The organism is Kribbella yunnanensis (genome assembly GCF_039529655.1).
Classification (GTDB): domain Bacteria; phylum Actinomycetota; class Actinomycetes; order Propionibacteriales; family Kribbellaceae; genus Kribbella; species Kribbella yunnanensis.
The window spans coordinates 1-114,138 of record NZ_BAAANF010000023.1 but is presented as its reverse complement, the minus strand read 5'-3'; the positions used below and the strand labels follow the sequence as shown (position 1 = coordinate 114,138).

105 protein-coding genes and 1 rRNA gene (1 of these 106 only partly in view) are annotated in these 114,138 nt (G+C 66.7%); 50 read left to right on the top strand and 56 right to left on the bottom strand.

Features of this window, described 5'->3' with window-relative positions:
• A protein-coding gene (locus ABD231_RS34930) for a sensor histidine kinase (protein ID WP_344162048.1) crosses the window boundary here: on the bottom strand, positions 1–923 show its 5' portion. Its footprint begins 319 nt before the window's first position; 923 of the gene's 1,242 nt are visible here — the first part of the coding sequence; it begins with the start codon at positions 921–923; its stop codon lies beyond the left edge, outside the window.
• A gap of 12 nt (positions 924–935) precedes the next feature.
• Positions 936–1,487, bottom strand: coding sequence for a hypothetical protein (locus ABD231_RS34925; protein WP_344162045.1), 552 nt, complete (start codon positions 1,485–1,487; stop codon positions 936–938).
• Between the two features lie 186 nt (positions 1,488–1,673).
• On the opposite strand from ABD231_RS34925, the gene ABD231_RS34920 reads away from it, so the two are divergent.
• A complete protein-coding gene (locus tag ABD231_RS34920; protein WP_344162042.1) occupies positions 1,674–2,228 on the top strand; it encodes a hypothetical protein in 555 nt (184 codons plus the stop codon).
• A 117-nt stretch (positions 2,229–2,345) separates the two neighbouring features.
• Here the strand turns inward: ABD231_RS34920 and ABD231_RS34915 are convergent, their stop codons facing one another.
• Positions 2,346–2,840 (bottom strand): hypothetical protein, encoded by a 495-nt coding sequence (locus ABD231_RS34915; protein ID WP_344162038.1) that lies wholly within the window; start codon positions 2,838–2,840, stop codon positions 2,346–2,348.
• 171 nt (positions 2,841–3,011) lie between these two features.
• Between ABD231_RS34915 and ABD231_RS34910 the strand changes: the two genes are divergently transcribed.
• From ABD231_RS34910 to ABD231_RS34900, 3 genes are all read left to right on the top strand, one after another.
• Positions 3,012–3,395 (top strand): SRPBCC family protein, encoded by a 384-nt coding sequence (locus ABD231_RS34910; protein ID WP_344162035.1) that lies wholly within the window; start codon positions 3,012–3,014, stop codon positions 3,393–3,395.
• 83 nt (positions 3,396–3,478) lie between these two features.
• Positions 3,479–3,967 carry an FBP domain-containing protein gene (locus ABD231_RS34905; RefSeq protein WP_344162032.1) on the top strand — a complete coding sequence of 163 codons (489 nt, stop codon included), beginning with the start codon at positions 3,479–3,481 and terminating at the stop codon, positions 3,965–3,967.
• A 20-nt stretch (positions 3,968–3,987) separates the two neighbouring features.
• Entirely contained in the window at positions 3,988–4,233 is a 246-nt protein-coding gene (locus tag ABD231_RS34900) for a hypothetical protein (RefSeq protein ID WP_344162029.1), read from the top strand.
• Positions 4,234–4,296: 63 nt separating this feature from the next.
• On the opposite strand, the gene ABD231_RS34895 is transcribed toward ABD231_RS34900, so the two are convergent.
• The 3 genes from ABD231_RS34895 to ABD231_RS34885 form a co-directional block, all read right to left on the bottom strand.
• Positions 4,297–4,815 carry an orotate phosphoribosyltransferase gene (locus tag ABD231_RS34895; protein ID WP_344162026.1) on the bottom strand — a complete coding sequence of 173 codons (519 nt, stop codon included), beginning with the start codon at positions 4,813–4,815 and terminating at the stop codon, positions 4,297–4,299.
• Between the two features lie 9 nt (positions 4,816–4,824).
• Complete coding sequence (locus ABD231_RS34890; RefSeq protein ID WP_344162022.1) at positions 4,825–6,063, bottom strand: exonuclease domain-containing protein; 1,239 nt, start codon at positions 6,061–6,063, stop codon at positions 4,825–4,827.
• Positions 6,064–6,134: 71 nt separating this feature from the next.
• Positions 6,135–6,668 (bottom strand): hypothetical protein, encoded by a 534-nt coding sequence (locus ABD231_RS34885; RefSeq protein WP_344162019.1) that lies wholly within the window; start codon positions 6,666–6,668, stop codon positions 6,135–6,137.
• Positions 6,669–6,788: 120 nt separating this feature from the next.
• On the opposite strand from ABD231_RS34885, the gene ABD231_RS34880 reads away from it, so the two are divergent.
• Entirely contained in the window at positions 6,789–6,944 is a 156-nt protein-coding gene (locus tag ABD231_RS34880) for a hypothetical protein (protein WP_344162016.1), read from the top strand.
• Between the two features lie 146 nt (positions 6,945–7,090).
• On the opposite strand, the gene ABD231_RS34875 is transcribed toward ABD231_RS34880, so the two are convergent.
• Together ABD231_RS34875 and ABD231_RS34870 are read right to left on the bottom strand one after the other, a co-directional pair.
• Positions 7,091–7,582 carry a metallophosphoesterase family protein gene (locus ABD231_RS34875; protein WP_344162013.1) on the bottom strand — a complete coding sequence of 164 codons (492 nt, stop codon included), beginning with the start codon at positions 7,580–7,582 and terminating at the stop codon, positions 7,091–7,093.
• A gap of 11 nt (positions 7,583–7,593) precedes the next feature.
• Positions 7,594–8,583 carry a Rossmann-fold NAD(P)-binding domain-containing protein gene (locus tag ABD231_RS34870; protein WP_344162010.1) on the bottom strand — a complete coding sequence of 330 codons (990 nt, stop codon included), beginning with the start codon at positions 8,581–8,583 and terminating at the stop codon, positions 7,594–7,596.
• Positions 8,584–8,741: 158 nt separating this feature from the next.
• Between ABD231_RS34870 and ABD231_RS34865 the strand changes: the two genes are divergently transcribed.
• Entirely contained in the window at positions 8,742–9,053 is a 312-nt protein-coding gene (locus ABD231_RS34865) for a hypothetical protein (RefSeq protein WP_344162006.1), read from the top strand.
• A 102-nt stretch (positions 9,054–9,155) separates the two neighbouring features.
• Here the strand turns inward: ABD231_RS34865 and ABD231_RS34860 are convergent, their stop codons facing one another.
• The 9 genes from ABD231_RS34860 to ABD231_RS34820 form a co-directional block, all read right to left on the bottom strand.
• Positions 9,156–9,503, bottom strand: coding sequence for a hypothetical protein (locus tag ABD231_RS34860; protein WP_344162003.1), 348 nt, complete (start codon positions 9,501–9,503; stop codon positions 9,156–9,158).
• Between the two features lie 44 nt (positions 9,504–9,547).
• On the bottom strand, positions 9,548–9,739 hold the full coding sequence (locus ABD231_RS34855; RefSeq protein WP_344162000.1) for a hypothetical protein: 192 nt from the start codon (positions 9,737–9,739) through the stop codon (positions 9,548–9,550).
• Between the two features lie 215 nt (positions 9,740–9,954).
• Positions 9,955–10,440 (bottom strand): hypothetical protein, encoded by a 486-nt coding sequence (locus ABD231_RS34850; protein WP_344161997.1) that lies wholly within the window; start codon positions 10,438–10,440, stop codon positions 9,955–9,957.
• Positions 10,440–11,702, bottom strand: coding sequence for a hypothetical protein (locus tag ABD231_RS34845; protein ID WP_344161994.1), 1,263 nt, complete (start codon positions 11,700–11,702; stop codon positions 10,440–10,442). The genes ABD231_RS34850 and ABD231_RS34845 overlap by 1 nt, the downstream gene beginning before the upstream one ends.
• 6 nt (positions 11,703–11,708) lie before the next feature.
• Positions 11,709–11,969 (bottom strand): hypothetical protein, encoded by a 261-nt coding sequence (locus ABD231_RS34840; protein WP_132414728.1) that lies wholly within the window; start codon positions 11,967–11,969, stop codon positions 11,709–11,711.
• 17 nt (positions 11,970–11,986) lie between these two features.
• Positions 11,987–12,664 (bottom strand): hypothetical protein, encoded by a 678-nt coding sequence (locus tag ABD231_RS34835; RefSeq protein ID WP_344161988.1) that lies wholly within the window; start codon positions 12,662–12,664, stop codon positions 11,987–11,989.
• Positions 12,661–15,453, bottom strand: a complete 2,793-nt coding sequence (locus tag ABD231_RS34830; RefSeq protein WP_344161985.1) for an FtsK/SpoIIIE domain-containing protein — start codon at positions 15,451–15,453, stop codon at positions 12,661–12,663. Before ABD231_RS34830 ends, ABD231_RS34835 begins: the two co-directional genes overlap by 4 nt.
• Positions 15,454–15,570: 117 nt before the next feature.
• On the bottom strand, positions 15,571–15,966 hold the full coding sequence (locus ABD231_RS34825; RefSeq protein WP_344161981.1) for a VOC family protein: 396 nt from the start codon (positions 15,964–15,966) through the stop codon (positions 15,571–15,573).
• Between the two features lie 7 nt (positions 15,967–15,973).
• The gene (locus tag ABD231_RS34820) at positions 15,974–16,171 is read right to left on the bottom strand and encodes a hypothetical protein (RefSeq protein WP_344161978.1); all 198 of its coding nucleotides are present in this window, start codon (positions 16,169–16,171) and stop codon (positions 15,974–15,976) included.
• A 93-nt stretch (positions 16,172–16,264) separates the two neighbouring features.
• Here ABD231_RS34820 and ABD231_RS34815 point away from each other — a divergent pair, with 93 nt between their 5' ends.
• From ABD231_RS34815 to ABD231_RS34805, 3 genes are all read left to right on the top strand, one after another.
• Complete coding sequence (locus ABD231_RS34815) at positions 16,265–19,378, top strand: PD-(D/E)XK nuclease family protein (protein WP_344161975.1); 3,114 nt, start codon at positions 16,265–16,267, stop codon at positions 19,376–19,378.
• Positions 19,371–22,778 carry a UvrD-helicase domain-containing protein gene (locus tag ABD231_RS34810; protein ID WP_344161972.1) on the top strand — a complete coding sequence of 1,136 codons (3,408 nt, stop codon included), beginning with the start codon at positions 19,371–19,373 and terminating at the stop codon, positions 22,776–22,778. Before ABD231_RS34815 ends, ABD231_RS34810 begins: the two co-directional genes overlap by 8 nt.
• A 66-nt stretch (positions 22,779–22,844) precedes the next feature.
• Positions 22,845–23,693 carry a serine/threonine-protein kinase gene (locus ABD231_RS34805; protein ID WP_344161969.1) on the top strand — a complete coding sequence of 283 codons (849 nt, stop codon included), beginning with the start codon at positions 22,845–22,847 and terminating at the stop codon, positions 23,691–23,693.
• Here the strand turns inward: ABD231_RS34805 and ABD231_RS34800 are convergent.
• Positions 23,690–24,172 carry a lysine transporter LysE gene (locus tag ABD231_RS34800; protein WP_344161966.1) on the bottom strand — a complete coding sequence of 161 codons (483 nt, stop codon included), beginning with the start codon at positions 24,170–24,172 and terminating at the stop codon, positions 23,690–23,692. The two genes, ABD231_RS34805 and ABD231_RS34800, sit on opposite strands and share 4 nt — an antisense overlap.
• 294 nt (positions 24,173–24,466) lie before the next feature.
• On the opposite strand from ABD231_RS34800, the gene ABD231_RS34795 reads away from it, so the two are divergent.
• Positions 24,467–25,090, top strand: coding sequence for a DUF4291 domain-containing protein (locus ABD231_RS34795; RefSeq protein WP_344161963.1), 624 nt, complete (start codon positions 24,467–24,469; stop codon positions 25,088–25,090).
• 117 nt (positions 25,091–25,207) lie between these two features.
• Here ABD231_RS34795 and ABD231_RS34790 read toward each other — a convergent pair whose 3' ends face one another.
• The 5 genes from ABD231_RS34790 to ABD231_RS34770 are packed head-to-tail and all read right to left on the bottom strand — an operon-like array spanning position 25,208 to position 30,945.
• Positions 25,208–25,606 carry a hypothetical protein gene (locus ABD231_RS34790; protein ID WP_344161960.1) on the bottom strand — a complete coding sequence of 133 codons (399 nt, stop codon included), beginning with the start codon at positions 25,604–25,606 and terminating at the stop codon, positions 25,208–25,210.
• Positions 25,596–26,090 carry a hypothetical protein gene (locus ABD231_RS34785; protein ID WP_344161957.1) on the bottom strand — a complete coding sequence of 165 codons (495 nt, stop codon included), beginning with the start codon at positions 26,088–26,090 and terminating at the stop codon, positions 25,596–25,598. The genes ABD231_RS34790 and ABD231_RS34785 overlap by 11 nt, the downstream gene beginning before the upstream one ends.
• Positions 26,091–26,107: 17 nt before the next feature.
• Positions 26,108–26,512 (bottom strand): hypothetical protein, encoded by a 405-nt coding sequence (locus ABD231_RS34780; RefSeq protein ID WP_344161954.1) that lies wholly within the window; start codon positions 26,510–26,512, stop codon positions 26,108–26,110.
• The gene (locus ABD231_RS34775) at positions 26,512–26,784 is read right to left on the bottom strand and encodes a hypothetical protein (RefSeq protein WP_344161951.1); all 273 of its coding nucleotides are present in this window, start codon (positions 26,782–26,784) and stop codon (positions 26,512–26,514) included. Before ABD231_RS34775 ends, ABD231_RS34780 begins: the two co-directional genes overlap by 1 nt.
• Positions 26,785–30,945, bottom strand: coding sequence for a DUF6531 domain-containing protein (locus ABD231_RS34770; protein WP_344161948.1), 4,161 nt, complete (start codon positions 30,943–30,945; stop codon positions 26,785–26,787).
• 206 nt (positions 30,946–31,151) lie between these two features.
• Between ABD231_RS34770 and ABD231_RS34765 the strand changes: the two genes are divergently transcribed.
• Positions 31,152–31,778, top strand: coding sequence for a DUF6308 family protein (locus ABD231_RS34765; RefSeq protein WP_344161945.1), 627 nt, complete (start codon positions 31,152–31,154; stop codon positions 31,776–31,778).
• Positions 31,779–31,782: 4 nt separating this feature from the next.
• On the opposite strand, the gene ABD231_RS34760 is transcribed toward ABD231_RS34765, so the two are convergent.
• Both ABD231_RS34760 and ABD231_RS34755 read right to left on the bottom strand, forming a co-directional pair.
• Complete coding sequence (locus tag ABD231_RS34760; protein ID WP_344161942.1) at positions 31,783–33,294, bottom strand: LLM class flavin-dependent oxidoreductase; 1,512 nt, start codon at positions 33,292–33,294, stop codon at positions 31,783–31,785.
• Between the two features lie 35 nt (positions 33,295–33,329).
• Positions 33,330–36,365, bottom strand: coding sequence for an ATP-binding protein (locus tag ABD231_RS34755; protein ID WP_344161939.1), 3,036 nt, complete (start codon positions 36,363–36,365; stop codon positions 33,330–33,332).
• 96 nt (positions 36,366–36,461) lie between these two features.
• Here ABD231_RS34755 and ABD231_RS34750 point away from each other — a divergent pair, with 96 nt between their 5' ends.
• Positions 36,462–37,025: an NADPH-dependent FMN reductase gene (locus ABD231_RS34750; protein ID WP_344161936.1), complete on the top strand. Its 564-nt coding sequence runs from the start codon at positions 36,462–36,464 to the stop codon at positions 37,023–37,025.
• Positions 37,026–37,040: 15 nt separating this feature from the next.
• Positions 37,041–37,577: a dihydrofolate reductase family protein gene (locus ABD231_RS34745; RefSeq protein ID WP_344161933.1), complete on the top strand. Its 537-nt coding sequence runs from the start codon at positions 37,041–37,043 to the stop codon at positions 37,575–37,577.
• Positions 37,578–37,634: 57 nt separating this feature from the next.
• Here the strand turns inward: ABD231_RS34745 and ABD231_RS34740 are convergent, their stop codons facing one another.
• Together ABD231_RS34740 and ABD231_RS34735 are read right to left on the bottom strand one after the other, a co-directional pair.
• Positions 37,635–38,999 (bottom strand): FAD-binding oxidoreductase, encoded by a 1,365-nt coding sequence (locus tag ABD231_RS34740; protein WP_344161930.1) that lies wholly within the window; start codon positions 38,997–38,999, stop codon positions 37,635–37,637.
• Positions 38,996–39,202: a hypothetical protein gene (locus ABD231_RS34735; RefSeq protein WP_344161927.1), complete on the bottom strand. Its 207-nt coding sequence runs from the start codon at positions 39,200–39,202 to the stop codon at positions 38,996–38,998. Before ABD231_RS34735 ends, ABD231_RS34740 begins: the two co-directional genes overlap by 4 nt.
• Before the next feature lie 80 nt (positions 39,203–39,282).
• Here ABD231_RS34735 and ABD231_RS34730 point away from each other — a divergent pair, with 80 nt between their 5' ends.
• Complete coding sequence (locus ABD231_RS34730; protein WP_344161924.1) at positions 39,283–40,353, top strand: alpha/beta hydrolase family protein; 1,071 nt, start codon at positions 39,283–39,285, stop codon at positions 40,351–40,353.
• On the opposite strand, the gene ABD231_RS34725 is transcribed toward ABD231_RS34730, so the two are convergent.
• The 3 genes from ABD231_RS34725 to ABD231_RS34715 all read right to left on the bottom strand — a co-directional run bounded on the left by ABD231_RS34725 (position 40,334) and on the right by ABD231_RS34715 (position 42,277).
• Positions 40,334–41,170: a methyltransferase domain-containing protein gene (locus ABD231_RS34725; RefSeq protein WP_344161921.1), complete on the bottom strand. Its 837-nt coding sequence runs from the start codon at positions 41,168–41,170 to the stop codon at positions 40,334–40,336. The genes ABD231_RS34730 and ABD231_RS34725 overlap by 20 nt on opposite strands.
• 70 nt (positions 41,171–41,240) lie before the next feature.
• Positions 41,241–41,927, bottom strand: a complete 687-nt coding sequence (locus tag ABD231_RS34720) for a hypothetical protein (RefSeq protein WP_344161918.1) — start codon at positions 41,925–41,927, stop codon at positions 41,241–41,243.
• The gene (locus ABD231_RS34715; protein ID WP_344161915.1) at positions 41,924–42,277 is read right to left on the bottom strand and encodes a hypothetical protein; all 354 of its coding nucleotides are present in this window, start codon (positions 42,275–42,277) and stop codon (positions 41,924–41,926) included. Before ABD231_RS34715 ends, ABD231_RS34720 begins: the two co-directional genes overlap by 4 nt.
• A gap of 152 nt (positions 42,278–42,429) precedes the next feature.
• On the opposite strand from ABD231_RS34715, the gene ABD231_RS34710 reads away from it, so the two are divergent.
• Positions 42,430–44,415, top strand: a complete 1,986-nt coding sequence (locus tag ABD231_RS34710; protein ID WP_344161912.1) for a sensor histidine kinase — start codon at positions 42,430–42,432, stop codon at positions 44,413–44,415.
• Positions 44,416–44,503: 88 nt separating this feature from the next.
• The gene (locus ABD231_RS34705; protein ID WP_344161909.1) at positions 44,504–45,151 is read left to right on the top strand and encodes a response regulator; all 648 of its coding nucleotides are present in this window, start codon (positions 44,504–44,506) and stop codon (positions 45,149–45,151) included.
• Here the strand turns inward: ABD231_RS34705 and ABD231_RS34700 are convergent.
• Positions 45,148–46,143 (bottom strand): helix-turn-helix transcriptional regulator, encoded by a 996-nt coding sequence (locus ABD231_RS34700; RefSeq protein ID WP_344161906.1) that lies wholly within the window; start codon positions 46,141–46,143, stop codon positions 45,148–45,150. The two genes, ABD231_RS34705 and ABD231_RS34700, sit on opposite strands and share 4 nt — an antisense overlap.
• Before the next feature lie 59 nt (positions 46,144–46,202).
• Here ABD231_RS34700 and ABD231_RS34695 point away from each other — a divergent pair, with 59 nt between their 5' ends.
• Entirely contained in the window at positions 46,203–47,333 is a 1,131-nt protein-coding gene (locus ABD231_RS34695; RefSeq protein WP_344161903.1) for an epoxide hydrolase family protein, read from the top strand.
• Between the two features lie 249 nt (positions 47,334–47,582).
• On the opposite strand, the gene ABD231_RS34690 is transcribed toward ABD231_RS34695, so the two are convergent.
• Both ABD231_RS34690 and ABD231_RS34685 read right to left on the bottom strand, forming a co-directional pair.
• Positions 47,583–47,939 (bottom strand): hypothetical protein, encoded by a 357-nt coding sequence (locus tag ABD231_RS34690; RefSeq protein WP_344161900.1) that lies wholly within the window; start codon positions 47,937–47,939, stop codon positions 47,583–47,585.
• 10 nt (positions 47,940–47,949) lie between these two features.
• Positions 47,950–49,023 (bottom strand): helix-turn-helix transcriptional regulator, encoded by a 1,074-nt coding sequence (locus ABD231_RS34685; RefSeq protein WP_344161897.1) that lies wholly within the window; start codon positions 49,021–49,023, stop codon positions 47,950–47,952.
• 344 nt (positions 49,024–49,367) lie between these two features.
• Here ABD231_RS34685 and ABD231_RS34680 point away from each other — a divergent pair, with 344 nt between their 5' ends.
• From ABD231_RS34680 to ABD231_RS34670, 3 genes are all read left to right on the top strand, one after another.
• Positions 49,368–50,531, top strand: coding sequence for a PDDEXK family nuclease (locus ABD231_RS34680; protein ID WP_344161894.1), 1,164 nt, complete (start codon positions 49,368–49,370; stop codon positions 50,529–50,531).
• A gap of 19 nt (positions 50,532–50,550) precedes the next feature.
• Positions 50,551–51,306 carry a DUF429 domain-containing protein gene (locus ABD231_RS34675; protein ID WP_344161891.1) on the top strand — a complete coding sequence of 252 codons (756 nt, stop codon included), beginning with the start codon at positions 50,551–50,553 and terminating at the stop codon, positions 51,304–51,306.
• Between the two features lie 65 nt (positions 51,307–51,371).
• Positions 51,372–52,259 carry an HNH endonuclease gene (locus ABD231_RS34670; RefSeq protein WP_344161888.1) on the top strand — a complete coding sequence of 296 codons (888 nt, stop codon included), beginning with the start codon at positions 51,372–51,374 and terminating at the stop codon, positions 52,257–52,259.
• Here ABD231_RS34670 and ABD231_RS34665 read toward each other — a convergent pair.
• Positions 52,256–52,489, bottom strand: a complete 234-nt coding sequence (locus tag ABD231_RS34665; protein ID WP_344161885.1) for a hypothetical protein — start codon at positions 52,487–52,489, stop codon at positions 52,256–52,258. The two genes, ABD231_RS34670 and ABD231_RS34665, sit on opposite strands and share 4 nt — an antisense overlap.
• 311 nt (positions 52,490–52,800) lie before the next feature.
• Here ABD231_RS34665 and ABD231_RS34660 point away from each other — a divergent pair, with 311 nt between their 5' ends.
• Together ABD231_RS34660 and ABD231_RS34655 are read left to right on the top strand one after the other, a co-directional pair.
• The gene (locus tag ABD231_RS34660; protein WP_344161882.1) at positions 52,801–55,899 is read left to right on the top strand and encodes a DUF3427 domain-containing protein; all 3,099 of its coding nucleotides are present in this window, start codon (positions 52,801–52,803) and stop codon (positions 55,897–55,899) included.
• 224 nt (positions 55,900–56,123) lie between these two features.
• A complete protein-coding gene (locus ABD231_RS34655; protein WP_344161879.1) occupies positions 56,124–56,684 on the top strand; it encodes an NUDIX hydrolase in 561 nt (186 codons plus the stop codon).
• On the opposite strand, the gene ABD231_RS34650 is transcribed toward ABD231_RS34655, so the two are convergent.
• Entirely contained in the window at positions 56,681–58,198 is a 1,518-nt protein-coding gene (locus ABD231_RS34650; RefSeq protein WP_344161876.1) for an NsdA family TPR-like regulatory protein, read from the bottom strand. The genes ABD231_RS34655 and ABD231_RS34650 overlap by 4 nt on opposite strands.
• 232 nt (positions 58,199–58,430) lie before the next feature.
• On the opposite strand from ABD231_RS34650, the gene ABD231_RS34645 reads away from it, so the two are divergent.
• The 6 genes from ABD231_RS34645 to ABD231_RS34620 all read left to right on the top strand — a co-directional run bounded on the left by ABD231_RS34645 (position 58,431) and on the right by ABD231_RS34620 (position 62,230).
• Positions 58,431–58,625 (top strand): hypothetical protein, encoded by a 195-nt coding sequence (locus tag ABD231_RS34645; protein ID WP_344161872.1) that lies wholly within the window; start codon positions 58,431–58,433, stop codon positions 58,623–58,625.
• A gap of 70 nt (positions 58,626–58,695) precedes the next feature.
• Positions 58,696–59,037 carry a hypothetical protein gene (locus tag ABD231_RS34640; RefSeq protein ID WP_344162678.1) on the top strand — a complete coding sequence of 114 codons (342 nt, stop codon included), beginning with the start codon at positions 58,696–58,698 and terminating at the stop codon, positions 59,035–59,037.
• Between the two features lie 292 nt (positions 59,038–59,329).
• The gene (locus ABD231_RS34635) at positions 59,330–59,572 is read left to right on the top strand and encodes a hypothetical protein (protein ID WP_344161869.1); all 243 of its coding nucleotides are present in this window, start codon (positions 59,330–59,332) and stop codon (positions 59,570–59,572) included.
• A 6-nt stretch (positions 59,573–59,578) separates the two neighbouring features.
• Positions 59,579–60,517, top strand: coding sequence for a DNA/RNA non-specific endonuclease (locus tag ABD231_RS34630; protein ID WP_344161866.1), 939 nt, complete (start codon positions 59,579–59,581; stop codon positions 60,515–60,517).
• Positions 60,507–60,917 carry an immunity protein YezG family protein gene (locus tag ABD231_RS34625; RefSeq protein ID WP_344161863.1) on the top strand — a complete coding sequence of 137 codons (411 nt, stop codon included), beginning with the start codon at positions 60,507–60,509 and terminating at the stop codon, positions 60,915–60,917. Before ABD231_RS34630 ends, ABD231_RS34625 begins: the two co-directional genes overlap by 11 nt.
• A 176-nt stretch (positions 60,918–61,093) precedes the next feature.
• On the top strand, positions 61,094–62,230 hold the full coding sequence (locus ABD231_RS34620) for a hypothetical protein (protein WP_344161860.1): 1,137 nt from the start codon (positions 61,094–61,096) through the stop codon (positions 62,228–62,230).
• Here the strand turns inward: ABD231_RS34620 and ABD231_RS34615 are convergent.
• Entirely contained in the window at positions 62,217–62,981 is a 765-nt protein-coding gene (locus ABD231_RS34615) for an alpha/beta fold hydrolase (protein WP_344161857.1), read from the bottom strand. The genes ABD231_RS34620 and ABD231_RS34615 overlap by 14 nt on opposite strands.
• A 136-nt stretch (positions 62,982–63,117) precedes the next feature.
• Here ABD231_RS34615 and ABD231_RS34610 point away from each other — a divergent pair, with 136 nt between their 5' ends.
• Complete coding sequence (locus tag ABD231_RS34610) at positions 63,118–64,092, top strand: aldo/keto reductase (RefSeq protein ID WP_344161854.1); 975 nt, start codon at positions 63,118–63,120, stop codon at positions 64,090–64,092.
• Between the two features lie 73 nt (positions 64,093–64,165).
• Here the strand turns inward: ABD231_RS34610 and ABD231_RS34605 are convergent, their stop codons facing one another.
• Positions 64,166–65,689, bottom strand: a complete 1,524-nt coding sequence (locus ABD231_RS34605; RefSeq protein WP_344161851.1) for a plasmid pRiA4b ORF-3 family protein — start codon at positions 65,687–65,689, stop codon at positions 64,166–64,168.
• Between the two features lie 32 nt (positions 65,690–65,721).
• Positions 65,722–66,609 carry a LysR family transcriptional regulator gene (locus tag ABD231_RS34600; RefSeq protein WP_344161848.1) on the bottom strand — a complete coding sequence of 296 codons (888 nt, stop codon included), beginning with the start codon at positions 66,607–66,609 and terminating at the stop codon, positions 65,722–65,724.
• Positions 66,610–66,750: 141 nt separating this feature from the next.
• On the opposite strand from ABD231_RS34600, the gene ABD231_RS34595 reads away from it, so the two are divergent.
• The 6 genes from ABD231_RS34595 to ABD231_RS34570 all read left to right on the top strand — a co-directional run bounded on the left by ABD231_RS34595 (position 66,751) and on the right by ABD231_RS34570 (position 70,496).
• Positions 66,751–67,356, top strand: coding sequence for a DUF6318 family protein (locus ABD231_RS34595; RefSeq protein ID WP_344161845.1), 606 nt, complete (start codon positions 66,751–66,753; stop codon positions 67,354–67,356).
• A 443-nt stretch (positions 67,357–67,799) separates the two neighbouring features.
• Positions 67,800–68,261 carry a PKD domain-containing protein gene (locus tag ABD231_RS34590; RefSeq protein WP_344161842.1) on the top strand — a complete coding sequence of 154 codons (462 nt, stop codon included), beginning with the start codon at positions 67,800–67,802 and terminating at the stop codon, positions 68,259–68,261.
• An 82-nt stretch (positions 68,262–68,343) separates the two neighbouring features.
• Entirely contained in the window at positions 68,344–68,934 is a 591-nt protein-coding gene (locus ABD231_RS34585; protein ID WP_344161839.1) for a hypothetical protein, read from the top strand.
• Positions 68,931–69,242 (top strand): hypothetical protein, encoded by a 312-nt coding sequence (locus tag ABD231_RS34580; RefSeq protein ID WP_344161836.1) that lies wholly within the window; start codon positions 68,931–68,933, stop codon positions 69,240–69,242. The genes ABD231_RS34585 and ABD231_RS34580 overlap by 4 nt, the downstream gene beginning before the upstream one ends.
• A 76-nt stretch (positions 69,243–69,318) precedes the next feature.
• Positions 69,319–70,080 (top strand): SEC-C domain-containing protein, encoded by a 762-nt coding sequence (locus ABD231_RS34575; RefSeq protein ID WP_344161833.1) that lies wholly within the window; start codon positions 69,319–69,321, stop codon positions 70,078–70,080.
• A 2-nt stretch (positions 70,081–70,082) separates the two neighbouring features.
• Positions 70,083–70,496, top strand: a complete 414-nt coding sequence (locus ABD231_RS34570) for a hypothetical protein (RefSeq protein ID WP_344161830.1) — start codon at positions 70,083–70,085, stop codon at positions 70,494–70,496.
• Positions 70,497–70,499: 3 nt separating this feature from the next.
• On the opposite strand, the gene ABD231_RS34565 is transcribed toward ABD231_RS34570, so the two are convergent.
• The gene (locus ABD231_RS34565) at positions 70,500–73,427 is read right to left on the bottom strand and encodes an AfsR/SARP family transcriptional regulator (RefSeq protein ID WP_344161827.1); all 2,928 of its coding nucleotides are present in this window, start codon (positions 73,425–73,427) and stop codon (positions 70,500–70,502) included.
• A gap of 173 nt (positions 73,428–73,600) precedes the next feature.
• Here ABD231_RS34565 and ABD231_RS34560 point away from each other — a divergent pair, with 173 nt between their 5' ends.
• The gene (locus ABD231_RS34560) at positions 73,601–74,401 is read left to right on the top strand and encodes a L,D-transpeptidase (protein WP_344161824.1); all 801 of its coding nucleotides are present in this window, start codon (positions 73,601–73,603) and stop codon (positions 74,399–74,401) included.
• Here ABD231_RS34560 and ABD231_RS34555 read toward each other — a convergent pair.
• On the bottom strand, positions 74,377–76,245 hold the full coding sequence (locus ABD231_RS34555; protein WP_344161821.1) for a ligand-binding sensor domain-containing protein: 1,869 nt from the start codon (positions 76,243–76,245) through the stop codon (positions 74,377–74,379). The two genes, ABD231_RS34560 and ABD231_RS34555, sit on opposite strands and share 25 nt — an antisense overlap.
• Positions 76,246–76,250: 5 nt before the next feature.
• On the bottom strand, positions 76,251–76,631 hold the full coding sequence (locus ABD231_RS34550; RefSeq protein ID WP_344161818.1) for a winged helix-turn-helix transcriptional regulator: 381 nt from the start codon (positions 76,629–76,631) through the stop codon (positions 76,251–76,253).
• Between the two features lie 110 nt (positions 76,632–76,741).
• Here ABD231_RS34550 and ABD231_RS34545 point away from each other — a divergent pair, with 110 nt between their 5' ends.
• Positions 76,742–77,623: an NAD(P)-dependent oxidoreductase gene (locus ABD231_RS34545; RefSeq protein ID WP_344161815.1), complete on the top strand. Its 882-nt coding sequence runs from the start codon at positions 76,742–76,744 to the stop codon at positions 77,621–77,623.
• A gap of 87 nt (positions 77,624–77,710) precedes the next feature.
• Here ABD231_RS34545 and ABD231_RS34540 read toward each other — a convergent pair whose 3' ends face one another.
• The 8 genes from ABD231_RS34540 to ABD231_RS34505 are packed head-to-tail and all read right to left on the bottom strand — an operon-like array spanning position 77,711 to position 86,501.
• The gene (locus ABD231_RS34540) at positions 77,711–79,111 is read right to left on the bottom strand and encodes an amidase (protein ID WP_344161812.1); all 1,401 of its coding nucleotides are present in this window, start codon (positions 79,109–79,111) and stop codon (positions 77,711–77,713) included.
• Between the two features lie 50 nt (positions 79,112–79,161).
• Positions 79,162–79,920: an SDR family NAD(P)-dependent oxidoreductase gene (locus ABD231_RS34535; RefSeq protein WP_344161809.1), complete on the bottom strand. Its 759-nt coding sequence runs from the start codon at positions 79,918–79,920 to the stop codon at positions 79,162–79,164.
• Positions 79,921–79,935: 15 nt separating this feature from the next.
• A complete protein-coding gene (locus tag ABD231_RS34530) occupies positions 79,936–81,369 on the bottom strand; it encodes an aldehyde dehydrogenase family protein (RefSeq protein ID WP_344161806.1) in 1,434 nt (477 codons plus the stop codon).
• Positions 81,366–82,226, bottom strand: a complete 861-nt coding sequence (locus ABD231_RS34525) for an ATP-binding cassette domain-containing protein (RefSeq protein ID WP_344161802.1) — start codon at positions 82,224–82,226, stop codon at positions 81,366–81,368. Before ABD231_RS34525 ends, ABD231_RS34530 begins: the two co-directional genes overlap by 4 nt.
• Positions 82,219–83,223 (bottom strand): ABC transporter ATP-binding protein, encoded by a 1,005-nt coding sequence (locus tag ABD231_RS34520; RefSeq protein WP_344161799.1) that lies wholly within the window; start codon positions 83,221–83,223, stop codon positions 82,219–82,221. The genes ABD231_RS34525 and ABD231_RS34520 overlap by 8 nt, the downstream gene beginning before the upstream one ends.
• On the bottom strand, positions 83,220–84,038 hold the full coding sequence (locus tag ABD231_RS34515; RefSeq protein WP_344161796.1) for an ABC transporter permease: 819 nt from the start codon (positions 84,036–84,038) through the stop codon (positions 83,220–83,222). Before ABD231_RS34515 ends, ABD231_RS34520 begins: the two co-directional genes overlap by 4 nt.
• Positions 84,035–84,985 (bottom strand): ABC transporter permease, encoded by a 951-nt coding sequence (locus ABD231_RS34510; protein ID WP_344161793.1) that lies wholly within the window; start codon positions 84,983–84,985, stop codon positions 84,035–84,037. The genes ABD231_RS34515 and ABD231_RS34510 overlap by 4 nt, the downstream gene beginning before the upstream one ends.
• Before the next feature lie 4 nt (positions 84,986–84,989).
• On the bottom strand, positions 84,990–86,501 hold the full coding sequence (locus tag ABD231_RS34505; RefSeq protein WP_344161790.1) for an ABC transporter substrate-binding protein: 1,512 nt from the start codon (positions 86,499–86,501) through the stop codon (positions 84,990–84,992).
• A 188-nt stretch (positions 86,502–86,689) separates the two neighbouring features.
• Here ABD231_RS34505 and ABD231_RS34500 point away from each other — a divergent pair, with 188 nt between their 5' ends.
• On the top strand, positions 86,690–87,445 hold the full coding sequence (locus tag ABD231_RS34500) for a FadR/GntR family transcriptional regulator (RefSeq protein ID WP_344161787.1): 756 nt from the start codon (positions 86,690–86,692) through the stop codon (positions 87,443–87,445).
• A 162-nt stretch (positions 87,446–87,607) separates the two neighbouring features.
• On the opposite strand, the gene ABD231_RS34495 is transcribed toward ABD231_RS34500, so the two are convergent.
• Both ABD231_RS34495 and ABD231_RS34490 read right to left on the bottom strand, forming a co-directional pair.
• On the bottom strand, positions 87,608–88,114 hold the full coding sequence (locus tag ABD231_RS34495; protein ID WP_344161784.1) for a hypothetical protein: 507 nt from the start codon (positions 88,112–88,114) through the stop codon (positions 87,608–87,610).
• A 105-nt stretch (positions 88,115–88,219) separates the two neighbouring features.
• Entirely contained in the window at positions 88,220–90,772 is a 2,553-nt protein-coding gene (locus ABD231_RS34490) for an MXAN_6230/SCO0854 family RING domain-containing protein (RefSeq protein WP_344161781.1), read from the bottom strand.
• Positions 90,773–91,165: 393 nt separating this feature from the next.
• Here ABD231_RS34490 and ABD231_RS34485 point away from each other — a divergent pair, with 393 nt between their 5' ends.
• Positions 91,166–92,410 carry an MFS transporter gene (locus ABD231_RS34485; protein ID WP_344161778.1) on the top strand — a complete coding sequence of 415 codons (1,245 nt, stop codon included), beginning with the start codon at positions 91,166–91,168 and terminating at the stop codon, positions 92,408–92,410.
• A 116-nt stretch (positions 92,411–92,526) separates the two neighbouring features.
• On the opposite strand, the gene ABD231_RS34480 is transcribed toward ABD231_RS34485, so the two are convergent.
• Complete coding sequence (locus ABD231_RS34480) at positions 92,527–92,724, bottom strand: DEAD/DEAH box helicase (RefSeq protein WP_344161775.1); 198 nt, start codon at positions 92,722–92,724, stop codon at positions 92,527–92,529.
• 120 nt (positions 92,725–92,844) lie between these two features.
• Here ABD231_RS34480 and ABD231_RS34475 point away from each other — a divergent pair, with 120 nt between their 5' ends.
• A complete protein-coding gene (locus ABD231_RS34475) occupies positions 92,845–94,176 on the top strand; it encodes a GGDEF domain-containing protein (protein ID WP_344161772.1) in 1,332 nt (443 codons plus the stop codon).
• 3 nt (positions 94,177–94,179) lie between these two features.
• Here the strand turns inward: ABD231_RS34475 and ABD231_RS34470 are convergent, their stop codons facing one another.
• Positions 94,180–95,154, bottom strand: a complete 975-nt coding sequence (locus tag ABD231_RS34470) for a zinc-binding dehydrogenase (RefSeq protein WP_344161769.1) — start codon at positions 95,152–95,154, stop codon at positions 94,180–94,182.
• Between the two features lie 135 nt (positions 95,155–95,289).
• On the opposite strand from ABD231_RS34470, the gene ABD231_RS34465 reads away from it, so the two are divergent.
• From ABD231_RS34465 to ABD231_RS34455, 3 genes are read left to right on the top strand one after another with little or no spacing between them, the layout of a single operon-like run.
• Positions 95,290–98,073 (top strand): DEAD/DEAH box helicase, encoded by a 2,784-nt coding sequence (locus ABD231_RS34465; RefSeq protein ID WP_344161766.1) that lies wholly within the window; start codon positions 95,290–95,292, stop codon positions 98,071–98,073.
• The gene (locus ABD231_RS34460; RefSeq protein ID WP_344161763.1) at positions 98,070–99,284 is read left to right on the top strand and encodes an SWIM zinc finger family protein; all 1,215 of its coding nucleotides are present in this window, start codon (positions 98,070–98,072) and stop codon (positions 99,282–99,284) included. Before ABD231_RS34465 ends, ABD231_RS34460 begins: the two co-directional genes overlap by 4 nt.
• A 10-nt stretch (positions 99,285–99,294) precedes the next feature.
• On the top strand, positions 99,295–100,302 hold the full coding sequence (locus ABD231_RS34455; protein ID WP_344161760.1) for a hypothetical protein: 1,008 nt from the start codon (positions 99,295–99,297) through the stop codon (positions 100,300–100,302).
• 515 nt (positions 100,303–100,817) lie between these two features.
• On the opposite strand, the gene ABD231_RS34450 is transcribed toward ABD231_RS34455, so the two are convergent.
• Both ABD231_RS34450 and ABD231_RS34445 read right to left on the bottom strand, forming a co-directional pair.
• Positions 100,818–101,798 carry a GDSL-type esterase/lipase family protein gene (locus tag ABD231_RS34450; RefSeq protein WP_344161757.1) on the bottom strand — a complete coding sequence of 327 codons (981 nt, stop codon included), beginning with the start codon at positions 101,796–101,798 and terminating at the stop codon, positions 100,818–100,820.
• Between the two features lie 39 nt (positions 101,799–101,837).
• Positions 101,838–102,635 carry a TrmH family RNA methyltransferase gene (locus tag ABD231_RS34445; protein WP_344161754.1) on the bottom strand — a complete coding sequence of 266 codons (798 nt, stop codon included), beginning with the start codon at positions 102,633–102,635 and terminating at the stop codon, positions 101,838–101,840.
• A 265-nt stretch (positions 102,636–102,900) separates the two neighbouring features.
• Between ABD231_RS34445 and ABD231_RS34440 the strand changes: the two genes are divergently transcribed.
• The 7 genes from ABD231_RS34440 to ABD231_RS34410 all read left to right on the top strand — a co-directional run bounded on the left by ABD231_RS34440 (position 102,901) and on the right by ABD231_RS34410 (position 114,006).
• Positions 102,901–104,091: a hypothetical protein gene (locus ABD231_RS34440; RefSeq protein ID WP_344161751.1), complete on the top strand. Its 1,191-nt coding sequence runs from the start codon at positions 102,901–102,903 to the stop codon at positions 104,089–104,091.
• On the top strand, positions 104,088–104,702 hold the full coding sequence (locus ABD231_RS34435; protein ID WP_344161748.1) for a hypothetical protein: 615 nt from the start codon (positions 104,088–104,090) through the stop codon (positions 104,700–104,702). Before ABD231_RS34440 ends, ABD231_RS34435 begins: the two co-directional genes overlap by 4 nt.
• A complete protein-coding gene (locus tag ABD231_RS34430) occupies positions 104,695–105,372 on the top strand; it encodes a hypothetical protein (protein ID WP_344161745.1) in 678 nt (225 codons plus the stop codon). The genes ABD231_RS34435 and ABD231_RS34430 overlap by 8 nt, the downstream gene beginning before the upstream one ends.
• Positions 105,369–108,485 carry a coiled-coil domain-containing protein gene (locus tag ABD231_RS34425; RefSeq protein ID WP_344161743.1) on the top strand — a complete coding sequence of 1,039 codons (3,117 nt, stop codon included), beginning with the start codon at positions 105,369–105,371 and terminating at the stop codon, positions 108,483–108,485. Before ABD231_RS34430 ends, ABD231_RS34425 begins: the two co-directional genes overlap by 4 nt.
• A 108-nt stretch (positions 108,486–108,593) precedes the next feature.
• The gene (locus tag ABD231_RS34420) at positions 108,594–111,335 is read left to right on the top strand and encodes an AbfB domain-containing protein (RefSeq protein ID WP_344161740.1); all 2,742 of its coding nucleotides are present in this window, start codon (positions 108,594–108,596) and stop codon (positions 111,333–111,335) included.
• 1 nt (position 111,336) lies between these two features.
• Entirely contained in the window at positions 111,337–113,157 is a 1,821-nt protein-coding gene (locus ABD231_RS34415) for a glycoside hydrolase family 76 protein (protein WP_344161737.1), read from the top strand.
• 198 nt (positions 113,158–113,355) lie between these two features.
• Entirely contained in the window at positions 113,356–114,006 is a 651-nt protein-coding gene (locus ABD231_RS34410) for a hypothetical protein (RefSeq protein ID WP_344161734.1), read from the top strand.
• Between the two features lie 67 nt (positions 114,007–114,073).
• Here ABD231_RS34410 and rrf read toward each other — a convergent pair.
• Positions 114,074–114,138: ribosomal RNA gene (gene rrf, locus ABD231_RS42270) — 5S ribosomal RNA — on the bottom strand; the annotation flags it as partial.

Sequence of the window (114,138 nt, the reverse complement as noted above, 5' to 3'; positions counted from 1 at the left end):
TCGATCTCGACGAGCCACTCGGCATTGAGCTCAACCACAGCACCAGCCTGCCGAGCGGTCTCGACCAGGTCGGGCAGCTGGTCGAGACCGGGCTGCGGCTCGAGCTCCTGGTGCTCCTCGGACCGCAGCAGCCGCAGTACCCGCCGCATCTCGGTCAACGACGCACGTGCCGCCTCCCCGATCTCAGCGAACTCCTTCTGCACGTCCGCCGGTACGTCGGGCAGCCGGTGCGGCGCACTGTCGGCCCGGACGACGATCACCGACAAATGGTGTGCCACCACGTCGTGCAGCTCACGGGCGATCCGGGCCCGCTCCTGGAGACGGGCTCGCTCACCGCGCTCGGTCTCGCTGATGACCTCCTGCTCGGCCAGCCGACGCCTGGCCTCGGTGCGCGACCTGAGCAGGTCGCCCACCACTACACCGGCCGCCGACACCAGGGCCATCACGATCCCGGAGGCGAAGTTGGCGGTGCCCAGCGCCCAGCCCGGCACGTAGGCGACGACGCTCAGCACTTGGGCAGCGATCCACCACCGGATGAGCTGGCGTCTCGGCATACCCCGCGCGCCGGCGATCGCCAGGATGGCCGCGTAGCCGAAGACGCCGGTGACTGCCCACGGCCAGGGTTCACTCGAGCTGACCGCCTCACCCGTCGCCGCCGTGACCGCCGTGGTCGTGAGCGCAATCCCCAGGCCCAGCCGGGGCCGGGACCAGGCCAGCGCCAGGCTGATCGCCCGAGCGAGACCAAGCGCCAGCGCCAATGACCCACTGGCCGCGGTGAAGCCGAACGCCGCGGCCAGCGAGCCGTAGCCGATTGTGTAGTGCTGATAGAGGTCGAGCGACGAGAGCCCGAAGAGGAGCAATACAGCCAGGGCAGCTATCCAATACCACCTGCCCTGCGGCCAGGAGCCCTGTTCAGTGGTCACGATCGGACTCTTTCACAGCTGCTGGATCCACGACCAGAAGAACAACATGCCACCGGCGCAGACCGCGATGGTTGCCGGAAGCACCCACCTGGCGGTGCTGACGCCGTACACCTTGCGGATCAGCGCGGCGTGCAGGGCCGCGATCCCGCCGAGGACCAACGGGATCAGCACGATGATCGGGATCGACACCGCTGCGTGCACCGCCCAAGCGCCGGCTCTGGTCGGGCCACCCCAGGTGCCGGGACCGTACGGGCCGGATTCGACGAAGCCGTAGAACGGGCCGCGGATGATGGACGTCACGAAGAGGAGCAGCAGGAACCAGCTCATCAGTCCCAGCACCGAACTCGCCAGGCCGGCGCCGAACACCGCGAGTCCGCTCGCCTTGCGCTGCGGGTGCAGCTGCTGCCAACGGGCAGTCGCGTCATCGGGGCGGCCGATGATCGCGTCCGCCATCGCCTGGATACCGGTCGGGACGAGCCGAACGACGTACCAGAGCTGTCTGGCGACCGTGGTGGCGCGCCTGGGCAGCGGCTGGATCCGGTGGTTCGCAAGCGTTTGTGTCATGTCGTCGAGCCTAGAAATCTCTGCCGTTGTGCACCTCCGGCCAGGGAGCCAACTTGAACCCGGTACTCCGGTAGGGGGTGGGATGTGACCTAGGTCACAGTGACCACGGTCCGTGCCGTCGCGTTACACGGTCAGTGCCGAACGACGTTCTGCGTCGGCGGCGCGCGGCCAGAGTGGAGGTTCGGCATGCGCATTCGGAGTCTGGCAGTTTCCGCCGTTCTAGTCCCGGTGATGGTCCTCGCCGGGTGCGGTACCGAGGGGGCGTCGTCCGACGTCGCCGCTTCGTCCCCGGGCGCCAAGAAGGCGTCGAAACCCGGTCTCACCGAGCAGGTCAGTGGGCCCGCCGTCGGCTCCGCCGACCCCGTCGTCAACGCGTACTACGACTACCGCACCGCTCTCGACGAGATGATGCGCAGCGGCGGCGTCCAGACCGCGCAACTCAAACCCTTGATGACGACGAAGCTCTTCCAGTCGATCAGCGTCCAGGCGAAGTACTACCGGACCAAGAAGCTGCGCAACACCGGTACTACGACGGTCCTCTGGGCCAAGCGCACCCTCGCCTCCAACGGCGTCATCGTGACCGCTTGCTACGACACGACCGCCGCGAGCACCGTGGACGCCACCGGCCGTCGCGTCCTCCCGGCCGGCACCCCCACCCGCTGGCTCGATCACATGCGGGTCCAGCAGCAGAACTCCCGCTGGATCGTCGACGGCGGCAGCACTGCCGCGACTTCCTGCTAGCGGGTTCCCAGTCCTTCGGTTCGCCGCCATTTGGCACACCTCGCGTCCCGAAGCCAGCAGCGCGGAGACGCCCCTCTCCGCGCTGCTTCACTTCCCCGGTTACCGGTGGCGGACCAGTTACTGGTGGCGGACCATCTGCCGGAGGAGGGCTTCGACGGCGCCGTGCAGGTCGGCGTCGTGGTGCGGGCCTGACCAGACGACGACACAACCCTTGTCGCCGAGCATCTCCGCCACGAGTTCACGGGCGGGCGTGGGATCACCCTGGTTGAGGACGACGACCAGCCGCCGCCCGTCGCGCTGCAGCCGATCCAGCAGCGGCGGCAGCGTGGAGCCGCGGAACACCCCGGGATCGCTCTTCACCTTGGTCTCGACCATCACCCCGCGCCCGCGAATCACGAGCAGGAAGTCGGCCCGATCCCGGGTGAACTCGCGGTCGTGGTAGATCCGCGCCTTCGGCCAGAGCCGTTGCAGCGCCGCATCCACCTCCGCGTCGTACCGGTCGGCGAGCCGGCTCACCTTGGAGCTCGTCCCGCGCGGCCGGAAACGCTCCGGCGTACGGCGCCTAGGCCGGCCGTGACCGAACAGCCAACGGGTGAATTTTGTGTCGATCATCGGCGGACCCCTCGACCTCGTCGGCACTCATCGTCAGTCTCCCCAGCCGCACCGCGGACCGAACCCGGCCACTCCGATCGTGATCGCACCGCCACACAACGGGGTCTAATCTTGGTCTAGACCGTTGCGAAATCGATTGCCCGCCCCGCCCGCTCGTGAAAGGTGTCCCGGTTGCCCACCTGGAAACTCCACTTCAAGTCCGGCCCGAGTGACGTCTACCGCGCCCTGAGCACCCCGGGCGGCCGCTCGCGGTACTGGGCCGACGCGCCCGAGACGGACGGCACCATCACCTTCACCTTCCCCGACGGTTCCACGACGGAGGCCCGGATCGAGGAAGCGGTCCAGGACCGCCGCTACCGCTTCACCTGGTACGACGACCGCGTCCTCACCTTCACCCTCGACGTCGACGAGGTCGGCGGGACCGACCTCACCGTCACCGGCCCCGACGGACCCCTCGACATCTCGATGCTGCTGCGGCTGAAGGCGTGGGTCGACTTCGGTGTCGACCTCCGCAACCACGACGGCACCCGCCGTACCGGCTATCTCGACAGTTGATGCCTTAGGCAACTGTTTATTTCGGTTGCGCGCGGGGTCCCCGGCCGGGTCTGATGGATGGCCGGGACAACGGAAGGACCGAGGTGGAACCGCTCAGCATCGACGAGATCAAAGGCTCGTTCGTCAATTCGACCAGGAGCCTGGTCAAGGCGATGACCCCGCCACCGGGGTTCACCGAACTCCCCTGGGAGTCCCTCGACTACCTCGGCTGGCGCGACCCGAAGGCCCCGAACCGCGGCTACCTCGTCGTACGACGCGACGGCGGCGTCACCGGGATCGCCCTCAACACCCAGGCGACCAGCAAACCCCGCCGCGGCACCGGCCTCTGCGACCTCTGCAACACCGCCCACCAGATCACCGACGTAGCCCTCTTCGCCGCCCGCCGCGCCGGCCCCGCAGGCCGAGCCGGCAACACCGTCGGCACCTACATCTGCGCCGACCTCGCCTGTTCCCTCTACCTCCGCGGCCTCCGCGACCCCGAAGTACCCCAGGGCGAAACCATCTCCCCCGAACTCCGCGCCGACCGCCTCACCACCCGCCTCGACACCTTCGTCACGCGAGTCCTTGCCTGACACCCCACTAAACTGATCGCATGACGGAGTTCAGGATCACCCACGAGATTCACGAGGCCCACCCGGACATCCGCGAACGCCTCACCGCCACCACGATCGAGGCGATCAACGAGTCCAGCGCCCGCTCCGCCGAGGACGCCGCCCGCGTCCTCCTCCACAAACTCGCCGAAATCGGCGTCCACATGAGCGAAGCCGCCTGCCTGGCCGCCGTAGAACGCATCCGCTCCGGCAAACAACTCCGCTTCGAAATAGAAGAAGCCAACTAACCAGTTGCCCGTTCATCGCTCCGGGCACCTGGCCGCCTCCGGCGCGCTCGCTGGAGGCAACCATCAGCTCCTGAGGTCGGCGGGGGTAAGCAGCGGGTGGAGCGTCAGACCGGCTTCGGTCAGGGGGTCGGGGGTGGTGGGGTTGCGGTTGATGACGCAGATGGCGTGGGTGATGGTGGCTCCTGCGGTGCGGAGGTCTTGGGTCGACAGCACGATCTGACCGCCTGTCGTCACCACGTCTTCGACGATCGTCACGCGGCGGCCCGCTACGTCGGCTCCTTCGGCCAAGCGGCGCGTGCCGTACTCCTTCGCTCGCTTCCGCACGAACGCGCACGGCAACCCGGTGTGTCGACTGAGCGCGGTCACCACGGGGATCCCGCCCATCTCGAGCCCGGCGAGCACCTCGGTGTCGGCCGGGACCAGCGCGACCATCGCCGCGGCGATCTCGTCGAGCAATACCGGATCAGCCTCGAAGCGGTACTTGTCGAAGTACTTCCCCGTCACCTGCCCCGACCGCAGCAGGAACTCCCCGGTCAGATGCGCAGTCTGATAGATCCGTCGCCCCAACTCCGCAGTCTCCACGTGCGCACCCTAACTCGCGTGCTGCTGCGGTATCTCCTCCGGCGGCAACAGTCGCCGGAACGCATCCACCGAGATGATCGGTACGCCGAACTCCCGGGCCGCTCGCGCCTTGACCGACAAACTGTCCGGGTCCGCCGCCACCACAAACGTCGTGTCCGGCCGCACCGCCTCTTGCGGCGCGAACCCGGCGGCGACCGCGCGGTCCCACCACACCTCGCGCGGCTCGATCATGTCGCCGGTGAACACCAGCGTGCTCCCCACCGGGAACCCATCCGCGCCGGGTCGCGACGGTACGACGTACTCCCCGGAGCTTGCCTTGAGCAACGCATCGTCCACGTCGGAATCCAGATACCCCAGCATCACGGCCACCCGGTCGAGATCGCTACGCCGCTCCGGCGTAATCCCACCCGCCGCCCAGGACGCGTCGGCCAGCCCGGAAACGTAGTCACAGTGGAGATCCTGGACCTGCAACCGCGTCAACCCGAGCTCCGTCGCGACCTGCACCAACTGGTCAGCATCAGTCGCCGTGATCTCCCGGTTCGCCAGGATCCCGTCGAGCAACGCCAGATACGAATCGGCCTGCGGCGGCTCCGGAACCCGCGGCAGTTGGTCGACCAGCCGGCTCATCCACCCATGCCGACCCCCAGCATGCACCGGACGAATCGTCGGTGTGAACTCACTCCCCGGCAACTCCGGCCACCGCAACCCACGGATCTCTTCGTACGCCCATTGCCACGGCGGTGGTGACGGAAACGCCTGCAGATACTGACCGAACAGCTCAGCCGTAGCCCGCGTATCGGCCAGCGCCGAGTGCCAACCTTCAAGCGAGATCCCAGCCGCCGCACAGCACGCACCGAGGGTCCGCTTAGCTCCCGGATACAGATGCCCGGCCAGCGCCATCGTGCACATCGACCGCTCGGTGATCAACGGCACCACCACCCCGAGCCGCGCGAACTCCGCCCGCAGGAACCCGAGATCGAACTCGACGTTGTGCCCAACAACCATTCGCCCCGCCAGCAACTCCCCCAACCGCCGCGCGACAGCAACGAACTCCGGCGCGCCCAGCACGTCGGCAGTGAGAATCCCGTGGATGTGCTGCGGTCCCAGGTCGCGCTGTGGATTCAGCAGCGTGACCCACTCGTCCTCGACCTGCCCACGCGCGTCCAGCAGGACAACCGCAATCTCGATCACCCGGTGCCGATGGCTCGGCAACAGGCCGGTCGTCTCAGTGTCGATCACGGCATACATCGCGGGCCTCCTCGAACTCGGTTTCCGACCCACGACAAGCCAATCAGATGCCACCGACAGTTTCCGCGCGGCTACTCGGCGGGGACGTCGACCGCGATCTCGTCGCCCAGTTTCGCACCGTGCATCAGCGCGAGTTCGTCACCACTCCAGAACCGGCCCGGGTCGTACCAGTTCGGCCGCCGCCCGGGCATCAGCAGCCCCATCTCCTCGTACGTGACCGCGACGACCTCGGCGCAGTACGCGAACTCCAGCTCCAGCTCGCGCCGACCGCGCTTCAGCGCCGGGATCCGCCCGCGCACCCACCGCGAAGCGAGCCGAGCCGTCGACGGGAACGGCGTACCGTCCAGGCGCGCGACAGTCCGCAGTACGGCGTCCTCCATGTCGTGCGTGACCGGGTGGTCCAGCTGCCGCAACCAGCCGCGCTGACCGTACTTGCGCGCCCAGACCGTCACCGCGTCCCGCAGGTCGTGCAGCTGCACCCCGCGGTGATGCGTACCGGTCCAGATGTCGGGTAGCGAGCGGCCGAGTTCCGCGTGCCACAGCAGCGGCGGCAGATCGTCGATCACGATCGCCATCCCGACATGGTTGACAGGGCTGTTGGTCATCGTCTGGATCGCTCGATCGGCGGCACTCTCACCGCGGAACAGCCAAATGTCACCTGTTCGTGTCAGATCCGTAGCGTCATCCAGTGAAATCCGGCTTTCCACGTCGCTAGATTAGTCGCCATGAAGGTATGGAAGGTCGTAGGACTTGCGGGGCTCGTCGGCGTGGCCGCAACGGGCGTGGTGATTGCACGGGGCGAGCGGAAGCGTCGCGCCTACACGCCCGAAGAGGTGCGGGACCGCCTCAAGGAGCGCGTCAAGCAGTCCGCACACGCCTGACTCAGCAGCTCAGAACCCGGTACGACGATCGGCCGGGCGCGAGGACGCCGTAACTCGGTGGTACGGCGACACCCCTCCGCGCCCGGCCGAAGCCATGTCCAGATCCTACGCCGGGCCTGGGATCACGTCCTGACCACGCGTTTCGGCTAAAGGTTGTGTAGGGCAACTTCTTCTAGCCGACCGGCCGTGATCGTGGCCGTTTGAAACGTGCAGTACGGCTGCCGGCGCCGGTCCGTGGGTGATCCCGGATTCAACAGCCGCAGCCCGCCTGGAGCCGTGGTGTCCCAGGGGATGTGGCTGTGCCCGAAGACGAGCAGGTCTACTCCCGGGTAAGCCCGCTCGCACCGCTCCTCGCGGCCCTTCGACGCGCCGGTCTCATGCACGACTGCCACGGACAGCCCGTCGAGCGTCACCCGGGCGACCTCCGGCAGCCGGGCGCGTAGCTCGGGACCGTCGTTGTTACCCCAGCAGCCGATCAATCTGGCGGCCCGCTCCTCCAGCTCGTCGAGCAGCGCGACGTTCACCCAGTCACCGGCGTGAATCACCACATCAGCTGCATCGATCGCGTCCCACACCGCATCAGGCAGCCGCTTCGCCCGCACGGGCAGGTGAGTGTCCGAAATCAGCACCAGGCGCATCCCCACACCTTCTACTCCTCCAGCGCCGCGATCAACTCCTTCTCCCGGCCGAGGCTCAGACCGGCGCGACGCTCCCGGTCCAGACCCAACTCGCGCTCCCAGGCGAGCGCGTCGGCCAGGAACTCCCGTCGCGGCCGATGCACCAGCCCGGCCGCTTCCGCCGCAACCCCGCTCCGGCAGGACCAACCGGCGTACTCGGGGTCGGTCATCCACATCGTGAGCGACTCGGGCCCCATGTACTGCTCGACCTTCCGCTCCTCCAGCCACTCCGGCTTCGCGAGGACTACGGGGCCGGTGTGACCGCCGACCTCCCGCGCAAGCTCGATCCACTCACCGAACGGCACGACCGGTCCGCGGGTATCGAACGTGCCGGTGCGCCCCTCGGTGGCGCAGTCCAGCAACCACGCGGCGAGATCACGCACATCGATCACCGCGGTGGGCAGGTCTGGTGAATCCGGGACCAGCAGCGGCTCCGACGGCTCCAGCGCGGCTCGCGCCACCCATGCCCCGGACCGATCACTCTGGTCACCCGGCCCACCGATCAGCCCCGCCCGCGCGATCACCAGGCGATCCCCGACCGCGTCAACCGATGCGAACTCGCAGGCCACCTTCGCTTCGCCGTACTGCTCCCGCTCGACGACGTCACTCTCGGAGGGCGCCCGTAACGCCGCGCTCTCATCTGCTCCCGGCGTATCGAACTTCTCGTACACGTTCACCGAGGACACATACGTCCAGTGCTTCGCCCGCGGCCCGAACGCCGCCAGCGCCCCGCGCACGAACCCCGGCTGCCAGGACACCTCGAAGACGGCATCCCACTCGCGCGCCGGCACCGCGTCGTACGCGTCCGGAAGGCTCCGGTCGACGGCCACCAACTCCGCCCCCTCGGCCACCCCGCCGCTCTCACCCCGTGCCACACAGGTCACCGAATGCCCACGCGCCAGCGCCTGCGTCGCGAGCTCACGCCCCAGCCATGCCGTCCCGCCAAGGATCAGAATCTCCATGCAGGTAAGCCAATCAGGCCCCGCCGACAATTCCCAAGTGCCTTAGCCGAGGGCAGAAAGCATGCCGTAAGGCCCGAACCCTTGCCGACGGCCCGATCCGGGCGCAGTGTCGGCAGTGAGCGGCATCCGAGAACGGGTGCCTTGGGCAAGGGGGAGACATGGCTGGTTTCGTTCAGATCATCGAGTACCGGACCTCGAAACCGGACGAGGTTGCGGCACTGGCCGATGACTACCAGGCAAAGCGCGAAGCGGGCGGCGACGGTCCGCGCCCGATCCGCTCCATCATGTGTTCGGACCGCAACGAGTCCGGACGCTACTTCGCGGTCGTCGAGTTCGCGTCGTACGAGGAAGCGATGGAGAACTCGGCCCGTTCCGACACCGGCGAATTCGCCGCCGGCCTGATGGAGCTGTGCGACGGTCCGACGACGTTCTACGACCTCGACATCGTCCGCGACGCCAACTTCAGCTGAAGGGCTCGGGCCCAGCCGGACTCGCATTCGGCTGGGCCCGAGACTGGGGGGCGGTGGTACCGGCCCGGATCCGCGGCGCCGGACCCGGACTCGCTAGTGGGTTCAGCGAAAGACGCGGTACGACGACCAGCTGCCCGGCGGCGCACCGCCGTACGAGCCCTGGTCGCGCTCGTGGTGCAAGGGGTCAGGGTCCTCAGGCTCAGGCGCAGAGTGCAGATCCGGCCAAGGTCGCGCCGCCAGCGTCTCCCGCGGCGGCAACGCCGGCCCCGGATCAGGCCCCGACTCGTCATCAAGCCACTCGACCTCAGTAGCCCCGCCATGCCCGTGGATCGCGACAACGGACTCGATCCCGTCCCACACAGTCGTGGTCGGATAATCGCCGTACCACCGCAGCGCCACCGCCCCGTCGGTGAACTGCACCCCCTCGGCAACCGGCCCGGTCCCGCTCACCCCGGAAACATCATGATGCCGAATCAGCCGAAACCGACGAGAGCTCATTTCGGCGCAACCTCCCACAACCGCTCCCCCGGCAGCGCCCGGTACTTCCCCGGATCAGCCACCGGAATCGGATCGCTGGTCACCTTCAAACCAGCGAACCGCCGCGCCATAGCCTCCGCATACCGCTCGGCCAACTCAGCCTCGGCACTGTAATCCGCGACGACGTGGTCCCCGAACCACACCCGCACGCGACACCGTTGCGGACCAGGATCGCCGGCCATCTCAATGCACCCGGCGAGTCAAGGTCGTTCCCATCAGCGGCTTCCAAGACCTACGGTTCACGTCGATCACTTCCACTTCCCTGTGGGGATGGGTTCACAGGAAGTGACGGCCCCCACACAGGTTCATGACGCAATTCCCCAGATCTTTTTCAAACCACCCACCCGAACACCCGTTCGACACCTCAGGCGCGGTCGCGCCACCCCCGCACCCAAGGACGCCACGTCTCCACGTCCGGGTAGTCAGGACTGATGGACTCCTCGAAGACATGAGTGCCGACGTCAGGCAGATGCGCGGCGACGAGCCTGGACAAGTTGTGTACCAGAAGCATCGGTACGTCGGGCCGAGCCGCAACGAGCCGATCGAAGATCGCCCGGCCTTCGCGTTGCTGGGTCTCCTCGTTCTTCTTGCCGACCAGCCGAATGTGTAGGTCGGCCGGGTAGTCATCGATGCCGGACATGTCCTCCGGCTCCGGATCGACGTCCCCGTAGTCATTCGGAGACAGCAGGAGCGCCAACTCTCCGTCAACCGTTTCGGCAGCCACCGCGAACAGATGCTGCCCCTCGGTCGTCCAATCGACCGTCAGGTGCCTGGCGCCGAGGGCAGCAGGCAGCCAGGCAGCAAGGTCGTTGACCGCTACATCGAGGAAGACGTTGTCGTCGCTGGACATCACTGCTCCTTCAGGAAGGTGACCAAGCGTCCGTCACCGAGAATGACATGGATCGGCTCCGACACCGATTTGCCGGGCTGACCGCAGGCGCGTCGAAAACCTCGCTCGGCCGTGGTCTCGTCAAGATCGACAACCCGGCCATCGATGAACACCTCACCGCCGGTGACAAGCTGATCGATCGCCGTGTGAATGCTGCGTTTGACCGCGGTCGTGCTGTTGCGGTCGAGCGTCTTGAACTCGATGATCCGGCCCTCGTCGCCGGCGTGGCGCCGCAACATCGCGTCCGGGTTCTTCTTGTCCTTGACGGAGCTGTCCTCAGGGCGTGCGTCGATCCGCCAGCCCTCCTCCTCGAGCCGCTCGGCAATCCGCCTCTCCTTCGGTTCAAACTGCCCGTGTGGATCGTGCACACCCGGGGCGAAGTCGATCGTCAGTGGACGGAGGTCGAAGGCTGGGTCGAAGTCGGGTACGTCGGGCTTGAGGGGCGGGAGGTTGATGTCTACGACTGGGGGTTGGGGCTTGTCGTGTTCGGGGTAGTCGAAGGTGGCTTCGATGGTGGTGGGGGTGATGGTGAAGATGGCGTGGTCCCAGGACTGCTCAGCGGACTCGGCCATGGCTTCGAGGAGGGTTTTGATAGGTTCCTCGAGGTCGATCAGGAATTCGTGGTCGGCGAGGAGGCGTTCGTGGCGTTTCTCCTCTTCCTTTTCTTCCTTCTCGGTGCGTTCTTCGATCTCGAACTCGCCGGTTTCGGTGACGAGGATCTCGACCTCGAGGGGTTCTTCGGGGTTGGGGTTCTGCTCGTCGTCCTTCTCGTGGTCCTTGCGGAACTTCTCGAAGGCTTTGCGGGCGACCTCGATCAGGGGCGGTTCGTTGTCTTCGGCAACTTCTACGTCCTCGAATGTTGCGGTGAGGCGTTTGGTGCGGCCGCGGGTGTCACGTTCGACCACGTCACCAGTACCACCAGTCGCGCGATTGCGGTCCGCCGAGTCGGACGACGGCCGGTCCGTACCCGACCCACCCCCGACCAACCGATCGGCCCACACCCGTGCCTTCGGTGGCGCCATCGACAGGTAGTGCGCGGCCGCCTCACATGCACGTGCCGCAGCATCCAACTGATGCGCAGCGACAGTCGCACCACCCTGCGCCGCTACCGCCGCGTTCTCACGGCACCGGACAGCGACCCGCTGCAGATGCAGCAGCACCTGCGGTACTTCGTCCAGGCAGTCGACCAGCCCACGGGCCACCCGCTGCAAGTCCGACGGCATGAGAGATCAGATCTGGTCGGCGTAGCTCTTGCATCCGGCCGAGGCGATCTCCAGCGCCTCCGCGGCCTGCTCCACGGCCTTGCCGGCCGCATCCAGGATCTCCGAGATGTCGCGGTCCACCCCGGTCGCCGTACCAGCGATCAGGCTCTCGACCTGCTGGCTGTGCTGGGTGAACCGCAGTTTGAACCCGGCCAGCCCGCCCGCTGCCTGCTTGGCCTCCATCGAGACCTGAAACAGCTGTTCCTTGAGCCGCTGTACGTCGGACACCTGAACCCACTCCTATGTCAGTTGCGCTTTTTCGGCAGCACGATCGCCGTACCGGCCACGACCACCGGTACCAGGATCGCAAGCCACCAGGGCAGCCCTGCCGCCATCGCGACCACGACCACGCCCGCACCGCCCCATCCCCACCATCGAGCACCTGGCAGCCTCGGCAGCCCCAGCACTCGTGATGCGGCCAGCATGGTGACCGCACCGATCGCCGCAGCCTCGACACCGGCCAGGAACGAGCCCGTGAGGATCCACACCAGCACGAACCCGACCAGCGTCAGGACGGCGCTGATCGTACGTCGTTTGCGTCGCTCCTGGAGCGCACGCCCCTGTGCTCGGACTTCCTCGAGCTGGTCGACCGCCTCGCCCAACTGCTTGGTCAGCCGAGCAGCTGCCGATTCCAGGTCAGTCAGACCGCGGATCTCCGGGGACGGGATGTTCACTCGCCGCCCGTCAGCAGGCAGCCCGGCGCGCTGCAGACTGACCGCAGCCTTCTCAGCTAGCGCGTTCAGCCGCTCCTCGACCTGCCGGCCGCGCTCTGCCATCGCAGCGGCCTCGGCCTGCGCAGCGGCCTCCGCACGGGACTTGGTGGCGGTCAACCGGTCCTGCGCCTGCTGCGCGTCCGTACGGGCGCCTGCGACGATCCTCAAGGCGCGCGCGTACTCGGACCACTGCTGCTGTTCCGTCTTCATCGCCGCACCAACTCCACTGCACGCTCTACCTCGTCAGACCGCAGCGCGGCGAACGGTACGACGACCTGCGCCTCCGGATGCAGTCCGTCCCACAGCAACCCGCGGTGTGGTTCCGAAGCCCACCGAACCAGCGGACCGCACACCGCACGCACACCGTCCTGCGGATGCCGCAAAAACAGGTGCGTGGCGACGTTTGCCCGGCCGTAGCCGAGGTGTTCGGTGCAGACGTGCAGTCTGTTCCACCAGCCGAAGGTGATGAGTCCCTGCGCCGGACCGTCGCGCACGATGTCCTGCAGCGCGTTGGCCGGGCTCTCGAAGAACCCCTCCGCATGCAGCTGCATCCGCGGCACTCCGTGGAAGCCAAAACCGAGCAGATACGTCTGACCGCTGACCTGTCCGTCCCGTAGTGCGTTCCGCAGTGTGAACAGCCGGGGCGCGATCTCGTCGTGCTTGTCGATGGTCTCCACGTCACATCCGAGCGACCGCAGCGCATGGATCAGCGCACCCTTGCCGTCCGCAACAGCGGGCGACGAGTCAGTCCCGTCCATGAAGATGAACCGCGGCGGTTCCACCGCAGCCCCAGCCGTCGACAACGCCAGCCCGCTCAGTACGCCGAGCGCGTCCGCCGGACCGTCGCCCAGAACCAGTACGCCGGCTCCCGGCTCGGGCCGGACCTCCACCTGCACCGGCTCCTCGGTCACTGCGATCGGCAGACCGGTCCACGGTCGTCCGAGCTCCGGCTTCACCGCAGCGGCCGTGTCCGTCAACCGTGCTGGCTCCGCCAAGTGGAACACCCGCGGCGGATGCACCGCCGTACCGGCTCGTTGCCACAGCTCACGTCGCAGGTCGTCCAGCACGGACTTGTCCGCAAAGCTGACCAGCACATGCTGGTTGTCATCTGGTGAGCCGAAGTTCGCGTTCAGCACCGCTTCACCGCGGAACTGCAGCTCAGCCGCCGCAGTGTTCCCACTGCGCAGAATCGCCTGTGAATCAGCCGGAGTGGTCTTCAGAGCGATCCGGTACGGCACCTGTCCGAAGATCGAGTCTCGCCGCGTCGACAGCCGCTTGACCCCCTCGATCGTCTGAGTCGCCAGTACGACGTGAACGCCGTACGCGCGTCCTAGTCGCACCAACCGCTCCAGCAGCTTGGCCGCCTCGTCCGCCAGCTCGTCGTCGTCTTCCAGCAGCACCTGGAACTCGTCCAGCACCACCAGGATCCGCGGCGGTCGGTCCGGTCCGGGAGCCAGCTCTGCGATGTCCGCCACGTTGCCGTGCGACTTGAAGATTTCGCTGCGCCGCGCCAGCTCATCCGACAGATGCCGCAGTACGGCGAGACCGAACGCCCGGTCACTGTGGATACCGAGCACCCGCACGTGGGGCAGCCAGTGCTCACGCTCTCCGGCCGGACCGAGCGCAGAGAACTCCACACCGTGTTTGAAGTCGAGCAGGTACATCTGCAGGTCGACCGGGTCGTAGCGCGCGGCCAGTCCGTGGATCAGCACCAGTAGCAGGTTCGACTTGCCCTGACCGACCGCACCACCGACCAGGACATGCGGCAGCGCCGGGTTGCCGCTGCGCAACCGCACCAGCGCGGGCGTGCGATCGTCGTACCCAATGACTGTGCCGATCTCGTCCGTGACCGGCTGCCACCAGGTCGAGCGGTCCGGCAGCGTCCGGTCGAAGTCGATGGTCGGCAGGACTGCGATCTCCGCCAGTTCGGCCACGACGTCACAGATGCCAGCGGCAACGTTCGCATCGAAGGCCGGGTCCAGCTTGGCCGGTACTCCTGGCAGCGTTGCGGCCTCGACTCTGTCGCCAGTGACCACCACTGCGTCGAGCAGGTCGAGCAGTTGCTTCGTGTCGACGTCGCTCTCGGCTGGGGACGACGGGTCGTGGTGGACGAGGAAGCAGATGCCCCGCTCACCTGCTGTCGCAGCGAGCCGCAGCAGGTCGCGCTGGGCCAGCTGGTCGATGCCAGAGGGGTAGTCGAAGAGGACGACGAGCCGGTACGGATCGGTCACGCGACCGGTCTCCCGGATCAGGTCCTCGAACCGCTTATGACCGAGCTGCGCCTGCCTACTGGCGCGCAGCGACGACACATCGACCAGCCCGGACAGCACTGAGTGCAGCTGCTCCGCAGTGTGCGTTGCCCTAGGCACCAACTGTGGGTACTTGGTGGTCAGATGGCCGAGCAGCCCCATGGTGCCGGTCAGCTTCGGGTCGAATGCGTCGATCCGCAGCCGGAACGGCTCGGCCGCCGCGACCAGCCGCAGCGCGACGCTCTGCAGCAGTCTGCGCGCGGACTCGTTGCGGTCCGCGGTCACCTTCCACCCGTTGGTCCGCAGCAGCGGTACGGCGACCGGTACGCCGCCGTCCAGCTCACCCACCCGGATGTACGGCGGTGCTCCCGCGCCCACGAGTTGCCGCGAACGCCAGCGCGCGTCATTCGGCGGGATGGAGGCCAGTCCGGGCGCGAGGCGGTGCGCGAGCAGCCGTGCGGCCGGCTCGGCCTCAGTCAGCGCCTCAGCCGTCTTGGCATCGACCTGTGCCCGGGACTCGCGCCGCGCGATCGCGGTCTGCTCCTGGAGCTGCCGATGCTGCTGCACAGCACGCTGGTGTTCGCCCTGGGTCAGCCGACGCGCATGCTCCAGCAACTGCCCCAATGCGTGCTGGAGACCACGGATGCGCGCTTCCAGCAACTCCGGTGCCGGATCGTTCTGCCGTGCTGCTTCTGACTCTCGCGCCGAGGCCGGTCCGGGCGCACTTTCCCCGTCAGGCTTCTCCGTCACGAGCACCGTCCTTCCACCTCTGCCCCGCGACCCCTACTGCCTGGACCAACTGTGTCACACCAGTAGTCCCAGTGGTCACTCCAGGCATCAGTAGTCTCACGCATCAGTCACGCGGCCTCAGTTGGGGGCGACGAGCTCCAGCTCGTACCCGTCCTCGTTGTGCAGGAACGCGGCGTAATGCTGCGGCCCACCGGCATACGGATGCCGGTCCGCGAACATCAGCGTCCAGCCGTTCGCGGCTGACTCGGCGACGATCGCGTCCACCTCGGCGCGGGAGGCGGCGTTCAGCGCCAGGTGGTTCATGCCGGGGCGGAGCCGGTCGTGGACGTCGGCCGACATCGCGGGGCTCTGTTCGACCACGACGTAACTGCCGTCGGGGGCGATCCAGGTCATCCCGCCGGGCCAGCCGTCACCGTCCTTCCAGCCCAACCGATTCAGGACCCAGCCCCAGCTGCTCTGGGCTCGTGTCAGGTCCGGGACCCAGATCTCGACGTGATGCACTGCAGCGACCATCGGAGCATTATCTGTGCTCGTCGAAATGGTTCGTCACGGCCATCGAGATCGACCCCGACACGATCAGCCAGACCAGCGCCGCGACCATCCACGGCCACCACTCCCGGCCCTGTGCGGCCTCGGCGACGCCCTTGCCGGACAGGCCGCCGGACGGTGCGAAGACAGCCACCATCAGCACCCGCGCGATCGCCGTCTGCCTGGTCATCTCTTCATTGTCGGAGCCTGCTGCGAACCCTGCAGAAACTCCTGCGTTTCGCGCCGTTTCGAAACTTGTCCGTGGCAGGGTCTACCGTCTGCGGTGACAGTCGAGAGATCGGGGGACGTGGTGAATACCACCCGGATCGAGAGTACGGCGTACGGCGCGGCCGCCCTGGACCGCCTGCATGCCGTCGTGACGCGGCTCAAGGCCGACGATCCGATGACCCCTGTCACCCTGCTCCTACCCAACAACCTGGCCGGTGTCGTCGCCCGCCGGCAGCTCGCCACGACCGGGATCGCGGGGTTGTTCCTGGCGACTCTCGAGCGGTTGGCCGAGCAACTCGCGGCGAGTGTGTTGTCACCGCGCCGGCCGGCCACGCGCCCGATCGTCGCGGCGACCTGGCGGACCGCATTGTCCAAGGCACCGGGCATCTTCGAGGATGTCGCCGACCATCCGTCCACTATCCAAGCGCTTGCCTCAGCCCATCGTGAGCTGCGTGATCTGTCCGAGCCCGCGTTGAGCAAGGTCGCCGGCGCTTCGGTGCTCGGCCCGGATCTCGTTCGGCTACATCGCCAGATCAGGTCCGATCTCGGCACCGATTGGTACGACGAGACCGATCTGCTGCGGGCTGCGTCGGCCCGCGTCGATGCGGAGCCGGCGATCGTCCGCGAGCTCGGCGCGCTTGTGCTCTACCTCCCACAGGAGCTCACCCAGGCCGAGGCCGCTTTCGTCGAGGCGCTCGGGGCCGCCGCGGCCGATCTGACGGTGATCGTCGGACTCACCGACGTACGGCGAGCCGACCGGGCCGTGCGTCGTTCGCTGGAGCGGATCGGGCTCGACCTGCCGATGTCGATCTCGCGGAACTATCCGGTCGCGACCGAAATCCTCAACGCGTCCGACGCCGACGACGAGATCCGCTGTGTCGTGCGGGACGTGGTCGAGTCGCTGAAGAAGACTCCGGCGCACCGGATCGCCGTGCTGTATTCGGCCATCACGCCGTACGCGCGTTTGCTGCACGAGCACCTCGCGGCCGCGGGGATCGCCGTCAACGGGCCGGGGACCAGGCCGGTGCACGAGCGGGCGATCGCGCGGACCCTGCTCGAGGTGCTCGCGCTCGTCGACCAGGATCTGCCCCGGGCCGACGTGTTCCGCGCACTGGCGAACGCACCGACCCAGGACTTCACCGGCGAGCGCATCCCGGTGCCGCAGTGGGAGCGGATGTCGCGCGCGGCCGGTGTGGTGCGTGGGGACGACTGGGACACCCGCCTGGCGCGGTATGCGGAGTCGGAGCGCCGGACGGCCGATCAGGAGGAGGCGGCCGAAGATCCGCGACCTGCTGCGATCCGCCGTGCCATCGCCAACGCCGAGCGGGCTGAGCGGCTGCACGGTTTCGCCTCCGAGCTACGGCGTCGGCTGAAGGCGATCGCAGGTCTGGAGAGCTGGTCTGCGCTGGCCGCGGGAGTTCTTGAGCTCTTCCAGGATCTGCTCGGCGATGACTACTCGTCCCTACCGATCGAGGAGCAGTACGCCGCCGCGGCCGTGGAAGGGTCGTTGCGCGGGCTGTCCACGTTGGACGAGCTCGGGACACCAGCGAGTCTGGCGGTGCTGCGCGACGTACTGGATCTGGAGTTGCAGCAGTCGTTGCCGCGGGTCGGGACGTTCGGCACCGGCGTACTGGTTGCTCCTTTGTCGGCGAGTGTCGGGTTGGCCGCCGACATCGTGTACGTCGTTGGGCTGTCGGAGGACCTGTATCCGGGGCGCGTGCACGAGGATGCACTGCTACCGCATCGCGTTCGGGAGGCGGCAGCTCCGGAGTTGGCGTCGTTCCGGGATCGGCTGGACGAGAAGCAACGGCATCTCCTGGTCGCGTTCTCGGCCGGTGCAAAGAAGGTGGTGGCTTCCTTCCCGCGCGGCGACCTGCGGCGCTCGTCGCGCCGGTTGCCGACTCGTTGGTTGCTGGGCTCGATGCGGGAGCTGAGTGGCAACCACGCGCTCGCCGCGACCGCCTGGGACCAGGGCGCGTACGGCGATCGGCTCCGGACCTCGGCGTCGTACGCGGGATCGTTGACGACGGCAACCATGCCGGCGAGTGAGCAGGAGTGGCAGGTGCGGTCCGCGGCGGCCGGTCTGTGGCTGAGTGACCGGGTGCTCGTGCGGGCTCGGGAGATGCTGCGGGGGCGCGGGTCTCCGGCGTTCACCCGGTTCGACGGCGACCTGTCCGGCGTACCGGGGCTGCCGGAGTATGCGGTGGAGGATCGGATCGCGTCCCCGACGTCGTTGGAGGCGTATGCGACGTGCCCGCATGCGTACTTCGTCGAGCGGCTGCTTCAGGTGGAACCGCTCGAGGCGCCGGAGGATCTGCTCGTCATCTCACCAATCCAGATCGGGAATCTGATCCACAACAGCCTCGATGCGTTCGTGTCCCGGTTGGCCGGGTCGCTGCCGTCATGGGGCGAGCCCTGGTCGGCTGAGCAGCGACAGTTGCTGCTGGCGATCGGTGCGGATCTGGCCGACCAGTTCCAGGCGGAGGGACTGACTGGTCATCCACGATTGTGGCAGCGGGAGCGGCTGCGGATCCTAGGTGATCTGATGGTGCTGCTGGCCGACGACGACCGGTGGCGGGCGTCGCGGGACGCGTCGGTGGTCGCCAGCGAGCTGCGGTTCGGGTTCGACGGTGAGCCGCCGGTGGAGATTCCGGTGCCATCGGGGCGGGTGCTGCTGCGGGGTTCGGCCGACAAGGTGGACCTCGGGCGCGACGGGACGATCTACGTCACCGATGTGAAGACAGGTGGGTTCTCGCGCTACGAAGGCATCGAGAGCGACCCGGTGGCGGGTGGGACCAAACTCCAGTTGCCGGTCTACGCCTACGCGGCGCGCGCCCGGCTGGGCGAACCGGATACCCCGGTCGAGGCGTCGTACTGGTTCGTCCGGCGCGGCGGCAAACGGATCCCGGTGCCGCTCACCCCCGAGGTCGAGGCCCGGTACGTCGAAACGTTGGACGTGATCGTGTCGTCGATCGCCGGTGGGCTGTTCCCGCCGAAGGCGCCCGAGATCCCGGACTTCTTGTGGGTGCAATGCTCGTACTGCAACCCGGATGGGCTCGGGCACAGCGAGGTGCGGGCGCGTTGGGATCGGAAGCGGCATGACCCGACGCTGGAGCGGCTGGTGCGACTGATCGACCCGGTGGTCTACGAGGAGGCGGGCGATGAGTGAGCAACTGCTCGATGGGCCTGCCCGCGAGCGGATCAAGACCGACACCGACGCGACGCTGTTCGTGGAGGCTGGGGCTGGATCCGGGAAGACGCATGCGCTGGTCGACCGCGTGACCACGCTCGTCCTGCGCGACGGCGTCCCACTGCGGACGATCGCCGCCGTGACATTCACCGAGAAGGCCGGCGCGGAGCTGCGGGACCGGCTGCGGGTCGAGTTCGAGAAGGCGCGGAAGGGGCCGGCCGGACCGCTCGCGGACGAGGCGCTCGACGATCTGGATTCGGCCTCGATCGGGACGCTGCATGCGTTCGCGCAGCAACTGCTGTTGGCCCATCCGATCGAGGCCGGGCTGCCGCCGCTGATCGACGTACTGGATGAGGTTGGGTCGTCGGTCGCGTTCGAGGAGCGTTGGGCCGAGCTGCAGCAGCAACTCCTGGATGACGACTCGATCGCCGAGCCGCTGCTGCTCGCGATGGCGGTCGGGGTTGAGCTGAAGCACCTGCGATCGCTGGCCAGGTTGTTCGGCAACGACTGGGACCTCATCGGTGAACGCGTCCTGGTCGATCCGCCGGAGCTCGTCGCGATGCCGGATCTGACCGGGCTGGTCGCTGCCGCCGCCCAGCTCGGCGCGGCCGCCTCGTCCTGCCTGGATGCCGAGGATCGGTTGCTGCCGAAGCTGCACCAGATCCGCGAGCTTGGGTTGATGCTGGACGCGGCGACCGATCAGGAGACGCAGCTCGCCGTGCTGCAGACGCTGCGTGGGTTGAAGATCGGCCGGATCGGCCGCAAAGAGAACTGGCCCGACATCACCAAGGTGCGCGGTGACTGCACCGAGGTCGTCGAGGTGGCGGGGTCGCTCGTCGAGCTGCTCCTCGATGCTTGCCTTAGGCATCTTTCGCACTGGATCGCGGAGCGGGTGCTGGAGTCGGCCGAGGTACGGCGGGCCGAGGGGCGACTGGAGTTCCACGACCTGCTGGTGCTCGCGCGCAACCTGCTCCGGCGGGATGCCGCGGTTCGGTCGGCGCTGCACGAGCGGTACGAACGGCTGCTGCTGGACGAGTTCCAGGACACCGATCCGATCCAGATCGAGCTCGCGGTGCGGATCGCGGCCGGCGCCGACGGTGACGCGTCGGATTGGCAGGACGTTGAGGTTCCGGACGGGCGGCTGTTCGTGGTGGGCGACCCCAAACAGTCGATCTACCGGTTCCGCCGGGCCAACATCGCGACGTATCTGACCGCGCAGGACCTGCTCGGCGAGACCGTCACGCTGACCACCAACTTCCGCACGGTGCCGCCTGTTCTCGACTGGATCAACCACGTCTTCATGACGCTGATCCAGGCTCAGGATGCGGCCCAGCCGACGTACCACGCACTGACGCCACACCGCACGACTACGCCGACCACTGCCCCGCCTCCGCCACCCGGTCCGCTCCCTTCCAACGTCACCCGGGATTCCGACGATGAGCTCACTCTCTTCGACTTCCTGGACTCCTCGGAGCCGTCGGAGCCTGCGTTGGCCACGGTGCTGCCCTTCCGACGCTCGGGCGACACCACGCCGGCCGAGCCCGAGCCAACGCCGTACGACGACTCTGTCTCTGGTCCCGCCGTCACTGTCCTCGGTGCGGTCCCGCATGACGACCTGCCGCGCGCTCAGGCCTCGGTTCTGCGCGAGCGCGAGGCGTCCGATGTCGCGGCGACCGTCGAGCAGGCGCTCCGCGACGGCTGGCTCGTGTACGACGAGCGCACGTCGGCCTGGCGACCGGCAGCGGCCGGGGACATCGCCGTACTGGTTCCTGCGCGGACGTCGCTGCCGTTTCTCGAGGATGCGTTGGATCGCGCGGACATCCCTTACCGGGCTGAAGCCAGCTCGCTGGTCTATCAGACCGCCGAGGTCCGTGACCTGCTCGCTTGCGCCCGTGCGCTTGGCGACCCGAGCGATCAGCTCGCGCTGGTCACCACCTTGCGTTCGCCGCTCTTTGGTTGTGGCGACGACGATCTGTTCACCTGGAAGCGGTCGGGCGGTTCGTTTACGCTGACCGCGCCTGTTGCGGACGACTTGCTGACCCATCCCATCGGCGAGGCCATGGACTGGTTGCGTCGCACGTACTATGCCTCGCGCTGGCTCACACCGAGCGAGGTGCTCGCCAAGATCGTCGCCGATCGCCGCATGCTCGAGGTCGCGGCCATCGGGCCGCGCGCTCGCGACACGTGGCGCCGCATCAGGTTCGTGGTCGATCAGGCGCGCGCCTGGTCCGAGGTTGAGCACGGCGGTCTCCGCTCGTACCTCGCTTGGGCCGCGCACCAGGGCGAGGAGACGTCGCGCGTCGCCGAGGCCGTTCTACCTGAGACCGATGCGGACGCCGTGCGGGTGATGACGATCCACGCCGCGAAGGGGCTCGAGTTCCCGATTGTCATCCTGTCCGGCATGACCGCCGCGCCGAACCGTCAGCGCGGTGTGCAGGTGCTTTGGCCGCCGGACGGCGGTTATGCGGTGAAGCTCAAAGCGTCGGTGCAGACCGAGGACTTCGATCTCGTCCAGCCCGTCGACGAACAGATGGACGACTTCGAGCGCCGCCGCCTCCTGTACGTCGCCGCGACCCGCGCTCGCGACCACCTGGTCATCTCGCTGCACCGGTCGGGCACGCGCCGTCACTCAAGCAACGCCGAGCTCTTCGCCTCCGCCGGTGCTGCGGAGGTCCCGGGGATCACGCTGTTCGACGGTCCGCCGGCGGCCGATCGCGATCCGCGGTCGACGTCGGAGATCACGCCGCCGATGACTCGCCGCGACTGGGACGAAAAGATCACCGCCGCTCGCCAAGCCAGTCGCCGACCTTCTGCCCGAAGCGCCTCCGGCCTCGAAGGCACCGGTCCCGCGTTAGCCGAGGCGGACCCCGGTACGACGAAGGCTCCGCGCGATCTCGAGCTACCACCCTGGTCGAAGGGCCGGTACGGAACCGCGATCGGGCGCGCAGTCCACGGCGTACTGCAGGTCGTCGATCTTTCCACCGGTGCCGGTCTCGAGTCTGCCGTCGCGGCCCAGTGCCTCGCCGAAGGTGTCCTCGAGTACGCCGATGTCGTGACTGCTCTGGTCCGCTCGGCCCTCGCCGCAGAGGTCGTGCAACGAGCGGCAGCCCGCGATCATTGGCGCGAGTCGTACGTCGGCACCGTGCAGCCCGACGGTACGGTCCTCGAGGGGTTCGTCGACCTGATCTACCGCGAGGACGACGGCCGACTCACGGTCGTGGACTACAAGACCGACGCCGTACCGGCGGCCGCGTTGGACAGCCGGGTCGCCTACTACGCCCCGCAATTGCAGGCGTACACAGAGATCCTGCCCAACACCGGCCCACCGGTCCTGCTGTTCCTCAACCCTGCTGGGGCGGTGGCCCGCATGTTGCCCTAGGCAACCGCGGGTTTGGCGGCGTACCGTGATGGGGTACTGGATGCGGATAGACCCCGGGAGCTGGCCATGCGCATCGCGGACAGGTACGAGCTGGAGGCGGTTGTCGGGCGCGGCGGCATGGGTGAGGTCTGGCGCGCGACGGACACCGTGCTGATGCGGCCGGTGGCGATCAAACTCCTCGCAGACCACCAAGCCGGCGCGCGGTTGCGGCGCGAGGCGCAGGCCGGTGCCGTGATCAACAACCCGCATGTGGTCGACGTCCACGACTTCGGCGCGTACGACGACTCGCACTATCTGGTGATGGAGTTCGTCAACGGGACAACGGTTGCGGGCGAACTGCGTCGTACCAGCCCACTCCCCGTCCCGACCATCGTGCGGATCGTCGCGCAGACGGCTGACGGCCTGCTCGCCGCGCACCACGAAGGCGTCGTCCACCGCGACATCAAACCGGCCAACCTCCTGCTCGGCGACGACGGCACCGTCAAGATCGCCGACTTCGGTATCGCACGCTTCCTCGACGACACAACCGACGACGGCGAAACCCGCGACCACCTCCTCGGCACCAGCTTCTACGTCGCGCCCGAACGCGCCCGCGCCTATCCCGCCGGCCCGGCCGCCGACATCTACTCACTGGGCTGCGTCCTCTACCAACTGCTCACCGGTGCCCCACCGTTCCTGGCCGACACCCCGACCGGCGTGCTCCGGTGCCACGTGAGCGGCGTACCGACCGTCCCCTCGGGTGTGGAGCCCGCGGTCGGTCGCCAACTCATGCGCATGCTCGCCAAGGACCCCGCCGACCGCCCCGACGCCCAGGAGATCATCACCTGGTGCGACCAGACCCGCTGGTCCGAGTCGCCCTTGGCTTTCAGGCCAAGGGCAATGGAGTTGGCCGAGCGGACACAGGCGATCGCCTAGACAACCAGGCGCACCGCCAGCACCACGATCACCCCACTCGACGCCAACGCCGTCACCAGTCGCCCGACATTCCCGGTCAGCACGCGCCCAAGCAGTACCCCGCCACCGGCCAGCAACAGTTGCCAACTAGCCGATGCCAGAAACGCAGCCACCACGAACACCGGCGCGGACCCAGTACCAGAGCCGCCAAGCACCAGCGCCGCGAAGTAGATCACCGTCATCGGACTGAGCAACGTCATCCCGAGCATCCCGAAGTACGCCGTACTGCCACGCACCGGTGCCTCGCGCACAACCCCGGTCAACCGCCGCGCCCGATACCGCCGTACCCCCGTGACCGCGCCCAACACCGCCAGTCCAATCAGCACCACCACGGAAACCCACCGCAACGGCACCACAACCGGTACCAGAACCGGCGCCAGCGCAGCCCCCGCAACAGCAGCCACCAACGCATAAATCCCGTCAGCCGACGCAATCCCCATCGCCGCACAAACCGCAACGCGCGCCGAACTCCGCGCACTCAACCCCACCAAATAGGTCCCCACAGGCCCAACCGGCACAGCAATCCCATACCCAGCCAGCACCCCGGCGACCACCACCTCCATCACAACCGGAAGCGGCTAGACCCCCACCAACGACCACCCTGCTGCTGAGCCCCAGCCGCCACGTCGGCAACCGGTCTCGTCAGCAACACTCCAAAGGTCGTAGTCATACCCCCATCATCCGAACCACCCCCACCCACCTCAACCCATTTACCGCCGCCCTACCGTCCTCCCATGGAGTCAGCCCCGCACCGCCAGATCCGCGCCCTCTACGACGACGACACCATCGCCGTCTACCAGGCCTACTCCCCCGAGATCGCCGTACCGGCCCTCGCAGCCCAAACCTTCGTCGCCCCCTTCGGCTTCTCCCGCATGACCTGGATCAAGCCGTCCTTCCTCTGGATGGCCTACCGCTCCGGCTGGGCCACCAAGCCAGGCCAGACCCGCGTCCTCCGCATCCACCTCAAACGCCCCGGCTTCGAATGGGCCCTGGCCCACAGCACCCTCTCCCACTACGACCCCGCCCACCACACCACCGAAGAAACCTGGCGCACAGACCTAGCCGCCTCCCCCGTCCGCATCCAATGGGACCCAGAACAAACGCTCTCCCTCAAGCCCCAGCCGACCGTCCGCTCGATCCAAATAGGCCTAGCCCCACAGGCGGTCACCCACTACGTCAACGACTGGATCACCCGAATCGAAGACGTAACCTCCGTCATGCACCACATCCACACCCTCACAAAATCAGACCCCACCGCAGCCCAGGCCGCCCTCCCCGACGAACGCCCCTACCCCCTCCCGCCACCCCTAGCCACCCACATCGGCGCCACCCTCACCCCTCCAGCTCAAACTCGGTAGGGCACTCCACCGCCCGCCATAGCCACTCATAGAACGAAGGCAACGTCTCCCTCAGTTCGTACCCCGGGCTGGCGAAGTCATGAATGAGCAAAACCTCCGGCGTCCCGACGGTCCACCTCAGTCGTCGATCGCCACGCGAGCCGACGCCGCACGGACCCGCATCGAACCCCAGTCACCCGCCAGCGCATACACGCCGTTCTCCAGCGTCATCGTGTCGACATGCCCGTAGTCGACCTCACCACTGGCATCCGTCGCAGGCGACGCACCCTGCCCTGCCCAATCCAACTCGGTGACCCCGTCGAACCTGAGCTCCCCAGGCCGGTAACACAGATAGACACCAGAGCCAGGCTCCTCATAGGCCGGATGCTCGGGTGTCAGTACAACCTCCAGCCGAAACCTCACGACACCCGGCTCCGCGATCACGCCCAACACATACGACTCCTCAAGGACGTACGACGCAAACCCCGGCAACTCGTCGTACGACGTCCTCACCCGCTCCGGCTGCCTATTCGACATCAGCCAGCCCTCGCGAGTACCGCCTAAGCATCGTCAGGTCCTCGTCATTCACCGGCGGCAACGGCGAGTCGGGATCCAGCGGACACGCAAAGTTTCCTTCGGCGGTCATCCACGCCAGAACACCACCCGACATGCACTCTGGGTCAAACAGCTCAGGCGGGTCACAGAACGGAAACCCCTCAGCAGCAACCCAGGCAACCCGACAACCCGCCGAGATCACTGCCTCGAGAGTCTTCCGAATGGCCAGCACGAACTGCTCTCCCGTTGGCCAAACAATCACCGGCAGATCCCAGTTCGGTACCTCCCACGCCATCCCATGCAGCATGTAGAGGTTGACCGCCGAACCGCCCAGCCACGCATCCGCCGGCAACACCAAGCTCCCGAGACCGCCGCGCTCGACCAGTCCGTAAAACGAAAGCCCAGGAACCTCGTCTCCATCAACGATCACGACCGCCGCATCCCGAGCCAGCCGATCGCTCCCCATCAGATCTGCCCAGACACTCAGTCCACGACCTGAACGTCAACGCCGTACCGCTCCGCGAAGTCACCAGCAAGCTCCGGCCCAGCCAGCCGAGGGATCCCCCGCTCCCACCACCCACCGTCGGCCCGACGATCGAGGTCAACAAGCAACGCGGCATACCTTGCGTCAAGCGCCTCGATCTCCGCGCGCACCCAGCCCATCTGCTCATACTCCCGAAGCTTCGGACTCTGCAGAATCCGCTCGATCACCCCCCGCACCGAGAGGTCGTTGTCGAACTCCTCGATGTTGTCGTCATACCCTTCCTCGCACAGCTCCACAAAGAGCCGCCAACTGCCGACGACAACAGTTGGCGTCAGCCGGCGCCCGCTCCCCGACGACTCCGCCGTCTCCCGAAACGCCGCCAGAAAATCTCGCGTCGCCGCCATCAGCCCGGTCCCGCCTCGCGCACCGACCCATCACCCCACGGCTTCCCGTCGGCGACCCATTCAGTGCGATACTCCTCGAACGAAACAGGTCTCGCAGTCCCCGGGTTGTCGTCGTTCCCGAACTCGAACCCGCACCGAGGACAAACCTCGTACGACGGCGCGCCCAGCACCAGCTCATACGGAGGGTTCAGTTCAGCGCCCTCCGGCGGTGGCCACAGGGCGTAGGGCTTCACGGTGAGGTAGCTCTCTCCACACACCGGACATTCGTACATCTACCTATCCTGTCTGGTTAGAACCGTCACGAGGTCGAATGTTCCGTCTCCTCGCGGCGAGATCCGAATCCCCAACTGGAACGTCCCGGAGCCGTTTGCCTTCGGGAACGTGCCGACGATGTCCTCGATTCCATTGTTGAGCTGCGCCGTCGAGGGCCGACTCGCCAGTTCCTGCAGGTAGCCAACCCACTGATCGGTATTTCCCGCCGGATCAATCGTCTGCAGTGAGTGTCTCCCACTTCCGAACACATGCTTGTTCAGGTGCTGTCTCGTGAGCCCCCATCGGGGGTCTGCGGACTTCGGCCGGACGTTGATGGTTCGGGTGCCCGCGCCGGGCACAGATTCGAAGCCCGTGAAGGCTCGCACGGCCCTCGCGTTGGAGGCGGCATGACTTGCAGCGCCAAGCGCCGGCAGCCGACTGGCAAGGAGACCAACGGCGACATCCGCTGCGAAGGCTGAGCAGTTGCCTTTTACTACGCAGGCTTGGGAGTCGAGGATGCCGGCGGTGCCTGCGGAGAGGACGCCGGTGGCGGCGGAGACCTGCATGGCTATGGGGATGGCGGGGGCGCAGGCGCGGACGAAGGTGCAGGTGATGGCTACCGCCAGGGCGCCGGTGGAGACGTAGCCGGAGACGTGGGAAACGTCGGTGAGGGTGCCTTCGGCGTCTGAGAGGCCTTGGAGGTCCGTGGACTTGAGGGGGTTGCCGGAGGTGTAGGCGTAGGGGTTTGGGGAGCCGGCTTGGTCGGGGGTTAGGAAGGTGGCGGTGGTGGGGTTGTACTCGCGTTGGTTGAGGAGGTAGTTGCCTGAGGGGAGTTGGAGGGCACCGATGTAGCCGGGGGTGGGTTGGGCGGCGGGCTCGGTGGTGGTGCGTGGGAGGCCGTAGGGGTCGTAGGTGTGGTGGGTGGGACTTGCAGTGGCGGTGGTGGAGACGGAGCCGTCGGGGGTGGCGGTGACGGGGGTGGGGGTTCGGCCGGTCTGGTGGGCGAGGAGGCTGGCGCCGTAGAGGTAGCGGGTGGGTGGGGCTTTGGCGGTTGAGGTGTTGAGGATCTGGGGCGAGAGCGGGTCCCAGAGGTACCTCGTGGTCTGGGACCCGGTGGTGGAGGACGCACGGCGTCCGTCGCCGGTGTGGGTGTAGGTCGTCGTGGCGTTGCCGGTGGTTGAGGTGACGGGCTTGCCGGCAGCGGACCAGGTGTAGGAGGTGGTTCCGTCCGACGTGAGATTGCCGTCGGCGTCGTAGCTGTGGGCACGGAGTTTCGGTCGGCTTGCCGGGAACGCCGGTGTGGTCGTCAGCGAGCCGACTAGCTCGCTGGCCGGTCCGTACATCGACCAGGTAGTCGCCTGCGGGCGTTGTTCCCAGATGCGGTTGCCGATGCCGTCGTAGTCGTAGCGGATGTAGTCCTTGGCATTCGCCTCGCATTGGTCGACGTTGTAGCAGACGGCGGTGAGCCGGTTCAGAGCGTCGTAGCTGTACGACGACTTCCCGGCGATCGAGTCGTCCGTGCGGACCACGTTGTCGGCGCTGTCGTATGTCGAGGTGGCCGTGCGCAGCGGTCGACCGCTGCGCTGCACTGCCAGCGAGGTGGTGCGGCCGCGGACGTCCAGGGTGCGTGTCTCGACCAGGCCGCCGGGGCGAGTGCTGGTGATGGTCCCGCGCCGAAGGTCATACCGGTATGACGCCAGGGCCTTGCCGTCCACCGACGCTGAACTCAGCCGATCGCCGATGTCCCAGGTGTAGGTCTCGGTATGACCGGCCGCGGACCGTGCAGCGATATTGCCCGCGGCATCCCAGCGGTACGTGACGGGGCCACCCGGACCGACGACCGAGCTCAGCTGATCAAAGGCGTCGTACCCGAACCGTGTGGTCCCAAGTGCATCGGTCATCGACGTACGGCGGCCGACTGCGTCCCAGGTGAAGCCGACGGCGGGGGTCTTGTCCGAGTAGACGACCTTTGTCACCGCTCCGCGCGGATCCAGCGTGAAGGTCGCTGTCTTGCCCGAGGGCAACGTCGTTCGGGTCAGCCGGCCGGCCTTGTCATAGGCAAAGTGCCACGTGCGTCCGCCGTACGTCGTACTGGTTGTCCGGCCGGCGCCGTCGTACTGGAAGGTCTGGGCACGCCCACTGGCGTCGACCTTCTTGACCAGGCGCCCCGACAGGTCGAACTCCGACGTCGCTTCACGTAACGACGGTCTGGTGACGCCGACGAGCTCGCCTGCCTCGTTGTACCGCAAGTTGGTCGTACCGCCGCGGCTGTCGACCAGCGCCGAGAGGCGCCCCTGCCCGTCGTACGTCTGCCGCGTGGTGACGTCGAGAGGTCCGTGCTGCTCAACCGGTTGGTCGTCTGACGTGTAGGTGATGGTGCTGACAGCACCCCGGGGTGACGTGACCTTGATCGGTCTACCCCATCCATCGACCTCGTACTTCGTGACCAGCGCAGCCGGATCGGTGACGGACATCAAGTCGCCATCAGCGGAGTAGCTGTATCGGGTGGTCCTGCCGAGCGCGTCGCGTGACGCTGTCACGAGCCCGCGTGCGTCGTGGCTGACGGAGGAACCACGACCGGCATACGCAGCGCTGATCAGGTTGCCGCGCTGGTCGTAGTTGTACGTCGCTCTCCGCCCCAGCGGATCGGTCGTTGTCAGGAGATCGCCGGTGCCGTTGTAGGTCCGCCGAGTGATGTTGCCGCCCGCATCCTTCGAGGAGAGCACTCGCCCAGTCGCGTCATAGGTGTGCCGGGCACCGTGGCCGAGACTGTCGAAGACCCGGAGCAGATTGCCGTCGACGTCGTAATGGAACGACACCGACGCGCCGGTCGGGTCGACTTGGCGCACGAGCCAGTTCCGCTCGTACTGGTTGATCCACTTCCCGCCCGTCGGATCCGTCATCGTCGACGTTCCCCGAATGCCGGCACCCTCCCAGGACCAGGTCGACTTCCCACCCTTGGCATCGGTCTGGGCGACCACTCGCCCGCCAGCGTCGTACTCCGTCAGGAAGGCCGGTTTGGCCGCGTCGCCGACAGTTTCCGATTTCAGGCGACCATCGACGTACTCGTACCGCGTCGAAACTCCGCCGGGCGAGGTCACCCCGGCCAATCGGCCATCGGTGTACTCGTACCGAACCGTGCGCGGCTCGACTCCTGGCCCGGAGAGCCGGACAGCGCCGATCAGCCCGAGCTCGTTGTAGTCGTACGACAGTGAGCGGCGCCCGTTCGTCACCGTGGCAACGCGACCCGCTACTCGCTCGATCACGACGCCTTGCCCGCTGCGGTCCTGGATCGAGCGCAGATCCCCCGCGGCCGTGAACCGCATTCGCAACTGATCGACGCTCGTCAGCACGAACTCGGCTCCGTCGCGGGCGAGTCTGAACCGCGCAGCGCCTTTCTCGATGACGAACGCCGTCCCCTGCCGCCGGAAGCCGATCTCGCGCCCATCGGCCGCGAGGTAGCGCGCTCCCGCGGCGTCCAGTGCGAGGCGATCGGAGTACGACGGACGCCAGCCTGGGCCGAGCGGACCGGGCGATTGGTCGCCGGAGTTGTACGTCCGGGCCACCATGAGCGGAACACCCACACCCGCCACGGCAGCATCTGTCTCGGCAGCGACCATGGCTCCGGTGAGCGAGTTCACCGGGTCGGACTGCAGTGCGAAGGGGCCGAACAGGCCGCGTGCCTGTTTGTCGGGCAGCACGAAGCCAGGTGCTCCGGCGTAGATCCGCACGTTGCCACTTGCTGCGGCCTTGCCGTTCGTCAGGGATGCGGTCAGCAGGCCTGGCGAGGCGACCACCTCGCAGCCGAGCGGAAGGTTGACCGTGAAGCTCAGCGACTGCGTCCGGGCGGGTGGTGGCGCCGGCATGTTCTCGCAGGGCCAGACACTGACCTTCCACGACCGCGCATCGGTCACCGGGAACGCACAGATGTCGGAGGCCGCGGGAAATGTTCGGGCCTGGAAGGTGAAGGTCTGTCCGACCCCGGCGTGGCCGAAGCCACCGTCGTGAGAGATCTGTGGGCCCTTGCTGATGACCTCGCCGTCGACGCTCACCTGAACGTCGACGTGCAAGCACGAACCCGAATCCCGAGGTGGACCCGGAACACCAACGGCCGGGCCGATCGGAGCCAGCAACAGGACGCCGGGCAGCAGGAGGGCGAGCAGTCGCCTGGGTCGGGTCATGTGCGCCTCCGTTCGGTGGTGAGCTTGTTACGGAGAGTTTATGGAGATTCGGGGCGTTTCGGGGCGGATGGTTACAGGTTGTGGATAACGGGAAGTGACCCTGGCGTGTGGGTGAGCGTGGGGTCGCCTACGATCTGCGGAAACGCTGTGAGGAATGATGGTCCGCCTGCTGGCGGGTCTGCCACCAAGAGTGTGAGGGTGTGGCCATGAACATCGGTACTCGGAAGATCGTCGTCGACGAGGCGATCGCCCAGCTTCGGATCTATGCCGAGAGCAACGGCGCCGTGCTGCAGTACTACGACGGCCTGCCGGGGTTTACGAATGTCGGTGGCAGTGACCCGAGCCGGGTGACGCTGGAGGACCTGGCGCGGACCATGGTGATCGGGTCCGACCTGCGGGCGCTCGACATTCCTTGGCTGCTCGAGGTGGATGCCGAGAAGGAGTTCGCGGCGGTGCCGGTCGATGCGCGGCTGGAGGATGCCGCGCCGGGGAGTGCGCTGTTCGAGGCTGCGATGGAGCTCGACGAGAAGTTCTCCGGGCACCGGGGGTTCGGGCAGGCGAAGAAGTCGAAGCTGCTGCACCTGAAGCGGCCGTTTCTCTTCCCTGTCAGCGACAGCTTCATCCGGATGACATACACGAACGCCTCCGCCGGTGCGGAGCTCCTGGGCGCTGTGCACGCCGATCTGGTGAATCCGGCCAACGTGCGCGACTTCAAGCTGCTGCAGGTCCGCCTGAACGCCGAACCGCCGACGTCGGCGGCCCGGCTGCTGGGCGACGCTCCCACACTGCGCCTGCTCGACATCCTCGCCTCACTGCTCGGCGAGGCGAAGTAGTCCGCTACATCACGCCCAGCCGGGCCAGTGGCTCGACGAGCTCGCGTTCTTCGTAGGACAGGTGCGACAGCAGCGTGTCGTCCAGTAGGTCGACCGCTGCGCGCAGTCCGTCGATGTTGCCGGATCCGCCGACCAGTGCGACCAGCGCCTTGTCCACGCCCTCTAGTACGTCGTGGATGACCAGGTGCTCCTCCTGCAACCGGTCCACGACCGGGACCAGCGCCGGGTCGGCCCGGCGTAGCTGCGGGAACAGCGACGCGTCCTCGATCGAGTGATGTGTAGTGACGAGCCGGCAGTACGACTCGCAGTACGTGCCGAGTGTCCAGTTGTTCTGCCGCATGGCCATCGTGTTGATGGCTGAGCGTGCCTGACCGATGCCGATCGAACCAGCCGCCACCTGCTCGACCAGATCGTGAATCTGCTCAAGCTCTGCGCGCAGATGATCGTGCACGTCGATCAGGTGCTGCCCCGACGACAGCTGGTACGGCGTGTACGCGCGCTCTGGATCAAGCGCCGGCCCCGTGGGTCGCTCCGACTCGTCGAGCACCTGTACGGCGCTTCGTCGTACGGTTGGCGGTGGAGTCGGTACGACGGCGAACCCGGACGACTGCGGAACCACCTCCGCTGGAATCGCCGCCCCGGCCCGTGCAGCCTCCACAGCCTCTCGCACACCCGTCGCCACCTCAGCGAAGCGGCGGATGTCGGTCGGGTCGTCAGAAGCCAGGATGTAGGTGCTCATCCCCTCGCCCAGGGTCAACTCGGTGAGCTGCTCGATCCACAACTCCTCCGGACCCTCCAGGAACCCGCCGCCGCCCGAGAACCGCCCCGACACGTTGTACAGCCGCCGTACCGATGCTGGATCACGTCCCGCGTCGACAGCCGCCTCGTCGATCAGCTTGTTCATCGCAGCGAGCTGGTCAGGACCGGCGTACCCACTGCCGGGCAGCCAGCCGTCAGCAAGTCGACCGGTGAGGGCCAGCATGCGCGGCTTGTAAGCACCCAGCCAGATCTGTACGTCGTGCGCCGGCTGCGGGCCGCGTTTGGCGCCGGAGACGGTGTAGTGCTTGCCGGGAAGCCTGATGCCGCCACCAGTCGGCGTCCAGACCTCCCGAATGATCGCAATGGCCTCTTCGAGCGCACTGATGCTCTGACCGGTCGTGAGGTGCGGTCCGGCGTTGGCCGCAACCGCCTCTAAGAATCCACCCGCCCCGAGACCCAGCTCGACACGTCCGCCAGTGATCTGATCGAGAGTGGCCACGCTGCGCGCCAGCACGACCGGATGCCGCAGGGGCAGGTTGGCGACGTTCGTAGCGACTTTGACGCGCTGGGTCTGCGCTGCGACGACAGACAGCAGCGTCCAGGCGTCCATCAGGCGTGGCTGGTACGGGTGGTCCTGGAAGGTCACCAGGTCCAGCCCGACCTGCTCGGTCAGTTGTGCCAGCGCGATCACGCGCGCCGGATCGTCGATCGCCGGGGTCAGGAAGGTCCCGAAGACCAGCTCGTGGCCGTAGTCCATGGCTCAAAAGTACTCAGGACAGCGAATAATCTCAACTACAGAACATCCTGGAGCAGATCGAACGCTTGGCGCGGGGTCAGCAGACCGCCCTGCGCGTAAGCCGACTCGTAGGCATCGGGGCCGAGCTCGCCACGAACGGCCTCGACCGCGCGGGCCAGATCGTCCACCTCGGTCGCAGCACTCAGATGCTGTTCGCGGGCTCGGGTGGCGGCGGCGGAGCCGAGGAGCTGGGCCGCGAGGCTCTTGTCCGGCAAGCAGGCGGCAATGCCCTCCAGGGCCCAGCAGAGGCTGCGGACGGCGTCGTACCCGGCCGCGACCTCAAAGGCCTCGGCGTGGAGCTTCAGCGCCGCAGCCAGGTCACCCTTGAGCTCGAGCACGAAGCCCAGCTCGTCGAGCACCATGGACAGGTAGAGCACTGCCTCGCTCTGCGACCGCGCAGCGGCCAGCAGCAACCGCAGTCGACGCTCAGCGTCGTCCAGATTGCCAGTACGCCGGGCAGCGAAGGCCAGCACGATTTCCGCGAGCGCTTGCAGCGACCGCTGTCCCTGCTCAGCCGCCAGTCGGAGCGCACGCTCACCATGTGCTCGTGCGGCCGAGTACTCGCCCTGTCTGACCGCAGTCCAGCCCAGCATCCCCAGTGCGCCGGCCACCTCGGGCCAGAGCTCCAGCTCCTCGGCAATCTGCGCGCACTCACCATGCAGCCGTGCAGCCTCGTCGAAATCGCCAGCGAGCTCAGCGGCCGCACCAAGCCAACTCGTCGTCTGCAGCATGCCCCAGCGATCACCCAGCGACTGGAACAGCCGGAGTCCCTCCCCTGCGTCCGCTCGCAACGCAGCGACGTCGGAGCGGACGTGTGCATGCTTCGAGCGCTCCACCAACACCGCAGCAACGCCCCACGTGTCTCCGTCAGCCTCGAAGGTCTTCAGGGACCGCTCCAAGAGCACCTGGCCGGTCTGGAGCTCGCCCACGTCACTACTCGTGAATGCGATCCACCACTGCCCGCGGGCGTCTGCCGTCGGCAGCCATCGCTCTCGCTCAGCAGCGGCTCCGCTGTCCGCCTGCAGGTACAGGAAGCCCGTGCGCCAAGCACCTGCGCGCTCCGAATCAGGCAGGGCGTTCAAGGACCGTGCTGCCTCTGCCAACCGCCCGCGCAGGAACCAGTACCACGCCATTGCGTCAACGAGCCGCTCAGCCAGGCCGGACTGCCCGGTCGCAATCGCCCGATCGAACGCCGTCCGCAGATTGGCCGCGTCTTCATCCAGAACACGCAGCCAGCGGGCTTGGCCGTCGCCGAACAGCTGCGCCGACTCTGCGAGCCGCACGTAGTACTCCAGGTGCCGCTGCCGCACAGACTCCAACTCGTCGGCCGCAACCAGCTTGTCCGTGCAGTACGCCGCCACCGACTCCAGCAACCGGTACCGCGGTCCGTCCACCCCGTGCACCGGGACAACCAGCGACCTGTCGACAAGTCGAACCAGCACCTCGAGCACGTCATCGTCACAGACGGCTGACGCGGCCTCCGCCGTACAGCCATCCGCATGTACGGCGAGCCGTCGCAGCACGACCTGCTCGTCGGGGCTGAGCAGCTCCCAGCTCCAGTCGATCATTGCGAGCAGAGTCTGCTGCCGTGGCGCAGCACCACGATGCCCAGTCGCCAGCAGGCGGAAGCGGTCATCCAGGCGAGCAACCAGCCCACGAACACCCAGCGCACGCACTCGGGTCGCAGCGAGTTCCAGCGCGAATGGGATGCCGTCCAGTCGCCGGCACAGCACTGCGACGTCCGCAGCGTTGTCAGCGGTCAGTGCGAAGTCACGAGCCGCAGCAGAAGCACGAGCCACGAACAGCTGTACGGCGCTGCAGTCCGCCACTGCACCTGGATCCGACGCCGCGGCGGGCACGTCTAGTGGCGGTACCGCCCACACCACCTCACCTGCCAGATTGAGTGGCTCCCGGCTCGTGGCCAGCACTCTGAGCCCCGGTGCGGCCGCCAGCAGGTCGTCAGCCAGGTCAGCGACCTCAGCAATCACCTGCTCGCAGTTGTCGAGCACCAGGAGCCGTGAGCCTAGAACTGCGGCCAGGCGCTCGACGGTGGCTGCAGTCGAGCCCGCGCTGTCCCTCAGGTCCAGAGCGGCGTGCAGTGCGTCGGTCAGCGAGTCCCGCACCGAGATCGCGTCAGGGGTCACTGCGGCCAACTCGACGAGCACAACGCCGTCCGCGAACCGATCAGCCACTGAGGCAGCAGTCGCCAACGCCAGCCGGGTCTTCCCGACCCCACCCGGTCCAGTCAGCGTAACGAGCCGAGACGTGCTCAGACTGCTGCTGATCTCCTCCAGCGCGTCGGAGCGGCCGATCAGCTCAGATAACTGGGCCGGCAGATTGCTGCGAGCTTGTGGCAGCGCCTGGGCCAGAATCGACTGCTGCAGCGCCACCAGCGGCGGACTCGGGTCCAGACCGAGCTCATCAAGCAGAAGCTGCCGCAACTCCTCGAAACTGTCTAAGGCCTCGCTCTGCCGACCAGCGCGGTACAGAGCACGCATGTGCGCCGCCCTAAGTCCCTCACGCAGCGGATGCTCGGCAACGAGCGCTGTCAGCTCACTGACCGGCACATCCGCGCGCTCGAGCACAGCGAGCCGCTGCTCGGTCAGCCGAGCCACTGCGGTCTCGACGAATGCCTCATCCGCAAAGTCCGCGTACGCCGGTCCGCGCCACAGGGCGAGCGCCTCGCTCAGCGCCCCGGCCTCAACCCGGTCCGCAAACGCCAGTGCGTCGTACGACGACTTGTCGACCGCAATGGAGTAGCCGGCCGGCCCCGACTGGACCAGTGCGCGACTACCGGGCTCGGCGTCCTCGAAGGCCCGGCGGAGCTGCGAGACCTTGGCGGACAGAGTGCCGGCGGGGTTGCCGGGTAGCTGTGAGTTCCACAGGTCATCGATCAGGCGGTCCGCGGGGACCGGGCGGCCCTCATGCGCCAGCAGGTCAGCCAGGAGCGCACGCACCTTGAGGCCTTGGACGACCACGGGCTCCCCCGCGTCAGTCCAGGCCGTCACCGGTCCCAGCACCCCGAAACGCATGGCCGCACCCTATCTTTCCGGTGGTCACCGCTCTGACCGGAAAGAAACCGTAAACGCCTTCCGGCAGAGTTTGGGTCAACAGGAAGGAGGCAGGAAATGCGACTGGCAGTCATCATCGGCAGCACTCGCCACGGGCGCTTCGGACCGACCGTCGCGCACTGGCTGGCAGAGCAGGCGGCAAAGCAGTTCACGGTCGATCTCATCGACCTCGCAGTCGCCGACCTGCCGACGACACTGCTGGATACCGACGACCCGACGCCCGCGGAGGTCGCCGTACTGGCTCCGAGGCTCGCAGCGGCAGAAGCGTTCGCAGTGGTCACTCCAGAGCTCAACAGCGGCTATCCGGCTCCTCTGAAGACCGCACTGGACTGGTACTACGAGGAGTGGCACGCCAAGCCGGTTGCGATCGTCAGCTACGGCCGGGAGAGCGGGGGCCTGCTGGCCACCGCCCAGCTGCGGCAGGTGTTCACCGAACTGCAGGCCGTCACCATCCGCAACACGGTCACGCTGCCCTGCTACTGGGAGCAGTTCACCGCCGACGGGGACTGGCCACGTCCGTCCGCGGGCTACGAAGCCCAGGCCAAGCTCATGCTCGACCAGCTCGTCTGGTGGGCCCAAGCACTCCGGGACGCCCGCACCAAGCGTCCCTACCAACCCTGAGAAAGAGGAAGCATCATGCGAAAGCTCATCGAGTCCACCTTCGTCACTCTGAACGGCGTCATCAGCGACCCGCAGGACTACTCCGGCCCCTACTGGGACGAGGAACACTTCGGCTACTCCGGCGCTCTGATGGCCGAGACCGAGGCCCTGCTGCTCGGCCGGCGCACCTACGAGGGATTCGCCGAGGCCTGGTCATCGCGCAGCGGCGAGATGGCGGACACCTTCAACAGCATGCCGAAGTACGTCGCCAGCCGCACGCTCACCGAAACGAGCTGGAACGCCACCCTGCTGCAGGGCGACACCGTCGAGGCGATCCGCGAGCTCAAGCAGCAGGACGGCGGGAACCTGCTCAAGTTCGGCACCGGAACGCTCTCCAAGACGCTGCTGGACAACAAGCTGGTCGACGAGTACCACTTCTGGGTCTTCCCGGTGCTGGCCGACGGCGAAACCATGTTCAGCGGGCAGGGTCTGGACATCCACCACCTGGAGCTGCTGGGCACGACGACCTTCAAGTCCGGCATCGTCGTCCACAAGCTCGCACCGAAGTCCTGACAACACCTGCGCGGCCCGGTACGACGTACCGGGCCGCAGTGCTGTGTGTAGCTGTGCCTAGGGAACGATGTTCTGGTTGAGGTGGAAGAGGTTGCCCGGGTCGTACTTGCGCTTCACCTCGACCAGGCGGTCGTAATTCCCCTTGTAGTTGTCGCGGATCCGCCCCTGGTCGTCGTCGGCCATGAAGTTGACGTAGCCGCCGGCCTCGGAGTGCTGTGCGATGTCGTCGTAGTAGGACCGCACCCACTCGGTACCGGACGCGTTCTGCGCCGGGTCCGGCCACATCCCCGCGATGACCGTGGCGAACTTCGCGTCACGGTAGGCGAACGCCGTGGCGTCCGGTGTGACCCGATGACACGCGCCGTTGATCGGATAGATGTGCACGGTCGAGTTGACGGCAGGCAGACCCGTCGCGTGCCGCAGGTGGGCCTGGATCGCTTCGTCGGTGAGCTCGGTGACGAAGTTCGCCTTCCAGTAGTGCTGCAGCCCGGCCGGGACCAGCCCGTCGAACGCACTGTTGAGCGCCGGGTACGGCATCGGGCCGACGTGCTCGGCAACTACCGGCGCGAAGTCCCGGAACGCCGAGATAGCGCTCTCTCCCGCGTCCGGATCGCCAGCCCAGCAGGCCACGATCAGCGTGAACGGATCACCATGCCGGTCCTCGGGGATGAACGGCAGCGGCGGCGCGAGCTGGAACGCCGGGAACCCGCCGAGTTCCTCCGGCGCGTCCTCGATCAGATCCCGGAACCCGGCGAGTACGGCGGCCGCGTCCGACATCTCGAACAGCATCGGACCGCCGTACACGGTGGAGACCGGAGCCAGCCGGAACTCGAGTGCGGTGACCACACCGAAGTTGCCGCCACCTCCGCGCAGGGCCCAGAAGAGATCGTCGTTCTCCTTCTCGCTCGCGATCAGGAACTGCCCGTCCGCAGTCACCACATCGGCGGAGATCAGGTTGTCGCAGGACAGACCCAGGCCGCGGGCCAGGTATCCGATGCCGCCGCCGAGGGTGAGGCCGCCGACACCCGTGGTCGAGATGATGCCGCCTGTCGTCGCCAGCCCGAACGCATGGGTGGCCGCGTTGAAATCACCCCAGGTCGCTCCGCCGCCGGCTCGTGCGGTTCGGCTGATGGGATTCACCCGGACATTCCGCATCTCGTTGAGATCGATCACCACACCGCCGTCGACGGTGCCGAAACCCGGCACGCTGTGCGACCCACCACGTACCGCCAGCTCCAATTCGTTCGTCCGGGCGTAGTCGACCGCGGCCATCACATCGCCGGCGTTCTCGCAGCGCACGACGACCTCCGGCCGCTTGTCGTGCATCGCGTTGTAGACGCGGCGTGCGTCGTCGTACCCGTCGTCGCCGGCAGTGAAGATCTGCCCGCGAACGCGCTCTCTCATGTTCTCGATGGTGCTCATACCTGCTCCCCGACCGTCGCTGCTGATGCCACGACGCGGCCCGCGCCCGACAGGCGCAACACCGCCAGATCGGTCGTCGCCGGGTGCAGCGCGAACCCCTGGGCATCCCCCGGCAGGCGGCCGGTCTTCCCCCAGACCCGCCCACTTCCCCCGACCCTCCTCCCGCACACCCGGTTCGTCAATGCCACGGGCCGTGCTGCCACGGCGTCAGGCGAGGAACCGCTCGCGCGTTGTGCCCAGCACTTTCGACCGGTTTTCGATGCTGAGCGGCAGACTGGAACGCATGGAGCGGCGGACGGCATTGACGACACTCGGTGCGCTCGTGGTGGCAGCCGCTGTCGGATGCAGCAGCAAAGACGCGGCAACCCCTCCGACCATCCCGGGTACGACCGGGACCACGCCGTCCGCCGGGCCATCGACCCCGCCTGCCAGTACTACGCCGACTCCCGCACCGACGCAGAGTCCGGCACCGCCGCCGGGAACGCCGGAGAGCGCTCACCCGGTATCTCTCCCGGCGCTGATGGCGAAGAAGTACGACGGCCGCGACCTCCGCCTCGGCCGGGTCCTGGCCAGAAATCCGGCCTACACCCGGTACCACGTGACGTATGCCAGCGGCTCACTCACGATCTCGGGGATCCTCAACCTGCCGAGTACGCCGGGTCCGCATCCCGCGCTCGTCCTGAACCACGGCTTCATCGACCCGGCCGTCTACACCAACGGCCGCGGCCTCGCCCGTGAGCAGGACTACCTCGCCCGCCGCGGATACGTCGTACTGCACACCGACTACCGCAATCACGCGCAGTCGTCCGACGATCCGCGCGCCGAACTCAACCTGCGACTCGGCTACACCGAAGACGTGATCAACGCGGTTCTCGCGTTGCGGACCTCGGAGTACGTCGACCCCGACCGGATCGGAATGCTCGGCCGATCGATGGGTGGCGGGATCACGTACAACACGCTCGTCACCCAGCCCGGTCTGGTGAAGGCTGCGGTCGTGTTCGCGTCGGTGAGCGCCGACACCGTCGACAACTTCAACCGCTGGACGCGCCCGAACCGTGCTGTCGCGACCGCGATCCTGCGCGCGTACGGCGAACCTGCGCAGAACCCAGCGTTCTGGCGAAACGTGTCTCCCGTGACGTTCTTCGACCGGATCACCGAACCGGTGCTGATCCAGCACGGCGAATCGGATTCGACCTGCCCGATCGCATGGTCGCGGAGAGCGCTCTCTGCGCTCACCGCTGCCGGGAAGAAGGCGACGCTGTACACGTATCCCGGCGAGGAGCACGCGTTCGGCCCGGCCTGGCCGACCTCGATGAGCCGAACCGTTGCCTTCCTCAAGCAACAGGGGCTTTGACCGCACTCACGGCGTACATCGTCAATGACAGATGGAACGCACCGCGATCGGCAGCCTCGACAATGCCCTGCGCGAAGGCCTCAGCCTCCGCCGCCGTGATCGCGCCGCTCTGCTGAGCGCGGACGTGCATCATCGACACGAATCCCTGGTGCGCGCCCGACTGCGGCTCGAGCCAGGTGGAAGCGCTCTCTCCGATGATCTCGAGACCGGCGTCGGCGAGTTGCCCGCGGAGCAGACGGCCTGAGTACGGATTCGCCGCCTCAGCGAGGAAGCTGGCGACCATTCTCTGGAGAACCTCGGGATCAGCCGGGTGCACGATCGCTGTCTGCCAGTCGGTGTCGATGAGCACGATCCGGCCACCGGGACGCAGAATCCGCGCCATCTCCCGCACCGAGCCCGCCGGATCGTCAACGTGCTGGAGAACGCGTTCACAGCGCACGACGTCGACCGACTCGTCATCGAACGGCAGCTTGTCCGACAGCCCGTCCACGAACTCCGCCTTGCTGTCCGGCCAACGCCGTACCGCTTCCGCCCGCAGCCCCGCACTCGGCTCGACGCCAATCGCACGCAACCCCAGCTCGGCGAACGCGGCCACGTCCTCACCGGTCCCCGATCCAACGTCGACCGCGGTCTCCCCGGCGACCGGCGCGAGCTGTTCCAACGCCCACGCCTTCAACGTCTGTACGGCGGGCCGCAGCGCCATCTGATCGAGCACGAACGCCATACCGGCGGTGTCGCTCTGCGCTGCGTCGGCAATCTTGAAACTGCCGATCTGAATCTCCGCTCCAGGCTCGCCCGGCGCTGTCATCTCAGTCATCTGTCTGCTATCCCCCTTCAGCAGCTCGAGACTAGCGCCGGACGAGCCGGCTTGTGGGTACGTCGGCCCTTTAGGGCAACGGTTCCCAGTCCTCGTCACGCAGTCGCAGGATCGCCCACCCCACCGCGGCGAACCCGACTGCTTGCAGCCCCCAACCGACCAGATCCAGCGTGTGACTGACGACGACAACTGCCGCGATGAGGTGGATCGGCTGCGAGATCGCGACCGCGATCGCCGCCCAGCGCGGGACCATCCGAGAACGCCAGAGAGCGATTCCCAGCAACACCGTTCCGAGCAGATGACCGACAACGAAGATCGTGGCAGCCGCACTGACCGACCCGTGCGCCACCTCGGCAGCCTTCGCGATCGAGCCACCATCCAGACCCGCCTGCCCGGCCGACCAAGTGAACGCGTCGCCCGACGCCATCCACGGCAGCGCCAGATACCCCGGTACGACGAGGATCAGGGAGAGCGCTGTCAGCCAAGGCACCCGGGTGCGGATCAGCCGGCCGACGAAGTACGCCCCCGGGACCAGCGTGAGCAGCGCGATGAATCCCAACCACAGGATCAGCGACGTACGTCCGGGATCGGCCAGCAGCTTGCTCGTGATCGTCGCCGGATCATCAACCGTGTCGTACGGCAGGAAGTACCGCAGCAACGCGACCGCCGCCGGGCCGATCGGCAGGATGAGCGCTGCGATCCACCGGGACGCCGTACGGAGGTCCGCCCGCGGCGCGGTTGTGATCGTCTGGCTCATGACACACGGACCGGGGTGCGTGCGGGCATCAGTACCGCGACGACTCCGAAGATCGTCGCGGCGACTCCGACGCCGGCAGCTGCCACTGCGCCGGCCGGTACGTCGGCCACGAAGAACGCGGGTACCGCGAGCAGAGCCGACGCCAGTCGCAAGGTGATCAGCGGCGCGAGCACCCAGCCCTTTCCTCGCCAGCCCAACACGATCAGCACGAGGCTGATCAGGCCGACCACGGCGGTACCGATCGCGACCGCCATCGGCGGATGCTCTCCGTCGCTCAGCAGCGGTGTGAGCAGGTCCGCTACCGACACCAGGCCGAGGACCACGAGACCGGCCTTGTTGATTCCAGACATTTCAGTACTCCTTCCAGTTCGTCTGGAACCACCGTCGCGACTTTCGCCGGAGAGCACCTGAGAGCGCTGTCCCGCGTTCTCGGGCGGTTCCCCGGCCGATCCGGGATCGTGATCCCGAGACGCCGGGACACTCTCAGGAGCACACTGCCGGTATGACAGATGGCACGATCCCGGAGAGAGCGCGTTCTCGGCGCGTTCTGGCCGGCGGCCTGGGCGCGCTGGTGACCGTGGAGGTCGTGCTCGGGCTGGTGTTTTCAGCGGTGGCCGGATGGGGCTGGCAGGAGATGCTGGACGGGTTCGTGCTGACGAACGGCCTGATGGGAGTCACGTTCGGTCTGTGCGGCGCGGTGATCGCTTGGCACCGCCCGAGCAACCCGATCGGCTGGCTGTTCATTGCCGACGGCATCGGCCACGCGACGACCGCCTTCTGCGGCCCACTGGCTCCGGTGCTGGCCGACGCCGGTGCCTCGCTCTCCGCGCAGCGCCTGGTCGTAACCGTCGCCCTCTGGGCCTGGCCGTGGTCTATCGGTCTGTTCCTGCCGCTCGCGCTGCTGCTGTTCCCGACCGGAAGAGCGCTCTCTCCGCGCTGGCGGTGGGTCTCGCTCGGCGTCATCGTCACCGCTCCGCTGTTCGTGATCGAGATGGGTGCAAGCGGCGAATCGATCTCCAACGGTCTCCCGAGCGGGTACTTGGCGATCCCCTCGTACGCCGGCCTGCAGCCGCTGTGGACCGCCACGGAGATCCGCAATCTGCTCGCACTCCTGCTGGCGATCAGTTGCCTGGTGATTCGCTTCCGCCGCGCCGATGAAACCGGCCGCCGTCAGCTCCTTTGGTTGCTCTTGGCATCGGTCATCGCGCTGCTCTTCGTCACACCCTGGGGCCTGATCGCTGGTACGCCGATCTTCGTGCTGCTGGCGATCCCGTTGATCCCGATCGCCGTTGCGGTCGCGATCGTGCGGCACCAACTGCTCGACATCCGGCTGGTCGTCTCCCGCGCGCTGACCTGGGGTCTGCTGACGCTTGTGGCGATCGGTTCCTACGCGGGGCTCGCGGCAATCCTCGGTTCGCTGATCCCGTCGCGGGTCGGGCGGTCGGCGGCGGTCACCGTTCTCGTGGCGCTGATCATCGCCCCGATCCTGCCGCGTCTCCAGCAACTCGTAGATCGCGCTCTCTACGGTGATCGCCGCGATCCCGCCCGAATCGCGTCCCGGGTCGGCGAACAGCTGTCCGCCGGACTCCCCGGCGTCGTCGCCGCGATCCGTTCCGGCCTCCGGTTCCCGTACACCGCGCTCGCGGTCGACGGCACAGCCATCGCCGCCGACGGCACCCCGCCACAGATCGTCGTACCGCTGGATCTCGAGTACGCCGGTACGTCGGTCGCCCAACTGCTGATCGGAGTTCGCTCCGGCGAGAAAGCGCTCTCGGCCGCGGATCGTGACGTGCTCGCACTGGTCGCCGTACCGCTGGCTGTCGCGGTTCATGCGACCCGGTTGTCGAGCGAACTGCAGTCGTCCCGCGAGAAGCTGGTCGCGGCACGCGAAGAGGAACGACGCCGGATCCGGCGCGATCTGCACGACGGGCTCGGCCCGACGCTGACCGGAGTTGCGTTCACCGCCGACGCTGCCGCGAACCTCATCGACACCGATACCGGCAAGGCTCGCGAGCTGCTCACGACGTTGCGGACCGATACCCGCACGGCGATCGCCGACGTCCGGCGCCTTGTCGACGACCTCCGCCCGCCTGCCTTGGACGAACTCGGGCTCGTGGGCGCCTTGCAGCAGCGAGCGGATCAGCTCGCATTCCGCGCCGACGGTGCGTCGATCCAGGTCGAGGTCGCAGCGGATGGGTTGCCGACATTGCCCGCGGCATTGGAGGTAGCGGCGTACCGGATCGCCACGGAAGCGCTCACCAACGTGGTCCGGCACTCCCGTGCGACCTCCGCGGTACTAGCGTTGCGCTGTGGCAACGACCTGGAGGTCGAAGTGACCGACGACGGCCCACCCAACGGCGCCTGGCGCCCCGGCGTCGGCCTCCACGCCATGCGCGAACGAGCCGCCGAACTAGGCGGCGCCTTCGAAGCCGGCCCAACCCCCACCGGCGGCCGAGTAAGCGCCCGCTTCCCCCTGGAAACCCCATGACCTGCACCGCAACCCCAGAGAGCGCTCCCCCGCGATCCGGATCCGCGATCTCGACCGCGCCCGCAGCGAGCGCTTTCTTGGGGTCGGCATGGTGATCCGGGTGGTGTTGGCTGATGACCATCCAGTGGTTCGGGCTGGGTTGGCGGCGTTGCTGACGTCGTTGCCTGGGATCGACGTGGTCGGCGTCGCGGCGACCGGGCGGGAAGCGGTTCGCGAGGTGATCACCAACCGGCCGGATGTCGCCGTGCTGGATCTGCAGATGCCTGATCTGGACGGGTTCGCGGCCACGCGTGAATTGGCACGGTCTGCACCCGAGGTCGCCGTACTGGTGTTGACGATGTTCGAAGACGACGATTCCGTGTTCGCAGCAATGCGCGCCGGGGCCCGCGGTTACCTGGTGAAGGGCGCAGAACAGGACGAGATCGCCCGGGCGATCCGCGCGGTCGCCGCCGGAGAGGCGATCTTCGGACCCGGCGTCGCCCGCCGCGTACTCGGGTTCTTCGCCGCACCCGCTCCTGCGGCCGATCCATTCCCGGAGCTCACCAGCCGAGAGCGCGAGATCCTCGATCTCCTCGCCGCCGGCCTGTCGAACCCAGCGATCGCCGACCGCCTGCACCTCGCCTCGAAGACCGTGGCCAACAACGTCTCCGCGATCTTCACCAAACTCGGCATCGCCGACCGCGCCACCGCGATCATCCAGGCCCGCAACGCCGGCCTGGGTACCGACCCCAGCTAGGAGATCGCCCGGAGATAGCGCTCTCCGAGGATCTTCAGGTGCTCGACCAATCCGGCAGGCCCATCGACGCGGAAGTCGAGTCCGAGCATCCCGACGTAGATCGCGATCATCTCCAGCGAATCCGAGCCGGTAACGAGCACACAGGTCTCTTCGTCGACCGACTCGACGACTCCGACGGCTGCGTGGATCCGGCTCAGCACCTGCTCGGCGGGCGCGAACACGGTGATCCGCGCGTGCACGTTCCACCCGGTCGACGCGACATCGCGCAGTACGAAGTCGGTGTAGTCGTCGCCCGGCATCGGCCGCGGGACGTATCGCATACCTGTTGCCATCCGCAACGACATCCAGTCGGCGCGGTACGTCCGCCACTCGTCGTGCTCGTCGCGGGCGACGACGTACCAGAAGCGGTTCCAGCTCACCATGCGGTACGGCTGCACGAGCACCGGAAGATCCGACGTACGGGCAGATCCAGCGTCGCGAGAGAGCGCTCCCTGGGGGATCTCGTAATCAAACCGCAGGTAGTGCTCGTCGCGGATGCAGGCCGCGATCGTGCTCAGCAGCGTCGGCTCGATCTGCGGTGCCTCGACGTTCGTCCCGGTGTCGTCGGGTCCCTTCGTCGTCGCGTGATGAACCGCGTTCACCTGACGCCGGAGCCGATGCGGCAGAACCTGCTCAAGCTTCGTGAGAGCGCGCACGCTGCTCTCCTCCATCCCGGCGAGCCCGGCGCCGGTCCGCAGCCCGACCGCGACCGCAACCGCTTCCTCGTCGTCCAGCAGCAGCGGCGGTAGCTTCGCACCCACTCCGAGCTTGTAATGACCGGCCGGCCCGCGCGCCGCGTCGACCGGGTACCCGAGCTCGCGCAGCCGGTCGACGTCGTTCCGGATCGTCCGCGTCGTCACCTCCAGCCGATCGGCCAGCTCAGCCCCCGTCCAGGCGGGCCGGGTCTGCAGCAGCGCCAGCAACGAGAGCAACCGCGACGACGTCTCGAGCACCTCAAGCTCCTTGGGTAATTAGGAACCCAATGTTCCTATAAGGATCATACGGTGAAGCCATGACAACGAACGAGAACATCCGGACCTTCACCGTCGACATCGCCCAGAGCGACCTGGACGATCTGCACGCCCGCCTCGAGCGGACGCGGCTGCCCGAGCCGGCCCCCGGCGACAACTGGGACTACGGCACCCCGAACCACTACCTGCGCGAATCCGTCGACCACTGGCGCAACGGTTTCGACTGGCGCGCCCAGGAAGCGCGGATGAACGAGTTCCCGCACTACCTGACCGAGATCGACGACCAGACCGTGCACTTCATCCACGTCCCGTCGAAGGTCGAGGGCGCGACACCCCTGCTGCTGGTGCACACCTACCCGGGCTCGTTCGTCGACTTCCTCGACATGATCGGTCCGCTCACCGACCCAGCGGCGTACGGCGGATCTGACGAGGACGCGTTCTCTGTCGTCGTACCGTCGATTCCCGGCTTCGGCTTCAGCACCCCGCTGGTCGACCGCGGCTGGACGATGGCCCGGGTCGCGAAGACGTTCGACACCTTGATGCGGCGGCTCGGGTACGACTCGTACGGCTCGCACGGATCCGATGGTGGCGCGATGGTCTCGCGGGAGCTCGGCGTACTGAATCCTGAAGGCTTCCTCGGTCTGCACGTCCTCCAGCTGTTCTCGTTCCCGTCGGGTGACCCGGCCGAGTTCGAGAAGTTCACGCCGGAGGACTACGCGGCCCTCGAGCACCTGAAGTGGTTCCAGTCGGTCGGCGGCTACAACGCGATCAACTCCACCCGTCCGCAGACCGTTGCCGTCGGCATCTCCGACTCCCCCGTCGGCCAGCTGGCCTGGAGCGAGCTCTTCAACAGCTTCGGCAACGGCACCAGTCTGGTCTCCCGCGACCAGATCCTGACCCAGGTCTCCCTCTACTGGTTCACCAACACCTCGGCCGCCGCCGGCCGCTACCACTACGAAGAGGCCAACTCCGGCGCCGAACCCCAGCCCAACCTCGCCCCCACCGGCGTCGCCGTCTTCGCCGACGACTTCAAGACCATCCGTCCCCTCGCCGACCGCGACAACCCCAACATCGTCCACTGGTCCAACTTCTCCGAAGGCGGCCACTTCGCCTCCCTCGAGCGGCCCGCCGACGTGACCGACGATCTGCGCAAGTTCTTCCGCAGCCTGTAGAGACACCAGAAGGGGCCGGTCCGCAACGGACCGGCCCTTCTCAATGCCCGATCTCCTTCGGTCCGGCCCTGTCGAGCACGACGATCCCGGCCGGAAGAAGCCTCGGTTGGAGGGAGCCCGGGGTGCCGGGCACTCCGGGCTCCTTTGGGCTCCGCCCATCCGGAGGGTATTCCGGGCAGAGCTTCCTATGACGAGTCACCCCGCCGTTCGACTCCGACGCTACTCCGCCCCCAACTCGCCCCACAACGTTCAAACGCTCCCTTGGCTACCCACCAGAAACGCCTCGATCTCCTCCGTGTTGTCATCCACGGTCGCCCGCTGCACTTCCAGCGAATCCGCCCCGATCGTCAGCACCACCCGCTCCGGACTCTTCCGCCGATGAATCCAGTCCCGCAACGCCCCCACCACCGTAGGAGCCGCCCCACCCGCAAGCCCCACCGCAATCGCCTCGCCCGGCATCTCCTGCGTAGCCAAGTCCTGCTCAGCCAACTCCTGCCGAAGAAGCTGCAACGCCTTCCCCTTCAGCCCATCCCCCGCCCGCACCAACACCCAACGCCCTTCGCCCATCCAGTCCTCCAGCCCTGTGGATACTTCCCACACTGACACAGCTTGGACGCTAGTTGTGGTTGCGCGCCGCCCGGTGGTAGCGGTCGCCGACAGCGCGGACCGCTTCGGCGAGCTCCGGAGCACCCAGTACTTCGAAGTCCGCATCCATCAGGCCTAACCACAGAGCCAGCTGATGCGGGTTGTCGGAGCCGAGCTCGACAATGCACGTGTTGTCATCAACCACCTCAGGCTCAATCGGCATCGGCATCCGGTTCCGCACGTAGAGACTCGACGCCTCCACCTTCACCCGCGCCCGGTAATGCCACGACGCTTCGCCGACAGACCGCCGTACCAGATCTCCTGCCTCATCTTCGCCGAGCTCCCGCGGCGTGAACCGAGCCCCATTCGGAGTCTTGATCCGCATCCCGTCAACCCGATACGAACGCCACCCCTCATTGCCCCAAGCAACCAAATACCACCGCCGCCCCCAAGACACCAACCGATGCGGCTCCACCACCTCAGCCAGCCCCACGCTGCCCGCCGGCCCTACGTTGTCTGCCGGCGCTACGTTGTCCGCCGGCGCTGTGTCGTCTGCTTCGGCCCGCCCCTCGCGCGGACTACTCCCGTCCTGCGCCGTCCCCCAAGCCCCACCCGCCGCCTCAGCCACATACTCGAACCGCAGCCGCTCCCGATCCCGAATCGCCCCAGCCACCGCCGTCAACACCTCAGCATCAACCTGCGGCCCACCCCCACCAACCGCCACCGTAGCCGCCGAAATCGACCGCACCCGCGACCGCAATCGCGAAGGCAACACCTGCTCCAATTTCACCAACGCCCGAACAGACGTCTCCTCGATCCCCGCGATCCCACCCCCAGCCGCCGTCCGCAACCCCACCGCAACAGCCACCGCCTCCTCGTCATCCAACAACAACGGCGGCAACTCCCCACCAGCCCCCAACCGATATCCCCCAGCCACCCCCGGCCGAGCCTCCACCGGATACCCCAACACCCGCAGCCGCTCCATATCCGTCCGCAACGTCCGCGTAGAAACCCCCAACCGCCCCGCCAACTCAGCCCCACCCCAATCCCGCCGCACCTGCAAAAGCGACAACACCCGCAACAACCGAGCCGACGTCTCCAACATCCCCCAATCATCCCACCAATCGCGGCGAACTCCCTTCCGCAATCAGAATCGCAGCTCCGCGATCGCCCTCAAATCGATCCCGTACCGCGTTGGTAGCGCCCTCCGTCAACTCCGCCTCTTCCCCAGCGCAGCCCCACCAGTACGACGTGCTCCCGCCGCGCGGATCAGCCGTTCCTACGCGCCGCCCACCCAGCCGAACGATCTCGTCCGCGAATCCCTCAGGCTCGACGTCCATCACCTTGGCCTCGAACTCAATCGCCGTAGCCGTTCCTACCGACGAGGGCTGTTGCATAGTCCTCCTGAGCGCTAGCGTCGCAGTCCGATGCCAACCGGTGGAGGGACCAGTGGGCCGCAAGCTCGTCGTGTTGCGTGAAGACAAGTCCGAGGCCGTGCTCGAAGAGATCCTCGCGCCGGACGAACAGAATCTTCACGATCGCCTTCGGCTCTCTCCCGGCCTGCTGCCCATCGAAGACCTCGAACTCGATGGCCCACTACTAGTCGTCGGCCAGGAGGTGAGTCTCGCGTCCGGCAGGATCGACCTCGTCGGCCTGGCCAGAAGCGGCGACATCCTCTTGGTCGAGTTCAAGACAGGACCTCACAACCCAGACTTCCGCCACGTACTCGCCCAACTCGTCGACTATGGCAGCGACCTCTGGGAACAGTCCCTCGACGAGTTCGACAACACCGTCGTACGACGCTACCTCGCCAGCAAGTACTGCACCGATCCCAAGATGGCTGGCGCTCGCTCACTCGAGGACGCAAGAGCTCTGATCTGGCCAGAGATGCCCGAAGCCGAGATCGGCCAGTTCCGAACCCGGCTAGCCGAGACCCTTGAAACAGGCGACTTCCACTTCATCGCCGTGGCGCAGCGCTTCACCACGTCCATGGAGAACTCCGTTCGCTACCTGAACCAGTCAATGAAGCGAGGAACCTTCTACCTCGCCGAACTGATCCGCTACCAATCGCCCCTCTCCAGCGAACCTGGCCAGCAGGTGATCAGCGCCTACGCCTGCCAGATCGTCACACGCCCGGAACGCCGGCCGACTGTCGCGTCCAACCGAATCGGCGAGGCAGATCTACTCGGCTCCATCACGAACGACGACTACCGAATGGCGCTCGAACGAATCTTCGACGCATGCAAGGGAATCGGCCTGAGGTTCGAATGGGGAACGAAAGGCGCATCGATCCGACTCCCGACACAGGACCGCGCAGAACCGTTGTCGATTGTGTGGATCTTCCGTCCAGACAGCGCCAGCAACTGGTACGGGCTATCCCATCTCACGTTGGGATACGACAAGGACAGCCTGGCGAGCGTGCCGTCCGTCGAAGGGCGCATCGTGCAGTACGGCATGGAAGCATCGGACTTGCCCGCCGGCAAGCCGCCCAGGGGCAAGGCAATCATGGGAGCGACGTTCGATCCGTCATCCGTTGTGGCTCTAGAGGTCCGACTGATAGCCCTGATCACAGAGACCGTCGCAGCGATCAACGACCAGGGACGACTCGGCTGACGGCGGATCTGGAGGAGATGTGCACTATCTCGGAGTAGACCTCGCTTGGGGCCAGAACAACATGACTGGCCTAGCGGTCCTCGATGCGACCGGACATCTCCTCGCCGCAACTCAACACAAGACAGACAGCGAGATCATCGACTGGCTGCGACCGTGGACCGCCGGCCCATGTCTGGTGGCCATCGACGCGCCAATCATCGTCGCGAACCCCACGGGCAACCGACCCTGCGAGAGCATGGTCAACCGCCACTTCGGCAAGTACAACGCCTCCTGCCACTCGGTAAACCTCTCGAAGCCCCACTTCGCCAACGGCACCCGCGCACTCCGACTCGCCGACGAACTCGGCCTCGCCGTCGATCCGCGAGCTCAATCCGAACGTCGAGCGGTCGAGGTCTACCCGCACCCAGCGATCGTCGTACTGTTCGACCTCCCACGCGTCCTCCAGTACAAACACAAGCCCGGCCGCGACCTAGAACACTCGCGACGAGAGCTGACCCGCCTCCTCGACCACCTAGAGGCGCTCCGCCACGCATCTACACCGCTACTACCCGAGTCCAGCCCCGATTGGCACCGCATCAGGCAAGCAACCGCCCACGCCCAGCGAAAGGTCGACCTCGCCCGAATCGAAGACTCGATCGACGCAATCGTCTGCGCCTACATCGCGGCCTACGCGGTAGCCAATCCGACAGCAGTAAGAGCGATGGGCGACCTGAAGACCGGCTACATCCTGACCCCGGTGACCCCACAAATCGCGACCGCCTACGACTCAGCCTGAGCCGCTAACCACGTGGGCTTGCGTAGGATCACGTTGCCGATCTAGCCCAGCCGGAGGGAAATCACGTGGTCCTGAGCCCGTCCGACGACCTCAATCTCCGCGACCGGATTATGGCTCGCCTGATGCATGTGCGTGATCAGGGAGGCGGCGTCGTCACGCGCGAGCAGTTGAGCAACTTCGAGATCGATGGTGGGCACCGGCGCCTGATCGACCAGTCGCGTGGCATCTGGAATCCCCGCGACCTCAACGTGACGCTGTCGATCGTCAGCTCACCCGACGGCCCCTACGACGATCGGGAAGTTGACGAGGGTTACTTCGTCTACTCCTACCGCGCTGGTTCTACCGACGGAGACAATCGAAAGCTGCGAGCCGCCATCGAACTCAGCATGCCTCTCATCATGCTCCGCAAGTTGAAGGCCGGCATCTTCGTCCCCATCTTTCCTGTCTTCGTTGTCGAAGATGACCCAACTGCGCGTCACTTCCTGATCGCCCTCGACGAGTCACTCCGCTTCGTCAAGCCGCAGACACTCGACATTCGGGCTAAGGCGTACGCCCAGCAACTGACCCGCCGTCGGCTCCATCAACCCTGGTTCAGAGCATCAGTCATCCGAGCATATGAGACACGTTGCGCGGTATGCCGCCTTCAGCACGGTGAGCTCCTGGACGCAGCTCACATCGTTCGCGACTCCGACGAGGCCGGCGTGGCACACGTCACCAACGGGCTCAGCCTCTGCAAGATCCACCACGCTGCCTACGACCAGAACCTGATGGGCATCCGGCCAGACAGCGTGGTGGAGATCAACAGCGCCTTGCTCGAGGAACGGGACGGCCCCATGCTGAAATACGGTCTCCAGCAGATGCACGGAACCAAAATCACGCTGCCTCGCCGCAAGATCGAGCATCCAAGCGCCGAGGCCCTCGAACTGCGCTACGAGGAGTTCAAGGCGAGCTAGGGCGCTAGCGCCTTGCCTACCAGGCAACGCCCCATGGCGATCACGACCGGCTCGATGACTCGCCGCACCTCGTCGAGAATGTAGTCGTGCCGTGCCTCGTGTGATCGCTGGCGGAGGGTATTGCGCCCTGAGATCTCGAAGAAGCCGACTTCTCTCCCATCGAGGTCCACATTGAGGTACTGCGAGTTCTCACCGCCGATTCGGATGTTGATCCGTTTCAGGTCGATCATGTCGTCTCCTTGCTAGAGGTGTCGCCCAACTGCAACTCACCCATGGGCAGCAACAGCTGAGAAGGAATAGAACAAGGCACCGGAACATGTCGGTGTCGCGCACGCACAAGAGCGAGCGAAGGCCGATCGCGAGGTTGCACTGCCAGCCGGCGGCGGGTCCTTGAGGTGGACCAACACCGCCGAGATCTCTGGGACCTCGATAGCGATCAACTTCACCATAGCCTGCGGAGACTCCTCCAACACGCTCAGCCGTCGGCGAGTCCAGCGATTGTCGGTGCGATCTGGCAAGCTCTCCGCGAGGTGATGACTGGATGAAGCCCGGAATCTATGACGCGCTAGTAACCAACGGCCTGCATGACGTCCTCGGTCAGGTCGATGGACTCACGTCTCTGCTTGAAGACGTGGACGAGGCAGATCAGCCCGATGTTCTAGCCCGGCATGTTCGCGACGCCGTACTGCGAACGCTCGGTGCAACGCGCGATCAGGGGGAACGCGTCGCGCTCGTTAACGACCTGCTCAACCGTCTCACCTCACAAAGCGACCTGCTGCCCGACGAGACGCCTCGCCAGCTACTCGCGCTCTATCCTCCTGCCGGACCCGGCGTGCACCAGCCAGGCGGCACCCGCCCAAGCACTCCGCTGTCAGACGCAGCCCTGCTCACAAACGCTCATGGCGAGCCGGCACTCGGCTCGGAACTGCGCGCCGAGATCGACACCTCCGACGAGGTCGACCTGCTATGCGCCTTCGTCAAGTGGTACGGGCTACGGCTCCTCGAGCCCGAACTGCTGCGCCTCCGACAGCGCAGCGGACCATTCCGGGTGATCACCACGACCTATCTCGGAGCCACTGACCGCCACGCGCTGGACCGTCTCGTCAATGACTTCGGCGCCGAGGTGAAGATCCAGTACGACGTACTTCGTACGCGACTGCACGCCAAGGCCTGGCTTTTCCGCCGCGACTCGAGCTTCGATACCGCCTACGTAGGATCTTCGAACCTCTCGCGCGCGGCCCTCTTGGACGGCGTCGAGTGGAACGTCAGGCTATCGCGCATCGCAACTCCAAGTCTCCTCAACAAGTTCGGCGCCACGTTCGATACGTACTGGAACGACTCGACCTTCGAGGCGTACAACCCCGGGCGCGACCGCGACCGCCTGGACGACGCCTTAGCCGAGGCCGGCAACCGCAAGCCCTCGGATCGCGTGACCATCTCGCTCGCTGGACTTGAAGTACGTCCTCGGCCCTACCAAGCTGAGATGCTCGAGACGATCGCTGTTGAACGAGAGGTCCACGACCGGCATCGGAACCTCGTAGTCGCGGCGACAGGAACCGGTAAGACTGTCATCGCGGCGCTCGACTATCGACGTCTCAGAGACGAGGCGCTTGCCCGCGGAGACCAAGCGCCGTCGCTACTCTTCATCGCTCACCGACGCGAGATCCTCCAGCAGTCGCTGCGCACCTACCGCGAGGTTCTCAACGACGCGAGCTTCGGCGAGGAGTACTTCTCGGGCGCGCGCCCAGAGCGATGGGAACATGTCTTCGCCTCGGTACAGGCGTTGTCGAACTACGACGTCACCACGTTGCCGGCTCAGTCCTTCGACATCCTGGTCGTCGACGAGTTCCATCACGCCGCCGCCAAGACCTATCAAAAGCTCCTCGACCATCTTGAGCCCGTTGAACTCTTGGGCCTGACCGCTACGCCGGAGCGTACTGACGGCTTCGATGTTCAGTCCTACTTTGGTGGCCGGACCGCGGTCGAGCTCCGGCTCTGGGACGCATTGTCAGAGGATCTTCTGTGCCCGTTTCACTATTTCGGCATCGCGGACGGCACTGACCTCGCTGACCTGCAGTGGAAACGAGGGAGATACGACGAGCAGGAGCTCGAGGGCCTGTACACCGGCAACGACCGACGGGCAGCCATCGTCCTGCGCGAGCTGAAGGACAAGCTCACAGACGTCCACGCGATGCGCGCTCTCGGCTTCTGCGTATCGGTCGCTCATGCCGAGTACATGGCGAAGGTGTTCAATGACGCAGGCATCCCCGCGCTCGCGGTGTCTGGGCGTTCGCAAACGGCCGACCGAGATCGAGCCCTTCGCGATCTGAAGGATCGCCGACTGAACATCCTCTTCGCCGCAGATCTGTTCAATGAAGGTCTAGACCTTCCGCAGGTCGACACCGTTCTCTTCCTGCGCCCAACCGAGAGCCCAACCGTCTTCCTCCAGCAGTTGGGCCGCGGACTCCGTCAGGCACAGGGCAAGCCCGTCCTGACTGCGCTCGACTTCGTCGGGCACCAACGCAAGGAATTTCGGTTCGACAAGCGCTTCAGGGCCCTCACCGGCCAGACACGTAGAGGTCTTCAACGCCAGGTCGAGCAAGGATTCCCGTTCCTACCTTCTGGATGCCAGATCGTTCTGGACAAGGTGTCGCAGAAGATCGTCCTCGAGAACCTTCGCACCCAGGTCACCGGACGCTGGCGCGATATGACGAGCGACCTCCGATCCCACGGCGACCAGGACCTATCAACCTTCGTCCGTGAGTCCGGCGTCGAGCTCAGCGACATCCTGCGCAACGGAAGAAGCTGGACTGCGCTCAGGCGAGACTCCGGCCTACCCACGCGTGATGGCACAGCTCGCGAGTCCACACTCCTCCGACGCGTCCGCGCACTAGCCCACGTCGACGACCTCGACCGTGTGCAGGCCTACAAGCTGCTCCTGGCCGACTCGGCGCCGTCGTACGGCGAGCTGACTGACGCGCAGCGCACCCATGCCCGCATGCTCTTCTTCTCCCTCTGGCCCGACAGCGGAGGCTTCGCCTCATACGAGGCCGGCCTCGACGCCCTCCAGGCAGAGCAAGCCCTTCGCGATGAACTGATCCAAGTCATCGACTTCACCATGGACCGCGCTCGCCACCGCACCCTCGAACTCTCGGGCCAGCTCCGCACCATCCCATTGCGTATCCATGCCCGCTACCAGCGCGAAGAGATCCTCGCTGCCCTCAACTACGCGAGCCTGCAGCGCCGACCCAGCACCTTCCGCGAGGGCGTTCTGTTCTCTAAGGAAACCGACATCGACGCCTTCTTCGTGACACTCAAGAAGTCTGAAGCGGACTACTCCCCCACCACGATGTACCGCGACTACGCCATCAGCCCGACTCTGTTCCACTGGGAGTCCCAAAGCATCGCCTCAGTCGCCTCAGCAACCGGCCAGCGCTACATCAACCACCGCGCCCAGGGATCCAACATCCTCATCTTCACCCGCGAACAAAAACTCAATGAGCTAGGCACCTCCCCGTACCTCTTCCTAGGCCCAGCCACCTACACCACTCACACCGGAGACCGCCCCATCGCCATCACCTGGCGCCTAGATCACCCCATGCCCCCCGACCTCTTCCAGGCGGCCTCCGTCGTCGCGTGACTTGCGCTCAGACCTCGGACAGGCTGCCATCCAGGCTGGCGACAGCGCATCAAGAATCGCGATCAGATGGCAACGATCCGGTACCACCGGTGCACGCTCAAAAGTCCACCAACTGGTAGTCGAACCCGACACTTGGCAGTCTGCACAGCCAGCACAACTGTGTGGACTGTGTCCCAGGGTTGGCGCGACTAAAGGGAGAGGCGCGCGTTCGGTACTGTCATCGCGTGACGACCGATGATGGGACCGAATCCACACTGTGGAAGATCCACGGCGAACGGGTGGTCGACGACACCCGCCGACTTCAACTGAGCATCGCGTCGGTCGAACTGCCAGATGGCGTGCAGTTCGAGCAGTACGTGCTTCGGATGCCCAAGGCCGCCATGATGGTTGTCCTGAATGAGGCCGAGGACCACGTCCTGATGATGTGGCGCCATCGCTTCATCATCAACCGCTGGGTCTGGGAGCTCCCCGGAGGCTACGTCGACCCTAACGAAGACCCAGCCATCACCGCTGCCCGTGAGGTCGAGGAAGAGACCGGCTGGCGCCCAAGGAACGTGAGCCCTCTAGTCTCGCTGCAACCTTCGGTGGGCACGACCGACGCCGAGAACCTCCTGTTCGTCTCGCAGGGCGCCGACCACATCGGCGATCCAGAAGACATCAATGAGGCTCAACGCGTCGAGTGGATTGCCCTGGATTCAGTTCATCAACGCATCAGCGTCGGCGAGATTGTCGGAGCGGCGTCCCTCGTCGGCCTGCTACACGTTCTTGCGTACCGAACGGCCTAACCGACGGGTGAGATCCCGATCTCGATCATGCCTTCGAACAGGGTGCCTACAATGGCGACCCCCTGGTACGGCTCGAGACGCTTGCCCAGGTCCTGCAGATAACTCGTACCGCGCATGGATCGCACCGATCGGGCTAGAGCTGTCGCCTCCGACCCCAGTGCGCAAGCCTCCTCGATCCGACGTTGGTCCGCCAGGATTGACGCGAGCAATGCCGAGTTGAACAATCGGCCGCGCTCGTACCCGTCGGTCATCTCGAGAGAGCGTCGAGCGAATGGTTCGGCCTCGCGGGGAAGACCCAAGTCGCGAAATGCATGCGCGAACTTCGCGGCCAGGTAGGCGTGGTCGAAGTACGCAAGCCACGCTGGTCGCTCTTCCATGTCTGCCCGGTTGAAAGCTTGCTCGGCACGATTCAGTGCAGCGAGGCAGCCCAGCTTGTCACCTTGCATTGCAAGGCCATGTGCCTCCATGACTGCGGCCTCAGCCTGCAGCAGCTTTGAGCCCGATCGTTTCGCGCTGTGCTGTGCTGCGAGCGAGAGGTCAACGGCACTGTCCGGAGCGCCATTGAATGCCGCCTGATGGCTCATCCCCGCCAGCATCTCGCTTGCCAGCGCATCGTTGTCGGCTTCGTGACAGAGTCGAAGCGCTTGGCGCAGGTGCGCATGCCCGTCTGCGTGTTGGCCCGTGTCGTATGACATCCATCCGGCCAATTGGTGCAACTCGGCGGCAGCAGCAAAGAGCTCGGACCGACTTTGGCCAGTCTGATGTGCCCCCTGAAGTAGCGGCGCGACCGACGATCTCAGATAGGACGCGACAATCGAGCGGCTGTGACCGCCGCCGTACCGGTTGTCGAGTCGACGGAACACTTGGGTCATCTCGCGGATCTCGGTCGAGGCGTCCGACTTCGTCTGCCGCCTCCGTCCGATCGGCACCGGAGCACCTACCAAGAGGCTGGTTCCTACCGCTGTGAGTCCGGTGCCGGCGGACCTGATGAATTGTCTGCGCTGCACTCCATCTCCTCCGGCAGGCTGTGGTGTCCGCACAATAGAGCCGCTGCCAGGCGACGGGTATGCATCGATGGCATCGGTGCGCTCGCGCTCTCCATCAGGTCGCTCCGCGTCGCATGTCGGCTGTGCCGTCAAGCTGAACCACAGCAGCTCCTGCGGAACGTTCAAGGCTCGGGCCCAGCGATCGAGCTTGTCGAGATCGCGCACGGGCGTCGCACTGCGCTCGATTCGACTTACCTGTCCTTGTGTAAGCCCAAGCCACTGCCCGACGAGTGCTTGCGTGGGTTCAGGGCGCTGCAGTTTGCGAAAAGCCAAAAGCAACCTGCCAAAATGACGCTCCGCAGCCGCCTCGACCAGAGCGGGGGCCTCCCAAAAGGTGGCCGCCAGCCTTGGCGCCTCGTCGGCAAGATCAGGGACATGCCTCTGGCACGGCCCACACTGATCGCCACGATTGTCGGAGGCCAGGTGTGCGCCGCAGGAACGACAAGGTCGCCGCTCTTGACGGGTCACGGGCCCAACACTACCCGTGACGAGCCGGGCATATGTATGCCATACATATCCCGTGGATCGCTATGAGCGGTCGACGTTTTCAATCACGCTCCGTCGTCGGATGGTTGTGCTCCACGAATCAACCGAACCGGGGAGTGAGGGCCGTGAATCACGAAACTTCGCTGCTGACGATCTTCACCGCAGTGCTGTACTGCTTCATGCTGCGCGACATCGCTCGAGAGGTGCGCGGCGAATGACGAGCCCTGGCCGGCATGCGCCACCGACCGAGCGCCGAGTCCGGGTCTGGTTCGGGGAGCATCTCATCGCCGAACATGTGGGCAACGCGGTCGATGCGGCCGACTACGAGGCGGGCATGCGCCGCCGATTCGCCAGTTTGCGTGTGACGAACGAGCTGATCGCTGCGGTGCCCAATGTTGATCTGTCGTGAACCTCGGGCATCGCCTGCGGTCCCGACGGGCCGCCTTCTGGAAACGACTCAACGACACGTTCCGACGTTGGTGGGACGACGGGTGATCGTGGACGACGAGGATTTCACCAAGCCGATGCTGCTCGGGTACGTGCGGCGAGACCTGCTAGTCACCGACGGCCAGGTCAACCAGTTGGAACGAGAGATGGCGAGGTTCGCGCACGCCGAAGGCTTCTCCATGGGCTCCACCTACGTCGAAAAGCCCGGGACCTGGCCGGCGGCGTTCGAAGCCCTTGTCGAATCGGTCAACCGCTACGACGTGACCGCGATCGTCCTGCCGAGCCTGCTGCACTTCGCAGTACTTGGTCCGGACATCAAGAACATCTTCGAGCGCGCCACAGATGCCCGAGTGCTCGTTCTGGACTCCCCATGAACTGGCGGAACCGGCGCCGCTCCTCACCTCTCACAAGGCGGTGGCACGAGTTCGCCGCCCAGGCGCCGGTTCCGCCTCTACATCGCCCCTGTCTGAGCTCCCCGGCCCCTGTATCCCCTGGCGGCTCAGACAGGGACCCAATTGCCAGCTGGTGCGGCGTCGTGACTGTCGCCCTGCGCCCGTCAGCCGTTCCACCTTCGAGGATCTGGAGGAAGACCTTGGAGATTGCCCGTCGTCGACTTGCTTGTTGGTCGCTTCGAGAAGTGAGGCAGCTATGTCCCAGGTAGAGCAGATGAAGATGCAGTTGCACGGCCTGGCTGACCAGTCGCGTCAAGGCGCAGCGAGTCTGGCCGGGTTCAAGCAGCGCTTTGAGCAGTCGAGCCAGCAGGTCGAAGCGCTGATCCGTGGATCAGCCACCGGCGCGGATCGCGATATCGCTGCGGTCCTCGACGCAGCCGGAAGGTCGGTTGATCAGGCCGTCCAAGCACTCCAGATGGCCGAGGCCGGTTGCCGCAGCTACGCCAACCAAATCTAGTCAGGTATGCCATCTGACCTGCAGCGGGTCGCACAGGCTTTGATAGATGTCCTCGACGAGGTGCCCAGGGTGGTCGCATATCTACAACGAACTGCCCATACCTGTCGTGAACAGGCTGCGTTGGTGGGCGGCATGTCTAGCAATCCCGCCGGCCGAATGGCTGCGGTGCAGTTAGACGAGGCCGCCAGGCGGTGCGACGAAGCAGCTCACTACGCGAGTATCGCGCCGCAGCGGGCACGGGAGTGGGCCGTGCAGATGGTTACCGGCGTACGGACTGTTGATCGCGGCGCTGGGGCGAGGGACGCTCCAGCGGGCGAGTCGGGAGATGCTCGGAAAGCTGACGAACCGGAGGGCGGCGATCGCGGCAGAACACGGGTTCAGCTGGATCTGCGTGGCGGCGATGGGCCTCATCCGCCGGCGGATGAGCCGCAGGACGACGTACGTCCGATCAAGCTTTCTACTTCCAACCCAGACGACCTTCCGCAGCTCAATACGCCTCCGGCCAATGCGAAACTTCGAGTCGACGACAAGTTCAACTACGAGACCGACAATGCAGGCCGAGTGATCCGAGCCAACGCCGTACTGGATCTGATTGACCTCAACCATCCGCGGGATGGTGCGGCACAGCGGAGGTTGGCCGGCAAGCTTCCCGGAGATCATGCGGGGCACATCTTCGCCCGCATCTTCAGAGGGCCGATCGGGCGACTGAATCTGCTGCCGATGCAGGGCACAAAGGTGAACCTCAGCCAATACAAGACGTTGGAGAACCACTGGCGCCGGCTGATTGGGCAGGGCGAGAGGGTTGAGGTCTCCGTGAGTTTCAAGTTCAGCAACGATAGCCAGCGTCCCGATACGATTCGTGTGCGGTATAAGCATGCTGGCGGCGTAGTGCGTGTCAGTATCGACAACAACCCAAAGCAAAGGGGCTCCACTCATGATCGGTGAAGCACAGGAACTGCTGACTGTGGTCGGCCGCTCTTTGGCTCGGTCGGGGCCTGAGGGTTGGAGCGAGCTGGAGCTGAGGATCTCGGCGGCCGGTGGGATGACATCAACGACCGTGCGCGCAACCAAGGCGGATGGCAGTGTCGATCACGACAGCGAACTGGACGACGACGGCGACGACGCCGCAGCTGAGCTGCGTGAGGCGATGTATCAGGAGGACAAGGGGACCTGGTACAACGCGCGGCTGACTCTCGACAGCTCAGGGCAACTCGATGCCGACTTCGATTACGACAATCCGCCGTTCGAGGGTGAGGCAGCGTCGGATCTCCTGATCGAGGATCAGCGCTTGTTCCCTCGCGACCAGGCGCAGCTTCCTGCTTGGCATCCGTCGCGATCCGACTAGATTCCTGATTCGGCGGCGATCACCCGCGCAGCATTCCCTCGTAGGTCTGCTGCACCTCCTCGCACGCTCGCCCGCGCTTGCCTCGCGCACTTGGCGCCCGCGACTGGAGTCGCAGACCCTCCCCCTCGCTGCGCGAGAGGCCTAGCCTGGGTCTTCACACCGGGAGGGGTGGGGGAATGGGCGCTGCTGGGATCTTCTTGAAGCTAGGCGACGAGTTGACCTTGTTGAAGGAGACGCCGTACGACTCCGAGGACATCTTGCAGGAGGCTCTGGCGAAGTTTCCGGAGGTGCTGGCCGGGCCAACGACCGAGGGCGGCGGAGATGCTCGGCTGATGTTGGTCAGTCGAGAAATGGGGGTGCCGTCGACTGAGCAGGGGCCATCTAACTTCAGTCTCGATCACTTGTTTATTGACCACGAGTGCGTCCCCGTGTTGGTCGAGGTCAAGCGCGCATCCGACACGCGGATTCGCCGAGAGGTGGTCGGACAGATGCTCGACTACGCCGCGAACGCGGTGAAGCATTGGCCGCTCTCCCTCATCAGGCAAGCACTCGACCGTCGAGCGTCGGACGACGACACCTCGGTCGAGGAGTTGCTGGCCGAGCTGCGGCCTGATCAGGACCCGGAGGACTTCTGGAACGCCGTGGAGTCCAACCTGATGGCGGGCCGGGTGCGAATGGTCTTCGTCGCCGACGCACTGCCACCCGAGTTGGTGCGAGTGATCGAGTTCTTGAACGAACAGATGAATCCCGCCGAGGTGCTCGGAGTCGAACTACCCCAGTTCGTGTCAGCCGCCTCCGTCGTCTATGTGCCGCGGGTAGTCGGCAGGACGTCCGCGGCGATAGGTGCTAAGAGCTCGAGTGGAGCGCAGTGGACGCGCGAGTCCTTTCTCGCGGCCACGCGCGAACGCTGCACTCGGCAGGAGTTCCAGTTTGTCGAGACGCTGCTGGCCGACATCCAATCGCGAGGGGTCAAGTTGTCGTGGGGCCGCGGCGCGACACCCGGCGTCGGCGGTTGGTACCACGTCGAGGGTCGCCCGACTGCGGTCTGGGTGCTGAACGCCAACACCGAGAGCCCAACCACGCAGGCCTACCTGGTCTTCTATCTCGGTGACATCATCGACCGGAAAGTGCCTGACCGGATTGACGCAGCCGTCGCCCATCTCGAGCAGATCGAATCCCTGAAACACAAGCTTGAGGAAGCGCGCGCCAGCGACTGGCGGCGATACCCCTCGATTCGGCTGGCCGAGGTGGTCGCCGATCCCCGTGCAGCGGACATCGTGCTCAAGGCCATCACGGAGCTCATCGACTCTTGAGACTCCGTACGCGGCGCCGAGCGAGGTCGATGAGGGTGTCTATTGAGTCGGCGACGAGGGTTGGGTCGTCGGATTGGATGTTGTGGCCGCCGTGGCGGGCTACTTTGTGGGTGGCGGCTAGGTCTTTGGCTAGGGATTGTTGGTGGGATTGCCAGCGGGTGTCTAGTTGGGTGGGGGTGAAGGGGTGCCAGCGGGTGAAGTCGATGGTTTCGTCTTCTAGCCAGTGGCCGGGGCGGCTGGCTATGACGATCGCTGGGATCGTGAGGGGGCGTCTGCTGCGGGTTACGTCGGCGACGCTGGCTGGGATGTCGAAGGTCAGGTGGTTGCCGTCGTTGGCGGTGAGGATGGGGGTGGCGACGTCCAGGTTTAGGTGGATGTCGGAGGTGTCTACCAGGACTAGGCCGACAAGGTCGTCTGGCCATTGCGCGGAGTAGATGAGGGCGATGAGGCCGCCTAGCGAGTGGCCGACCAGGATGAATGGGCCTGGGAGGGTGGTCGCGGATACCAGTTGGTGTAGTTCTTCTGCGGCGGCGCCTAGTGTGCGGGAGGTCAGGTCGGGGGTCTCGCTGTCGCCTATGCCGGGGCGGTCGTAGGTCAGGCGGGTTGTTGGGGTGCGCAGTACGGCGATGGCTTTGTCCCAGGCGTCTCGGCCGCTGCTTGCGCCGGAGATGAAGACGACGGTTGGCGAGCCCTCCCCTGCGATCTCAGCTGCGAGTTTGTAGCCGCCGACGTCGAACATGGTGATCGCCATGCGCCGAGCCTAGGAGGTCGGCGGGACCGCGACCTGGGCGCGCGGCACGCCGTACGGGACTTAGAACGTGTGGTGATGGGACTGAGTGGATTCTCCTGTTGGACAGCTTGCACTGGCTAGGAGGAGGTTGGAGGGTATGGAATTCACTCATCTTGGCCGGACCGGCCTGACTGTTAGCCGTATCTGTTTGGGCACGATGAACTTTGGGCCGCACACGAGCGTTGACGACTCGCACGCGATCATGGACGCGGCTCATGAGAAGGGGATCAACTTCTTCGATACTGCCAACGGGTACGGGCGTTCGATCTACCCTGGGCGGACTGAGGAGATCGTTGGCGAGTGGTTTGCCAAGGATCCGAAGAACCGCGAGAAGACGGTGCTCGCGACGAAGGTCTACGGGGACATGGGGTCGGACTGGCCCAACACGAACAAGCTGTCTGCGTTGAACATTCGGCGGGCGCTCGACGCGAGCCTGAAGCGGTTGCAGACGGACTACGTCGACCTGTACCAGTTCCACCACGTCGACCGGGCGACGCCTTGGGACGAGATTTGGCAGGCGATCGAGGTCGCCGTACAGCAGGGCAAGATCCTGTACGCCGGGAGCAGCAACTTCGCTGGTTGGCACATCGCGCAGGCGCAGGCGGCTGCGGCGAACCGGAACTTCAATGGGCTGGTCAGTGAGCAGTCGATCTACAACTTGATCGTGCGCGATGTCGAGCGTGAGGTGTTGCCGGCTGCGCAGGAGTATGGGCTTGGTGTGATCCCTTGGTCGCCGTTGCAGGGTGGGCTGTTGGGTGGCGTGATCCGCAAGGAGAACGAAGGGGTACGTCGTACTGAGGGGCGCGCGAAAGAAGCGCTCGAGAGGTTGCGGCCGCAGATCGAGCAGTACGAGGCGTTTGCGGACGAACTCGGGCATGAGCCGGGCGACGTGGCACTCGCGTGGCTGCTGCACCAGCCGGCGGTGACGGGGCCGATCGTGGGGCCGCGGACCATGGAGCAGCTGGAGTCCGCCGTACGGGCGGTCGATGTGAAGCTCGACGACAAGGCGCTGGCCAAGTTGGACGAGATCTTCCCGGGGTACAAGACCGCTCCGGAGGACTACGCCTGGTAACACCGCTGGTTTGAGCGGCTCGGAAAACAGCCGGTACGCCGAACGCTCGGCGTACCGGCTGTTTGCGTTGGGGCTACGTCGTCGGCAGCCAGGTAGTCAGGGCAGCCTTGGCGAACAGCGTCCCTTGCGGCGTGGGGTTGTCATCCCAGCGATGGATACCCGGCTCATTGGTGAAGGCGCCGAGCCGACGCAGTACGAAGCTGGTCTCCCGTGCCGCAAGACGGGCCATCACCGGCGTCATGCGTGTTCCGTCGATGTCCCTCCAACCGATCGCGTCGAGAATCCGGGAAACCGCCGGGTAGGGGTCATCCGCTGACCCTCCGGCAAGGGCGAGCAAGAGGACGAGTCCGGCATGGATCTCGCAGAAGTCGTCCATGTCTGGCGGCGTTTGTTCGGCAAGGTGCCACCACAGGGCGAGCGGATCATTGCGGAGCTTGCGTCCTAGCTTGCTGAGGACGAGCGCTCCGCGGTACTTCCGCAGCAAACCCAGCGCCTGCGCGGATTCCCGCAAGGCAAGAACGGGAACTGTCTGCACCTCGCGGTTGCCCTTGCCGATCCACTCCTCGCCTAGCCCGAGCTCGGCCATGGCGGCCTCGACGTGGGCGGGCGGCAGGTAGCCGGCACCGGTCAACTTGATGCCGTCCGTCCCGACACGGTTCAGCAGCCAGGTGTACGGCGCGACCATCTGGGCTGCGGTGTCAGCGTCCAGGTCGACCGGCGTGTCCAGATCTGCCATGGCGACCATCTGCTGGAAGTGCTGTCGATCAGCCGCCGAGTCGATCGCGTGGGCGAGCGCTTCGAGCAGACCGAAAGATTCTGCGTCCTTGCCAGTGGACATTGCCAGCGTCGCATTGATGCTGTCGAGATCGAACGGCGTCGGTGGAAAATCGTCGAGCTCAGCGTCATCGCCGAACATGCGAGCATAGTCGGCGGCTGCGGCTGCGCTGTCCGGATGGTCGATCGCGTCGCAGATCACCTCGTAGCCCCACACACCTCCGCAGTCCTCCCCCGGTCCCGGACGCTCACCGGCGATGCAGATGGCTCTTGGCGCTGACTCGTCGCGGGGCAGCACGGCTTCGACCTTGATGACATGCATCCAGTCGTCGCCGAAGTCGTACAGGTAGAACAGTTTGCTGCCACGCCTCGCCAGCACCTCGTCCAGGCGCACCTCGTCCTCCGGTACGCCGGCCGCGCCTTCCTCAACCTGGAACGGGCACAGGTAATGCTCGCTCTTGCGACTGTAGTAGCTCGGACCCGCCGCGAACTCGTGCAGGTGGCTGTCCGTCCAACCGAACGCGGCCTGAATGATGTGGTGGACTTCGTCCAGAAAGAGATCAGAAGCAAGTTCCAACCGCCGCCACAGCGGAGACCGGGTCCCCTCGAGCTCGACCCGCACCTGATAGGTGACCACGGTCTTGCGGCGTGGACTTCGACAGGACGGGCCTGGCGGCCGCTGCCCAAACGGATCGAGTTCCGCTCCGAGCAGATCCGGAATCACCGGTCTCGGGTCTTCGACACTCGTCCCGGACATGTGCGCGTGGAGCTGCCCAAGCAAGGCAGCAGCCGCATCCAGATAGGGTTCTTGTTTGCGTGCCACAGCGGCAAACTCTAGCGCCGCCGCTGCTGCGATCAGTTGTGGACTGCGGTGGTGGGGAGCATGCCGAGGAGGGCGTCGGCGGCTAGGGAGGCGGCGGTGCCGGTGGGGACGGCTACCGAGACCTGCCAGTCGGCGGCGCTGCCTGGTGTGAGGGGGACGGTGACGTGGTCGCCGCGCTTGGCCGCGATGCGCTCGGGGACCAGGGCTACGCCGAGGTTGTGGGCGACCAGGGCCAGGAGGGTGTGTACGTCGTTCACCTCGATCGTGACCGGGTGTGCGACGCCGGCGGTGGTGAACGCTCGGTCGGAGATGGTGCGGGCGCCCCAGGTCGGGTCGAAGTCGACGAAGGACTCGCCTGCTAGATCGTCGAGTGATACGGGGCGGCCGGCGGACAGGCGGTGGTCTGGGGCGCAGACGAGGACCATTGGTTCGCGGGATAGCGAGCGGAGGTCCAGGCCTTCGACGGGGTCGCCGGCGGTGGCGACGAAGGCGAGGTCTAGGCGGCCGGAGGCTAGCTCGTCGAGCATTGGCGTGGAGCCGCCCTGGCGGACCTCGATCTCGACGCCGGGGTAGGCGGAGCGGAACTTGGCGAGTAGTGCGGGTACGTCTACGACTCCTAGGCACTGCTCGAGGCCGACTGTTAGGTGACCGCGGAGGAGGCCTTGTACTGCGGCTACTGCGTCGCGGGCGGCTTCGGCGGCGGCGAGGGTACGGCGGCCTTCGCAGAGGAGCGCGCGTCCCGCTTCGGTGAGTTCGACGCTGCGGGTGTTCCGGACGAAGAGGGAGGCTCGGAGCTCGCGTTCGAGCGCGCGAATCGAGGCGGACAGGCCGGACTGGGAAATGGACATCGCCTCAGCCGCGCGCGTGAAGTGCTTCTGCTCGGCGACGGCCACGAAGTGTTCCAAGTGCCTGAGCTCCATGACTAAGAACTCTAGTCGATCATCGCAAGGTCATTCTGCTGTGCGAAATGTTGCCGAGTTATCCACAGCTGCATCAAGTGACATCACCGCCTGGCACCGACTCCGTTTACGATCAGAGATGACTACGGAGAGGTGAACTCGGTGACAACCCGCAACAAACCGGCCTTCGGCGCTGCCCTGTGCCTCGGCGCGCTCCTCCTCACCGCCTGCGGCCCCGGCAGCCCCGAAGCCGGCCGGCCAAACACAGCGCCGCCGCCGAGCCAGCCATCGGGCAGCACGTCGGGCCCTGGCACGAGCGCTCCGACGACTGCCACGCCCACCGCACCACCGACCCGCCCAGTACCCGCAGTCGGCTCGAACCTGGCGGCCGGCGAAGCATTTATCGGGTTCTACGTAGACCTTCTGAACTATTCCTATGTCACAGGTGACCCTGCCGGTTTCCTTGCGGAAAGCGACAAGGGGTGCGTCGGCTGCAACGCGTTGGCCGACTACGTAAAGAAGGTCAACGCCAAGAACGGAACACTCAAGGGCGACTTCCAGGACCGCCTGGTCGACGTCAAGGAGATCCACAAGGGCGAGAAGGACCACCTCGGCGGCTCGGCGACACTCAAGACCGGAGCCTACGAGGAGATCCAATCTCCAGGCGGCAGCCCCGTACCGCAGGCGGCGGGCATAGGCACCATGGAGTTCACGCTCTCGCGGAGCGGCGACAACTGGGTCATGTACGAAATGCAGATCGACGAATGAACGTGCGGACGGCACGACTCGGGGCAATCTGCACTGCGACAGCCGTGCTCGGCTCCGGCCTCATCGCCATCGCGGCGACAGACTCGGCGTTCGGCCAGGCAGAGTCGTTCCCGTCCGCCGTCGTCACGAACAAGCCGAAACCGGACGTCACGGGTCGGCACTCCCGGTGGGGCGTGACTCTCGATGGCAGGGCAACCACTCGGCAACGGCAGAACAAGGGCAAGCCGCCTCGGCGCAAACCGGCCGTCAGCAAGGGCGGCCACAAGCCGGCCCGAGCCAGAACAGTCGTTCCTCCATCGCAGAAACCGCGCCGCCCGTTCCGGCTGAACATTGGAGTCTGCGGTCGCATGGGACCCGACGGAACGATCCCAGGACCGACTCGCTGCCAGCCGACCGGTCCGATCGAACCTCGGCCTGGACGGCCGGAAACGCCGCCTCCGGTTGTGCAACCGCGGCCCGAGGATGTCACGTGGGACCAGGTACTGGCCGAGTCGAAAGACGTGCTGTTTCCGAAGCTGACGGTTCATGTGCAGCCCAAGGACCGCACGCTGGTCAACATGGAAACAATCGTCTACACCGATGACAACGGCGTGACCACTGTCCCAGTAGTGATTCTCGGGTTCCCAGTCATCGTGAAGGCGGTGCCTACGACCTACACGTGGCACTTCGGTGATGGGACCAGCAAGACAACAGATTCTCCAGGCAAGCCGTACCCCTCCAAGGAGATCACCCACAAGTACATGAAGCGCGGCGACCTGAGTTTGTCGGTCACCGTCAACTATGACGCGAGCTTCGACGTTGCCTCAACCGGACCGCAATTCGTCGGGCCGGTGCCGATTACTGGGCCCTCGACGCCGCTGCAGGTGCGCGAAGCGGTGCCGGTGCTGGTCGATCCGCCTCGCTGAGGGCTCGTGTCTCGCAGAGCCAGTTATCCACAGATTCCAGATCCCACCCCACAGCTCTCACCCTCGTATCGAGCTCTACCAGGTGAATCACCGGATCAAGTCACCGCACTCGTTGGCTCGCAAGATCAAGAGTCTGACGGGGCGACGGCAACAAGCGCCGGTGATCGAGGACGCGCAGCGCTACACAGTTGCCGCCGTGGCGCACGGTCAACTGGTCGAGGTTGCGCAAAGCACTGCGGAACATCTGCTGCGCCATGGCTGGGAATTGACCGCGGTGCGCAACTCGTACGTCGACGGCAGCCGCTACAAGGGTCTTCATATCGCGACACTCGATCCCCGGGGCCGGCGGATCGAGGTCCAGGTACATTCCCGGGCCTCGCTTTCTGTCAAAGAAGGAACCACCAAGCCCTACGAGATCGCCCGCAATCGAGATCTGTCGCCCCTCGTCCGCGAGCAGGCTCGCCTCGAGGCCGTGCGATTGACCGACGGCTTGGAGACGCCTCCGGGGCTCGACGATCTGCGCCAGCTCGGAGGTTGCTCCGTACGGGTCGCGGGCTATGGTCTTGGCCGGGAGTCGCAGCGCTCCAGGCCCGGGTCCGCACCGATCCCCGGTCAGGCCGTCGCCCGACCCATCGAGGAGATCAGAACGGCCAGGAAAGGACGAGAGCTGTGAGCTTGTACATCGTCAAGGACGGGGAGCAGTTTCTCTGGGTGGCGGCTGTGCTCGGGGAAGAGGTCTATTGCTACGTCCCGGACCTCGGGACGTTCCATCGCAACGATGGGCTCCGGGACGACTACTTCATGGATCGGGACCTGCAGTACGAGCAGATCACGGTTGCTCGTGCGCAGGCGTTGCTTCGAAGCGGACTACGGCCTCTCGATGCCGAGGTGATGGCAGATCACCTGGCCGAGTGGCGGGAGGACGCAGGAGCCTTGGCGCCGGAGCAGGTATTCGCCAGCGTCGTCGCGGACCTGCGCTGACCGCATAGGAGCGCCGGTTATCCACAGGTGTGAAAGTGGTGGTTCGGCGAGGGGTCGATCTCAATATGTTCCAGGTATGGATGACTTACTGACGGACGACTTCGACTGCTACGACGATGAAGACCCGCCGGACGACGGTGCCCTGGAGGCGTCGGAGCGGTGGCGGGCGGCTGTCGCGCACGAGGGACGTGGAGAGTGTGTGGAAGCGCTGATCCTGTACTCGCAGGGGTTCAGCGCGTTGGGTGATGCCACGGGCGGTTGCTCGGGGTGGGCGGCGGTGATGCTCAGCGGGCGGCGGCGGATGAAGCGGGCGCTGGGGATCGAGTTGGACGGCGTTGATTCGCGGGCTGACGTCGGGGCAGTGGAGAGAACCAATCTGTACTTCGATGTGCTTGACCTACTGCGAGAGCCGGAGGTCAGTCACGGGCGGGTTCACGTGTGGAGTCGGTCGGAGCTCGTTGTCGCTCACGAGGTGTGGCCTGTGCGCATGAGCCTGGACAGCATCGTGGACTACTACCACGAGGTGGAGCGTGGGTTGCGCCGGCTCAATGAGCCTGTGGTTGTCATGCACCGGACTGTTGCCTTCTTCCATGACCGGATCGAGGAGGCTAAGCCGTTGCTGGAGGAACCCGGAGAGACGCTCATGTCGATCGAGTGGCCCCGGGACGACGGCGTTGGGGTTGCCTGGCCGCCGGGGCGCAATCAGGCGTGTTGGTGTGGGTCTGGGGTGAAGTACAAGAGGTGCTGTGGTGCGGCGGCGTTGCGGAGTGAAGGCGCCGTGGCTTGGGGTCCTGATCGGTTGCGTGCGGGGGCGGGGTTGGCTGTCTGTAGGGTGTGATCATGGCGGATGAGTTTCGGGTTGAGGTCGTGCTGGGGAGTGACGAGCACGGGTTGACGTTCTGGGATCGGTTGCGGGCGCTGGATCTGGATGACGATGCGCGGAAGCGGCTCGGGAGTCTGGTGACGGTGACGCGGGACGGGAACCGGATGCTGCTGTACACGCAGACTCTGGAGGATGCTCAGGAGGCCGAGCGGACCGTCAAGGAGCTTGTTGCCGATGACAACCTGACGGCTGAGTACACGGTGACTCGGTGGAACGCGGCCGAGCAGGAGTGGACGGATCCCAGTGTGCCGGTGGGGGCGCATGACGAGGCCAGTGACGAGGCGAAGAACGCTGGTATGGAGGTGCCGGATCCGCGGTACGTCGTGCTGCAAGCGTACAAGCCGGAGTTTCTGCGGGACCTCGGTCTCTGACGGTTAGACCGGGATGTAGCCGCTCTGCTGTCGGAAGTCGTCGGCGGCAGCCTGGTGTACGGCGGCCCGTTCGGGGTTGCCGAGGGTGCGGTAGCAGTCGGCGATCAGGGCGTTGACGTGGTACTGGCCGACGCCGTATTCGACGGCTTGGAGTTCGGTCAGGGCGGTGAGCGCTAGTACGAGAGCGCTCTCTGGGTCTCCCGCGCGGAAGATGCAGCACGCCTGCCAGCTGTGGGCCTCGGCCAGCATCGTGCCGAAGCCGCCCTGGTGGGCCAGCGCTTCGGCCTGGTCGAAGGACGAGCGAGCGGACGGGATGTCGCTTGCCGAGACGTGGATTTCGCCGATCACGAGTCGGCTGAAGCATTCGTGGTAGCGCGAGGTGATCTCGAGGCTGCTCTCGAGCGCCTCGGCGGCGTGTGCGAGGGCGGCTGGGTAGTCCTGTCGGTTGCGGTCGAGTTCGGCCAGTGACAACCGCCAGCCGATCACGTCGAGGCGGTTTTCTCCCGGGATCAGGGCTAGGTCGGCCTCGGCCTTCGCGTACTCCCCCAGGTCGGTGTACGCCGCCGCCCGGTTGACTCGGGCGATCCAGCTGCTCCCGTTGGACAGGTCGAGGCATTCCGTCGCGCAGTCGATGGATTCGTGGAACCGGCCGAGGTGCAGGTAGTTCAGCGACTGGTTCAGCAAGGCGACGGGCAACCGCGAGGGCTCGCCGAGAGAACGGAAGAGAGCGATCCCCGCGGCGAGCAGCTCCGACGACTTCCGTAGCTGGCCGCGGTCGTTGTAGGCGACGCCGAGATTGCAGAGCAGCGCGGCTTCGCCGAGTGCGAAACCGCTCTCTCGGTACAGGTCGATGGCTCGTGCGCTGTGTTCTGTGGCGCTCACCGCGTCGCCGGTGATCCGCGCGAGCACGCCGCGCGCGTGCTCGATCGCGCCGCGGCCGCGGGTGTCGGGCCCGGCGGCTGAGCCTAGTTCGACGAGGTTGCGCCACAGGCTGATCAGGCTGTGTTCGTACAGGTAGGGGCGCACGATGTCCGCCAGCAGCCAGACGATCTCGGGCGGCCCGATCCGGAGCGCCTCGGTGGCGATCGCCTCAACGTTGGCGAGCTCCCCCTCCAGCCAGCTCTCTGAGTCGTCGGTGGCGACGGGGTAGTACGGCGGGATGGGCAGTCGGACTGCGGTTGGGAACAAGTGGCTGATCGCGGCGTCTGCCGTGCGCACATACCAGCTGCACAAGGTGTTCCAGGCGTTGAGGTCGGGTGGGGCGAGCAGGCCGGCGTACTCCCTGACTAGGTCGTGCATCAGGTAGCGGCCGTCGCCGACGGGCTCCAGGAAGCTGGCGGCCTCGAGGCTGGTGACGACGTGTTGGTGGTCGGCGCCGACCAATGCTGCCGCCGCATCGCGGTCGAATTCGGCGCCGGGGAACTGGGCGAGCAGGCGGAAGCCGCGCTGGACCGAGGGTTCTAGGAGTTCGTACGACGTCTGGAAGGCAGCGCTGACTGCGACTTCGTCGTCGATGGTCAGTGTCGGCAGGGCGCCGGCGGTTCGCATTCGGGCGACGTACTCGGCGACTGAACCGCGGGCGGCGTTCGCGCCGGCGATCCGCAGCGCCAGCGGTAGGCCGGAGCAGGCCGCAACCAGCGAACGGACTGCGGCGTCATCAGGTGCATCGAGCAACAATCGGATCAGTACTGCGCTGTCGTCGTCGGTCAGCGTCGAGACGCGCAGACCGATTGCTCCGTCGAGCGCGATCAGGCCACCGAGGGCGCTCCGGCTTGTCACGAGAACGGCGCTCCCGGCGCGACCGGGCAGCAGCGGACGGACCTGAGCCGCGTCTCGCGCGTCATCGAGTACCAGGAGAACGCTGCGATCCGCCAGCCGCGCACGGAACATCGCGGCCCGGTCGTCGAGATCGTCGGGGATCACGGAGGGCTCGACGCCCGACGAACGCAGGAGCTCGGCCAGTACGTCGCCCGGGCGCCGCGGCTGACCTGACGCTCCTCGCAGCCGCACGAACCATTGACCGTCGGGGAATTGCTCGACCAGCTGATGCGCGGCGCGAACGCAGAGAGCGCTCTTTCCGACTCCCGGGGCGCCGGACAGCACCACGACCGGTACGCCGTCGGTCGTGCAGACCAGCTTCGACACCTCGGCCACCAGGTCGTCCCGGCCGATCAGCTGACGGACGTCGAGCGGGAGCTGGTTCTGCGGATGCCAGTCGTCGGGAGTCGCGGCCGTTGTCAAGGAGGATGTCAGGATCGCCTGCCGGAGCTGGCGGAGTTCGTCGCCGGGGTCGAGGCCGAACTCGTCCGCGAGCCGAGCGGCGATCGCGTCGTACGCCGAGAGGGCCTCGACCTGCCGTCCGCAGCGATAGAGCGCGGTCATCAGCTGACCGCCGAGGCGTTCGCGTAGCGGTTCTTGAGCGGCGAGGGTCTGGAGATCCGGCAGTACGTCGGCGTGATCGCCACGAGCCAGCCGAGCGTCGTAGTACTGCTCGGTCGCGGCCAATCGTTCTTCGTTCAGCCCCACAGCAACATGCGGATCGACAGAGAGCGCTCTCCCGCGCCATTGCTCAAGAGCTCTTTGCAGATGCTCGATCTGGCGCGCGGGATCAGCTGCGGCCTCGGAAACGGCAGAGCGGAAGAGCGCGAGATCGCAGGGCTCAGCGGCCAGCAGATAACCCTGACCGCGAGTCCGGAGAACGTCGGCACCGACGATCTCGCGGAGGCGCCGTACATAGGTGTGCAGTGAGGCTTTGGGATTCGCGGGCTGGGTCTCCTCAGGCCAGAGGCGGTCGATCAGTTCGTCGACGGAGACGACGCGGTGCGGGCGCAGGAGAAGGGTCGCGAGCAGGGTCTGCAGGCGCGGCGCCAGCGCGGGAATCGCACGTCCGTCGACGACGATCTCGAGCGGGCCGAGGATGCGGAACTCCATCGGCCCAGTCTGGCAGGGCGAGGGCTCGCGATGGCTGCCTTGACAACGGTTCGGTGACGGGAGAGCGCATTCACACGACGATGCCTCCCCGGCCGACTAATCTCGGCGGGTCGCTGCGCGCTCACTCGGCGTGGTTCTGCAACTCTTGAAGGTGCTCGAGGGAGAGGGGAATCATGTCTCGTCGACATGGTCTAGTGGCTGGTGCCGTCGTGCTGTCGTTCGTTCTGGCCGGGTGCGCCGATGTGGCTGCCAGCGAGACGCAGGCGACCATGCCAACTCCCAAAGCCGGCGGTACGACGACCAGTCCCCCGAGCACCACGCCGACTCCGTCCGCGAAGCCCACGGTCAAGCCGACGGTGAAGCCCACGACGAAGCCGAAGAATCCGCACAACGCGCAGTACTACGCGTTGAAGGTGGAGCAGAAGCTGGAGAAGCTCGGCTACCCGGTCGGCGATGCCGACGGCAAGATCACCGTACGGGCCCGGCAGGCGTTGTGTGCCTGGCGTGAGACGCAGGGCCTGCCGATCAGCCGCAAGGGTCTGACGCTGGACGACGCCTACTCGGTGATCAACGCGACCGCGAAGCCGACGCCGAGCCGCGCGGACGGCATCTACGTCAACAAGACCTGCCAGATCATGTACCAAATCGTCGGCAAGCAGTACAAGCGGATCGTCTGGATCTCGACCGGCGCTCCCGGCTACGACACCCCGAACCGCACTGGCAAGGTGTGGCGCAAGTGGGCCGGTGCGCATGAGAGCAGCCTGTACGACGACGCGTACATGTACGACTCGCTGTACTTCCTCAAAGATCGCCCGGGGATCGCTCTCCACGGATCTCGCGTGAACTCGCTGATCAAGCCGTACCCGGCCAGCCACCGTTGTGTGCGCGTGCTGCGGCCGGCGATCCACCAGATCTTCGACGAGACCCCGATCGGTACGACGGTGTCGGTCTACGGCAAGTTCGTCTGGAGTTGACCCGCACTGCCGCAGACGTAAAGCGCTCCGGTGGTCGAGTCTGCGGCGAGTTGTGGTGCGTTGTGCCACTCACTGGCCAGGCCGGTCAGGATCGCTGAGGTCGATAGGTCCGCTTCGACTTGCAGGACTGCGTCTTCGGTCGCGAGGTAGAGCCGATCGTCGACCGATACCAGTCGGCCCGGTTCGGATCCGCCGACGTGGCCGAGTGCGACGAGTTGCTGGGTGTCGGGTCTGGCTGCGAACAGGCGGCCGTCGCGGGTGACGCCGTACAGGAGGTCTTGGTGCCAGGCGAGACTCGTGTACTGCGTGACTTCGTCGAGCGGCTGCCAGGTCCACAGGAGCTTTCGGTCGATCAGGTCGAATCCGGCGATCACCGCGTTCCCGCTCTGCGCAGGCAGCCCGTCGGCGATCGTCTCGCTGCCGATGATCACGGTCGTGGATTCTGGGCCGCGGGAACGGAGTGCGAGAGAGGAGAGAGCGCTTTCTCCGACGAGATCGTCGTACCGGTCGATCGTGCCTGTTGCCGGCGTGAGGACGGCGAGTGCGCCGCCGCGATGGCCGTATTGGTTTCGGGTGACGACCAGGATGAGGTCTTCGTCCGGTGACCAGGCGATGTCGTGAGGGCGGTTCGACAGGCCGCCGATCTTTCCGATGGGAGTGACCTTCTGCGTCTCGCGGTCGTAGCGGCAGATTCCGGCGCCGGGGTACAGCGCGAGGTAGGCGGCGTCGCCGGTCGACACCATCGCCTTGGGTTCGCCATCCACGACGTACCGGCGCATGGTCTGCTCGGCCGGCCGATGGACGCAGAGCCCGAAGTTGCCGCCCACCAGTACGTCGTCCTGCAGCGTGCACACGGATTGCGGGGGCTCGACGTGGGCGGGGAGACCTTGCTGGCCGAGGTCGACGACGGTCGTGCTTTCGCGTGACCAGCGCCAGGATTGCCCGCCGCCGGAGATTCCGGATACGCCGTCGGGGCTGGCCGCGAGACTCCGGGTCTCTTGGCCGGGAAGCGGCGTACAGACTCGATCGAGTTGGCCGGTTGCGATGTCGTAGCGGAAGAGGGAACCGCTCGGTCTGCCGGTGCACCACAGCACTTGACCATCGATGGCGATCGCGTCGATGGTTCGTTCGTCCGTTTCGATCACGTCGTAGCTGCCGGGCGTCCGGCGGTCGAGGACTATCAGCAAGCCGCCCGGCTCGGTGCCGACGGCAACGAAGTCGCGGGTTACTGCGAGGGAGTAGACAAAGTCTTCGCGCGCCAGTTCGGGGATGGGTAGTTGGTGCGTCTCACCCGTTGCTGGGTTGAGTGTCAGAAGGCGTGCCGGGCAGCCGGTCCCTATGTGGAGCTGCTCCGGATCGGCCGCGAGAGCGCGGACATAGGTTGCTGACGGCAAAGGAGAGCCCAGGTCGCGGATCATCCCAGTGGCGTCGTCGAGCTCGTACACCTTGCCACCGGGATAGGTTCCGGCGTAGAGCCGGTCGCCGGGACCGACAGTCAGAGCGAAGACGAACTCCTCCTCGCCGAGTCGGCCGAAGGTGGAGACAGCGCCGGAGCGAACATCCCAGCGATGCACGTTCGCGGTCGGATAGGTGCCGACGAACACCGCCGCGTCGGAGGTGGCGATTCCCCAGCCGCCGTGACCGTTCGGCAAGCGCACACGTCGTCGTACCCGGTGGCCTTCCTGCAGCTCGATCTCCGCGACAGTGCACGGTGCGAGACCGCGGCTGACCACGTATCCCCGAGCGGGACCGCCATTCGTTGCACCGGCGAGCGGCGTACCGGTGACGGCTGGGCCGAGCGGCGTGATGAGTCGGCTGGCCGGCTCGAAACGATAGAGATCCATCCGCGTCAGGGGCGGGGCATTGCTGCGGCGTCCTGGTGGTCGACCATTTGGATGTGCTGGCTGCGGATCCGCGATGAGCCCCACGCGCCGAGTGGGGTGAGGGCGGCGTTGAGCGAGCGCCCGTCGTCGGTCAGCGAATACTCCACGCGTGGCGGGACCTCGGCGTACACGGTGCGCACGACGAGACCGTCCTGCTCCATCTCGCGCAGATGCTGGGTGAGCATCTTCTCGCTCACTCCGGGGAGTCCGCGACGCAGTTCGGCGAACCGGCGGATGCCGTGCTCGTCGAGCTCCCAGAGGATCAGGCCCTTCCACTTGCCGCTCACGACATCCATCGCGGCGTCGATACCGCAGATGTACGGGCCTTGCCGCGCTGACCTCACCATGCGAACCCCCCACTAACCAAAAAGTAAGTACCGCAGTAATTAGTGCGTACTTCCGCGTTCTTAAGTGACAGTCAAGCATGGAGGTGAACCTCAAACAACCAAGGAGTCTCATGCCCCGCACTCCCGTCACACTCATCGGCCTGGGGCCGATGGGACAGGCGATGGTCCGCACGCTGCTCGCGGCCGGACACCCGGTGACCGTCTGGAACCGGACCCCTTCCCGAGCCGCCGGAGTCGTGGCCGACGGCGCCGTACTCGCAGAGAGCGCTCTCCAGGCCGTCGAGGCGAGTGAGCTCGTGATCTTGAGCCTGACTGACTACCAGGCCATGTACGACGTACTGGAATCTGCCGCTGGTTCGCTGGCCGGGCGCACTGTGGTCAACCTCAGCTCAGATACTCCTGACCGCACGCGGTCGGCGGCTGCGTGGGCGGCCTCGCACGGCGCGACGTTCTTGACCGGTGGAGTCATGATCCCCGCGCCGATGGTCGGGACCGATCAGGCGTACGTCTACTTCAGCGGCCCGAAGGCAGTTCTTGAGCTACACGAGATCGCGCTCTCTCAGATCGGTGCGCCGCGGTACCTGGGCGAGGATCCGGGTTTGGCTCAGCTGATGTACCAGGCTCAGCTCGATGTGTTCCTGACGACGCTTTCTTCGTTGATGCACGCGACGGCACTGCTCGGTACGGCGGGGGTTTCCGCGGCCGAGGCCTTGCCGGAGCTGCTTCAGACGGTGCGCGGTATCCCGGAGATGCTGGACGCTGGTGCTGAGAATCCCGGGGCGGATATCGATGCCGGTAAGCATCCTGGGGACTTGAGCACGATCACGATGATGGGTGCGACTGCCGATCACATTGTTGGAGCGAGCGAGGCGGCTGGGATCGACCTCGGGCTGCCGCGGGCGGTCGCGGCGCATTACCGTCGCGCGATCGAGGACGGCGACGGTGGCGACAACTGGACCCGGATCATCGACGGAATCCGTAGTCCTCGCTGACTCCTGATGCCGCTGTCCTGCGTTCCCGTGTCCTCCGGAGCGATCGGCAGCGGTAGAGCGATGGCTGTCTCCCCCGGCCGCCCAGCGTCAGAGCTGGGTCGGCCAAGGGCGGTGATGTGAGAGAGCGCTATCTATGTAGCCCGCGAGGGCGAGAGCGGTCATGTCCTGGTGGTGCGGTACGGCGATCTGGGCGCCGATGGGGAGTCCGGTCGTGGACCAGCCTGCGTTCAGGGTGGTCGCTGGGTGGGCGGACATGTTGTAGGGAACGGTGAAGGCGATGTGCTCGAAGGGCTTGGCCGGGTCGTCGGTGGGATAAGCGAGCTCGGCGGGGAACGCGGTGATCGGGGCGACCGGGGACAGGATCACGTCGTACGACCTGAAGACCGCGGTGACTGCGGCGGCCATCGCGCCCATTTGGCTGTAGCCGTGGAAGACGTCGGAGCCGGTCAGTTCGCCGGCGGTGGAGACCCAGTCGCGGATCTGCGGGAGCACTTTGGCTCGGCGTTCTTCGGGGAGGGCGTCGATGTCGGTCGCGGACCGGATCCGCCAGAAACGGTCGAGGCCGTCGAGCATCTCGCGGGTGATGATCGGTTCGATCGGTTCGATGATGGCGCCGGCTTTTTCGAGAACGGCTGCTACTGCGACGACGGCTGCGGTGATCTCGGGGTCTATCGGGAGGCCGAGGCCGGCGTCCAGGAGGAGAGCGACGCGGAGGCCGGGGCGGGGAGCGCTCTCTGGTGATCTTGCCGCGTTCTCGGGCGCGTTGTCGGGTGGGGGCGGGTAGGAGGTGTGGTCGCGGGGGTCGTAGCCGGACATGACTGAGAGGGCCAGGGCTGCGTCGGCTGCGGTTCGGGTGAGGGGGCCGATTGCCCTGCCTGGGTAGGGGTTCCCGACGGCGATGCGGCCGTGGGTGGGCTTGAGGCCGACGAGACCGCACCAACCCGCTGGGAGTCGAATCGAGCCGCCGATGTCGGTGCCGATGTGGATTGGACCGTACCCGGCTACGGCCGCGGCTGCGGCGCCGGCGCTTGAACCACCGGCCGTTCTTGAGGTGTCCCAGGGGTTGCGGGTCAGGGGATGGAAGGTCGAGACGCCTGACGACAGCATGCCGTACTCCGGCATTGTCGTCTTGCTGAAGATGACGGCACCGGCGGCGCGGAGGCGCGCGGCTGCTGGTGCGTCTTCGGTGGCGGGGACGAGTTCGGTGGCCGCTGTCCCTTGTGGGACTGGGGTTCCGCGGGTGGCGATGTTCTCTTTGACGGTGACTGGTACGCCGTCCAGTGGGCCGGCGGTGTTGTCGCGCCAACGGGCCTCGGATTCGCGGGCCGCGGTGCGGGCGCCGTCGGGGTCGAGGGCGTAGGTGGCGCAGAGGTGTGGCTCGAGGTGGTCGACGCGGGTGAGTACATCCTCGAGTACCTCGACGGGCGACAGAGAGCGCTCTCGGTAGAGCGCAAGTAGCTCGGTCGCAGTCAGGTCGGCCAGACTCATCCACGCTCCTCAGAAATCAACTGCACAGGAATCAGGTTGTTCGGCTGGGATTAGGTTGGTGGATCGAAGCGGCCGTCTACCGCGGTCCAGCCGCCGTCGACGGCTAGGACGCTGCCGGTGACGAAGCTGGCCGCATCGGACGCTAGGTAGACGACTGCGCCGGCGAGTTCGCTTGGTTGGGCCCAGCGGGAGAGCGCTCCCTTCTGGGCGTAGGCGTCGTACCAGGCTGGATCTGCCTTGATTTGTGCGGTGAGGGGGGTTTCTACGACGCCAGGGGCGATTGCGTTGGCGCGGACGCCGGAGGGGCCGAGTTCTGCGGCCGCGGTTCGGAGGAGTTGGACGAGACCGGCTTTGGTGGCTGCGTAGACGGATTGGCCGGGCTCGACCGTCGTACCGCGGATGGAGCTGAAGCCGATGATGCTGCCGCTCCCCCGCTGGGCCATGTCCTTGCCGAAGGCACGGATCAGCTGGAAGGACGCCCGGAGGTTGAGCGAGACTACGCGGTCGAATTCGTCGCTGGTGTAGTCGAGGATCCGCTTGCGTACGTTCGTGGCGGCGGTGAAGACCAGGACATCGACGGGGTCGAGTTCGGTGACGGCTCGGGTGATCGCGTCGTCGTCGAGGATGTCGAGCTCGTACGCCGTTCCCGTGGCGGTGGCTTGGGCGGCAGCGAGATCGCGGTCGGCGCAGGTCACCTGGGCGCCGTGGGCAGCTAGGGCGAGAGCGCTTTCTCGGCCGATGCCGCTGCCGGCGCCGATGACCAGGGCGTGCTTGCCGTCGAGGCGGAAGAGGTTCGCGTAGTCCGTCACAGCTGGGTTCACCTCTCAGGGACGGGGACGGATGATCGCCATCCGGGTCGTGGTCAGTTCCTCGATCGCGAAGCGGGGGCCCTCGCGGCCGATGCCGGAGTCCTTGACGCCGCCGTACGGCATCACGTCGGAGCGGAAGCCTGGGACTTCGTTGATGACCACTCCCCCGACGTCGAGTTGGTCGATCGCCGTGAACGCGGTGTCGAGTGAGGCGGTGAAGACGCTGGCGTGCAGGCCGTAGCGGGATGCGTTGACGACGGAGAAAGCGCTCTCTAGGTCGGGAACGGAGCGCACCGCGATCACCGGGCCGAAGATCTCTTCATCCCACGCCGGTTGTCCGGACGGTACGTCGGTCAACACGATCGGACCGAGGATGTCGCCCTCGGCGGCGTAGGCGATGGTGGCGCCGGCGTGGACCGCGTCCTCGACCCATTCGCGGACCCGGGCGGTCGAGCGCGGGTCGATGAGAGCGGAGACCTGCGTCGCGGGGTCTCTGGGGTCGCCGACGACGACGGTGGGTAGGCGGGCGCCGAGTTTCTCCAGCAGGGGTTGGCGAATCGACTCCACCGCGAGCACTCGCTGGACCGAGATGCAGGCTTGGCCTGAGGCGTAGTAGCCGCCGCGAATGATGGCGTCGGCGGCTGCGTCCAGGTCGGCATCCTCGGCGACTACCAGGGCTGAGTTCGAACCTAGTTCGAGGAGGACCTTGGTGGGTGCGGCGTCGCGGGCGATCTGGTGACCGACGGCTGCGGAGCCGGTGAACGAGACGGCTCCGATCCGGCTGTCGGTGGTGAGGGTCGCGCCGACGTCGGGTCCGCCGGTGAGTAACTGGAGAGCGCTCTCTGGTGCTCCGGCTTCGAGAAGCGCAGAACGCATCAGGTGCACGAGCCAGAGAGTTGCGAGCGGGGTCTGCGGTGCCGGCTTCACGATGATCGGGCAGCCGGCGGCGAAGGCTGGAGCGATCTTGTGGGCGGCGAGGAGGAGCGGGTAGTTGAAGCCGGTGATGCCGACGACGACACCGATCGGCTTGCGGACCCAGAAGCCGCGTAGGCCCTCGCCGCTCGGCAGGAGGTCCAGCGGGACGGTCTCGCCGTGCAGGCGGGCGACCTCTTCGGCTGCGGTCACCAGGGTGAGCAGGGTTCGATCGATCTCCACTCGGCAGTCGATCAGCGGCTTGCCGGTTTCCAGGACGAGAAGGTCGACGAAGGCATCACGTTCGGCTCGGACTGCGGAATGCGTTGCCTGTAAGACGTTTCGGCGTACATATGACGGGAGGCGGCCGACCTTGTCCTTGACGGCGATCGCGTGGTCGAGAGCCTGGCGGGCGAGCGCGGTGTTGCCGACTGGGGCCTCGGTGATCGTGGAACCGTCGTACGGGAAGACCACCGGGGCGGTTGCGGGTGCCTCGACCCAGGATTCGCCGATCGGCAGGCCGGATGGGAACTTCACGCGGTTTCTCCCTTCGCTAGCAGGTCTGCGGTGGTGGCGCCGGAGAGCGCTCTTTCCAGGGTCGGGATCGCGGAGACCAGGCGTTGTGTGTAGGGGTGCTGAGGAGCGGCGTACACGTCGGTGGTGGGGCCGGTTTCGACGATCTGGCCGGCGTTCATGACGGCGACGCGGTCGCAGACGTGCTTGACGACGGAGAGGTCGTGGGAGACGAAGATCAGGGTGAGGTCTAGTTCGTCGACCAGGTCGGAGATCAGGTTCAGGACCTGGGCGCGGACGGAGACGTCGAGAGCGCTCACTGGTTCGTCGGCGATCAGGATGCGGGGGCGCGGGGCCAGGGCGCGGGCGATGGAGATGCGTTGGCGTTGGCCGCCGGAGAACTGGTGCGGGTAGCGATCGCCTGCGTCTGCTGAGAGTCCGACGGCGTCCAGCAACTCACGAACGCGCTCTCCGGAGGCGGGATGGCCTTGTACGACGAGGGGTTCGGCGATGATGTCGCGGACGCGCATGCGGGGGTCGAGTGAGCTCATCGGGTCCTGGAAGACGAGCTGGAGGTTCTCGCGGAGGAAGCTCAGGCGGCGTTCGGGGAGGTTGGTGATGTCGTTGCCTTCGACAAGTATCTGGCCGGAGGTCGGGTGGTCGAGGGCGGCGATCAGGCGGAGCAGGGTTGACTTGCCGCAGCCGGATTCGCCGACGATGCCGAAACGTTCACCCTGTTTGACTTCCAGGCTGACGCCGCGGAGAGCGTGTACTACGGGGGCGGGGCGCAGAAGCGACGTACGGGGGCGGGGGTAGTCGCGGACCAGATCGATCACTTGGACCGCGGCGGGTGGTGTGGGGCGCTCGGGCTGCTCAGGCATGGGGGGCTCCGGCGGGGTGGTGGCAGGCGTAGCCGCTGGTAGAGGTGCCGGACCAGGTGGGGGTGGTGGCGCACCGATCGGTCGCGTGCGGGCAGCGGTTGCGGAACACACAGCCGGACGGGAAGTGGCCGGCCGCGGGAACCGTGCCGGGGATGGTGGTGAGGCGTGGGCGGGACCCGGTGCCGGCGCGAGGAGCCGCGCTGCCGGAAGCGGGGACGTTGTCGAGGTTTGAGGCGGCTAGGAGGCCTTGGGTGTAGCGGTGGCGGGGGGTGGTGAAGATTTGGTGGACGGGGCCGGATTCGACGACTCGGCCGCCGTACATGACCAGGACTCGTTCGCAGATGGTGGCTACGACGGCTAGGTCGTGGGTGATGAAGAGGAGGGCTGATGACCTTGCCAGCACGCCTTGGAGTATGAGGTCCAGGACCAGGGCTTGGACTGTGACGTCCAGGGCTGTGGTGGGTTCGTCGCAGATCAGCAGGGCTGGGTCGTTGGCGAGGGCTATGGCTAGGACTATGCGTTGGCGTTGGCCGCCGGAGAGTTGGTGGGGGTAGGCGCGTAACAAGTCCGGTGGGAGTTGGACGCGGTCCAGGAGGGCGGCGGCTGCGGTGCGGGCGGCGGTTCGGGTTGGTTGGGTGTGGTGGATCAGCATGGACTCGGCGATCTGGTCGCCGATGCGCATGGTGGGGTTGAGGGCGGTCATGGGTTCCTGGAAGACCATGGCGAGATCGCGGCCGCGGATCCGAGATAGCGCTCTCTCGTCGGCGCCGATCAGGTCGTGGCCAATGCCGGTCAGGCGGACCGAGCCGGACGGGACGACGTCGTCCGGGAGTAGGCCGAGGATGCTGAGAGCGGTGAGCGACTTACCTGAGCCGGACTCGCCGATCAGACCGACGCGCTCCCCCGGACCGACCGTTAGGTCGACGTCGGACACGAGTTGGGTGTCGCCAACGGAGACGTTGAGCCCCTGGACACTGAGTACGTCGGAGGAGGTCATCGGCGGTCTTCTAACTTAGGGTCGAAGCGGTCGCGAAGGCCGTCGCCGAGCAGGTTGAAGCCGAGGACGGCCACGGCGATGGCGATACCGGGGAAGACCGCCAGCCGCGGCGCGCTGAACAGGAATTCCTGGCTCTCTTGAAGCATGCGACCCCAAGACGGCGTGGGCGGCGGGGTTCCATAGCCGAGGAAGGAGAGCGCTGCCTCGGCGAGAACGGCGATCGCGAACGAGACCGACGCCTGGACGGTGATCAGGCTCGTCACGTTCGGCAGGACATGCCGGGCAGCGATCGGGAGCGGTTTCCGGCCGGCGGCACGCGCGGCCAGCACGTACTCGGTTCGCATCACCTGCAAGGCCCCGCTCCGGATCACCCGCGCGAAGCTCGGCACCGAAGCGACGCCGATGGCAACCATCGCGGTCAGCGTGCTTGCGCCGAACACCGCGCCGAACATGATCGCCAGCAACAGCGCCGGGAACGCGAGCATCAGATCGTTGGTGCGCATGATCAGCTCACTCGGCCACCGCGGAGTCATCGCGGCCAGCACCCCGAGCGGTACGCCAATCACAGCGGCCACGCCCACGGCGACCACTCCGACGAACAGTGTGGTCCGCGACCCCACCATGATCTGGCTGAGCACGTCCCGCCCGAACTTGTCCGTCCCGAACCAGTGCTCCCACGAAGGCGACGCCAATCGCCCAGACGGGTTCACGAGCGTCGCGTCGTACGGCGTCCAGACGAACGACAGCAATGCCATCAGCACGATGACAGCGACGATTACGCCGCCGACCACCAGACTCGGGTTCAGCCGCCTCATCGCGCCCCCGTCCGGAGTCGCGGGTCCAGAGCGACGTACAGGAGGTCGACTAGGAAGTTGACCAGCAGTACGGCGACGACCAGCACCATGACTACGTCTTGCACCAGGATCAGGTCCCGCTGGGACACGCCATCCAGTAGCAGGCTGCCAAGCCCAGGGATGACGAAAACGCGTTCCACGACCACAGCGCCGATCAGCAACGTTGCGAGCTGCAGACCGAGCACCGTCACCACCGGTACGGCGGCATTGCGCAGACCGTGCCGCCACAGCGCCGGAAACGGCCGCAGCCCTTTCGCACGCGCCGTACGCAGGTAGTCCTCCCGCAACACGTCCAGCACCGCACTGCGCACATACCGAGTCAGTACGGCGCCCTGGACCAGCCCGAGCGACAGCGCCGGCAGCACGAGCTGTCGCAGGAACTGGACCGGGTCCTCAGCCGGTGGGGTCCATCCGTTCGCCGGGAGCCAGCCGAGCTTCACTGCGAACACCATGATCAGCAGAATGCCTGCCAGGAAGGCCGGTACGGCGACTCCCACCTGAGAGAGCGCAGAGAGCGCTACCCCGGACAGTCGCCGGTGCCGTGCCGCCATCACCGTGCCGGCCGGTACGGCGAGTACCAGCGCGATGAGCATCCCGGCCACGACCAGTAGCAGCGTCACCTGGAGCCGGTCGAACACCTGCGGTCCGATCTCCGCCTTCGACACGTACGACGTACCGAGGTCGCCACGGAGCAGTCCGCCGAGCCAATCGACGTACTGGGTCGGTAGCGGACGGTCGAGGCCGAACTGGCGTCGTAGTTCGGCCACTGCCTCGTCGGACGCGTTGACGCCGAGTGCGACCCGGGCCGGGTCGCCGGGCAGCACGGCCATGAATCCGAACACCAGTACCGAGCTGACTCCAAGACTGACCAAGAGCACAGCGGTGCGCTCGATCAGGCGAAGAATCACGGTGTCACGACCGGGCGAGGCGGGACAGGTCGAAGTTCTCGGTAATCGCGTTCTGCGGCAGACCGGTCAGGTTCTTGTCTGCCACGATCAGGTTCGGCAGCAGGAACAGCCAGTCGCCCGCGGCCTGCTCGGACAGCCGCCGGCCGGCCTTCTTCATGTTGTCGAGCTGCGCCGCCTCGTCACCTGCATCGGCCGCGGCCAGGTACTGCTGCAGCTGGGGGTCGTTGTAGCGCGTGTAGTACGTCGGGCTGAACACCGCACCGAGGTCACGCGGCTCGACGTGCGCGATGATCGACATGTCGTAGTCGGCGCTCTTGAAGACTGTGGTGAGCCATGCCGCCGGGAACTCGAGCTGGTCGCTCTGCACCTTCAGCCCGACCTGCTCCAGCTGACTCTTCACCACCTGACCACACGAGGTCGCATACGGCAGAGTGGGCAGTCGCAGCCGCAGTGTGGCGCCGGCCGCGCCAGAGGCCTGCAGCAGCGCCTTAGCCTTGGCCACGTCGTACGGCGCCACAGTGGTGAGGTCCTCGTACCACGGGTCGGTCGGCGGAACCATGGAGCCGATCAGCTTGCCTCGACCGGCGAAACACGTGTCCAGCAAGGCCTTGTGGTCGATTGCCTGCCGGATCGCCTGGCGGGTGCGGATGTCGCGGAAGACCGGCTTGGAGTTGTTGAAGGACAGCAGTACCTCGCCGTTCGTGGTTCCCTCGATCACCTGGTACTTCGCGTTGCTGGTGAACTGGGTGAGCGCTTCCGGCGCCTGCACCGTCGTGATCACGTTGATGGTGCCGGTCAGCAGCGCGTTGTTCAGCGCTGTCGGGTCCTTGAAGTACTTCAGCGTGATCTGCTGGAAGTGCGGCTTGGTCCCCCAGTAGCCGTCGTTGCGCTGCAGCACGATCGAGTCGCCGCGGTTCCACTTCGAGAACTTGTACGGCCCGGTGCCGATCGGCGCGGTGGCCAGCGCAGCGACCCCGGTCTCGGAGAACATCGCCCCGATCCGGGTCGTCATCCGGAACAGCCAGCCGTTGCTCGGCTTGGCCAGCGTCACCTGCAGCTGCGTCGGCGACAACGCCTTGGCGTCCGCAACGACGTCCATCGCGGACTTCAGCGAGGTCGTCCAGGCCGTCTTCACGCGGTTGATGCTGAAGACCGCATCGGCCGCCGTGAACGGCTTGTCGTTGGTGAACTTCGCGTTGTCGACCAGATCGAACGTGTAGATCTTGCGGTCCGGTGACACCGTCCACGACTTGGCCAGCGAGGGCACGATCTTGCCGGACTCGTCCTGCTTGACCAGGCTCTCGTAGACGTTGCCGAGCAACACCTGCGGAATCGCCGCACCGTCGGTCGTGGTGAAGTCGAGGCTGGCGGGCTCGGCGACCAGGCCGAGCGACAGCGACTGATCAGCGCCGGTGGACGAACCACCCGACGTACTCGAACCCGCCGAACAGGCAGTGAGGGCGAGCAGGGCGGCGGAGGCGACGAACGCGACCGCTCGGGTGGTGTACGACTTCACGCGAACTCCTCCAGATCACCGGACTCTCGCCGCATTCTGCCGACCCGGCCCACTCCGGCCGGCAGCGGGCACGCAGTACGGCGGTGTTCGCCGTCCAGCTGTGACTGGTCCGACCAGTGGACTAGGTGTCACTGGGCCACTAGGTTTGTCGCTACGCAGGGGTCTGTCAAGGCAAATGGGGTGACCGAATGGCTGAGGGACCGCGGTTCCAGCCGGTCCAGCCCGTCCGCGCGTACCAGCGGATCGTCGAACAGGTCGAGGAAGCGCTCGTCCGGGGCGATCTCGCGCCCGGTCAGCGGCTGCCGAGTGAGCGCGAGCTCGTCGCCCAGTTCGCGGTCAGCCGGTCGACCGTTCGGGAGGCGTTGCGCGTGCTGGAGAGCAACGGCGTCGTACGGTCGCGGCCCGGGGATCCGAATGGGCCGGAGATCCTGCCGTTCTCGTCGACCGCGTTGCGCAAGCAGGTGGATCGGCTGGCGCGAGTGGATCAGCTGACCCTGGCCGAGCTGATCGGGTTCCGGATGATCATGGACGGCGCCGCGATCCAGGTCGCGTGCAAGCTCCGGACGGCGGAACAGCTCGCCGAGCTCGAGGACACGCTGGTCGCGATGCGCGCGGCGATCGACGTCGATTTCGCCGCGTTCAGCGAGGCCGACCTGACCTTCCACGACCTGATCGCGCGGATCGCCCGCAACTCACTGATCGAGACCTGCAACGAGGTCGTCCGCGGTGTTGTCCTGACGCTGATCTCGGACAAGATCGCGCATGCGTCGAACAGCCGGGCGCTGATGCTGGAGTCCCTGCAGCACCACGCTGAGGTGGTCGACGCGATCCGCTCCGGCGACGGGCATGCCGCGGCACGGATCGCCCGACAGAACATGTACGACTACTACGCCGGCTATGTGCCCGAAGACGAACGTGCTGCACTCCGGGCACTCACCGACTAGTGGCCTGAGTCAGGAGTTCGGCGAGTGCCGGAGGTGTCCAGGTGCGTGCATCGCAAGGCGGCGAAGCGTCCTCGATGCGGTGTTCATCGTGGATGCTTCGCCAACGCCGCGAGGTGCGTGCCTGGGCGCGTCCGGTGCCGTCGAAGTCCTGACTCAGGCCACTTAGTTATCGTGCTCGAGGATGCGGACTCTGGGCACCTTGAGCAGTTTGCGGGCCTTGGCGGCCCAGTCGGAGCACAGGAAGCTGGCCGCGGTCTCGGGCCAGGCGACCACCACGACCTCCTGGCCGCCGGTGCGCATGACCAGCGACTTCAGGGCGAGCAATACCTCGCCGTGGGTGATGGAGACGTGCACCGGGTAACGACTCGCAAGACGGAGCTGACGCGAGCTGTGCTCGATGACCGAAGCCATGTCGAGATCTGGATCGGCAAGTGCTGTCGCTGTGGATGTTGCGGACGGGGCGCTCCCCGGTGGGCTGCTCAGACCAGCCACATCGTCGAACGTCGTACCCAGTAGTGCCATCGGTCCACCGAACCCGCGCTCCGGATGGCTGGAGACGAGCAGGTGGTAGTTGACGGCTTCTTCGTACCTTGCGTGCAGGGCGGCAACGCGGCGCGCGTCGCCCTCACTCATCTCCCGCTCGATGAGCACCACCACGTCGTAGGTCATGCGTGGCTCCCTTCGCAGTCACTTTCCGTTGTACTCCTGTCCCCGACCAGTCCAAAGCTTTTGGCGCGGCAGCGTCACGGAATTGTCAAACTGCTCTCAGGATTCTCACAGCTTGACCGGTGCGTGCGCCCGGCTGTCCGGTGCGAGTGCACTCAGCAGGTACGACGCATCGACGAGCGCGAGCGTGGTTGCGTCGAGCAGGTGCGGGTGAAGCGCGTAGACCTGCGTGCCGGCGCGTGGGGTGAGGTCGCCGCGGAGCACTCCGACGAAATCGGCACGGGACGCCGCGTCCTCGTCCCACACGCGGTCCGGTTCGAGTCTGGCGATCAGGCGTCGGGCGAACGACGTCACGTCCTCGGCCGGATCACGCAGGTAGCCGACGACCGATCCGTCATCACAGCGGACGGCGATCTCGTCGGCGCGGGCCGCTGCGTGCCAGCAGCAGACCTCCCACAGACTGACGCGATCACCCGAGCCGTACACGTCCTCCAGCGCAGCGGACATCAGGGCGAGGTGGCCGCCGTACCGCGCGATGTTGTGACCGTAGCCGGCAGCGCTGAGGTTGATGTCGTACCAGCGGAGCTCCTTGGTGTGCAGGTCGACGCCGAACGGGAGCAGGATCTTAGCCGGGCCGGACAGGTCGAATCGCTCCTCGACCGCGGCCGGATCGAACAGTCCGGTCGGCTGCCGCATCACTCCGACGAAACCACGCTCCAACTGGTCGAAGGGGACGTTGTTGTAGCTGAACACGACAGGCAGCACGTAGCGCCCGCCGGCTCGGCGCAGCTGGCGCAGGTCGAGATCCACGAACTCACTCGAGCCCCCAGGCCCGGGAGCGGACGTGAGATCGCCCGAGTGCACCAGCGCCTCCTGGTCGAAGCGCAGCTGGGTGTAGTCGCACAGCCCGACGAAGTCCCACTCTTCGCCGAACACTGCGACCGAGAGATCCAGGTCGACTCGTTGTCCGCGCGGCTCGACCCAGTGCAGGAACAGCCGCAGCAGGTCCTGCGGCGGGATCGGTACGGCGCTCCCCCGCGTCATGCGGCGCAATGACGCCGACGAGCCGCGCTCCGAGCCCGGTGCAGCGAGTCTGGCGAGGTCCTCGTCCAGGAACGCCCGCTTCCACCGCGGCAGGTCGCTGGCCCGGCGCAACATCTCTCCGACCAGTACGCCGGACAGTGCGGCCGCGAGCTGGGATGGCAGCGGCTCCCGGGAGTCGACTGTCGTCCACACTCGCGTGTTGCCGCCGCGCGGGAAGAACAGGCGCAGGTCACCCGGCGGCGTCCGCACCTGGCCGAGTGCTGCCGTGATCACAGCCGGGGACACATCTGAGACCGCAGTGCCGACCGCACCGACCAGATCGGCGTGCTGGTCGGCCGGTAGCTCGCGGGCGAGCTGCACCAGCCTGCGGAGCAACTCCCCCGGCCGCTGCCGCAGCAGGTCGAGCGCCAGCCCCGGACGGCCGTCCACGAACGCACCCTCGACCCGCGACGCGAAGGTGCGCATGATCAGCCGTCCCTCCTCGAGCCGCACGAACGGATGCGCCGCCGCCTCGCTCAGGATCGCCTGACCGGCCGCGGACTGCGTTTCGACATCGGACCGCCGCAGTACGGCGAAGGCGAGCGCTGCGCGCGGGTGCCGGGTCGCGAACTCGAACGGGTGCAGCACCTCACCCATCCGCTTCCACGCGCGCTCGTGCCGCAGCATGTCCTCGATCAGCGTGTCCGCCGGCAACCGGTCCAGGCGGGCCAGCAACAGACGCCGGGTTGCGCGAGACAGCGACGTACGGCGAACAGGTGGTGTCCGCAGACCGGGGTCAGCGTCCATCAGCGTGTAGAGCAGTCGCAGTACGTCGGTCGCTGTCCTGGCCCGGTCGATCACCTCGGGCTCGTCAGCGAGGAAATGTGCGATGACCACCGCCTGGGTCTCGCGGACCGGGATCTCACCCGGCAGCCAGGACAGCTCGGTCAGCGGCAACAGCACCTGCAGGTCGGCACGATCCACGGCCGCCGGCGGAGTACGCCGTACCAGTAGGGACTCGACTGTGGTGCGGACTGCGTCCGGACCGGCCAGTGAGAGCAGGCGCAGCCGGTCGGAGCGGACCTGGCCTTGCGGCACTCCGTCGAACGACGGCTGCAGGAACGGGTCGCTCGGGTCGATCCGGCGTAGGCACAGCGGGCAGGCGCTGAGGTCTGCGCCGTCCCAGCACGTGCGGCAGACCAGATGCGCGCAGGGCGAGACCGGATGCACCGACTTGGTGTCGCCACACAGCACACAGGGCTGCTGGGGCTCTTGGAGCAGCCGGGCGAAGACGCGGTTGATGTAGAACGTGTCGGTGTCGGCCGGGACGGTGTCCGGGAAGCCGCGGAACAGCGGGGTGTGCTCGGTGTCGTGACCCGACTCGGCGTCCAGTAGCTCGAGCAGCGCACTGCCCAGCCCGGCCAGTGCGGGAGCTGACAGGCCGGCGCAGTGGCGGTACAGGCTGACCGAGAGCAGGAAGCCGCGCTGGATCAGGTCGGCCTGCAGCGCGGACATGCCGGCCTGGATGGTCAGCGGACGCCGCACCCACTGCCACGCCGACCGGCGCACGGGTGGAGTGAGAGCCACCGCGTCGACCAGCCGTCGGCGCCGCAACAGCACGGCCGCAGCCTCCTGCATCGCGTCCTCCCCGCAAGGCGTCATAGATGAGGGCGCCAGGGGCGGAGAGCGGACGCGCTACTTGGCCTGGTGAAGGAGAAGGAAGCACGTCCAGGAGCCGCCCCTGGCACTGAGAACGCTACCGGGCTCCACCGACAATTTTTGCCGGTTCCGCCGCGGACATGAGAAGTCCGGTACCAGGGTCGGGGCCGCCCCGCCCAGACCCCGGTACCGGAACACTCACAAATATAGAACCTTTGATCAAACCCGACGCCACCGGGTAGCCGTTTTGGCCGCAAGATGGCACTGATGCGCCGCCAGCAAACCCTTGATTCACCCCCCTTTCGCGCAGGGAAACCCTTCCGATCACGCGGGGAAGGTGTGGGACTACGGATAGTGGTGAAAACTGCTCTCATGGAGGGTGGGGTGGTCGAGCGTGCGCGCTGGCGGGATGTCTTCGGACATGCCGAGTTCCGCGCGTTGTTCGTGGCCGGGGTGCTGTCCGTCGCCGGTGACCAGCTCGCGCGCGTCGCGCTGGCGGTGCTGGTCTTCGACCGGACGGAGTCGGCCGGGCTGACCGCGCTGACGTATGCGCTGACCTACATCCCCGATCTGCTGTTCGGTCCGCTGCTGGCCGGCTTCGCGGATCGCTACCCGCGGCGTTCGGTGATGATCCTCACCGATCTGGCCAGGGCGATTCTCGTTGCTGCTATGGCGATCGAGGGTCTCCCACTGCTCGCGGTGATCCTGCTCCTGCTCGGACTCCAGGCGTTCGGGTCGCCGTTCAACGCGGCTCGCGCGGCGACACTGCCCGCCGTACTGCCTGGGGATCACTATGTCCTCGGCAAGGCCGCCAACGACATGGTCGTGCAGTTCAGTCAGGTGCTCGGCTTCGGCGCCGGTGGCGCGATCGTGGTGGCTGTCGGCACGTCCGGCGGCCTCCTGCTCGACTCGGCCACCTTCCTGCTGTCCGCGGCGCTACTCGCCGTCGGAGTCCATCGCAGACCCGCTCCGACGGGTGGCACTGATGCGCCACGTCGCAGCTACTTCAAAGACCTGTCCGCGGGCCTCTCACTGGTTGCCCGTACGCCGAAGCTCCGGACGCTGGTCATTTTGGCCACCATCGCCGGGTTCTACGTGACCGTGGAGGGTCTGGCGATCCCCTACGCACATGAGATCGGCCAGGGGCCGACCGCGGCAGGGCTCCTGCTTGCGGCCAGTCCGGCCGGTGCGGTCGCCGGGATGTGGCTGATTACGCTCTGGCCGCCAGAACGTCGCATGCGACTGCTGGGGCCGTTGGCCGCGCTTGCTTGCATCCCACTGGCTCTGTGCTTCCTTACACCGGGTCTGGTGCCCACACTGTTGCTGTGGGGGATCTCCGGGATGGCATCCGCGTACCACCTGCCGACCAGTGCGGCGTTCGTCCAGGCTGTGCCGGACTCACAGCGCGGTCAGGCGTTCGGAGTCGCCAGCACGGCTCTCAAGGGCAGTCAGGGCCTGGGGATCCTGCTGGCCGGCCTGGTCGCCGAGGGTTCGTCCCCGTCGTTTGCCCTGGGGGTGATGGGCACCGTGGGACTGTGTGCCGCCGTGGCGGCGGGCGCCGCCTGGTCACGTGCCCGCCGCCCCGGGCCCGAAGTCGCGGGAACGAGCCCCGCATGACTTTCTGCTCGCGTTCTGCGCACGACTGCTCGCAAGCCGGCCGGAGATTCAGGGAATTACCTCCGGACAGCCCTCGGTAAATTATCGGTAAAGAAATTCTCGGGAGGTCTCGTGGATCACCATTCGTTACCGTTGGTGAACCATTCGTTGCCGCCCCCGGCCGGCCGGTTCAGCCACTCGTTGCCACTCTGCGTGAACCACTCGTTTCCGCCGTGGAACCACTCGTTCCCGCCGTGCAGCCACTCGTTGCCGCCGCCGGTCGAACGCTTGCTGGAGCCGCTGAACCACTCGTTGCCGGTGCTGATCTTGGACATGGTGGGGATCCTTCCTTCGCCATCCGCCAGATGGAATAACGCGCGGGCCGGGATGACCTCGCGTGAACAGGCAGTTACTATTCAGGAATAACCGCTCAGGTCTATCCGTGTGAGGCCACCATGATTCTGATCGGTCGGAGCAAGTGGGTGCCACCCCGCCGATGGAAGCTCTGGTCGTTGCCACGTCCGGCGCTGAGCTATGTGCTCGGTGTCGACGCTGTCGCAGTCACGATCACCGCCTTGGCTCTGGCCTCGACGATCTCCGGTGCCCGTACCGGCGTCAGGCCCTCCGAGTGGGCCGCGTTCGCAGTGCTCGCGGCCGCCTCGGTCCTGCATCTGGAGTCTGCCCGCGGAATCGAGCGGCGACGCGAGATGGCAGCTAACAGTTCGCCATACACGAACTTGAAGAGCCTGTGGGTGTTCGCCGGCCTGCTGCTGCTCCCGCTGAGCCTGGTGATCGCCCTGATCGTCGTCTCGTACGGGTATTCCTGGATCCGCGTCTACGGACGGACCATCGCGCACCGCAAGGTGTTCTCCGCGAGCACGTTCATCCTGGCCAGCGCTGCGGCCGCCGCCGTACTGCGTGGGGGCGGTCTGATCGCGGAGCCGCGGGTGCCGACCGGCCCGTTCTCCCTGCTGGTGGTGCTGGGTGCGGCGACCACGTGGTGGCTGGTGAACTTCGCGCTGGTGATCGGCGCGATTCTGCTGTCCTCCCCCGACGCCACTGCACGTGGTGCGCTGGGTGACCTCTCCGATCAGCTGGTGGTGGTCGCGGGTCTGGGTCTCGGTGTGGCGGTGGGTGCGCTCCAGGCGTCGTACCCGTGGGTCGTGCCGATCCTGATGGTGACGGTGCTGACTCTGCACCGCGATCTGCTGCTACCGCAGTTCCAGCGCGCTGCTGGGACCGATGTGAAGACCGGTCTCGCCACTCCGGCGTACTGGGCGAACGCAGTGCCGGTGGAGCTGGCGCGTGCGGAGACGCTGCGCAGCACGGTGGGTCTGTTGATGCTCGACCTGGACAAGTTCAAGGAGATCAACGACACCTACGGCCACCCGGCCGGGGACCAAGCTTTGAAGGCGGTTGGTCAGAGCGTGCGTGCCGAGGTCAGGCAGGGCGATCTGGTGGCACGTGTCGGTGGCGACGAGCTGGCAGTACTACTGCCCGGCGCGTCGGAGACCGAGGTGCTGGAGGTTGCGGAGCGGATTCGCGACCGCCTGAGCACGTTGACCGTGTCGGTCGACACGACGGCCGATGAGACCGCGCTGATCAGCGGCGTACCGGCGTCTATCGGTACGGCGGTGTACCCGGACGTCGCGAACACCATGGATCAGCTGGTGCTCGCGGCCGACAACGCACTGCTCAGTGCGAAGCGGGACGGCCGGAACCGCATTGTCGCGGCCCGACCGAACCCACCTGCTGTCACTGACCACGCCGACCAGCCGGTCGACTGAGGGTCAGCGCACTCTGATCAGGGCCTTGCCGAGCAGTGCGCGCTGCTCGATGGCGGTGTGTGCCTCAGCCACCTGGTCCAGATTGAAGACCCGATCGACCACTGGCACCAGGTCACCGGCTGCGGCCCGCTGCAGTACGAGCGCGTCGGTCACGGGCGTGGAGATGATGTCGACGCGCAGGTCGGCGATCCCCTTCACCGTGATCCCCCGACGCTCCGCATCGGCCGGGTCGTAGGCAGCGAACCCGCCACTCGGCGCACCGTGCGCCGAGAACCAGCCGCCGTCCTTGACCACGCCGAAGGCTGTCGCGCCCAGCTCGCCGCCAGCGCCTTCGAAGACCACGTCAGCTCCGCGGTTGCCGGTTGCTTCAAGTACAGCCTTCTCCCAGCCCGGCTCTGAGTAGTCGATCACCACATCCGCGCCCTGTGCCTTGCTGAGGTCCAGCTTGGCCTGCCCACGCGCCGCGGCGATGACATGTGCCCCAGCACGATGGGCCAGCTGGATCAGTAGCAGTCCCATGCCTCCGGCTGACGCCGTGATCAGCACGTCCTTGCCCTGCAAGTCCGGCGCCAACTGCTCAAGCAGGAGCGTCGTGAAGCCGTCTCCGGATACTGCGACCACGGTCTCCAGATTCAGACCGTCAGGTACCTCGGTCAGGGTGTCGACTGTCGCGAGTACGAGCTCGGCATGCGCACCGAAGTCCACACCGCGTCCGATGACGGTCTTACCGACCCACGTCTCCGGTACGCCGGGCCCGGTCGCCCGCACTCGGCCACCGAACCGGCTGCCCGGCACGTACGGCGGTTTCACGTCGAAGAACCCGCCGTGCAGGCCACGGCGAATCGCTGTCTCGACGAAGATCATGTCGGCCACCTCGACCTCGACCAGGACCTGCCCGTCGGCCGGGACCGGGTCGGGCCACTCCTGGATCCGGATCACCGAGGGTTCGCCGAACTCGGTCACCACTGCTGCACGCATTCCTGCTCCTTCGTCGTCGAGAGTGCCTCCAGCCTTCTTCCTGAACCACGGTTGAGGTCAAGCCGATCCGAAGTTGTCCACAGGCCGGATCCGGCGACGCGAAAGTTGTCCGGGGTCCGGCGTACTCTGCAGGGCATGTTCGACGCCGTCTTCATCCCAGCCGACCCGCCGCGTGCGGGCCGCTTGGCGTTGTACGGCGAGCTCGACGCGGCCGACGAGAGCGTCACACTCGTGCTCCCACAGGGATCGCAGGTTCGGCGGGGGACTGTTCCGGCGCGACTGCTGAGCATCTCGGAGGCGCTCGCGCTGGCATCGTCGCCGGTGCAGGGCGCCGCGAGTTGGGAGGCCTGGCGGGCTGCTGCCTTGGCCGGTCTGGGGTTGATCGCGCGAGGACGGCTCGTGCCGGATCTCACCCCGAGTGGGTACGGCGGTTGGCGGGTCGCGCCGCTGGATCCGCTCGACCGCGGCTGGCTGAAGCAACTGGTCGCCGCGATGCCGCCGTACGGGCATGCGTTGCCGGTCGAGGGGACGCGGCCGGTGCGGTTGGTCGATCCGGAGCAACTGGTTCGGGAGTTCTGGGATGCGATCGCGGACACGCTGGTGCGGACGCCTGCCGCTGCCGTCGCCGTACGTGCTGGTGCCGCGGCGTTCGCGGCGGTGGAGCCGGTCGCGGTGACCGGGCCGACCGCGTGGCTCGCCGAGACTGCACAGAGCGAGGACGCTGGGGCCCGTCTGGTGTTGCGGATCGAGCCGCCTGCGCTGGAGGGGTTGGACTTCCAGGCTGTGCTGCAGCTGCGGAGTGAGCTTGACCCGAGCCTGCTGGTCGATGTGGCCGACGTGTGGACCGCACCGGCGGCAGTGCTGGCGGCGCTCGGTGAGCGGGCGGAGACCGACCTGTTGCTGGCACTGCGGCGTGGTGCGCGGGTGTGGCCGCCGCTGTCGGCTGCGTTGCGGGACGCGGCGCCGGCTGCGGTTGAGGTCGATGACGAGGCGCTTGAGGAGTTGGCCGAGGGCAGTACGGCGCTGGAGGGCGCTGGTATCGAGGTGCTGTGGCCGGCTGAGCTCTTCGCGGGTGAGCTTGCTGTGCGCGGGACGGCCGGGACACCGACGCCGGGGGCAGTGACCGGTCCGGACTTCAGCCTGACCGAGCTGGTCGCGTTCCGTTGGCAGCCGACGCTGGACGGGCAGGAGCTCAGCGAGCAGGAGGTGGCTGCGCTCGCCGAGGCGAAGCGGCCGATGATCCGGATGCGTGGGCGCTGGGTGCGCGTCGACCACGACCTGGTTCGGAAACTGCGCCGCGGCGGGACGCACAAGCTGACCGGTGCTGAGGCGCTGGCGGCTGCGCTGACCGGGACTATCGAGGTCGGTGGTGAGCTGGTCGCGTTCGACGCGGACGGCTCGCTGGCGGAGATGCTGGCTCGGCTTCGGTCGAGTGAAGAGACACCGGTGTCCGCGGAGCCGGCGGGGTTGCAGGCGACACTGCGGGACTATCAGCGGCGCGGTGTGGCTTGGATGGCGCAGCTGACCGACCTCGGGCTCGGTGGATGTCTCGCCGACGACATGGGGTTGGGCAAGACGATCCAGGTCATCGCGTTGCATCTGCTGCGGCGCGGGCGTGGGCCGACGCTCGTGGTGTGCCCGTCGACGTTGCTCGGCACGTGGGAGCGGGAGTTCGCGCGGTTCGCTCCGGATGTGCCGACTCGCCGATTCCACGGGGCGGGGCGGACCTTGAGCGACATCGCGCCGGACGAGGTGGTGCTGACGACGTACGGCGTTGTCCGCCAGGACCATCGGGTGCTCGGCGAAGTGCAGTGGGGGCTGGCCGTTGCGGATGAGGCGCAGCACGCCAAGAATCCACTGTCCCGGACGGCTCGTGCGTTGCGAACGTTGCCATCGGCAACCAGGATCGCGTTGACCGGGACGCCGGTGGAGAACCGGTTGTCCGAGTTGTGGTCGATCCTCGACTGGGCCGCGCCGGGGTTGCTCGGCTCACTCGAGCGCTTCCGGCAGGACATCGCCGTACCGGTCGAGCGGTATCACGACGAGGAGGCGACGGCCCGGCTGGCGCGGATCACCCGGCCGTTCCTGTTGCGGCGGCGCAAGATCGATCCGGGGATCGCGCCGGAGCTACCGCCGAAGACCGAGCACGACCTCGTCGTACCGCTGACGGTGGAGCAGGCGACGCTCTATCAGGCGGTCGCGAAAGAGACGCTGGCCAAGATCGAGGCTGCGGAAGGTATCGAGCGGCGCGGGCTCGTGTTGAGTCTGCTGACGCAGCTCAAGCAGATCTGCAATCACCCGGCGCAGTTCCTGCATCAGCCGGGTCCGCTGGAGCGGCGGTCCGGGAAGTTGGCTGCGCTTGACGAACTGCTCGACGTGATCCTGGCCGAAGGCGAATCGGTGCTGATCTTCAGCCAGTACGTCGAGATGTGCCGGCTGATCGAGGCGCATCTGGCGACACGTGGTGTGCAGTCGCTGTTCCTGCACGGCGGAATCGGGGTGCGCAAACGGGAGCAGATGGTCGAGCAGTTCCAGGCTGGTGAGTCTCCGGTGTTCCTGCTCTCGCTCAAGGCGGGCGGTGTCGGGCTGACGCTGACGCAGGCGACACATGTCGTGCACTACGACCGCTGGTGGAATCCGGCGGTCGAAGATCAGGCGACCGACCGTGCGTACCGGATCGGGCAGGACCGGCCGGTGCAGGTGCATCGCCTCGTCACGGAGAACACGCTGGAGGATCGGATCGCCACGGTCATCGCAGCGAAGCGCGATCTGGCGGATGCGGTGGTTGGTTCGGGTGAGGCGTGGCTGAGTGAGCTGTCCGATGCGGAGCTGAGCGAACTCGTCGAGCTGTCGACCGGACCGGCTCGGTCGGGTTCGGCGAGTGCGTACAACCCTTCTGCGGTGGGGAGGGCGCTTTGAACGAGCGGGTGCCCTGGCAGGGGTGGCGTGACAAGGGTGACGATGCGGGACTTCCGGCGGCTCGGGGGCCAGGGAGTCGGCGGCCGTTCGGTGCGACCTGGTGGGGGCGCGCGTGGTTGGAGGCGTTGGAACAACGGGCGCGGCTGGATCCAAACCGGCTGGCGCGCGGGCGTTCGTATGCGCGTCGCGGGAGCGTGCTGGAGCTGACGGTGACGCCTGGCGAGGTCGACGCTGTTGTGCAGGGCAGCAGGACTACGCCGTACCAGGTGGCTGTGCGGGTCCAGGCGTTCTCGAACACTGAGTGGGATGCCGTGCTTGACGTGGTGTCGGCTCAGATCGGGCGTGTGGCGGCGCTGCTGGACGGGGAGCTGCCGCCTGAGGTGGTTGATGACGTCCGTGCGGCCGGGCTGGATCTGTTGCCTGGCGCGGGCGAGATCCGAACGAACTGCAACTGCCCCGACTTCGCCGTACCGTGCAAACACTCGGCGGCCGTTTGCTATGTGATCACCGATGCTCTCGACAGCGACCCGTTCTCGTTGTTGCTGCTTCGCGGTCGCTCCAAGGACGATCTGCTGGCGGCCCTCCGCGCTCGCCGCGGGACCTCCGACACCGCGCCGGTCGTCAAGGCCGCTCCCCCGGGCATCCCGGCGCGCGATGCTTACGCCGGTCGGATCGGCGTTCTGCCGGTTGTACCTCGGCCGCTGCGGTCAGCACGACCACCGGCCGCGGTGCAGGCGCTGGATCCACCTCGGGCATCGGAGGTCGACGTACGGGATCTCGTTGCGTTGGCGACCGATGCTGCGCAGCGGGCTTGGGAGTTGGCCTCGGGTGATGGTGGGTCCGAGCTGACCTTTGACCAGGACCTTGCCCGTCGAGCCGCGGGAGTCGGTACGGCGGAATTGGCCGAGCTGGCGCACAGGTCCGGCGTACCAGCTCGTCAGCTGACCAGCTGGGCCGCCGCTTGGCGCCTTGGTGGGGCAGGTGGTTTGTCGGCGACTCTCGCTACGCCCGCGGACGCGGACCCCGACGCCCTCGCCGAAGCCGCCGCCCTCCTACCGAAGGCGACTCTCGAAGGCAACCGCGTCACCGCCGGCAAACTCCAGCTCCGCCTCGGCCCCGACAACCTCTGGTACCGCTTCGACCAACACTTCGGCGACTGGACCCTCGCCCGCCCACCATCGCCCAATCCTCAAGACCTGGTGGGTTGGTAATTTCGCGGGTGTGACCGTGCGGATTTCGGCGTCGAGTTTTCCTACGCCTGACTTGGTGAAGACGACCAACAACCCTGCGCAGTGGGATCAGCTCGACCGGTTTGCGGCGGTTCAGGCGGAGGCGGCGAATGGGGCGCTTGAGTCGCTGGGTGAGCGGCTCGCGTCGGCTTCGACGGTTGGGGATCGGGCTGCGGCGTTCGAGGGTTTGTATCGGCAGTTGGCCGAGTGGCGGTATCGGTTGGCTGTTGAGGGGCGGGTGACTCGGCCTTCGTCGAATGCGGAGACGATTCGTACGCCGATCGGCGAGGGGTCGATGTCTTATCGGCTCAGTCCATCGGTCGCTGGTCGTGAGAGCGGGTCGCCGGCGCATCGGGCGCTGACCAAGATGGAGCGGGTCGCGCTGGAACAGTTCTCCGGGTCTGCGGACCGGGTGCAGCATCAGGTCGCGCTGCCTGACGGGCGCACGGTCAACGGGAATCTGTTGATGCGGACCGAGTCGCTCGGTGAGCAGGCGGCGGATGTGTTCGGCCGTAGTACGGAGGAGATGGCCGCTGCGGCTCCTGCTGTTGCGCACGACGAGACGATTACGGTCACTGCCTCGCAGGGGGATCGAGAGGTACTGCGGCGCGCGGCGTTCGAGCAGCTGGCCGGACTGGAGACCAAGCGGGCTGAGGCCGGTGGCCTGGATCCTCATGATCCGGAGAATCGCCAGGCATTCGCGGACGCGACGTACTGCCTGTTCCAGGGGCCGGAGTTCCGGCGTGGGACGGACGCAACCATGCGTGTGTTCGTGGCGGCGGCGCATGCCCGGGTGTTCGACGCCGCTCCTGTTGTGCCGCAGGGCGTGGATCTGGATGCCATGGTTCGCGACCAGCAGGGTTTCCGCGACACGATGCGCGATGAGATGCGGGTGATCTCAGGAGGCCCGACGGCGGGCCAGGAACGATCGGCCTCGGCAGGCGAACGTGCTGCCGGTGCGCGTGACCAGGGTCGCGGCTCGACCGGGATCCAGCGGTGACAACCGGTACGGCGGTGATCCGGCGGGTGGTGAGGAGTGGGTCCAGCCGCGCTCTGCTGTAAAACCCTCGCCACGAGTCGGCATTGCCGTCGTGACTGTGATGCTCCTGCTTACCTGCGGCTCGGCCACCCGCCGGATCCGCTGATGGCGTCGGTACCCACTTGTCGGCGGTCGATGCAGGTGGTGACTGTCGGGAACGACATGTAGTGGTGCGCCGTCAGTTCGGATTTTAGGCGTGAAAGGCGGCGGCGACCACGCTTTGTGGGGACTAGTACGTGTTCTTACCGACGGTTCAGTGGGGTGATGGGCATGGGGGCGGGCTGTGGGGCGCGGTCCCAGGGTTCGTTCAGTGGGGTGGGGCGCCAGCGCCAGGTGGCTGGGTTCGGGGTGCCGGGGATCTCGGTTCGGCCGGTGAGCCAGCGGAGGTTGAGCCAGGGGTCGTCGGTGGGGTGGGGTTCGTGGGGAAAGGCTCGGGCCAGGAGGCGGGCGCCGAGAAGAGCTCTCCTCCCGACTCCTTAGGCGGGTAGGTGGAGCGAGGTGCTGGCTGCGAGTGCCGGGATCAGCTGGTCGGCGATCTTGCGGTGACCGGCGACCGACGGGTGGATGTTGTCGGTGCAGTCGGCCTCGGTGATCCAGCCGGTCGAGTCGATCAGTACGACGTTCAGATCGTCGAGCGTCTTGACCGCGGAGGCGATCGTGTCCGCGTGCTTGCCGTTGAACGGGGTGAGCGCGACGACCGTCGTCGTTGGGTACGCCGATCGCACGCGGCCGACGTACTCGGCGTACTGCTCCGGCGTCAGCGTCTCGTCGTTCACCGCGAGGTTGACCACGACCACGTCAGGCGCCTCGACCCGCGAGGCGGGCGAGCCGGCGAAGTTCCAGCCGAAGGAGTCCAGCCCCGACGGCACCTCGCCGTTCCCCGGCTTCACGATGCCTTGGCTGCCGAAACCGACCTGGTACGACGTCGCTCCGAACGCGCGGGCGGTCAGGTACGCGTAGGACGCCGTACCGTCCACACCCTCCGACTCGATCTCCGGGCTGAGCGCTCGCACGCCCTGGGTGATCGAGTCGCCGTAGAACTCCAGCCGCGGTCCGTCGGGGCGGCCGCTGAGCCGCAGGCGGGAGTTCACGTCGAGCACCAGACCGGCGAAGACCACTGCGCATTCGAACGGCGGGTTCCACCGGTTGGCGTGCTCGTTGACGTCCTTGACCGCCACCTCGACCTTGTGCCGGCCGGTCGGTGCGGTCAGCTCGATGACCGAGTCCTCGATCACGTGCAGGACCGGCTCATCGTCGTCGAGCGTGACCCACAGGTGCGGTGCAACCGTCAGACCGGTGGTGTCGAAGAGCAGTTGGACCTGCTCCCCCGCGAAGGAGAACGACAGCCGCGAACCGGAGTTGACGGTGATCGCCACACCGGGCTGGTGGCCCCACTGCCCCTCCAGCACGATCCGCGGGTCTGACGGGGCTACAACTTCACCCGGCTCGAACGGCACGTCTGAACTCCCTGTTAGTCGGTTGCGGCCGCCATTCTTTCACCACCCGTTCTTGTGGGCCCGTGCCTCGAACAGGAGGATCCCGGCGGACAGTGCGACGTTCAGCGAATCGGCCTGGCCGAGCATCGGGATCGACACACCACCGAAGCCCTGCGCATGCCACTCCGCCGAAAGCCCCGAGCCCTCCGATCCGACCACGAACGCCGTCGGCCCGTCGTACGGCGTCTCGCGGTAGCTGCCTGCCGCTGCCGGATCCGCCAGATGCACGCGGAAACCATGCTCTCGCAGCCACCCGGCCGCGGAACCGATCTCGTCGAACTCCAGGACCGGTGTGGACAGGATGGTCCCCCGGCTGGCGGAGTACACGGCTGGATGGCTCGGGCGGGCCCGCCTGCTGGTCAGGATCAGGCAGTCGGCATCGGCCGCGTCGACAGTCCGGATCAGGGTGCCGAGATTGCCGGCGTACTCGACGCCGTCCGCGACGAGGACAAGCGACTCCGCAGTGAAGTGGAGTGCGCGCGGATCCCAGACCGGGAGCCGCGCGATCGAGAGCAGGCCGTCCGAGCGGGTCTTGCGGGAGAGCCGGCCGAGCAGCTTGGCCGAGATGCGGTAGACCGCAGCGGCACGCTCGGCGATCTGGTCGACCGGGTACGTCGTACCGGCTTCGGGGCACCAGAAGAACGCCTCGAGCTGGGTGTCGGTGGCTAGTAGGCGGTCGTGTTCCCACGCGCCTTCGACGAGGATCCGGCCGGGAGCGGCGTCCTTGCGGACAGTGAGCAGGTCACGGACGGCTGGGTGCTGGGCGCCAACGGTCGGCGCAGCATTGTGCACAGTCATGTGCGGGACTCCGTACTGGAGAACTGAGCAGCGCACCGGGGACCCTGTCGCGGGTCGCACACCGGTGTGTGAACGTCACTAAAGCGACGTTGTGGTTCGGACGCGGTCTACCTGGACCGCGTCAGCCACGGTGAGGCTGTCTCATAGTCGCGATGGTAGGCAGCGCCGGCCGCGGTCGTCACCAGGTTTTCCACAGGCTCGGCGGGCCTGGTTTTGGTCTGTCGGAGTCCGTGACTAGAGTCCCTGGCACACGGGAGGAGTGAGCATGGACGCGACATTGCTGGACGCGGAGGCCGAAGCGGCGGTACTGCGCGTCTACCGGCAGGTGTTCGCCGTGCTCGCCCGCGAGGCCGGGGCGATGATCGTCGATCCGGAGTTGCTGGACGCCGATCAGGCGATCCTGGACGCGTTCGCGGAGGCCGGGAGCGACGGGCTGACCGTTGAGCAGGCGACATTGGCCTGCCGCGCCTACCCGCACGACGTGATCGTCCGCCGCTTCGAGGTGCTCCGGCAGTACGGCGCGATCACCAAGCTGGTCGACCGTCCGAACGAATTGCGCCACCGGGCGGCCTTCGCGCCGTACGTGATGTTGATGTTCCTGCGGCGGATGTCGGTGCAGGGCGGTCAGGCAGAGCTCCACCAGCTGCTCACTCTGGAGGCACACAGCGTCAGCGACCCGAAGTCGACGGAGGACGACGGGCTCGCTTCGATCGAGCGCCTCACCAAGGTCTTCCGGCTACTCGGTAACGAGCTGGCGATCCTGGTCGCGACGAGCACCAGCGCCCAGCTCCGCGAGAATGCACAGCTCGCCTGGGGTAACGAGCGTCTGATCGAGCAGGCCGAGACAGTCCACCGCATCGTTCTCGGCCGCTGGCCGGTGCTGCACCGCGCGTGCACGGCGCTGCGGATGTCGCTGGCCGCGTACGCCGATGCGGTTCAGCTGGCCGCGGGCCGTCTGGTGGAGCGAGCCGGTACGACGCGTGCGCTCGGGCTGCTGCCAATCGAGACCTGGGTGACGTTCACCCGCGGTAGCGAGCCGGATGTGCTGGCCGCAGTGCTGGACGGTCTGCTGTTCGACGCGGCCGCACCGGACTTCTCACCGCAGACCATGGTCGAGGCGGTCGAGACAGGTCGCCGATCCGGTACGGCGAGGATGGCGCCGCCGCGGCCTACCGCGGATGTGGACGCGCCCGAGTCGGCCGCTGCGACCGATCGCGAGGAATTGCGTGCCGAGGCTGAGCGGGTGCTGGCTGGTCGGCCGTCGGTGGACATCGTCGACGTGGTCGACGACGCGGGCGACTGGGTTACCGCGCGCCGCGTGCTGGCTGAGCTGACGGCTGCACATCTGCACGATGAGCTGGACTACGAGCTGGTTTGGTCGGACGGGATGCGGATTGATCCGGCGGCCGGGACGCCGTGGGCGACCGAAGGCGTGTTCCGGAGGGTCAGTCGATGAGTACGCCGTCTGAGGCCGTCGAGCGACGGCTCTACAACGCGCTGTGGTGGGCGAAGGTGCAGTCGGCCGGTCCACTCGCGGTCGATCCGGATACGCCGGCGGTGGCCGGATTGACCCGCGCGGCCGAGCCGGACGGTTCCACGGTTTGGCTGGTGCCGACAATGCCTTCGGGCGCGGGCCACGCCGTACTGGATGAGCTGGGCACTCCCCCGGTCGCCGTCGAGCAGCCCAACGAGACAGCCCGGGTGCTGTCGATCGTGGTCGCCTGCTGCTGGACCGACCGCAGTGGTTCGGCCTGGCCGGGTGCGGTCGGCACGCTCACCCAGGTGCGAGCCGTGTACGCCGGAATGCGGGGGCGGGCCGAGCAGTCGAGTGACCTGACCCTGATCATCGGCAGCCTGCGCCGCCTGCACGCGACGCACTGGATCCGCTGGAACGAGAAGGCCGCGGAGGTTCGTCTCGGACCGCGCGTGATCAATTGGAACGCCGCGGACCAGGCGATGCTTCGAGACCTGTGTCGCCACCTCCCCGACCCACCACCAGCAGTCCTCACCACCACTCCTTCCGAGCCGTTGCCAGCGCACGACGTACTGGAGGCTGCGGATGAGTGAACTGCAGCATGCGTTGTTCGATCCGTTGTTGCAGGATCTGAGCGACCGGGCGCGGGACGAGGTGCTGGCGGCGTTCAGTGCGGTGCAGTATGCGGCGCATCCGGTGGCTGAGGTGCAGCTGGCCGGGCTGCGGGACGTGACGCTGCGGCGGCAGGTGCAGAAGATGCTGAAGCTGATCGGCCGGGTGCTGGTGCAGGTCGATGGCACGCATTGGACGTCTGGGTACGCCGATGACATCGCCGCCGCTCTGACCGCGCAGGGGTGGCAACCGCTCTCGGTCGTCGACCGCGCCGTACTGGTGCTCGTGCTGATCCACTCGGTCGCGATCCCGCGCAGCGAAGGCATCCTGACCGGCGACAGTTGGAAGTCGGCCCGACCGACGACGGTCGACGAGCTCCGGACCACCAAGATCAGTGGTGAAGAGCGACGGCTCGCACTGCAACGGCTGCGGGCGGCCGGGCTGATTCAGCTGTCCGGCGACCACTCCGGTGGTCCCAGTTACATCCCCGGTCCGCAGTTGCAACGCCTGACCCCCACGGCCCGGCGCCGGCTACAGGACCAACTCATCCTGGCCGCCGCCCCGGCCAGTCCGATCGCCGAAGCCATCCGGGCCCGCAACGGAACGGCGACAGCATCGAGCAGTACGGAACTAGAAGAAGGAGTCGCATGAGCAGCACGGTGGAGGACGGTCCGTTCGACATCCTCGGGTCGAAGGTGCTGCTCGGTGTCCAGGTCGTCGACCTGTCCCGGCTATCCACGCACCCGATTCCGATGGTCGGCCAGGGTCTCGTGACGGTCGCCGGCCAAGGCCCGACCGACTCGAACGGCGCCGGCAAGTCGTCCTGGATCGCCGCGCTCAGTCTGCTGCACGCCGACGACCAGTGGCGGCTGACCAGCGGTGCGCCCGGTGCGGCCGAGCTCCTGTTCACTGCGGAGGCGGCCGGCCAGGAGGGCAACTGGTCGAACGTCGACCGCGGCTACATCGTCGGTGTCTTCTCCGACCCCGACCTGACCGAGCTCGACGAGATCGAGGCGGCCGCGATCACCGTCTGGATCCGCATCAACCGCAAGGCGTCGTACCTCGATCTGCGCTGGAAGAACGGCCTGCACGTCCCGTACGGCGCGACCGAGGCCGAGCGTGCTGCCGGGGCCGACGCGTTGTGGGCCGCGCTCCCGCACTCCAACGGCCGCACGGACTTCCACGCCAACAAGCTTTCGACCGTCCTGTACGGCGGCCAGGTCCGCTGCGTCTCGTTCCTGTCGACCTCGGTTCGTTCCAGCCCGACTGCGAACCTGCTCGCCGAACCGCTGAACGAGCTCGGCCCGGCCCGGATCTTCAACGCGATCGCCACTCTCACCGGTCTCGATCACGAGCTCGAGCAGGAGCAGGCGCATCGATCTGCCGAGCACACGCAGCGCGAGGCGACCAAGCAGGCGACAGCCGACCTGCAGCGCTGGGAGCAGGAGATGGCCGCGGTCGAGGCCGGCATCCTGCAGCGAGGTGCGGCTCGCGATGCGCTGGCCGCGGCGAAGGAGTCATGGCAGGCGCGCAACGCGCGGCACCTGATCGACGGTGACGCCCGCAACGGCGAGATCCTGCATGAGCTCGGTGAGCTCGACGAGCGGGTCGCCGAACAGGAAGCGCGCCGGGAGGCGGTCGATGCCGCGATCGATGCCTTTGGCAACGAAGAGGTGCTGCTCCGCGATGTTCAGCTGACTCGCCAGGAGCGGGACAAGCTGGATGCGCGGGACCGCGATCTCGACCTGGCGCAGCGTTCCGTGCGTGAGCAGCTGGAGCGACTCGGGCAGGAGCATCGCCGGCTGCTCGACGCCGGCCGCTCCGCGGACGGCCGCGATCTGGCTGCGGCCGGTGAGGAGCAGACCGAGGCGCGCGAGGCGCTGGAGGAGCACATCGGGCGCGACCATGCGGCCCGGTCCGCGGTCGATGTCGCGACCGCCGAGCTGGGTGAAGCGGAGAGCGGCCAGACCGTTTCCGCTGCACAGCAACAGGTCCTGGAGAACGCCGGACTCGAATGCGGCGCGCTCACCGACATCACCGACCTGCCCGCGTCGGCGCGATCCGAGTGGGAGCCGCGACTGGCGCCGTACCGGGAGGCTGTTGTCATCGACGCCGGTGATGCGGCCGTCGCTTCGGCAGCGCTGGCCGACGCCGGGTACGCCGGATTCCTTCTGGTGCTGGCGAATCGGCCCGGCTCCAAGGGTGCTAAGGGTGTTCCGACCTCTGCCGACAAACGCTTCAGCCTCGACACCTTCTTCTCGACGCTGGCCGAGCGCGCCACCAAGGAGAACATCGACGATGTCGCCGGTGTCGTCGCGGTCGGCCAGTTCGACGAACCGCTGACCGGCCGGACCGCACGCATCGAGGCGGCTCGCCGTCGGGTCGAAGCCGCGGCGGAAGCACGCGCCGCAGCATCCACGGCACTCGAGCAGGCTCGCGCCCGCGTCGACCAAGCAGAGCGCCGTACGGCGGCCGCCCGGGCGCTCGCCGACGCCGAATCGGTGCAGGAGCAGATCCTCGAGCTGCGCGAAACGATCGACCGTCACGAGAACGATCGCGACTCGCTCGCCCCGCAACTCCAAGCAGCCAAGGAATCCGCCGAGGCTGCGGCCGGTCAGCAACTGGTCCGCGACGAACGACTCAAGAACCTCGAGTCCACCCGCCGCGACCACGACCGGATCCTCGACGACCTGACCGGGCGTCGGCTGCGACTGCTCGAGGAGCAGACCGCGCTCGACCTGACCACCCGGATCACCGCCTGGGGCACGACGCCTGCTGAGGCCAACGAGTTCCTGCTCGCACTGCCCGACGACGCCCAGCGCCGTACGACGGCCGACTGGAATCATCTCGCCTGCACCCAGCTCGACGACGTGATCCGCCGCTGTTTCCCGAACGCCCGCTCCCGCGAGGAGATCCCGGCCGAGCTCTGGGAGATCCTCAACGGTCCGGACGGTTGGACGGGCGGGACACTCGGCGCGCGCGTCGGCCTGGTCCCGGCGTTGCAGCGGACGCTGAGCAGTCACCTCGCTCAGCACGAGACATTCGACAGCCTGCAGCAACAGCAGATCGCCAACCAGCGCGCCGAGCGCAACGCCGCTCTGGAGCGGGCCCGCGAGGGTCTTGGCGAGGCCGAGAGCACGGCCCGCGCCCACCGCGCATCCCTTGCCGACGGCATCAAAGCTCGGCTTCGCCTGGTGTCGCAGGAGTTCGACCGCCTCGACCAGCAGTACGGCGGGTATGGCGCGAAGCTCGAGTTCCCCGAACCGGATCCGCCCGCCGAGCCCGACAAGCCGTGGCGATGGACGGTCACCCCGAAGTGGCGACGTTCGGAGGGCGGGCCGTTCTCGGCGTTCAACGTCAAGGGCAACACCGCGCAGATGGACGAGAAGGCAGTGAAGCTGGTCTGTGCCGCCGCGCTGGCCGGCGGATCCGACCGGCCGCTGCTGCTGATCCTGGACGAGCTCGGCCGCAACCTGGGTTCGCAGCACCGCCGGGAAGCCGTGGCGCTCTTCGAGCAGATCGGTCGCGACCGCAACATCACGGTCATCGGCGCACTGCAGGACGACATGGAGCGCTACGCCCTCGCGTCGTCGAGGCTGTACGTCAAGCTGCGCCGAAGCTCGGACACGATGGCCTACAACCAGGCGCCGGTCGTGAAGGGCAACGAGGAGTACGCCGCTCGGGTCGAACTGCTGCGGTCGTGGCTCGAGTCCTACCGGGGCAAGACGCCGACGCTCGAGCTGGCTTCGCCGACTCTGACGTAGACAAACGCTTTCCGACAGAAACAATCATCCAGAGTCTTGATTTAGTCGGCTGAGTCTCCATACTGACGGGTGAGAGCGCTCTCTCCTACCGCCCCGAGGAGACTACAGATGACCTCCGGCCTGCTTCGTCATGCCTCCCTACGGCTCACTCTGCTGATCGTTCTCGCGATCCTCAGCGCTGCCCTGGTGGCGGCCCCGGCCGATGCCTTCGCGCCGAAGCCGCCACCGTTGACCACGCCATGGACCAACCAGGTGTCGGTGACCAACCCGCTCCCGGAGTACCCGCGGCCGCAGCTGACCCGGACCGAGTGGCAGAGCCTCAACGGCGTCTGGCAGTTCGCCCCGACCAGCAACCTCAACACCCCGCCGATCGGCGGCACGCTCGCCGAGGAAGTGCTGGTGCCGTACCCGATCGAGTCGGCATTGTCCGGCATCATGCGGCACGAGAACCGCATGTACTACAAGCGGAACTTCACCGTCCCGGCCGGCTGGTCCGGTCGGCACGTGCAGCTGAACTTCGGCGCGGTCATGTGGCAGTCCAAGGTCTGGGTGAACGGCGTCCTGCTCGGTACACACGAGGGTGGGTACGACGCGTTCTCGTACGACATCACCTCGGCGCTTCGCGCGGGGAGCAACGAGATCATCGTCGGCGTCTGGGCGCCGGTCGACGCCGAGGACATTCCGTCCGGCAAGCAGCGGCTCAACCGCGGTGGCATCTGGTACACCCCGTCGTCCGGTATCTGGCAGACCGTCTGGCTCGAACCGACCGAGGCGACTTGGATCAAGCGGCTCGACACGACCCCGAACGTCACCGCAGGCGGGCTCGACCTCGCCGTACAGGCTTCATCGGCTGGGCAACCCGTCCGCGCGCAAGTGCTGTCCGGCGGTCAGGTCGTCGGTGAGGCGACCGGCGTCAGCGGTACGTCGTTCCGGGTGCCGGTGCCGAACGCCCGGTTGTGGTCGCCCGACGATCCGTTCCTCTACGACCTGCGCGTCACGCTCGGGAGCGATTCCGTCGGTGGGTACTTCGGCATGCGGTCGGTCGGCAAGGCGATGATCGGCGGCTTCCTGCGGCCGACGCTGAACGGCAAGTTCGTCTACCAGCTCGGCACCCTCGACCAGGGCTACTGGCCGGACGGTCTCTACACAGCGCCGACCGATGCGGCGCTGCGCTTCGATCTGGAACAGCAGAAGTCGCTCGGCTTCAACATGGTCCGCAAACACATCAAGGTCGAGTCGGCCCGCTGGTTCTACTGGGCGGACAAACTCGGTCTGATGGTGTGGCAGGACATGCCGTCGCTGGTGGCCGGCCGCAACGCCTCGGCGACCGGTGAAGCGCGGTACGAAACCGAGCTGCGCCGGATGATCGACAACCACAAGCAGATCACGTCGATCGTGCAGTGGATCCCGTTCAACGAGGGCTGGGGCGAGTTCCAGGCCGGCCGGATCGCCGACCTGGTGAAGAGTCTCGACCCGACCCGGCTGGTCAACCACAACTCCGGATCCAACTGCTGCGACTCCGATCCGGATCCCGGCAACGGCGACATCATCGACGACCACATGTACGTCGGTCCTGGGATCGCCCGCGCTCCTTCGAGTACCCGGGTGCTGCAGCTCGGTGAGTACGGCGGGCTGGGCCTGCATGTCCCCGGTCACGAGTGGCCCAGTGGCAACAGCTTCGCCTACGAGATGCTGCCGACCAGCGATGCGTTGACGAGTCGATACGTGCAGATCACCAGTCAACTGCCGGATCTGATCAACGGCTCCGGATTGTCGGGTTCGGTCTACACCGAGCCGACCGATGTCGAGGACGAGATCAACGGCTTCTTCACCTACGACCGCCAGGTGCAGAAGATGGACTTCGCCCGGGTGCGCGCCGTCCATCAACAGGTCCTCGCGGCCGCGAACGGTACCGCGCTGCCGACCGGGAAGCTGGTGTCGTTCCGGGTGACGACGCCGAACTACACCAACCGCTACCTCCGCCATATCGATGGAGTGGCGAACACCGAGGTAGTCGATGGTGGGAGCAGTCAGGGCTTGAAGCAGGACGCCACGTTCTGGGTCCGCTCCGGGCTGTCCAATGGGAGCTGCTTCTCGTTCGAGTCGCGAAACTTCCCCGGTCAGTACCTGCGGCAGCGGGACCAGCGGGTCTACAAGGAGGCCAACACCGGCGGCACCTTCGCGGCCGATGCCACCTTCTGCGCCCGCCCGGGGCTGAGCGGCGGCGGTACGTCGCTGGAGTCCGCGGCTCGACCGGGTCAGTACCTGCGGCACCGGAACTCGGAGGTGTGGATCGACGGCGACACCGGTGGGTCGTTCCGCGATGACTCGACCTGGAACCTCGTACCGGCGTGGTGGAAGAGCGGTGCCTCGGTGAGCATCGGTCAGGCCCGTACGTTCCGAGTGACGACCCCCGGCTACACGAACCGAGTACTGCGACACCGCGACAGCCTTGCCCGGACAGATGTCGTCGACGCCGGATCCGCGCTCGCGGACCGGCAGGACGCGACCTTCGTCGTACGGGCTGGTCTGGCGGAGAGCACCTGCTATTCGCTCGAGTCGGTGAACTTCCCTGGCCAGTACCTGCGGCACAGCAACTACCGGCTGCAGAAGGCGACTAGCGATGGCAGTGACACCTTCCGGCGGGATGCGACGTTCTGTGCGCAGCCGCCGCTGGCTGGTGGGGCTGGGAACGTGTCGCTGCAGTCGATCAACTACCCGTCCTACTACGTGCGGCATGCCAGTGAGCTGGTGTACATCGCCACGGTCAGTGGACCGAACGCGTGGGACGGTGGCGGCAGCTACAACGCCGACGCGACCTGGACAGACCAGTCCGGACTAGGAGGCTGACATGCGCTCGCTGCTCGTCGTACTGGCGTTGCTGGGTACGACGCTCGCCGTACCGACTTCCGCCCAGGCCGAGGCCGTTCCACTGGCGCAGGTCTGTTCGGTGTCGTGTGACACGCTCGATCCGTCACGGGCGCAGGAGGAGACCTTCCCAGTGCCGGAGAAGGTCATCAACGGACGCCGCGTCGTACTGCACGTGTCCGACAAGGACTCGATGGCCTGGGGCAGCATCGACAACGGCGTCACCAACGACGCGGTGTGGCTGGATCGCAGCTGGGACGGCGGTGCGACCTGGGAGGGCCTGCTCGGCAAGGCCTCTATCCCCAGCGGCTGGACCGGCACCCGCACGCTCATGTACAACCTGGCCGATCCGGGCGGCCACCGCCGTGGGATGATTCGGGCCTGCGGCGACGCGGCCGGGGTCGACTGCACCGCCTGGGTGTACTCGGCCGTCTGCGCTGCGGCTTGCGACGGCAGCAACGGACCGTCCGGCGACAACCAGCCGGTCCCGTCGGCATCACTGTCCGGCCGCCGGATCGCACTGCACATCGACAACCGCGGGATGGCCTGGGGCACGATCGACACCGGCCGCGCCGGCGACGAAGTCTGGCTCGACCGCTCCTGGAACGAAGGCGCGTCCTGGCCCGGCGGCTCCTCCCTCGGCCGCGTTGGGGTTGGCTCCGGATCTGCCGCGGCCCAGACCAAGCTCTACGCCACCGCCGATCCGCGCTCCAAGCTGTACGGCGGCGCCGTCCGCGCCTGCGGCCGCGCAGTCGAAGGCCAAAACGGAGCCTGTACGGCGTGGGCCCGGCCCGCCTCGGACCGGGCATCCGCAGCAGCCGACGCGCTGATGTACTCCTACCAGCCCAATACCGCCTGGTGGTTGTCGAGCTGGTGGAACTCGGCGGTCGCACTGACCACTGTCATGGACTATCAGCAGCGGACCCGGCGTACCGATCTGCGCTGGATGGTCAACGAGATGTTCGACAAGAACAAGGGTGTGTTTCCGGCCGGGGTGAAGAGCGGCGACGCGCTGGAGGGCAACTTCATCAGCCGGGCGATCGACGACACCGAGTGGTGGGCGATCGCATGGATCCAGGCGTATGACCTGACCGGCGAGCGGAAGTACCTGGATATGGCGGTGACGATCGCCAACTACGTGCACGGGTACTGGGACACCGGTTCGTGTGGGGGCGGTGTCTGGTGGGACCGCGAGCGCACGTACAAGAACGCGGTCACGATCGGGCTCTACATCCGGATGACGGCCGCACTGCACAACCGGCTGCCCGGCGACTCGGTCTGGCTGCAGCGAGCCACGACCAGCTGGAACTGGTTCACGAACAGCGGGATGATCAACTCCGCCGGCCTGGTGAACGACGGGCTGACGGGGTCGTGCACCAACAACGGTCAGGCCGTGTGGACGTACAACCAGGGGCTGGCGATCGGCGGGGCGCTCGAATTGTGGCGCGCGACCGGGGATGCCGCCGTACTGGCGAAGGCTCGGCAGCTGGGTGATGCGGCGATGTCGTCGACGTTGCTGAGCCCGGGCGGGATCCTGACGGAGTCGTGTGATGCCGCAGGCAACTGTGATGACAACCAGAAGCAGTTCAAGGGAATCTTCATGCGGTACCTGATGGATCTGGCCGACAGTACGGGCGATGCGTCGTACAAGACCTACGCTCAGCGGCAGGCCGACTCGATCTGGCAGAACGACCGCGACAGCCTCAACCGGCTCGGGCAGCGGTGGGCCGCGGGCGGCGTACGGGATTGGCGGACGCAGGCCAGTGGGCTTGGTGGACTGCTCGCGGCGACCCCGAAGAGCTGAGGTACTTCGGATGCTTGTTTACTAAAACCGGACCCCGGTGGTCACCTCCGAACCACCGGTGCCGCAGACTGGTCGGGTGGAACTTCCAGAGAACCGCACGGGCTCTGCACGCCGGGTCGGCGGAACTCTGGCCAACCATCCGGACACCGGCGTACCGTCTGCTGCGCAGGATCGGCCGGCTCACGATCGGAGGGCGTGATGGCATCATGGCTGCTACGCGCTCAGTGGGCTCACCGTGACGAGACCGTAGAGCAACGCGCACTACGGGTGGACCGCACGCTGACGGCTGTCGCCGTGGCGTTCCCTGACGTCCATGCCTGGACGCAGGACGAGCGGTGGGGGTACCACGTCCTCGAGGCGGATGGTTCGATTCCACTCGAGGAGATGGTCGAGGCGACCACGAAGGTGCTCGCCAATGGCTCCAGTACGACGCGGCTGCATCTCCAGAGCACTGGTGAGCTGCCGTGGTTGTTCGATCTGTCGATGGGCGGGACGCTGACGACGGTCTCAGACCAGGTCACGCTGCACTGGAGCGACGATGAGGCGCTCGTGCAGTCGGACCGTTTCGCGCAGGTCCTGCGTGCGGTTGTGTCGATCTGGGAGCCGGAGTGGGCCAGCATCGCCGATACCGAGCTCGCGGCTGCTGCGGGTGTCTTCCGCCGGGGGATCCCGATGATGGGGTGGCTCACGTACGTCCGCGGCATGGTGGCCGGCGCGCACGGCATCGACATCCAGCTCACGCCGTTCGAGCGTGGCACGCTGCTTCAGGCGCCGGTGTCGCCGGCTGACCTCACGCCGGTGCACATCTGTGCGGCGGCCGCGTTGGTGGGCATCGCCCCGGAAGGCTGATCTGCTTTTTGTGCCTGGACATATGTTAAGGGCCACCCCGAGTGGGGTGGCCCTTAACAGTGTGAAAGTCCGGCGGCGTCCTACTCTCCCACGACCTCCCGGTCGCAGTACCATCGGCGCTGAAGGGCTTAA

Excerpts from the sequence above, each read along its gene's own strand:
- ABD231_RS34925 (WP_344162045.1), bottom strand. The coding sequence starts at position 1,487 with ATGACACAAACGCTTGCGAACCACCGGATCCAGCCGCTGCCCAGGCGC.
- ABD231_RS34920 (WP_344162042.1), top strand. The coding sequence starts at position 1,674 with ATGCGCATTCGGAGTCTGGCAGTTTCCGCCGTTCTAGTCCCGGTGATG.
- ABD231_RS34915 (WP_344162038.1), bottom strand. The coding sequence starts at position 2,840 with ATGATCGACACAAAATTCACCCGTTGGCTGTTCGGTCACGGCCGGCCT.
- ABD231_RS34900 (WP_344162029.1), top strand. The coding sequence starts at position 3,988 with ATGACGGAGTTCAGGATCACCCACGAGATTCACGAGGCCCACCCGGAC.
- ABD231_RS34890 (WP_344162022.1), bottom strand. The coding sequence starts at position 6,063 with ATGTATGCCGTGATCGACACTGAGACGACCGGCCTGTTGCCGAGCCAT.
- ABD231_RS34885 (WP_344162019.1), bottom strand. The coding sequence starts at position 6,668 with ATGACCAACAGCCCTGTCAACCATGTCGGGATGGCGATCGTGATCGAC.
- ABD231_RS34880 (WP_344162016.1), top strand. The coding sequence starts at position 6,789 with ATGAAGGTATGGAAGGTCGTAGGACTTGCGGGGCTCGTCGGCGTGGCC.
- ABD231_RS34875 (WP_344162013.1), bottom strand. The coding sequence starts at position 7,582 with ATGCGCCTGGTGCTGATTTCGGACACTCACCTGCCCGTGCGGGCGAAG.
- ABD231_RS34870 (WP_344162010.1), bottom strand. The coding sequence starts at position 8,583 with ATGGAGATTCTGATCCTTGGCGGGACGGCATGGCTGGGGCGTGAGCTC.
- ABD231_RS34865 (WP_344162006.1), top strand. The coding sequence starts at position 8,742 with ATGGCTGGTTTCGTTCAGATCATCGAGTACCGGACCTCGAAACCGGAC.
- ABD231_RS34850 (WP_344161997.1), bottom strand. The coding sequence starts at position 10,440 with ATGTCCAGCGACGACAACGTCTTCCTCGATGTAGCGGTCAACGACCTT.
- ABD231_RS34845 (WP_344161994.1), bottom strand. The coding sequence starts at position 11,702 with ATGCCGTCGGACTTGCAGCGGGTGGCCCGTGGGCTGGTCGACTGCCTG.
- ABD231_RS34835 (WP_344161988.1), bottom strand. The coding sequence starts at position 12,664 with ATGAAGACGGAACAGCAGCAGTGGTCCGAGTACGCGCGCGCCTTGAGG.
- ABD231_RS34825 (WP_344161981.1), bottom strand. The coding sequence starts at position 15,966 with ATGGTCGCTGCAGTGCATCACGTCGAGATCTGGGTCCCGGACCTGACA.
- ABD231_RS34820 (WP_344161978.1), bottom strand. The coding sequence starts at position 16,171 with ATGACCAGGCAGACGGCGATCGCGCGGGTGCTGATGGTGGCTGTCTTC.
- ABD231_RS34810 (WP_344161972.1), top strand. The coding sequence starts at position 19,371 with ATGAGTGAGCAACTGCTCGATGGGCCTGCCCGCGAGCGGATCAAGACC.
- ABD231_RS34805 (WP_344161969.1), top strand. The coding sequence starts at position 22,845 with ATGCGCATCGCGGACAGGTACGAGCTGGAGGCGGTTGTCGGGCGCGGC.
- ABD231_RS34800 (WP_344161966.1), bottom strand. The coding sequence starts at position 24,172 with ATGGGGATTGCGTCGGCTGACGGGATTTATGCGTTGGTGGCTGCTGTT.
- ABD231_RS34795 (WP_344161963.1), top strand. The coding sequence starts at position 24,467 with ATGGAGTCAGCCCCGCACCGCCAGATCCGCGCCCTCTACGACGACGAC.
- ABD231_RS34790 (WP_344161960.1), bottom strand. The coding sequence starts at position 25,606 with ATGTCGAATAGGCAGCCGGAGCGGGTGAGGACGTCGTACGACGAGTTG.
- ABD231_RS34785 (WP_344161957.1), bottom strand. The coding sequence starts at position 26,090 with ATGGGGAGCGATCGGCTGGCTCGGGATGCGGCGGTCGTGATCGTTGAT.
- ABD231_RS34780 (WP_344161954.1), bottom strand. The coding sequence starts at position 26,512 with ATGGCGGCGACGCGAGATTTTCTGGCGGCGTTTCGGGAGACGGCGGAG.
- ABD231_RS34775 (WP_344161951.1), bottom strand. The coding sequence starts at position 26,784 with ATGTACGAATGTCCGGTGTGTGGAGAGAGCTACCTCACCGTGAAGCCC.
- ABD231_RS34770 (WP_344161948.1), bottom strand. The coding sequence starts at position 30,945 with ATGACCCGACCCAGGCGACTGCTCGCCCTCCTGCTGCCCGGCGTCCTG.
- ABD231_RS34765 (WP_344161945.1), top strand. The coding sequence starts at position 31,152 with ATGAACATCGGTACTCGGAAGATCGTCGTCGACGAGGCGATCGCCCAG.
- ABD231_RS34760 (WP_344161942.1), bottom strand. The coding sequence starts at position 33,294 with ATGGACTACGGCCACGAGCTGGTCTTCGGGACCTTCCTGACCCCGGCG.
- ABD231_RS34755 (WP_344161939.1), bottom strand. The coding sequence starts at position 36,365 with ATGCGTTTCGGGGTGCTGGGACCGGTGACGGCCTGGACTGACGCGGGG.
- ABD231_RS34750 (WP_344161936.1), top strand. The coding sequence starts at position 36,462 with ATGCGACTGGCAGTCATCATCGGCAGCACTCGCCACGGGCGCTTCGGA.
- ABD231_RS34745 (WP_344161933.1), top strand. The coding sequence starts at position 37,041 with ATGCGAAAGCTCATCGAGTCCACCTTCGTCACTCTGAACGGCGTCATC.
- ABD231_RS34740 (WP_344161930.1), bottom strand. The coding sequence starts at position 38,999 with ATGAGCACCATCGAGAACATGAGAGAGCGCGTTCGCGGGCAGATCTTC.
- ABD231_RS34730 (WP_344161924.1), top strand. The coding sequence starts at position 39,283 with ATGGAGCGGCGGACGGCATTGACGACACTCGGTGCGCTCGTGGTGGCA.
- ABD231_RS34725 (WP_344161921.1), bottom strand. The coding sequence starts at position 41,170 with ATGACTGAGATGACAGCGCCGGGCGAGCCTGGAGCGGAGATTCAGATC.
- ABD231_RS34720 (WP_344161918.1), bottom strand. The coding sequence starts at position 41,927 with ATGAGCCAGACGATCACAACCGCGCCGCGGGCGGACCTCCGTACGGCG.
- ABD231_RS34715 (WP_344161915.1), bottom strand. The coding sequence starts at position 42,277 with ATGTCTGGAATCAACAAGGCCGGTCTCGTGGTCCTCGGCCTGGTGTCG.
- ABD231_RS34710 (WP_344161912.1), top strand. The coding sequence starts at position 42,430 with ATGACAGATGGCACGATCCCGGAGAGAGCGCGTTCTCGGCGCGTTCTG.
- ABD231_RS34705 (WP_344161909.1), top strand. The coding sequence starts at position 44,504 with ATGGTGATCCGGGTGGTGTTGGCTGATGACCATCCAGTGGTTCGGGCT.
- ABD231_RS34695 (WP_344161903.1), top strand. The coding sequence starts at position 46,203 with ATGACAACGAACGAGAACATCCGGACCTTCACCGTCGACATCGCCCAG.
- ABD231_RS34685 (WP_344161897.1), bottom strand. The coding sequence starts at position 49,023 with ATGTTGGAGACGTCGGCTCGGTTGTTGCGGGTGTTGTCGCTTTTGCAG.
- ABD231_RS34665 (WP_344161885.1), bottom strand. The coding sequence starts at position 52,489 with ATGATCGACCTGAAACGGATCAACATCCGAATCGGCGGTGAGAACTCG.
- ABD231_RS34660 (WP_344161882.1), top strand. The coding sequence starts at position 52,801 with ATGAAGCCCGGAATCTATGACGCGCTAGTAACCAACGGCCTGCATGAC.
- ABD231_RS34645 (WP_344161872.1), top strand. The coding sequence starts at position 58,431 with ATGACGAGCCCTGGCCGGCATGCGCCACCGACCGAGCGCCGAGTCCGG.
- ABD231_RS34635 (WP_344161869.1), top strand. The coding sequence starts at position 59,330 with ATGAAGATGCAGTTGCACGGCCTGGCTGACCAGTCGCGTCAAGGCGCA.
- ABD231_RS34630 (WP_344161866.1), top strand. The coding sequence starts at position 59,579 with ATGCCATCTGACCTGCAGCGGGTCGCACAGGCTTTGATAGATGTCCTC.
- ABD231_RS34625 (WP_344161863.1), top strand. The coding sequence starts at position 60,507 with ATGATCGGTGAAGCACAGGAACTGCTGACTGTGGTCGGCCGCTCTTTG.
- ABD231_RS34620 (WP_344161860.1), top strand. The coding sequence starts at position 61,094 with ATGGGCGCTGCTGGGATCTTCTTGAAGCTAGGCGACGAGTTGACCTTG.
- ABD231_RS34615 (WP_344161857.1), bottom strand. The coding sequence starts at position 62,981 with ATGGCGATCACCATGTTCGACGTCGGCGGCTACAAACTCGCAGCTGAG.
- ABD231_RS34610 (WP_344161854.1), top strand. The coding sequence starts at position 63,118 with ATGGAATTCACTCATCTTGGCCGGACCGGCCTGACTGTTAGCCGTATC.
- ABD231_RS34600 (WP_344161848.1), bottom strand. The coding sequence starts at position 66,609 with ATGGAGCTCAGGCACTTGGAACACTTCGTGGCCGTCGCCGAGCAGAAG.
- ABD231_RS34575 (WP_344161833.1), top strand. The coding sequence starts at position 69,319 with ATGGATGACTTACTGACGGACGACTTCGACTGCTACGACGATGAAGAC.
- ABD231_RS34570 (WP_344161830.1), top strand. The coding sequence starts at position 70,083 with ATGGCGGATGAGTTTCGGGTTGAGGTCGTGCTGGGGAGTGACGAGCAC.
- ABD231_RS34565 (WP_344161827.1), bottom strand. The coding sequence starts at position 73,427 with ATGGAGTTCCGCATCCTCGGCCCGCTCGAGATCGTCGTCGACGGACGT.
- ABD231_RS34560 (WP_344161824.1), top strand. The coding sequence starts at position 73,601 with ATGTCTCGTCGACATGGTCTAGTGGCTGGTGCCGTCGTGCTGTCGTTC.
- ABD231_RS34555 (WP_344161821.1), bottom strand. The coding sequence starts at position 76,245 with ATGGATCTCTATCGTTTCGAGCCGGCCAGCCGACTCATCACGCCGCTC.
- ABD231_RS34550 (WP_344161818.1), bottom strand. The coding sequence starts at position 76,631 with ATGGTGAGGTCAGCGCGGCAAGGCCCGTACATCTGCGGTATCGACGCC.
- ABD231_RS34545 (WP_344161815.1), top strand. The coding sequence starts at position 76,742 with ATGCCCCGCACTCCCGTCACACTCATCGGCCTGGGGCCGATGGGACAG.
- ABD231_RS34540 (WP_344161812.1), bottom strand. The coding sequence starts at position 79,111 with ATGAGTCTGGCCGACCTGACTGCGACCGAGCTACTTGCGCTCTACCGA.
- ABD231_RS34525 (WP_344161802.1), bottom strand. The coding sequence starts at position 82,226 with ATGCCTGAGCAGCCCGAGCGCCCCACACCACCCGCCGCGGTCCAAGTG.
- ABD231_RS34520 (WP_344161799.1), bottom strand. The coding sequence starts at position 83,223 with ATGACCTCCTCCGACGTACTCAGTGTCCAGGGGCTCAACGTCTCCGTT.
- ABD231_RS34515 (WP_344161796.1), bottom strand. The coding sequence starts at position 84,038 with ATGAGGCGGCTGAACCCGAGTCTGGTGGTCGGCGGCGTAATCGTCGCT.
- ABD231_RS34500 (WP_344161787.1), top strand. The coding sequence starts at position 86,690 with ATGGCTGAGGGACCGCGGTTCCAGCCGGTCCAGCCCGTCCGCGCGTAC.
- ABD231_RS34495 (WP_344161784.1), bottom strand. The coding sequence starts at position 88,114 with ATGACCTACGACGTGGTGGTGCTCATCGAGCGGGAGATGAGTGAGGGC.
- ABD231_RS34490 (WP_344161781.1), bottom strand. The coding sequence starts at position 90,772 with ATGCAGGAGGCTGCGGCCGTGCTGTTGCGGCGCCGACGGCTGGTCGAC.
- ABD231_RS34485 (WP_344161778.1), top strand. The coding sequence starts at position 91,166 with ATGGAGGGTGGGGTGGTCGAGCGTGCGCGCTGGCGGGATGTCTTCGGA.
- ABD231_RS34480 (WP_344161775.1), bottom strand. The coding sequence starts at position 92,724 with ATGTCCAAGATCAGCACCGGCAACGAGTGGTTCAGCGGCTCCAGCAAG.
- ABD231_RS34475 (WP_344161772.1), top strand. The coding sequence starts at position 92,845 with ATGATTCTGATCGGTCGGAGCAAGTGGGTGCCACCCCGCCGATGGAAG.
- ABD231_RS34470 (WP_344161769.1), bottom strand. The coding sequence starts at position 95,154 with ATGCGTGCAGCAGTGGTGACCGAGTTCGGCGAACCCTCGGTGATCCGG.
- ABD231_RS34465 (WP_344161766.1), top strand. The coding sequence starts at position 95,290 with ATGTTCGACGCCGTCTTCATCCCAGCCGACCCGCCGCGTGCGGGCCGC.
- ABD231_RS34445 (WP_344161754.1), bottom strand. The coding sequence starts at position 102,635 with ATGACTGTGCACAATGCTGCGCCGACCGTTGGCGCCCAGCACCCAGCC.
- ABD231_RS34440 (WP_344161751.1), top strand. The coding sequence starts at position 102,901 with ATGGACGCGACATTGCTGGACGCGGAGGCCGAAGCGGCGGTACTGCGC.
- ABD231_RS34435 (WP_344161748.1), top strand. The coding sequence starts at position 104,088 with ATGAGTACGCCGTCTGAGGCCGTCGAGCGACGGCTCTACAACGCGCTG.
- ABD231_RS34430 (WP_344161745.1), top strand. The coding sequence starts at position 104,695 with ATGAGTGAACTGCAGCATGCGTTGTTCGATCCGTTGTTGCAGGATCTG.
- ABD231_RS34425 (WP_344161743.1), top strand. The coding sequence starts at position 105,369 with ATGAGCAGCACGGTGGAGGACGGTCCGTTCGACATCCTCGGGTCGAAG.
- ABD231_RS34420 (WP_344161740.1), top strand. The coding sequence starts at position 108,594 with ATGACCTCCGGCCTGCTTCGTCATGCCTCCCTACGGCTCACTCTGCTG.
- ABD231_RS34415 (WP_344161737.1), top strand. The coding sequence starts at position 111,337 with ATGCGCTCGCTGCTCGTCGTACTGGCGTTGCTGGGTACGACGCTCGCC.
- ABD231_RS34410 (WP_344161734.1), top strand. The coding sequence starts at position 113,356 with ATGGCATCATGGCTGCTACGCGCTCAGTGGGCTCACCGTGACGAGACC.